This is a genomic window from Streptomyces sp. NRRL B-24484, assembly GCF_000717715.1.
In the GTDB taxonomy this organism is placed as follows: Bacteria; Actinomycetota; Actinomycetes; order Streptomycetales; family Streptomycetaceae; genus Kitasatospora.
Map to the genome: position 1 here is coordinate 1 of NZ_JOAI01000027.1, position 109,421 is coordinate 109,421.

Genomic DNA, 109,421 nt, shown 5'->3' on the forward strand with positions numbered 1-109,421 from the left:
CGGGAAGTGGTGTTTCAAGGGATTGGCCGCTCCGGGACCGTCCGCGCAGACGCGTGTCCGGTGCTCCCTGCCGAGCGACCAGTGAACACTACGCCGAACCGCAGGCAGATGCAAAACGACCCCGGCGCGGGGTGTCCGCGCCGGGGTCGTCCTGTTGGAACCGGTGGAGGGGTCGGGTCAGACCCGGCCCATCTCCTCGGCGATCGCCGCGGCGAACGCGTCGATGTCGGCCTCGCTGGTGTCGAAGGACGCCATCCAGCGGACCTCGCCGGTGTGCTCGTTCCAGAAGTAGAAGCGGTAGCGCTTCTGCAGCCGCTCGCTGACCTCCCGCGGGAGGATGGCGAAGACCGCGTTCGCCTGGACGGGGCGCACGACGGTCACGCCGTCGATGCCGCTGACGGCCTGCTCCAGGCGCTTGGCCATCGCGTTGGCGTGGCCCGCGTTGCGCAGGTAGAGGTCGCCGGCGAGCAGTGCCTCGAACTGCACGGAGACGAAGCGCATCTTCGAGGCGAGCTGCATCGACATCTTGCGCAGGAACTTCAGGTTACGGACGCGCTCGGGGTTGAGCACGACCACGACCTCGCCCAGCATCAGGCCGTTCTTGGTGCCGCCGTAGGACAGCACGTCCACGCCGGCGTCCGTGGTGAAGTCACGGAACGGGACGCCCAGGGTGGCGGCGGCGTTGGCGAGCCGCGAGCCGTCCATGTGCACGAGCATGCCGCGCTCGTGGGCGTGCTCGCAGATGGCCTTGACCTCGTCGACCGTGTACACGGTGCCGAGCTCGGTGCTCTGGGTCAGCGAGACGGCAAGCGGCTGGGCGCGGTGCTCGTCGTCCCAGCCCCAGGCCTGCTGGTCGATCAGCTCGGGGGTGAGCTTGCCGTCCGGGGTGGGGACGGTGAGGATCTTGATCCCGGCGATCTTCTCCGGCGCGCCGCACTCGTCCACGTTGATGTGGGCGGACTCGGCGGCGACCACCGCGCCCCAGCGCGGCAGCAGGGACTGCAGCGCGACCACGTTGGCGCCGGTGCCGTTGAAGACGGGGTACGCCTCGGCCCGGTCGCCGAAGTGGCTGCGGAAGACCTGCTGCAGGTGGGCGGTGTAGTCGTCCTCGCCGTAGGCGACCTGGTGGCCGCCGTTGGCGAGGGCGATCGCCGCGAGGACCTCCGGGTGGATGCCGGCGTAGTTGTCGCTGGCGAATCCGCGCACGGCGGTGTCGTGGTGCCGCACCGCGTCGGTGCGGGCGTCGGTGCCGATGGTCATCGGGCTGTCAGCCACAGGTGCTGTCCGTTCAGTTCTGCTGCGGGGCGGTCCCAGAGGCCCGCCAGGGTCTCGGCCAGGTCGGCGGTGTCGGTGAAGCCGGCGAACTTGGCGTCCGGCTTCTCGGCGCGCATCTCGGGAGAGACCAGGGCCTTGATCACCAGGATGGCAGCCGCCGCGGTGGGCGTGCCGTCCCCGGCGGTGGTCTCCTTCACGAAGGAGTCCGCCATGGCCAGCGTCCAGGCCTCGGTGGCCGCCTTGGCGGCGGCGTACGCGGCACCGCCGGCGGTCGGCTTGTGGGCCGCGGCCGCGGAGACCATGGCGTAGCGGCCGCCGCTGCGGACCAGCGCGGGCTGGAAGGCCAGCGAGGTGTGCTGCAGGGTCCGCACCACGGTGTCGTGCAGGAAGTCCCAGTCGTCGATCCGGGAGTCGAAGAAGGTCTTGCTGCCGCGCCAGCCGCCGACCAGGTGGAGCAGGCCGTCGACGTGGCCGTGCTCGGCCTCCAGGTGGTCGGCCCAGTCGTGGACCTCCTGCGGGTCGAGCAGGTCGATGACCTGGCCGCTGACCTTCGCGCCCGGCACGGTGGTGCGCACGCTGTCGAGGGCCTTGTCGAGGCGCTGCTGGTCGATGTCGGCGCCGATGACGGTGGCGCCGGCGGCGGCGAGGCGCCGCATGGTGGCCTGGCCGGCGGGGCCGCTGGCCCCGGCGACCGCGATCACCTTGTCGTCGAGACGGGCGCTCATGCGGCGACCCCCTGGACACCGGTGCCGGTGATGCCGGTGGTGGCGGCGATGACGCCGCTCAGCTTCTTGGAGAGGGCCTCGTAGAACATGCTGAGCGGGAACTCGTCCGGCTTCACCGCGTCGCACAGGGCCTTGTTGAGGGCCTTGCCGTCGGTGATGTCGAGCGGGAGCGCCTCGGTGCCCTTGGCCCAGGTGGACGCGGGGTGCGGGGTGAGGTAGCGGGAGACGAGCTCGTAGGCGGCGATCCAGTGGGCCGTCTTCGGGCGGTCGATGCCGTCGCGGTAGAGGGTCTCGATCTCGGCGCAGAGCTGGTTGGTGACCTCGGCCACGCGGTCCCAGTCGATGGAGAGGCGGTTGTCGCGCCAGCGCAGCGCGTCGTGCTTGTGCAGGTAGGCGAAGAGCAGCTGGCCGCCCATGCCGTCGTAGTTGCGCACGCGGTCGCCGCTGACCGGGAAGCGGAACATCCGGTCGAAGAGGATCGCGTACTGGACGTCGCGGCCCTGGGCGTAGCCCTCGGACTGCAGCTTCACGGCCTCCTTGAAGGCGGTGAGGTCGCAGCGGAGCTCCTCGAGGCCGTACATCCAGAACGGGCTGCGCTGCTTGATCATGAAGGGGTCGAACGGCAGGTCGCCGTGGCTGTGGGTGCGGTCGTGGATGAGGTCCCACAGCACGAAGGTCTGCTGGGCGCGCTCCTGGTCCTTGAGGAGGCCGGTGGCGTCCTCGGGGATCTCCAGGCCGAGCAGCTCGACGGCGCTGGTGGAGACGGCGCGGAAGCGGGCCGCCTCGCGGTCGCAGAAGATGCCGCCCCAGGTGAAACGTTCCGGCGCCTGGCGGACGGCCACGGTCTCCGGGAAGAGCACGGCGGAGTTGGTGTCGTAGCCGGCCGTGAAGTCGGTGAAGGTGATCGGCACGAACATCGGGTTGTCGAAGCGCTCGCGCTCCAGCTCGGCCAGCCAGTCCGGCCAGACGACCTTGAGCAGGACGGCCTCGAGGTTCCGGTTCGGGTTGCCGTTCTGGGTGTACATCGGGAAGACGACGAGGTGGTCCAGGCCGTCGGTGCGCTGCTCGGCGGGGTGGAAGGCGAGCAGCGAGTCGAGGAAGTCGGGCTCGCGGTAGCCGGTGTCGGCCCACTTGCGCAGGTCGTCCTGGACGGCGGCGAGGTACGCGGCGTCCTGCGGGAAGAGCGGGGCGAGCTCCTGCACCGAGGTGAGCACGGTCTCGACCAGCGGGTCGACCGTGCCGCGCTGCACGGCGGACAGGTCGATGGAGCCGTCCTTCGACTGCAGCGGGCGGAGGGACTCCACCGCGTCCTTCAGGCGAAGCCAGGCGGGGTGGCCGGCCGGAGAGGCGGAAGCATCGCCAGCCACGGCGAGCGTCGGCGAAAGATTCTGCATCGGAGACTCACTTCAACAGGAGGTATTGCGACGTACCCACCATAGATACGAAAGGTTCTTCTGTTCAAGGGGGGTCTGCCGGGCAATCCTGCGGCGGATGGGGCTCGCGGCGGGAGATCCGGCGCTCCGGGGCGTCTCGCGGGGCGGTCCGGCGGGTTCCGTAGGCCGCCGCATCCCGACGATCCCGCGCCGGCAGCGGCCCCGCCACCGGGGAGCGGCGGCGCCCACCGGGGCACGGTCCGGGCACCGATCGGCTCGGCACCTCCGTGCGCCCCCCTGCGCGCCCTGCTGCCCGCCGCTCCGATCGGTGATCGTGGACGTACTGTCCGCTGGCACCGGTCGGGAGGGGCGCCGTGCACGGTCCGGCCGTCGTCACGTGGATGCTGGCGGGGCTGGCCGCCGGCTCCGCCGCGCTGTGCGCACTGCGCCTGCGGCGCCCGGGTTGTGCGGGGGCGCACCGGGAGGCCGACGCCGCCGAGGCGGCGATGGCGGTCGGCATGGCCGGGATGGCGGTGCTGCCCGGGGTGGTGTGGGGCTGGTTCTTCACGGTGATGGCCGGCGCCCTGGTCCTGGGGGCGCTCGCCGGGCGTGCGGGGCGGGTCCACCGTCTGCACCACGGGGTGGGGGCGCTCGCGATGGCGTACATGGCGCTGGCCATGGCCGCCGCTCCGGCCGGGTCCGGCCACCTGCACCACGGGGTGCCGGGCGTGACCGGCGCGGCGGGCGCGCCGATGGGGCTGCCGGTGCTGACCGGTGCGCTGCTCCTCTACTTCGGCGGGTACTCGCTGTGGGCGGGCAGCCGCCTGCTGTCCGGGCCGGGGGTCACGGCCGGCGGCGCCGGTGTGGCCGAGGGCGGCACCGTGCGGGCCTGCCGGGTGGCGATGGGCATCGGGATGTTCGCCATGCTCCTGACGCTCTGACCGCTGCCGGGACGCTGACGGGGTGTCGTTGGTCACCTGTCCGCGGATGCCGTTCCACCGGGGCTCCGCGGAGCATAGGTTGGAGGCAGCGCACTGTCGCGCTCCTGATCGCTCCTCGGGGGAGCTCCTGCCATGACGGCCCTGCTGAGCCTGCTGCTGCTCGGACTGCTGCTCGCCACCGTGGCGCCGGGCCTGCTGGCCCGAGCCCGCTGGCCCGAGCGAGAACCCGTGCTGGCGCTGCTCGCCTGGCAGTCCCTGGTGGTCGCCGTCCTGCTCTGTTGCGTGCTCTCCCTGTTGCTGGCGTGCGCCGCGGCGCTGCCCGCCCTGCGCGAGGCGGTCTTCACGGGTGCGCCGTCGGGCGTCGAGGACGCCTACGGACTCGTGGGTGCGGAGGGCTGGGGCCGGCTGACGGCCGCTCTGCTGGCCCTCGGCGGGGTGCAGACCGCGCTGTCCCTGACTCGCGAGGTGCGGGCGGCCCGGGCGCTGCGCGAGGCGCGCCACGCCCAATTGGACGATCGGGCACCCCAGTTGCCCGGTGAGTCCGCGGCCGAACGGCGGGGCGGCGAGCGCCTGGTGGTGCTGGAGAACCTGCGCCCGGAGGCCTGGTCGCTGCCCGGCCCGGAGGCCCGGCTGGTGGTGACGACCGGCGCGCTGCAGCAGTTGACCGACCGTGAGCTGGCGGCGGTCCTGAGCCACGAGCGCAGCCACGTGCGGGCGCGGCACCACTGGCTGGCGCAGTGCGCCGAGGCGTTGGCGACCGGCTTCCCCGGGGTGGGGGTGTTCAGCGCCTTCCGGGACCAGGTCGGCGAGCTGGTGGAACTGGCCGCGGACGACCGGGCGGCGCGCCGGCACGGCCGGATCACCACGGCCCTGGCCCTGGTGGAGATCAATGCCGGGCGCGGGGTGTTCGGCTCGTGCCCGCCCAAGCAGCTCGCCCAGGCACCGCGCCGGGTGGACCGGTTGCTGGCGGGCGAGCCGCGGCTGCCGGTGCACCACCGGCTGCGGCTGACGCTGGCGGCGCTGGCGCCGCCGGCCGCGGTGGTGCTGCTGGCGGTGGCGCCGGGGCTCGGCACGCTGCTCTGACGGGATCGCAGGCCGGGCTCCCTGAAGGCACTTCCACGGGCCCCCACGGGGCACGGCCGCGGGCGTCGAGGACCGGTGCTGACCGGTGCTGACCGGTGCTGACCGGTGCTGACCGCGGAACCTGCCCGCCGGGTCCTCAGCCGAGGGTGCGGGCAAGCACCTCGCGGTGGATCGGCTGGGCCTCCTGGTAGCGGGCGCGTCCCTCGTCGGTGAGCGCCACGAAAATCCCGCGCCGGTCGAGCTCGCACATGACGCGGGCGACCAGGCCGTCCTTCTCCAGCCGGCCGATCAGCCGGGACAGCGCGCTCTGGCTGAGGTGGACCGTCTGCGCTATGTCCTGCACCCGGAGCTTGCCGGGGCCCGCCCGCAGCTCGTCCTCCCAGAGGCGTTCGAGCACCTCGAACTCGCTCATGCCCAGACCGAACCGCTCACCCAGCGTCCGGTCGAGGGCGCACGACACGGCGGCGTGCCGCGCGAGGACGTCCCGCCACTCGAAAACGAGGGCGGATTCTGGCGCGAGATCCGGTTCAGCCACGCTCCCAGGCTAGCACATGTCCGCTCATCTAGTGCACGCGCATTAAATTCGCTTGCACTGGATGCACATGCATGGAAGTCTCGTGGCCATGACGACCGCATCTGACGATCCGTCGACGACCGGGGCCTGGAGCCCACGCCTCTGGGGCACCCTCGTCGTCCTCTGCGCCGCCCTCTTCCTCGACGCCCTCGACGTCTCGATGGTGGGCGTGGCCCTGCCCTCCATCGGCACCGACCTCCACCTGTCCACCTCCGCCCTGCAGTGGGTGGTCAGCGGCTATGTCCTCGGCTACGGCGGGCTGCTGCTGCTCGGCGGCCGGGCCGCCGACCTGCTCGGCCGGCGGCGCGTCTTCCTGGCCGCCCTCGCCGTCTTCGCCGCCGCCTCGCTGCTCGGCGGCCTGGTCGACGACGGCGGCCTGCTGATAGCCGCCCGGTTCCTCAAGGGAGTGAGCGCCGCCTTCACCGCCCCCGCCGGCCTGTCGATCATCACCACGACCTTCGCGGAGGGCCCGGCGCGCAACCGGGCGCTCTCCATCTACACCACCTGCGGCGCCAGCGGGTTCTCGCTCGGCCTGGTGCTCAGCGGCCTGCTCACCTCCGCGGGCTGGCGCTGGACGTTCCTGATGCCGGTGCCGGTCGCCCTGGTGGCACTGACCGCGGCCGTCCGCCTGCTGCCCCGGCAGCCCGTCCCGGCCCGCGGCACCGCCGGGTACGACGTCGCCGGCGCGATCACCGGCACCGGCTCACTGCTGCTGCTCGTCTTCACCGTCACGGAGGCGCAGAACGCCGGCTGGGCGAGCGCCCGGACCATCGGCTCGCTGGTCGCCGTCGCCGTGCTGATGGCGCTCTTCCTGCGGATCGAGTCCCGGGCGGCCCACCCGCTCGTCCGGCTGGGGATCTTCCGCAACGGCGGGGTGAGCCGGGCCAACATCGCGGCGCTGGCGGTGTTCGGGTCGTACTCCGGCTTCCAGTTCATCGCCACGCTGTACCTGCAGCGGCTGCTCGGCTGGTCCGCACTGGAGATGGCGCTGGCCTTCCTGCCGGCCGGCACACTGGTCGCGCTGTCCGCGACCAGGATGGGCGCGGTGGTCGACCGCTTCGGCACCGCCCGCCTGCTGCCGCTCGGCATCCTCTTCCTGACCGCGGGGTACGCCCTGTTCCTCCGGCTGGACGAGCACTCGGGCTTCCTCGGCCTGGTGCTGCCCAGCATGGTCCTGCTCGGTCTCGGTTTCGCCCTCGCCTTCCCGTCCGCCAACATCGCCGCCACCAACGGCGTCGACGACGACGAGCAGGGGCTGGCCTCGGGCCTGGTCAACACGGCCTTCCAGGTGGGCAGTGCGATCGTGCTCGCGGTCGCCACGGCAGTGATCACGGCCGGCAGCGGCGGCGGCCAGAGCCCGCAGGCGCAGCTGGACGGCTACCGGCCCGCGCTGCTGCTGGTGACGGCGGTCTCGCTGGGGGCCCTGGTGGTGACGCTGGTGGGCTGGGCGCTGGAACGCCGCAGCCCTGCGGCACCCGCCACCGCCACCGCCGCGCCTGCCCCCTCCGCGGCGCCGACCCCCGGGTCGGCCACGGACGGACCCGCCGACGGGACGGAGAACACCGGGGGCAAGGTGCTCGCCGAACGCTGACACCCGGAGGTCGCGGGGCTCCGCATCCTGCACGGCCGGGGCCGGAACGGTCCTGAGCGGTCCGGACCAGTCCGGGACGGTCCGGTCCGGGCGCCTGCGGAAACGCCCCGGGGAACCCTGGAAACACAACAGCGCCGGCTCCACCAAACCCCCGTGTTGGTGGAGCCGACGCTGCTGTGTGCGCTGCCGCCGAGGCCGTCCGGGCCAGGGCATACGGCGGCGCCGCGACCGGCCCGGCCAGTATATTGGCCCGGAGCCAGTCAACGTTCGGAGCAGACACGATGGCACCTCGCGGGGAATCGGTCAATGAGGAGATGCGCCGGCGATCCCGCCGCCGGATCATGCGCGCCACCGTCGAGCTCGTGGACCAGCACGGATATGCGGGGACGACGCTCAGCGACATAGCCGAGCACGCAGGACTCGCCCGCGGTCTGGTGTCGTACTACTTCGACGGCAAACGGCTGTTGATGCAGTCCGCCACACATCGCCTGATGCACTTGGAACTGGCCGCGGCGCTGGCGGAATTGCCCGCGGGGTCGCCGCCGGAGGCGAGGCTGGCGCGCGCCATCGACGCCGTCCTCGGCCTGGCGATGGACCACCCGCGGGTGATGCGTTCGCACCTGGCGCTGATCCTCGATCCGGACGTCGGTGCCTTCGTCCAGGATCCGGAGCAGCAGCAGTTGGGGGCGATCCTGCGCGGTCTCCTCCAGGACTGGGGCGCACCCGATCCGGTCGCCGAACACGCCGTGCTGCGCAGCGCGTTGATGGGTGGCTGCATAGGGGTGTTGCTGCCGGGCGCGTCCACGCCGCTGGCCCCGATCCGGGCCGACCTGTTCGCCCGGTACGGGCTCGCCTGGGAGCTGGGGGTGCCGCCGCAGCCCGGCCCGCCGGAGCGGGCACAGTGCTCCGGCCGCGAGGACGGGCAGCCGGGAGCCTGTTGCGCGCACGCCGATCGGCGACGGCTGCCCGGACGCTCGGAGGCGTGCGGCCATCCGGGGCCCGTCGGGTGCGCGGAGGAGGCCGGGGTGTCCGGCACCGGTGCGCGGGCCGCGGCGGAGGACCGGCTCAGCGCTCCTTGAGGATGGACGTGAGCAGGTCGACGGTCTGATCCGGCGTCAGGCTGTCGACGCAGAGCCGCTCCATGACCTGGATGTAGGCGTCGACGTCGTCGCGCTTGTCGAGGTAGAGGGCGCTGGTGAGCTGCTCCAGGTAGACCACGTCGGCGAGGTCCTGTTCGGGGAAGCGCAGGATCGAGAAGGCGCCGCTCTCTCCGGCGTGCGCGCCGAAGCGGAACGGCATGACCTGGATGGTGACGTTGGGCCGGTCCGCCATGTCGATCAGGTGCTGTACCTGGGCCCGCATCACGGCCGGCCCGCCGACCGGGCGGCGCAGGGCGGCCTCGTCGATGACGGCCCACAGGTGCGGGCTCCGACCCTCCGTCAGCAGGGTCTGCCGGCGCATCCGGAGGCTGACCCGGCGCTCCAGTTCCTCGTCGCTGATGGCCGGGCGGCTCTGGCCGAAGACGGCGCGCGCGTACTCCTCGGCCTGCAGCAGGCCGGGGATGAACTGCACCTCGTAGGTGCGGATCAGCGCGGCGGCCTCCTCCAGGCCGACGTAGGTCTGGAACCAGCCGGGCAGGACGTCGTTGAAGCTGTGCCACCAGCCGGACTTGTTCGCTTCGCGGACCAGTCCGAGCAGGGCCTCGCGCTCCGTGGCGTCGTCGACCCCGTAGAGGCTGAGCAGGTCGGCGACGTCGCGCTCCTTGAAGGAGACCCGGCCGAGCTCCATACGGCTGATCTTCGACTCGGAGGCGCGGATGGTGTAGCCGGCGTCCTCACGGGTGATGCCGCGCCCCTCGCGCAGGCGCCGCAGCTGCGAGCCGAGGAGGATGCGGCGCACCATCGAGCCCCCGCCGGGCTGAACTGTGGTCATGCGGTCGGAAACCTCCACCTCGGGTCAAACAGCGCACAGTCTGCCATCAGTTGGGCGCGCTCGGTGCCCGTAGTGGCGCAACGATCTACTACTTCTGCATCACATCCTCCATCTTGCACGTGCATCTGGCGCTTGCATATGCCAAACATGCGACTGCACGTGAATCGACTCTTGCATCTGCAGTGGGCGCAGAGGACCATGGTGCACGTGCACTTGCACGCACCTGACAACTCCGCGGGCTTCGCGTCGACCGAACGCGCGACCCCCCATGCCCTCCCGGCCGCGCCCCTGTGCGGCCGGGAGTTCGTGTGCGGGTCCGGGCATACGGGCGGGCGGCCGAGCGGCCGAGCGAGTCGGAGGTGACCGGCATGACCCGGGTGGGTCCCGCCGTGTCCGCCCCCTTATGGGAGGAGCTCTTCATGAGCACCGGTACGGCCATCGCTGCCGACCCGTACGTGGTCAGCTGTACCCTCGCCCCTCGCTACGAAGCCGTCAGATCGGCCCGGGACTTCGCCAGGACCACCCTGCGGAGCTGGGGACTCGACTCTCTCTTCGACGATGTCGCCCTGGTCGCCTCGGAGTTGGTGACCAACGCACTGCGCCACGCGCTGGGCGCGATGCCGGACGGCTGCAGCGCCACGGCGCCCCAGGTACCGGCGCAGCTCGCCCGCCCGCTGGGCATGGAGGGTCTCACCCCTATACGCATCAGCCTGGTGCACCGCGCGCCGCAGGTGGTGTGCGCGGTGAGCGATCCGAGCAGCCACGGGCCGGTGGCGCGCGAGGCGGACTTCGTGGCGGAGTCCGGCCGCGGGCTGCACCTGGTCGACTCCTTCAGCAGTTCCTGGGGCTGGCACCCGCTGGCCGGGGCGGGCAAGGTCGTGTGGGCGCTGTTCGAGGCCGCACCCGTCGCCGGTACCGGTCGGCACCGATCGGCCTGAGCGGACGCTCCGGGTCGACCGGACCGCGGGCGCAGTAGCCGCAGTCGCCGCGGCAGCGATCAGGGGGCGACGGTCGCAGGTGAGGAACCGGGCGCCGGGCCGGCCCCGGCGGGCGGGAATGCCGGAGCGCTTGCCGGATGCGAGGTCCGGGCGGGTCGGGCGGAGGGGACCCGATCGGCCACCTCGCACCGCGCCGGCGCGGCGTTCGCAGAGGAGACGTTCCGCGGACACCACACCGACGGGGTTGGCGGGCGGGATCGTCGGACCGGCAGAACCGCCGGTCGACGAGGGACCCGCCGGAGACGCACGCACCCGAAGGCAATCGCCGGACGCGGACTCGCCGGACTCACACCCGGGCCGGACTCGCAGGCGGGCCGGACTCGCAGGCGGGCCGGAACGCAACCGGGCCGTCGCGGCGATGCCCACGACGGCCCCACGGGAAGGGAGCCCGAACACCGGGCCCACCGGATTCCGGCGGGCCGACGGACGGTCAGGTCGCCAGGTGGTCGAACTCCCCGTCCTTGGCGCCGAGGAGCAGTGCGGCTATTTCGGCCCGGGTATAGATGAGCGCCGGCCCGTCCGGGAAACGGGAGTTGCGCATCGCCACCTCGCCGGTCGGCAGGGCCGCGAACTCGACGCAGTTGCCCTGCGAGTTGCTGTGCCGGCTCTTCTGCCAGACCACACCGTCGAGATCCGCAGCCGCCATGCCGTTGTACGTGTCACTCATCGTTGTCTCCCTGAGCCTGGCGTTCGCCTCACTTGACGTGATGATAGCTGGCCTGCACGTGCATCAGCACGGGACAAAGCGCGTGCATCTGACTCATCAGTAGCGTCGAACAACCGCGCCGTGCGCCCGGCAAACCGGGCCGAACCATCACAGAGGGAACAGCAATCGATCACCGTGGGTACGGGCCGGCCTGCGTCCCGTTGATCTTGACGCTCGACGTCGGACTTTACGCGCAGTCACATCCGCCACTGTGAGGAGCATCACGCACCCCTGCGACGGAGTGCGGATCGCTTTGCTGGGAAATGTCCGATCTTGTGCCGTCGCCACCAACCCCTCACGGGAGTCGACTGCAGTAAGGGCCCCGGTATGTCCTACGATCTCCGCCATGAGCACCGCAGCCATCCCGGGCGCGCCACTGCCCGTCCGTACGCCAGGCTCCCGTGCGCGGGGGCGCCACCGCCGTCCCGAGCGCCCCGAGATCCCGGCCGGCTCCCCGGCCCTGCTGCTGGCCGTCCCGGCCACGGCCGGACCCGAGGCCCGCCCGATCGTCGACGAGCTGCTCTCCATCGTGCGCGGCGAGCAGCCGGGCCTCGAGATCGCCGCCGGCTACGTCGCGGCCGAGTCCGAGGACGCCCCGACCGTCGCCGACCTGCTGGCCATGGCCGCCGGCAACGGCGCGCCGCCGCCGATCGTGGTGCCGCTGCTGCCCGGTCCGCACGGTTTCCTGACGGAGCTGCACGAGGTGGCCGCGGCCGCCGGCTCCCCGGTCACCGACCCGCTGGGCCCGCACCCGCTGCTCGCCGAGGCCGTGCACGTCCGCCTGTCCGAGGCCGGGCTCGCCCGTGCCGACCGCGCCCGCCTGTTCGCGATCGCCACCTCCGCCGACGGCGTGGTGCTGACCGTCTCCGGTGGCGAGGACGCCGCCGCGGCCGCCGGGATCACCGGTGTGCTGCTCGCCGCGCGTCTCGCCGTGCCGGTGGTGGCCGCCGCCCTGGACGTGCCGGGTTCGGTCGCCGCCGCGGTCGACCACCTCAAGTCCACCGGTTCGGAGCGCCCGGCGCTCGCGCCGCTGGTGATCGGCCCGGAGGCGGACTCCGAGCTGCTGGCCACCGCCGCCGAGGAGACCGGCTGCCCGAGCGCCGCTCCGCTGGGCGCCTACCCGGCCGTCGGCCAGCTGATCGCCTCCACCTACCTGGCCGCGCTGCCGCCGCGGCCGCCGGTCGACGAGGAGGAGCTGGCCGCCGCCGAGGCTGCCGCGCTCGCCGAGGCCGAGGAGCCTGCCGCCGAGCAGTGAGCGGTGCGCGGCCACCGGCCGCACACGCAGTGAACTCCCGGAGGGGCCCCGACCGTACGAGGTCGGGGCCCCTCCGCGTTCCCCGGAACACAGGTCGCCCGGAAGGCAGGTCGCTCGGAACGCCGGCGCTCGGCCCGGTCCGGCGGTCGGCTCAGACGGGCAGTCGTCGGGTCGGTGCCGCCGCGTCCGCGAGCCGGATCGCAGGGGTGACGACCGCCCGCGGCGGGCCGTCCACCGCGGCCGGTGCGGCGGCGGCGTTCCACTCCGCCCTGCCCGGCCCCGGCTGCAGCTGCACGGCCTGCCGCTCGCCGGCCTTGCGCAGGACGATCCGGGTCGGCCGCGGCGCCTGCGGGTCCAGCCACACCTCGTTGCCGCCGAAGGAGCAGTCCAGCACCGCGATGTCGTCCGGTTCGCCGTCCGTGGTGGCCCGGAAGGCCACACCGGCCTTCCGATAGCCCGTCAGCCGGCTCCGAGCGATCGTCACGGTCGTTCCGGCGAGCTGGTGTTTGGCGGTGGCGACGGCGTAGTCGGACTGTCCTGCGGCGTCGATCAGCAGCCCGTCGAAGACGGTTCCCCTCTCGCGGCCGAGCGCGTGGACGGCCACTCCCCCGGCGCCGTTGCCGTACAGCACACCGCCGTTGTACTCGAAGTCGTTGAGGTAGGCGCCGTGCTCGATGCCCCAGCCGCCGTTGTGGTACGCGACGAAGCCCTCCAGCACGTGGTGGTGACGGGCGTTCAGCCAGACGAAGACGCCGTTCTCCAGGTTGTTGTGGGCCAGGCAGCGCTCGAAGGTCCAGACGCCCTCGCCGGCCTCCGGCCACTCGTAGCCGGAGGCGCCCGTGGCGCCCTGCACGCCGACGGCCACGCAGTCGCGGGCGGTGCCGCCGGTGCCGGCGCCGAGCGAGAAGCCGGTGAGCCGGTAGCCGCGCGGGTTGGGCTCGTACACCGTGCGGGAGGCCACGCAGGACTGGTAGGCGATGTCGTCGGACGGTGCCTGCGGGGTGCGGGTGTCCGGCGGCCCGTCCCACCAGTAGGCGTCCTCCCAGGTGTTGTGGCTGATGCAGCTGCGGAAGGTGATGCCGTGGCTGGCGTGCGGGACGAAGGCGTGGCTGCCGCTGTCGCGGACCACCACGCCCTCGACGACCGTGCCGCGGGAGGCGTCGCCGAGCATGTGGAAGTGCAGTCCGTAGCGGCCGAGCACGGGCTCGGTGACCGGGGCGCCGTTCCAGGTCTCCTTGCCGGGCTGCCGCGGGCCGAGCCAGCGCAGCGCGGCGTGCCGGACGTCGGCGCGGCGCGAGCCGGTCAGGTGGACGTGGGCGCGGCCCTCGGCGGTGCCCTCGACCCGGACGCTGCGGGTCAGGTTGAGCACCTCGGCACCGACCGCGACGCCCCCGCCGGCCGTGACCCGCGGGTGCGGGTACGCCAGGGGTGCGGTCAGTGTGACGGTCTTGCCGTCGATCCGTCTGATCGTGCACAGATCGTACCGGGTGGAGAATTCGCCCTCGCCCGGGGGTCCGGTCGGCGTGACGGCCAGCTCGTCGCCCGGTCGCCAGCCCTCGGGCGGCTCGGCCAGACGCAGCTCGGTGTCGCCGGCCCGGAGCCCGGTGGCCGCGCGGACCCAGGCGGTCTTGGCGGCACCGTCCAGCCGCAGGTAGCCGGCCCCGGTCACCCAGAGCCCGGTGTCCCCCTCCACCACCGTCATGCCACCGCCGCGGAAGCTTCGTTCGTCCACGGAGGGGAATTTCAGGACATGCGAGGCCCCGTCCGCCGGAGCCAGCACCAGGACGCCTCGGACCTCCACGCTGCCCGCCGAGGCGAGGGTGAGGCTGCGTTCGGGCGCGAAGACCAGCGAGCCGCCCGGCTCGACCACCAGCGAGCCGACGGAGGCGTCGACGTCCAGCAGGACGCGGTCGGCGATCCGGACGGCACCCTTCGCCCCCGGGACTGCGCCGCCCCAGCCGGCCGGGTCGGACCAGCGGCGGCCCGTCAGATCGACCGGGGAGGGCGAGGGGTCGGCAGGAGCCGGGACGGCGTGCACGTGCCCCGCAGAGGGCCCTCCGGAGGCCGCCGGGAGGGCCGTGGCCACCCGCCGGGACCCGGCCGGGGAGGCGAGCGCGCGGCGGGCCGGCTCGACGCCGCCCACCGCGGCCGCGGCGGTGGAGATCCCGAGCCAGACGAGCATCCGGCGCCGACCGACCCGGCGGTGCGGCGCGGGCCGCCGGGCCGCCCCGTCGGACACCCCCTCCGGGCGCTGCCCGTGCTGATCCATGACCGGTCGACCCCCCGCCCGGGCCGCCGCCCGGCCCCCGATACCTGAAGCATAAACAGGCCGGTTTTACCCGAAGGGCTTTGCCGGAAATCGAAAGAAGTCGATCACGGAGAGATCAAGGAATCGATCATGGAATATACCAAGATCCCCTGTGACCGGCATCACACATGTTTGCGGTTTGAACTTAACTCTGTCTAATGTCCTCCCACGTTCGTGGTCACACGGACCCAGTTGGCCCGAACGCCGAGTCCTGCCGGCGGTCCGACTGGCAATGCGAAACGCACTTCGGCAGGGGCGGGGGAACCAGGTAAGTCGCCCGGGAGCGGTCCAGCGCCGCTCCCCGGCTTGGGGTGAAGCCGCACACGCAGAACAGGCGAGAGATCGCCGGATCCTGCGCGCGCGGCCGGGCAACTCCAGCCCGAATCCGACAGCTCACCTCGCAGGCGTGGGAGAGGAACGCTCCTTCATGCTGTCCATCAACTCCAAGCGCGGCCGCCGCATCCTCGCCACCACGGGCGTCGTCGGCATCGGCCTGAGCATCCCGACCCTGGCCGCCGGCACCGCCTCCGCCGCCTCGGTCGCCACCTGGGACAAGGTCGCCCAGTGCGAGTCCTCCGGCGACTGGCACATCAACACCGGCAACGGCTTCTACGGCGGCCTCCAGTTCACCTCCAGCACCTGGACCTCCTTCGGCGGCGGCGCCTACGCCTCCCGCGCGGACCTGGCCACCAAGGACCAGCAGATCGCGATCGCCGAGAAGGTGCTGGCCGAGCAGGGCCCCGGCGCCTGGCCGGTCTGCTCCGTCAAGGCGGGCCTCACCAAGGGCGGTCCGGCCCCGGAGATCAGCACCGGCGGCTCCGCCTCCACCACCGCCCCCGCGGCCTCCACCCCCGCGAAGCCGGCCGCCCCCGCGGCCCCGGCCGCCTCCACCGGCACCTCGCAGGACGGCAAGACCTGGCAGGGCCAGTGGAGCCACGGCGCCACCTACACCGTGCGGGCCGGCGACTGGCTGTCGACCATCGCCGAGCACAACCACGTCCAGGGCGGCTGGCAGAAGCTCTACGAGCTCAACAAGTCGGTCCTGAAGAACGGTCCGCACACCATCTACCCGGGCCAGAAGCTGTCGCTGGGCACCCCCGCCAAGGCGTCCTCGACCCCGGCCCAGGCCGCCCCGGCCGCCCCCAAGCCGGCCACCACCGCGGTCAAGGCCAGCACCACCACCACCGCGCAGACCGCCACCGGCTCCAAGGCCGCCGCGGTCAACTTCGCGCTCTCCAAGGTGGGCCAGGCCTACATCTACGGCGGTACCGGCAACGGTGGCTGGGACTGCTCCGGCCTCACCCAGGCCGCGCTGCGTGCCGCGGGCATCTCCGTGCCGCGCGTCGCCGCCGACCAGGCCGACTACTCCACCCGCGTCTCGCTGGACAACCTGCAGGCGGGCGACCTGCTGTTCTGGTCCAGCAACGGCGCCAACTCCGGCGTGCACCACGTCGCGCTCTACATCGGCGACGGCAAGTACGTCGAGGCCGCCAACCCGAGCGCCGGCGTCCGCGTCCAGACCATCGCCAACTGGGCCCCGGACTTCGCCGGCCGGGTCTGATCCACCCGCCCCGGCGTCCCGTACGCCGGAGCACGCGCCCGAAGCCGTACCTGGGTCCCTCGGCCCGGGCGCTCCTCTCCCCCTCCGAAGCCCCGGAGCGGCCTCCCGCCGCACCGGGGCTTCGGCCTGCCCTCGCGGATAGGCTGGCCGCCCCACGGAGTTGAGGAGCAGCCATGGCAGCGAAGGTCACCGTCACGCTGGACGCCGATCTGGCGATCGAGGTCATGCTGGCCGCCGGGGCCGGCAATCCGCAGGACGCGGTCGAGCTGATCGTCCGCGACTACCTGGCCCGCAGCCGCCGCACCGAGGCCCGCACCGGCGACGCCGCCGACGCAGCCCGCACCGCCCGCCCCCACCGCACGGCCGAAGAAGGCTGAAACCCCCGTCGCCCGACCAGGGGCACGGGCTCACCACCAGGGGTACGGAGCAACCGCCAAGGGCTCGGGCCAACCACCAGGGGCCGACCGACCGGAGGCGCGGGGCAACCACAAGGGGCGCGGTGAACTGCGCAATGCGGATGCGGGCCACGGTACGAACCACGGCCGACCCCGGAGCGGACGTTCACCTCTCCCTGATTGCGCAGTTCCCCGCGCCCCTGAGCGAGCACCCGTGAGCGCACGTGCAACCGGTCCCGGGCTGCGCAGCTCCCCGCGCCCCTGAGGGGGTCCCTGGGGGAAGGGGCGCCCGTGAGCACAGAAACCCCGGGAGCGGGCTGCGGCCCCGGAGAGAGGGCTCTCCGGGGCCGCAGCGGTGTGCCTCCGGCCGTCGGCCGGGTGGCGGGGTGTCAGCGCACGCTGGCGCCGGTGGAGCCGCGCATCACGAGCTCCGGCTGGAACATGAACTCCGCGCGCTGCGCGGGGTTGCCGCCGACCTCCTCCAGCAGGGCGTCCACGGCCGCGATGGCCATGGCCTCCACCGGCTGGCGGATCGTGGTCAGCGGCGGCTCGGTGAACGCTATCAACGGCGAGTCGTCGAACCCGACCACCGAGACGTCCTGCGGCACCGCGAGCCCGCGCTGCCGGGCGGCCCGGATCGCGCCGAGCGCCATCATGTCGCTGCCGCACACGATCGCCGTGCAGCCCTTGTCGAGCAGCACGCCGGCCGCGGCGTGCCCGCCCTCCACGCTGAACAGCGTGTGGTGGATGTAGCCGTCGGCCTCCTCCTCGGTCACACCGAGCAGTTCCTGCACGGCCGCCCGGAAGCCCTCGACCTTGCGGAGCACCGGCACGAAGCGCCGCTGCCCGATCGCGAGACCGATCTTCGTGTGGCCGAGCTCGACCAGGTGCTGGACGGCCATCCACATCGCGGCGCGGTCGTCCGGGGAGATGAACGGCGCGGCGATCCGCTCGCTGTAGCCGTTGATCATCACGAACGGCACCTGGCGGCCGATCAGCTTGTTGTACCGCTCGTGGTCGGCGGTGGTGTCGGCGTGCAGTCCGGAGACGAACACGATGCCGGACACCCCCCGCTCCACCAGCAGCTCCACGAGCTCGTCCTCGGTGGAACCACCGGGGGTCTGGGTGCACAGCACCGGCGTGTAGCCGTGCCGGCTGAGCACCTGCTCGATCACCTGCGCGAGCGCGGGGAAGATCGGGTTGTTGAGCTCCGGGATGATCAGGCCGATCAGACCCGCGCTGCGCTGTCGCAGCCGGGTCGGCCTCTCGTACCCGAGTACGTCGAGGGCGGCCAGTACGGTCTGCCGGGTGGTCGCGGAGACGCCCGCCTTGCCGTTGAGGACGCGGCTGACGGTGGCTTCACTGACCCCCGCCTGCGCCGCGATGTCCGAGAGTCGCGCCGTAGTCACGATCCCAGAGCCTATTGCAACCATCTCAGACCGCCCACCATACGGTGCTGTCCGCTGCCAGCAGAATCTCGCCGTCCGCGGCCTCGGTGTCCGCGGAGGACAGCAGGATACGTCCGGGAGCCGCCATCCGGACCGGCGCACCGGTGGTGTTGGAGGTGCAGACGAAGGAGCCCTGCGCGCTGTCGCGACGGAAGGCGAGCACGCCCTCCGGCGCGTCCAGCCAGGTCACGTCGGTGCCGGCGCCGAGCGCGGGGTGCTCGCGGCGGACGGCCAGCGCCGAGCGGTAGAGCTCCAGGGTGGAGGTCGGGTCGCCGGTCTGGACCTCCACGCTGAGGTCGGCCCACTCGGCGGGCTGCGGCAGCCAGCTCGGACCGCCCGCGGCGGGGCCGAAGCCGTACGGGGCCTCGGTGCCGGACCACGGGATCGGCACCCGGCAGCCGTCGCGGAAGCCGTCCTGGCCGGAGGCGCGGAGGAAGGACGGGTCCTGGCGGACCTCGTCCGGCAGGTCGGTGACGTCCGGCAGGCCGAGCTCCTCGCCCTGGTAGACGTAGGCGGAGCCGGGCAGTGCCAGCATCAGCAGGCTGGCGGCGCGGGCGCGGCGCAGGCCGAGCTCGCGGTCGCCGGCGGTGCGGATCTGGGTGCCGAGGCCGGGCTCGTTGGCGAAGCGGGTGGCGTGCCGGGTGACGTCGTGGTTGGAGAGCACCCAGGTGGTGGGGGCGCCGACCGGGCGCATCGAGTCGAGCGAGACGTCGATCACCTCGCGCAGCTCGTCCGCGGCCCAGGAGGTTCCCAGGTACTGGAAGTTGAACGCCTGGTGCAGCTCGTCGGGGCGGACGTAGTTGGCGGTGCGCTGGACGGTCGGGGTCCAGGCCTCGGCGACGCCGATCCGCTGGCCCGGGTACTCGTCGAGGATCTTGCGCCAGTCGCGGTAGATCTGGTGGACGCCGTCCTGGTCGAAGAAGGGCATCACGTCGTTGCCGAGCAGCTTGAGCTGGTCGCCCTCGCCGCCGATGTCGGGCAGGCCGGCCTGCTTGACCATGCCGTGCGCGACGTCGATCCGGAAGCCGTCGACGCCCATGTCCAGCCAGAACCGCAGGATCGAGCGGAACTCGTCGGCGACGGCCCGGTTCTCCCAGTTGAAGTCGGGCTGCTCCGGGGCGAAGAGGTGCAGGTACCACTCGCCCGGGGTGCCGTCCGGGTTGACGGACCGGGTCCAGGCCGGGCCGCCGAAGATCGACTCCCAGTTGTTGGGCGGCAGCTCGCCGTTCTCGCCCTTGCCGGGGCGGAAGTGATAGCGGTCGCGCAGCGGGGAGCCGGGGCCCTCGCGCAGCGCGCGCTGGAACCACTCGTGCTGGTCGGAGGAGTGGTTGGGGACGAGGTCGACGATGATCCGCAGGCCGAGCGCGTGCGCGTCGCGGATCAGCCCGTCGGCGTCCAGCAGGGTGCCGAACATCGGGTCGACCGCGCGGTAGTCGGAGACGTCGTAGCCGGCGTCGGCCTGCGGGGAGGCGTAGAAGGGGGACAGCCAGACCGCGTCGACGCCGAGGTCGCGCAGGTAGGGCAGGCGGCTGCGGATGCCCGGCAGGTCGCCCATGCCGTCGCCGTTGGAGTCGGCGAAGCTGCGCGGGTACACCTGGTAGATGACCGCGTCCCGCCACCAGCCTCTGCTCGCGCCCGCACTCGCTGCGATGGGCTCGGCGGCGGTAACGGAGGCGGGCCCGGAGGCGTCGGCCAGGTTCTGGGTCATGGGTCAGTCATCCCTTGGGGAATCGCGGCGAACGGAGCGTGGTGTGACGGTACGTCGGCCCGACGGCCTCGGCGGGTGCTTCGGCCGCTCGGTGCGTGCGTTCGTCAGGACTTGGCCGCACCGGCGGTGAGTCCGGTGACGAGGTGGCGCTGGACGAGGTAGAAGACCAGCGCGGCCGGCAGCGCGATGAGCACCGAGGTGGTGGCCATCAGCTGCCACTGGTGGTCGTGCTCGCTGATGAAGGACTGCAGGCCGACCGCGAGCGTGTACTTGTCCGAGCTGAGCATGAAGGTCGAGGCGAAGGCGACCTCGGCCCAGGCGGTGAGGAAGGAGTAGAAGGCGGCGACGGCCAGGCCCGGGCGGGCCAGCGGCAGGATCAGCCGCCAGAAGGTGCCGAACGGGGAGAGCCCGTCGACCCGGCCGGCCTCGTCGATCTCCACCGGGATGGTGTCGAAGTAGCCCTTCAGCAGCCAGGCGCAGTACGGGACGGTGGTGCCGGAGTAGACCAGGATCAGGCCGAAGTAGCTGTCCAGCAGCTGGAGGTTGGACAGGATGTAGTACATCGGCACGATCAGCACGGCGATCGGGAACATCTGGGTCACCAGCAGCGTCCACATCAGCTGCTTGTGGCCGGCGAAGCGCATCCGGGACACGGCGTAGCCGGTGCTGGCGGCGAGCATGACGCCGACGACCGTGGTGCCGGCGGCGACGATCACCGAGTTGCCGAACCAGGTGAAGAAGTCGGTCTGGTTGAGCACCTTGTCGTAGTTCGACAGGGTCGCCTTGCCGAGGATCCGGCCCGGGTGGAGGTAGTCCATGTCGTCGGGGCCGAGCGAGATGTAGGCGATGTAGACGACGGGGAAGAGCGCGATGAGGCTGGCCGTGATCAGCGCGAGGTGGCTGAGCACGGAGGCGAGGGGGCTGCGCTGCTCACGGCTGCGGACCTTCGCCGGCCGGGCTGCGTGGGCGGCCGAGGAGCGGGCGGCCGGTCGTTCGGTGGTGGTGGTCATCGGGTACCTGCCTCGTGGATGTCGCTGGTCTGCTGGATGCGCGCGGCGCTCAGCCGTTCGCCTGCTCGTTGCGGGCGAGCCAACGGCGGTAGAAGCTCGTGAAGACGATCAGGAGCGAGAGCAGCAGGACGCCGTAGGTGGCGGACTGCGCGTAGTCGCGGGGCATCTGACCGAAGCCGAGGCGGTAGGCCCAGGTGACCAGGATCTGGGCGTCGGGTGCGCCGTTGCCGAACAGCAGGAAGATGACGGCGAACTGGTTGAAGGTCCAGATCACGCCGAGCAGGACGACGGTGCTGCTGACGGTGCGCAGGCCCGGCAGGGTGACGTAGCGGAAGCGCTGCCAGGGGCTGGCGCCGTCCATCTCGGCGGCCTCGTAGAGCTCGGCCGGGATGGACTGCAGGCCGCCGAGGAGCGAGACCATCATGAAGGGCACGCCGACCCAGGTGTTGACGGCGATGGCGGCGGCCTTCTGCGCGAACGGGTCGGAGAGCCAGCCGGGCTCCGGCAGGCCGACGGAGCCGAGGACGGCGTTGATCGCACCGCCGTCGGCGAGCATCAGGCGCCAGGAGAAGACGGTGACGAAGGTCGGCACGGCCCAGGGCAGGATCAGCAGCATCCGGTAGAGGCCGCGGCCGCGGAGCTTCTGGTTGAGCAGCAGGGCGAGCGCCAGGCCGATCGTGTAGTGCAGGACGACGCAGATGGCCGTCCAGGCGATCGTCCACACGAAGTGCGACCAGAAGCGGTCGTACGAGCCGGGGCCCCACAGCACGTCGGCGTAGTTGTGCAGGCCGACGAACTTGAAGCTGTCCGGGATGTGGTTGACGCCGATCTGGCGGCCGGTGTTGAGGCTGGTGGCGTCGGTGAGCGTCAGGTAGACGCCGCGCACGAGCGGGTAGCCGACGAGCACGCCGAGCACGATCACGACCGGCGCGATCATGGCGTAGGCGTACCAGTACTTGCTGTACGAGAGCTTGATGCGCTCCACGAGGCCCGGACGCGGTTCGCGGCCGCGGCTGCTCTTGCCGGGAGCGCCCTGCACGGCGACTGCCATTGTTGACACCTTTTCGGGAGGTCCGCCGCCTCGCGCCGGCGACTGGGTCTTCGTACGGGGGTGGCCGACGGCCGCCCGGCCCACCAGGGGTGGGCCGGGCGGCCGGGGGTGTTACTTGGCGAAGCCGGGGAGGAGCTTCGCGTAGTCGACGGCGGTGGCGTCGAGGCCGGTCTTGGTGTCGGCCTGGCCCTGGACGATCTTGGCGAGGTTGGTGCCGATCGAGGCGAACAGCGAGCCGTACTCGGGCAGCTCGGGCCGCGGCTGGGCGGAGCCCAGGATGGCCTGGTAGCCCGCGATGCCCAGGTTCGCCTTGACCTCGGCGGTGTAGGCGTCACCACGGGTCGGCAGGGTGGAGTTCTTCAGCGCGAGGGTGCTCTGGCTCTCGGCCGAGGTCAGGAACGCGGCGAGCTTCTCTGCAGCGGCCTTGTGGGCGGCGTCGGAGCCGGCGTAGACGGAGACGTTGTGGCCGCCGGTGGGGGCGCCGGCCTTGCCGGTGGAGCCGGCCGGGACGGGCGCGATGCCCAGGTTCGCCTTGTTGCTGAACGCGGCGCCCTTGTAGACGTTGGTGATCTCCCAGGGACCCTGGATGATCATCGCGACCTTGCCGGTGTTGAAGGCGTCCATCATGTGGGCGTACGAGTCGGTCGTGGTGTCGGCCTTGACCGTGCCGGGCGAGGTGAACATCGACTTGTAGGTCTCGATGGCCTTGGTGGCCTCGGGCGAGTTGATGGTGATCTTCTTGCCCTTGGCGTCCACCATGTCGGTGCCCTCGCCGAAGAGGAACGGCATCGCGTAGTAGCCGTCGCCGGCCCGCATGAAGAAGCCGTCGACACCCGCCTTGTCCTTGACCAGGGCGGCGTCGGCCTTGAGCTCGTCCCAGGTCGCGGGGGCCTTGGTGATGCCGGCCTTGGCGAACAGGTCCTTGTTGTAGAGGAGGCCGAGGGTGTCGGTGACCAGCGGGGCGCCGTAGGTCTTGCCGTCGAACTTGGCCTGCTGGATCAGGCTCGGCTGGAAGGCCGACGCGTCGGGGAGCGCCGGGGTGCCGTCCAGCGGCTCCAGGAAGCCGGCCTTGGCGAAGGCCGAGGTCCAGCCGACCTCGGAGCGGAAGGCGTCCGGTGCGCCCTTGGCGCCCATCGCGGTCTGCAGCTTGTTCTGCGCCTGGTCGAACGGCACGTTGACGAAGTTGACCTTGATGTTCGGGTTGGCTGCCTCGAACTTCTGGACCAGCGCCTGGTAGGTCGGAGCCTCGTTGGTGGCGTTGGACGTGTCCCAGTAGGTGATGGTGACCGGACCGCCGTCGCCCTTGGCGTCCGAGTTGGAGCCGCTGCTGCCACAGGCTGCAAGGGAAACCGCAAGGGCCGCAACGAGAGCGGAGGCCGCGATGCCACGCCGCATGAGAACTCCTAGGAAGGTGGGGGTGCCCGAATTGGTGGAGGACCGCGCATAATGGCTGTCCCGTGCCGACTGCGCCGTTGCGGCCGTCGGGCTTGTGGAGGAACGTAACAGCGCCGAAAGCCAACCTGAAAGCCCTTGCAGCAACTTTCTGCAAGAGTGATTCAGATCGTTACATGCGCGTGTCCTCCGAGTTGCCGGCGCGCGAACCGGCCCCGCACCCCCCGTGGCCTGCATCACTCCCGGCCACCCCGGGCATGCGAACGGCCCGTGCCGGCCGGGGTCGTCCCCGGTGGCACGGGCCGTCGTTGCGGTGGTTTGCAGCAACCGTTCTCGGTCGGACGGGCCCGCGGGCCCGTCCCGGACGGTCTCCGGGCCTCAGGCGGTGCCGAGGCGCAGCACCGTCGTCGAGCGGAACTCGTCCCCCGGGCGCAGCAGCGTCGACGGGTACGAGGGGTGGTGCGGCGAGTCCGGGTGGTGCTGGGTCTCCAGGGCGACGCCGGCGTACGGGCCGTACGGGACGCCGCGGGCGCCGGTGACCGCGCCGTGGAAGCCGTTGGCGGTGTAGACCTGGATCCCCGGCTCGGTGGTGAGGACCTCCAGGGTGCGGCCGCTCTCCGGGTCCTCCAGCAGGGCGGCGCGGGACGGGCCGCCGTCGGCGGGGCGCTCGCGCAGCACCCAGTTGTGGTCGTAGCCGTGGGCGGCGGCGACCTGCGGGTGGTTCTCGGCGATGCCCTTGCCGATCGGCCGGGCGGTGGTGAAGTCGAAGGGCGTGCCGGTCACCGCCTCGAACGGGCCGAGCGGGATCTGCCGGGCGTCGACCGGGGTGTAGTGGTCGGCGTCCAGGGTGAGCAGGTGGCCGAGCACGTCGCCGCTGCCCTCGCCGGCGAGGTTGAAGTAGGCGTGGTTGGTCAGGTTGACCACGGTGGGCTTGCTGGTGACGGCGTGGTACTCGATGGTCACGGCGTCGGCGGAGAGGGTGTAGGAGACGGTGACGTCGAGGCCGCCGGGGAAGCCCTGGTCGCCGTCGGGGCTGTGCAGTGCGAGCCGTACGCCGCCGGGGATCTCCTCTGCCTCCCAGATCCGGTGGGCGAACCCGTCGGGGCCGCCGTGCAGGGTGACGCCGTTGCCGGTCGGGGCGAGCGGGTGGTCCTCGCCGTCGACGGTGATCCGGCAGTCGGCGATCCGGTTGGCGTAGCGGCCCACGGTGGTGCCGTAGTGGCGGGCGGCGCCGAGGATCTGCGGCAGGTCCTCGGTGGAGAGCAGGATCTGGTCGGGCGTGCCGTTGCGGTCGGGCGCGGTGAGGGTGTGCAGGGTGGCGCCGAGGGTGAGGACGCTGGCCTCCAGCGGGCCGTTGCGCAGGGTCCAGCGCTCGATCGCCGCGCCCGCGCCGCTGGGTTCGAAGGGCCCGTGCCGGACCTCCGTGGCCTGTGCGGATGCCGCCATGGCCTGCTCCTCACCGAAGCGGCCGCGACCGCCTCACCTCGACAGTGTTCGATTATGGGCGATCTTGTCGCTCCGGGAGCAGCCTAGCCCGGCCGGAGCCCCGTACGGCGCTGCTGCGCGGTACGTGCCCCGGCCGGTCGGAGCCGTCGGCCCGGTTCAGTCGCCGTCGCCGGTGTGGGTGTCCTTGTCGGGCAGCCCGAGGGCGGCCGCCAGGCCCTCCGGCCCGGTGCCCGCTTTGCGGTGCACGGCGGCCAGTCGGCGGTGCACCAGGCTGAGCGGCAGGTCGAGGTGTTCGGCGATCCGCTGCGGCGGCAGGCCGCGGACGGCGAGTTCGGCGACCTCCCACTCGTGCTGGCTGAGGGCGTCCTTGGTGAGGGTGCGCAGCCGGTTGGGGCGCAGTCCGGAGACGGCGAGTTCGCGGCGGGCGCGGGCGACCAGGCCGTCGGCGCCGCACTGCTGGGCGAGTTCCATGCCCTGGTAGAGGTACTCGCCGGCGTCGACCAGCCGGCCGCTGCGGCGCAGTGCGGCGCCGAGGTCGACCAGGGCGTGGGCGTGCTCGTGGCCGGCCGGGGACTGGCCGAGCACGGCCACGGCCTCCTCCAGCAGTTCGACCACGACGGGGCCCTCGCTGACGGCGGCCTGCAGGCGCAGGGCGGCGCCGACCGCGGAGGCCGAGCCGAACGTCCGGGCCCGGTCGACGCCGAGCTGCGCGTACTTCCGGGCTTCGTCCGGCTCGTCCGGGAGGAGGGCGAGCGCGAGGTGGCCGGCCCAGGGCGCCCAGACGGTGTTGTGGCGGTCGCGGGCGGTCAGCTGTTCGCCGACCTGCCGGAGCACCTCGGCGGCCTCGGTGAGTTCGCCGCGGGCGAGCAGCAGCTTGCCGTAGAGGGTGGGTGCGTCGGGCAGCACCATCGCGGTCTCGTGGTAGGGCGGGGCGAAGCGGTACTGCTCGGCGAGCTCCCAGGCCTCCTGGACGCGGCCGCGGGCGAGCAGGGTGTCGGCGAGGACGCCGACGATGTCCCACTGCAGCGGCAGGTCGGGGGCGATCCGCTCGGAGATCCGCAGGCCGCGGCGGAGGAAGTCCTCGGCCTCCAGCAGGAAGCCGCGGCGGAACCGGACGAGGCCCATGAGGAAGTAGGCGAAGCCGCGGTGGGCGCCGCTCCATCCGGCGACCTCGAATTCCATGATCGCGTCGGAGAACAGCCGCTCGGCGCGGATCAGCTCGTCGGTGTAGGTGAGGGTGAGGCCGACCAGGGCTGGCAGTTCGAAGCCCCAGGTGGTGCCCGTCCAGCCGAGTTCGGCGGGCAGTCGGCCGTTGACCAGGGCCCGGTCGGCGAGTTCCACGGCGCTGGCGGCGGACGCGCCGCGCAGCGTGAGGTCCCAGGCCCGCATGGCGAGCAGGGCGCGTTCGGCGCTGTCCCGGCCGGTGACCGAGGCGGCGAGCTGTTCCAGCCGCTCGGAGCGGCCGACGGCGTCGTCCTCCTCGCGCTGGAAGGCGGCCCACATGAAGTGCGCGGCCTGCAGGCGGAGCCGGCCCGGGCCCTGCGGGGTGCGCAGCGCCTCCTCCTGGCAGACCGCGGCGGCCCGGGTCAGCTGGCCGGCGTGGGCGAGCGCCTCGGAGAGCCGGAAGGTCGCGTCGACCCGCAGCGCGGGGCTGAGGCCGTTCTCCGGTTCCAGGGCGACGGTGAGCTGGTTGACGGTGGCGGCCGGGTCGGTGAGCAGGGCGGAGCAGCCGAGCTCGTACATCACCTCGGCGCGGATGTCCTCGTCCGGCGGCTCGTTGAGGGCGCGTTCGAGGCAGCGCTTGGCGGCGTCCGGGGCGCCGATGGCGAGGTGTTCCTGGGCGGCCTTGCGCAGCTTGCGGACGATCGCGTCGTCGCCCTCGGGGAGCACCTCCAGCAGGTGCCGGGAGGCGGCGAGCATCGAGCCGCCGGCGTTCTCGATGGCGGTGGCCGCGATGCCGTGCATGGCGGTCTTGGTGGCGGCCGGCATGGTGAGGTAGATCGAGGTGCCGATCAGCGGGTGGACGAACTCCAGCCGGCCGTTGGGCTGGCTGGTGAGGACGCGCTGGCGGCGCAGCAGGCGGACGGACTCCTCGGCCTGGTCGGGGCCCTGGGCGGAGATGGCGGCGGCCAGGCTCTGCCGGATGTCGGTGCCGAGCAGGGCGGCGGCCCAGGCGAACCGCAGGGTGGTGGGGCCGAGCTTGTCCAGCCAGTGCTGCAGCGTCTCGACGGTGCGGCCGGCGTCGACCGTCTCCGCGAGCACGGTGTTGACCGCCGCGTACCCCGCCGACTCGGCGCGGTAGGACTGGGGTGCGCGCCGGAAGTACCAGCGGGAGCCGGCGAGCAGCAGCGGCAGGCCGATCAGTGCGGTGGCGGCGAGCAGCGGAGCGGTCAGCACCAGCGCGCCGAGCACGAGGACGACGGAGACCACCGCGACGGCGAGCTCGGGGACGGCCTCGCGGACCGACTTGGCGAGCCGGTCGATGTCGGTGGTCCCCCGGGAGACGAGGTCTCCGGTGCCGGCGCGCTCCAGCACGCCGGGCGGCAGGGCGACCGACCGGACGAGGAAGTCCTCGCGCAGGTCGGCCAGCACCTCCTCGCCGAGGATGCTGCCGCGCAGCCGGGACAGCCCGATGAACACGGACTGGACGACCAGGGCGGCGAGGTACCAGCCGACGGCGGTGAGGATGCGGCCCTCGGTGGTGCCGGCGGAGAGCGACTCGACGAGCGAGCCGAGCACCCAGGGGCCGACCAGGCCGGCCAGGGTGGCGACCGAGTGCAGCGCGACGACGGCGGTGAAGCCGCCGCGGTGGCGGCGGGCGAGCAGCCGGACGTAGGCGCGGACGGTGGCCGGGCGGGCCACCGGGAGCATGGTGGCTGGCCCCTGCTCCTGGACGGTGGGGGGCTTCAGGCCTCGGGGGAGCCGCATGCCGCCTCCTTCGTGGTCGGGTTCGGCGCGGGGGTGCCGGCGGCCGGGGTCGTGTCGACGGCAGGGTCCGGACCGGCAGCAGGGTGCGGGCCGGTCTCGGAGTCCGGGCCGGCGGTGTCCTCCTCGCGGGTGACGACGGCGCGGTACTGCGCGTGGTCGGCGACCAGGTCGCGGTGGGTACCGGCGGCGGCGACCCGGCCGTCCTGGACGAGCACCACGCGGTCGGCCTGGTCGAGCAGCAGCGGGCTGGTGGCGAAGACCACGGTGGTGCGGCCGTCGCGGACCTTGCGCAGGCCGGCCGCGATCCGCGACTCGGTGTGGGCGTCGACGGCGCTGGTGGGCTCGTCCATCACGAGCACCGGCGGGTCGGCGACCAGCGAGCGGGCGAGGGCCAGCCGCTGCCGCTGGCCGCCGGAGAGCGAGCGGCCCCGCTCGGTGATCCGGGCGGCCATCGGGTCGCCGCCGCACTCCGGCGAGCCGTCGACGAGGGCGTCGAGCACGTCCTCGGCGCGGGCGGCGGCCAGCGCCTCGGCGGTCTCCACCCGGCCGGCGCCGGGGACGTCCAGCAGTTCGGCCAGCGTGCCGGAGAGCAGCACCGGCTCCTTGTCGTGGACGAGCACGGCGGCCCGGGCGTCGGCCAGCGGCACGCCGTCCAGCGGGACGCCGCCGAGGCGGACGGAGGGCTGCTGCGGTTCGTCCTCGCCGAGCGGGACGTGCCCGCCGAGCCGGGCGGCGAGCGCTCCCGCGACGTCGGGGTCGCCGCAGACCACGGCGGTGAGCCGGCCGGCCCGGGCGGTGAGGCCGGTGACCGGGTCGTGCAGGTCGCCGCGCTCGGGCCGGACGAGGCTCTCCGGGAAGTCGCTGCCGGGGGCGGTGCGGCTCAGCGCGAGGACCCGGGCGGCCCGGCCGGCCGAGACCCGGGCCACCGACCAGGCGTGCGCGGCCTCGCCGAGGATCCGCAGCGGCGCGGCGAGGAAGGCCGTCGCGCCGTACACGGCGACGAGCTCGCCGATGCCGAGCGCGCCGGTGGCGGCGAGGTGGGCGCCGTACCACGTGACGCCGACGACGAACAGTCCGGGCAGCAGGACCTGCTGGGCCTGCATCAGCGACCAGGTGCGGGAGGCCCGGACGGCGGCCCGGCGGACCTTCTGCGAGGCGGTGCGGTACCGCTCCAGGAAGAGCTCCTCGCCGCCGATGCCGCGCAGCACGCGCAGGCCCGCGACGGTGTCGGCGGCGAGCTCGGTGGCCTTGCCGCCGAGGGCGCGCTGCTCGGAGTAGCGCCGTTCGAACGGGCCGAGCAACGGCCAGACGGCGGCGGCGAGCACCGGCACGCCGAGCAGGACGGCGGCGCCGAGCAGCGGCTCCCGGACGAGCACGACCACGCTGACGCCGAGCCAGACCAGCACGGCGGCGCGGACCCGGGCCATCAGCTCGACGTACCAGCCGATCTTCTCGACGTCGCCGCTGCTGACGGCGACCACCTCACCGGTGGCGATCCGGCGGGAGAGGCCGGCCCCGAGCCGGGACGCCCGGCGGGCGACGAGCTGACGGACCTGGGCGGCGCAGGTGATCCAGTTCCACACCGCCTGGCGGTGCAGCAGCACCGTGCCGACGGCCTGGAGGACGGCGAGCAGGGCGGCCAGGCCGCCGGCCCGCCAGATTCCGGCGGTGTCGCCGTCGATCGCGGCCTGGATGCCGAGGCCGAGGGCGAGCGGCAGGGCCGCCTGGCAGCCCATTTCGAGGACGCCCCAGCAGGTGGCGAGCACCTGTCCGCGGCGCTGGGCGCGGGAGAGCCAGCGGAGCAGGCCCAGCGGGGAGGAGAGGTCGGGTCTGCCGGGGTCGTCCAGCGGCAGGTGTGCGAGCGGCATGACGCTCCGTTACGGGTGGTGCGGGCAGGTCGGGGCGCTCGGCCCGGGTCGCGGGCACGGCGGCGGGCCCGGCGCAGGACGCGGCCAGGGCTTCGGGAGGCGGTGGCGGGGGCGGCTGGCCCGCTCGGGGGCGGCGGGGCGCCGGACACGGTTCAGGACGTCATGGTCACCGAGCGTCCCCGTCGCGGTGTGGCGCACGCAACAGGTTTTCCGGGCGACCCGCGGAATTCCGGCCAGGTCGGCGGCGGGTCTCACCGGATCGAGGGAATATCCGCACACCGGGAATGTTTTCCCCGCCGCCCCCGTTGGCCGCCTCCGGAAGCATTGGACGACCAGGAGGGCACCCCTTCCGTGAGCACCATCCCCAGCGTCACGCTCAACGACGGCGCGGAGATCCCGCAGCTCGGCTTCGGCGTCTGGCAGGTTCCGGACGCGGAGGCCGCGCCGGCGGTCCGCGCGGCGATCGAGGCGGGCTACCGCTCGATCGACACCGCGGCCGTGTACGAGAACGAGACCGGCACCGGTGTCGCGATAGCCGAGTCGGGCGTGGCCCGCGAGGAGCTGTTCGTCACCACCAAGCTGTGGAACTCCGGCACCGTCGACTGGTCCGGGCAGCAGGGCCGGGACGCCGTGCTCCGCGCGTTCGACGACTCGCTGGCCAAGCTCGGCCTCGACCACGTCGACCTGTACCTGATCCACTGGCCGCGGCCGATGCACGGCTCCTTCGGCAACATCTGGAAGGCCTTCGAGCAGCTCGCCGCGGACGGCCGGGCGAAGTCGGTCGGCGTCTCCAACTTCGGTCCGCAGCAGCTGGAGGTGCTGCTGCAGGAGAGCTCGGTGGCGCCGGTGCTCAACCAGGTGGAGCTGCACCCCTACTTCCCTCAGCACGAGCTGCGGGCCTTCCACGCGGAGCACGGCATCGCGACCGAGGCGTGGAGCCCGCTCGGCCAGGGCAAGTCGCTGCTCGGCGAGCCGGCGCTGACGAAGGTGGCCGCCAAGCACGGCCGCACCCCGGCCCAGGTGGTGCTGCGCTGGCACCTGCAGAGCGGCGTCATCGCGATCCCGAAGTCGGTCACCCCGTCGCGGATCAAGGAGAACCTCGACGTGACCGGCTTCGAGCTGGACGCCGAGGACCTCGCGGCGATCGCCTCGATCGACACCGGCACCCGGATCGGCCCGGACCCGCAGGGCTTCGACTGGAACTGAGCCGCCCGTAACGGTCCGTGCGACGGCCGGCCGTACCCCGGGGGTGCGGCCGGCCGTCGCGGGTACGCCCGAGGGCCGTCACTCCGCACAGGTGACGGCCCTCGGGCGTGTGCGCGGACGGGCCGCGCGGCTGCCGAATCGTTCCGCCCGGCTAGAGCCGGGCGGTCTTGGCGAGCAGGGCCAGTGCCTGCTCGTGCTCCTCCGGATCCAGCGGGGAGAGGAGCAGTTCCTGCACCTCGCGCACCCCGGCCGCCGACCGGTGCAGGAGGTCCTGCCCGGCGGGCGAGAGCGACAGCAGGTTGCGCCGCCCGTCCGAGGGGTCGCGGCGGCGCAGCACCAGGCCGCGCCGGACGAGCCGGCTGACCATCTCGGCCATCGTCGCCTTGTCGAGCGAAGCGAGTTCGCCGACGGTGCGCTGGTCCGCACCGGGCTCGGTCTCCAGCGCTTCCAGCACCGCATACTGGGGCGCGGTCAGATCGGCTCCGACCTTCTCGGACCAGAGCTTGGTGTGCACCTGCTGGGCCACCCTGATGAGGTAGCCGATCGCCCGCTGGGCGTCGAGCAGCGGGCGCGCGTCGGTCAGCGCGGCGACCGCGGCCGGCTCCAGCCGGGCTATCTTGGCCATGACCCGGACGATCTCGATCTGCTCGTCGGGGGTGAGCGGCTCGAAGAGCGTCCGCTGGACGCGGACGACTCCGCCGGTGGCCTCGCGGACCGCCTGGGCGCCGTTCTGAGACAGGGCCAGCAGCTTGCGTCGGCCGTCGGCCGGGTCGCGCCGGCGCAGCACGAGGCCGCGTCGGACGAGTCGGGCCACCATCTCGGCCATCGTCGCCTTGTCCAGCGAGGCCCGTTCGCCCACGGTGCGCTGATCGGCACCGGGCTCCAGGGCGAGCGCGAGGAGCACGGCGAACTGCGGAGCCGTCAGATCGGCTCCGACGTGCTCGGACCACAAGCGGGTGTGCACCTGCTGGGCCACTCGGGTTGTCGGGATCTCCCCCAGCACCATGAAATCCGTCCCGGTGTCACGCTCGGTGTGTGTGGGACACCCGAGCGGGGCAGTAACGGCGAGTAAGCGTCCCGCTGTGTGGGAGGGCGCGTCAGCCGTGCAGCCGGTGGCTGCTGGCGCACACTATACAAACGGTCGAGCCGCCCTGGCAGGCAGGGGCTGATAGTAGTCGCATGTTCGGCAAAGTTGGCATATTTCCGCCATCTGTCGGGCCCACGACAGGTCGGGTTTCGCCCGTCCGGCCGCTGCCCGCCCTCACCCTCCGTCACCTGCGGCTCTACACCCTGGCCCATGAGGCTACCCGCCGGTAGGGTGTCCGCGCAGCGCGCTGTGTACCACCTTTCGCCCCGGGCTCACCGGCCGGGGCACGCGGGGAGGCCGCCGCCCCCGGTGCCGGCCTCCCTCCCCTCCGAGAGAGACGAGTACGAGCATGACCGAGCAGTCCCCCGCCACCCGGGTCGCCGTCGTCACCGGTGGCGCCCGCGGCATCGGTGCCGCCACCGCCCTGCGCCTGGCCGCCGACGGCTACGCCGTCGCCGTGGTCGACCTGGAGGAGTCCGCGGGCAAGCAGACCGTGGACGCCATCGTGGCCGCGGGCGGCCGTGCGCTCGCCGTCGGCGCCGACGTCTCGAACGCGGAGCAGGTGCAGGCCGCCGTCGACCGGATCGCCGCCGAACTCGGCGCCCCCGTGGTGCTGGTGAACAACGCCGGTGTGCTCCGCGACAACCTGCTCTTCAAGATGTCCGAGTCCGACTGGGACACCGTCATGAACGTGCACCTCAAGGGCGCCTTCCTGATGACCCGTGCGGTGCAGAAGCACATGGTGGACGCCGGTTTCGGACGGATCGTCAACCTCTCCTCCTCCTCGGCGCAGGGCAACCGCGGCCAGGCCAACTACTCGTCGGCCAAGGCCGGTCTGCAGGGCTTCACCAAGACCCTCGCGATCGAGCTCGGCAAGTTCGGCATCACCGCCAACGCGGTCGCCCCGGGCTTCATCGCCACCGACATGACCGCCGCCACCGCCGCCCGGGTCGGCATGGAGTTCGAGGCGTTCAAGCAGGCCGCCGCGACCCAGATCCCGGTGAACCGGGTCGGCACCCCCGAGGACATCGCGCACACCATCTCCTTCCTGGCGAGCGAGGGCGCGGGCTTCGTCTCCGGCCAGGTCGTGTACGTGGCCGGCGGCCCGCTCGACTGACCGCGGGAACGGGTGCTGCGGACCGCGCCCGCGGCGGCGGCACGTCCGCGCCGGCCGCCACGGGTGCGGAAGAAGCCAGAGCGTCGCAGTGCGCTCAGGCCCTCCGATGGTCCACACTCGGTAGCAGACGTCCGCTGCCCGAGGAGGGCGGCGGAGCCGCAGCCGACCGCTCGCCGACGGCACGGCCGGCACTCGTACCACTGGAGGCCTCCATGTCCGAGTCCACTGACAGCCGATCGATGCCCACCCCGGACCACCTGCTCCACACCGGGGCGGAGCACCCCGTCGACCCCGAGGACCTGGTGATGGCCTCCGGCCGCACCCCCACGCCGGAGCTGATCGAGAAGGCCCGGCAGGACCTCCAGAAGTACGGCCGGGTCGCCGTCGAGCGCCTGCTCCCCTGACCTGGAGCCCGTACCGCCGCCGCCGAGGGGCCCCGCCACCGCGGGGCCCCTCGCGCTTCCCGGCTCCTCGCACATGCCCGGCTGGGCCGCCGCGGAGCGGGCCCGCACCGGACCGCCGCCGTACGGCCGGAGGGCAGCGGGGCAGCGGGTAGGGTCTCTGGGGTGCGAGTCCTGACCGAACCCCCTCTCGACCGGCGGTCAGCGTCCGTTCCGCCGGCGGTGCCGGCCCGGGCGCCGATCGGCCGCCGACGCGCGCTGCTGATCGCCGTCACCGCGCTGGTGTACGCGGCGGTCGTGGTCGGGGTGCTCGCCGACACCGCACTGGTGCGCTTCGACTGGTGGCTGGAGCTGCTGAAGCCGTACAAGCGGTGGCCCGAGGTGCAGTCGCTGCTCGACGTGTGGATCGTGGCGGGCCAGCGCGGCCCGTCCGCGATCGCCGCGTGCCTCTGGCTCGGCTGGCGCTCCTGGCGCAGCCGCACGGTTCGGCCGCTGCTGGTGATGGGCGCCGCCCTGCTGCTCCTCAACATCACCGTCGGCGGCGTCAAGATCCTCACCGGGCGGCTCGGCCCGCACTACGCACACGTCATCGACTCCCCCGAGCTGTTCGCCGGAGGAACGATCTTCCCGTCCGGGCACACCGCCAACGCGGTGGTGACCTGGGGCGTCCTCGCCTACCTCGCGGTGCGGTGGCGGCGCACCGGCGCGCTGCTGGCCGGGCTGACGGCGGCGTCGATCGGCCTCACCACGGTCTACCTCGGCACCCACTGGATCTCGGACGTCGTGGCCGGGTGGACGGCCGGCCTGCTGGTGCTGCTCGCCCTGCCGCTGGCCGAGCCGGCGGTGGACGCCGCGGACCGCTGGGTCACCGCGCTGTACCACGGACCCTCCGGCCGCTCCGGGCGCTGATCCCCGGGCCTACCCTGGAAGGGGGCTGGAGGTGAGCGCCATGCGTACGGCGAGGACACCCCGGTACTGGCGCAGCGGCACCGAGCCGGCGACGGCACGCAGCGACCTGAAGCTGCGCTTCCTGCTGTCGGTGCTCTTCCTGCCCGTGTTCGTGGCGATGACGGCGGGGTTCGCGCTCTGGGCGTCCCGCAGCACCGGGTCCGACCTGCCGAGCAGCGGTGCGCTGACGGGCTTCGCGGTGCTCTCCGGGGTGCTGACGGTGTTCGCCGCGGTGGACCTGTACGTGGTGGTCCGGCGACGCCGCACCGAGCTCTGACGCCCGGCCCGGTGAGCGCCGGGCGGATCGGGACCCGCGGTGCCCGTGGACCCACCGCGGCAGGCCGAGCGGGTCGGCATCGTGCAGCTCGGGCCGCAGCGGCTCCTCGCTCGTCGGCGGCACGGTGCACGGTGTCCGTGAGGGTGCCGTCGAGCCGGGCGAGAACGCCTCCGGTTCGGCGGCGTCGCGGTAGCGCACGAGCACGGTGACCGGGCCGAAGCACTCCTCCAGCAGCGGTTGTCGAGCCGGTCGGCCTTCCGGGAAGGCCGCGCGCATCCGCGGGTCGAGCATCGGGGCGGCCGGGCCTGCGCGGCGGCGACCACGGCCTTCTCCACACCGCGGTCGGCGTGCGGGACAGACGATCAGCGGCGCCCCGATGGACGCCGGCGACCTCCTGCCCCCGGCCACCCGCCACCTCTGACGGGCCTCGCGGTCGGCCGGTCCCGCGGAGAGCGCGGTCCCCCGCCGCACCGGCCGGAGCGGAGGGGCCGCCGCCCGGCGGCGCAATCGCGGCACACCCCTCCCCCGATCGCCGAGGGCATGACAGTCTGTCCGCCATGCGCACACGCTCCCTCACCGTGGTCGTCGCGGCCGTCGCCGCACTCGGGCTGGCCGGCTGCTCCGGCTCCACCGGCTCCACGCCGAAGGCCGACCCCGCCGCCCCTGCCTCCGCCGCCGCCCCTGCCACTCCGGCCGCCTCCGGGGCCGCCGCCTCCGACCCCGCCGCAGCCACGCCGACCGGGGCGAAGCCTGCTCCGCCGTCGGACGCCGGGCTGCCCGCCGAGCCGGACGCCGGCACCGCCGCCAAGCTGGTCGCGGCGCTGAAGGCGCTGAACCCGGACATCGTCTCGGCGGGGCCGGAGAAGACGGTGGAGGCGGCCCGCAAGGAGTGCCAGGCCGTCTACAACTACCCCAAGGACCGCGCGAAGCTGGTCGAGGTGACCGGCAGCACCTTCACCTCGGCGACGCACCCGCAGGGCTTCGGCCCGGAGGTCTCGGCGAAGATCCTCGCCGCCGTGCAGGCCTCGGGCCTCTGCACCCGCCCCTGACCCACCGCCGCACCCCGGCCCACGCCCTGCCCACCCCCGCCCCGTCGACCACCCGCGGGCCCCGACCGTCCTCCGGCCGGGGCCCGTGCCCGTTCGGTGCGACCCGCGGAGCAGCGCCCGCACCGCGGCCGGGTCCGCGTCGGAGGCCGGGCCCGCGTGGTGGAGCCGCAGTTCGTCGGCGTCCGGGACGGCCCGCGGCAGGCCCCCGCCCATCCCGGCGACCACCGGCAGGTCGGCCGCCGGCACGGTGCCCGGGCGCCGGTGCGGCACGACGAGCGGCAGGGTCCGGCCCGGATCGGGCAGCACCCGGAACCCGCACCGACTTCGGCGGCATCACCCCGGCCGTCCGCACCCTGCACCGCGCCGAGGCCTTCGGCAGGGACTGCGAGGCGCACGGCGACGGCTCCGGCAACCTCGCGCTGCTCGGCTCCACCACCGACGGCCGCTGTACGAGCGCGGGCTGCTCCACCTGCCCACCGACTTCGACGCCGTACCGCCGCACCTCCACGCGATCGTCGACGCCATGGACGAGCATGGCACCGTCCGGCCGCCCGACCGGCCGGGCCCCGGCGACCACGTCGACCTCGACCACATCGAGCGCCACCCGACCACCAGGGACTGACGATGCCCCGCACCATCCTGCTCACCGGCGCGGCCGGCGGCGTCGGCACCGCGCTGCGCAACCTGCTGCCGCCGTACGGCCACCGCCTCCGGCTCGCCGACCTCGCACCCGTCCCGGACGCCCCGGACGCCCTCGTCTTCGACCTCCGGGACGCCGGGGCCGTCCGCGCGGCCGTCCGCGGCGTGGACGCCGTCGTCCACCTGGGCGGCATCTCGCTGGAGGACTCCTTCGCCCGCATCCTCGGCGCCAACGTCGAGGGCACCCACCACCTCTACGAGGCCGCCCGGCTGGAGGGCGTGCGGCGGGTGGTCTTCGCCAGCTCCAACCACGCCGTCGGCTTCACCCCGCTGCACGGCCTCGGCCCGGGCGGCAAGGGCCTGATCGGCACCGACATACCGCCCCGGCCCGACACCTACTACGGCCTGTCCAAGGTGTTCGGCGAAGGCCTGGCCCAGCTCTACGCCGACAAGTACGGCATCGACACCGTCTCGATCCGGATCGGCTCCTGCTTCCCGAGGCCGCGCTCCACCCGGATGCTCTCCACCTGGCTCAGCCCCGCCGACTGCGCCCGGCTGGTGCACGCCGCCCTCACCGCCCCCGTCGACGGGCACGTGGTGGTCAACGGCATCAGCGCCAACACCCGCGCCTGGTGGGACCTGGCCCCAGCGCGGGCGCTCGGCTACGAGCCGCAGGACGACGCCGAGGCGTATGCCGCCGAGGTGATCGCCGAACACGGCGAACTGCCGCCCGACGGCGTCGACGCCCGCTTCCTCGGCGGCGCCTTCACCGAGATCGAACCACCGCGCTGAGCGGTCCGGTCGGGGGCGCGGGGAACTGCGCGGTCCCGCGCCCCTCGTGGAGTGCGGGGTTCACCGCCCGCCGACCGCCTGCTTGACCAGGGTGCGGCCGAAGTCCCACATCAGGCCGCTGCCGCGGTGCGCCTCGTCCATCACCTCGGTGAAGGCGTCGACGAAGCGGTCGACCTCCTTCTCGGTGATGATCAGCGGCGGGATCAGCTTGATCACCTCCAGGTGGTCGCCGGACACCTGGGTGAGGATCCGGTGCCGCTGCAGCAGCGGCACGACCACCATCTGCGCGAACAGCCCCTTGCGGGCGGCCTGCAGCGCCGTCCACCCGGTGCGCAGCTTCAGCGACTTGGGCCGGCCGAACTCGATGCCGATCATCAGCCCGCGGCCCCGCACGTCGGCCAGCAGCTCGTACCGGTCGACGAGTTCCGCGAGCCTGCCGCGGAACAGGTCGCCCACCTTGCGGGCGTTGGCCACCACCTGCTCGTCGCGCATCACGTGGAGCGTGGCGAGACCCGCCGCCATCGCCTGTGCGTTGGAGCCGAAGCTGGCGGAGTGCACCAGCACCCGGTCCATCGACGAGTACACCTTGTCGAAGATCCAGTCCTTGCCCAGGGTGGCGCCGATCGGCACGTAGCCGCCGGAGAGCGCCTTGGCCGCGCAGACCAGGTCGGGCCGCACACCCTCCTCGTGCTGGTAGGCGAAGAAGTCACCGGTGCGGCCGATGCCGGTCTGCACCTCGTCGCAGATCAGCAGCGCCTTGTGGGCGTGCAGCAACTCCTGCGCGGCGTACAGCCAGCCGGGCGGGGCGGCGTGCACGCCCTTGCCCTGGATCGGCTCGACGATCAGCGCGGCGACGTCGCCCTTCTTCAACTCCTTCTCCAGCGCCGCGAGATCGCCGAGCGGCACCGGGGTGTCCGGCAGCAGCGGCTCGAAGCCCTTGCGGAAGCCGCTCTCGCCGTTGACCGAGAGCGAGCCGGCGGTGAGGCCGTGGAAGGCGTGGTCGCAGTAGAGGATCCGGCGCCGGCCGGTGGCGCAGCGGGCGAACTTGAGCGCGGTCTCGACCGCCTCGGTGCCGCTGTTGCCGAAGAACACCCGGTCCAGGCCCGGGGCTTCGGCGATCAGCCGCTCGGCGAGCAGGCCGGGCAGCGGGGCGCAGTCGAAGCGGGTGAGGTCGGGCAGCCCGAGGTCCATCACCTGCTGCACGGCGGAGCGCACCACGGGGTGGTGCCGGCCCAGCGCGAAGATCCCGAACCCGGCCAGCATGTCCAGGTACTCGTTGCCCTCGGCGTCGTAGAAGTACGGCCCTTCGGCACGTTCGTAGTACTTGTCGAAGCCGATGGTGTGCAGCATCCGGGGCAGCTGCGGGTTGAGGTACCTGGCGTGCAGCTCGTAGCGCTCGGCGGCGCGGTCGGCGAGCAGGGCGGCGAGGTCGAGGCCCCCGGTGGGACGGTCAGCCGGCATGGTGCTGGTTCGCTCCTCGGATCGGTAGCAGCTGCTTGGCGTGGGCGGCGGTCTGGGCGGCGACTCCGGTGCCGGTGAGTCCGATCTCCTCGAGGATCTCACCGCGGCCGGCGTGCGCCAGGAACTCCTGCGGGATACCGAGGTCGCGCAGCGGGGTGTCGACACCGGCGTCGCGCATGGCCTGGGCCACGGCGGCGCCGACGCCGCCGGTGCGGCCGTTGTCCTCGACGGTGACGACCAGCCGGTGGGCCGCGGCGAGGTCGACCAGGCCGGGGGCGACGGGCTTCACCCAGCGCGGGTCGACGACGGTGGCGGTGAAGCCCTCGGCGAGCAGCAGCGCGGCGGCGTCGAGGCAGGCGGGTGCCATGGCGCCGACGGCGACCAGCAGGATCTCGGGGGCGGGCCCGGTGCGGTGCAGCACGTCGATGCCGCCGACCCGTTCCAGGGCGGGCACGCCGGGGCCGAGGTCGCCCTTGGGGAAGCGCAGCACGGTGGGGGCGTCGGTGACCTCGACGGCCTCGCGGAGCTGGGTGCGCAGCTGTTCGGCGTCGCGCGGCGCGGCGAGCCGCAGGCCGGGGACGACCTGGAGGATCGACATGTCCCACATGCCGTTGTGGGAGGCGCCGTCGTTGCCGGTGACGCCGGCCCGGTCGAGGACGAAGGTGACGCCCAGCTTGTGCAGGGCGACGTCCATCAGCACCTGGTCGAAGGCCCGGTTGAGGAAGGTCGCGTAGACGGCGACGACCGGGTGCAGGCCGGCGGTGGCGAGGCCGGCCGCGCTGGCGACGGCGTGCTGCTCGGCGATGCCGACGTCGAAGGTGCGGTCGGGGTGGGCCGCGGCGAAGTCGGCGAGTCCGACCGGCTGGAGCATGGCGGCGGTGACGGCGACGACGTCGGCCCGCTCCTTGCCGAGTTCGACCATCTCGGTGCCGAAGACGGAGGTCCAGGAGGTTCCGCGGGAGGGCGAGACGGGCAGGCAGGTGTACGGGTCCATGGCGCCGACGGCGTGGAAGCGGTCGGCCTCGTCCTGTTCGGCGGGGCGGTAGCCGCGGCCCTTCTCGGTGATGCAGTGGACGATGACGGGGCCGCCGAAGCGCTTGGCGCGGCGCAGCGCCTGTTCGACGGCGCCGATGTCGTGGCCGTCGATCGGTCCGACGTACTTGAGGCCGAGGTCCTCGAACATGCCCTGCGGGGCGAAGGCGTCCTTGAAGCCCTTCTTGGCGCCGTGCAGGGCGCCGAAGATGGGCTGGCCGACGATCGGGGTGCGCTGCAGGGCCTCCTTGCCCCAGGTGAGGAAGCGTTCGTAGCCGCGGGTGGTGCGCAGGGTGGCGAGGTGGTGGGCGAGGCCGCCGATGGTGCGGGCGTAGGAGCGCTCGTTGTCGTTGACGACGATGACCAGCGGGCGGTCGTCGGCCTCGGCGATGTTGTTGAGGGCCTCCCAGGCCATGCCGCCGGTGAGGGCGCCGTCGCCGACGACGGCGACGGTGTGCCGGTCGGTGCGGCCGAGCAGCTGGTTGGCCTTGGCGATGCCGTCGGCGTAGCCGAGCGCGGTGGAGGCGTGCGAGTTCTCGATGAGGTCGTGGTCGGACTCGGCGCGCGAGGGGTAGCCGGAGAGGCCGCCGCGGGCGCGCAGCCGGGTGAAGTCCTGGCGGCCGGTGAGGAGCTTGTGGACGTAGGCCTGGTGGCCGGTGTCCCAGAGGATGCGGTCGCGCGGGGAGTCGAAGACGCGGTGGACGGCGATGGTCAGTTCGACCACGCCGAGGTTGGGTCCGAGGTGGCCTCCGGTGCGGGTGACGGCGTCGATCAGGAAGTCGCGGATCTCGTCGGCGAGCAGGGGGAGGTCGCCGGCCGGCAGGCGTCTCAGGTCGGCGGGCCCCTTGATGGTGGACAGGAGTGACATGGCTTCACCTCGCGACTCGGTGGAGAGCGATGACCGTCTGTGTCCAGGGTGCGGCCGGGGCGGTCGGCTCGCCTGTTGTCCGTGCGCCCGGGCGTGCGCCGGAGCGCACGCCGCGGGGCCTCGGACGTCAGTTGATCCGGCCGGAGCCCAGGGTTTCCCGGGCGGCGCGCAGGGACTCCTTGAGCGAGCCCATGGTGGCGAGCACGGCGGTGGGTTCGTAGCCGCAGTGCGCCATGCAGTTGTCGCAGCGCGGGTCCCGGCCGCGGCCGTACTTGTCCCAGTCGGTCTTCTCGATGAGTTCGCGGTAGGTGGGGACGTAGCCGTCGGCCATCAGGTAGCAGGGGCGCTGCCAGCCGAAGAGCGAGTAGTTGGGGATGCCCCAGGCGGTGCAGTCGAAGTCGACCTTGCCCTCCAGGAAGTCCAGGAAGAGCGGGCTGTGGTTGAGCCGCCAGCGGCGCCTGTTGCCGCCGGAGAAGGCCTTGCGGAAGAGCTCCCTGGTCTGTTCGACGCCGAGGAAGTGGTCCTGGTCGGGCGCCTTCTCGTAGGCGTAGGCCGGGGAGATCATCATCTCGTCGACCTTGAGCTCGTCGTTGAGGTAGTCGAGGACCTCGATGATGGTCTGCGGGGTGTCGGTGTTGAAGAAGGTGGAGTTGGTGGTGACCCGGAACCCGCGCCGCTTGGCCTCCCGGATCGCCTCCACCGCCTCGTCGAAGGTGCCGTCCTTGGCGACCGAGGCGTCGTGGCGCTCGCGCAGGCCGTCGATGTGGACGGTGAAGGTGAAGTACGGCGAAGGAGTGAACCTGTCGAGCTTCTTGCGCATCAGCAGCGCGTTGGTGCAGAGGAAGACGTACTTGCGGCGGGCCACCAGCTGGCGGACGATCTCGTCGATCTGCGGGTGCATCAGCGGCTCGCCGCCGGCGATGGAGACCATCGGCGCCCCCGACTCCAGGACGGCGCCGACCGCCTGGGCGACCGGCATCCGCTGCTTGAGGACGCCGGCCGGGTGCTGGATCTTGCCGCACCCCTCGCAGGCCAGGTTGCAGGCGTACAGCGGTTCGAGTTCGACGATCAGTGGGAACTTCTCGCGGCGCCTCAGCTTCTGTTGCAGCAGGTAGGTGGACACGCGGACGGACTGGCGCAGCGGCATGGCCATGGCTAACTCGCCTCCTGCGGGAGTGTCGAGGGCTGTGGTGGACGGGGTGCTGCGGTGGCGACCAGGCGGTGCCACTCGGTGAGGGCGGGCACGGCGGCGCGCAGGGCGCGCCAGGCGTGCACACCGGCCGGCAGGGTGCCGGGCCGGATCAGCTCGCGTTCGGGGGTGTCGACGACCACCCGGAGCACCGCGGCGGGCAGCCCGGGCCGGGTCTCGGCGCGGGCGGCGAGGACGGCGGCGGCCTCCATGTCGACGGCGAGGGCGCCGCGGGCGTGCAGCGCCCGGCGCTGGGAGCCGCGCACGACGTGGTCGGCGGTGTGGTGGAGTCCGGTGTGCGTGGTCAGGCCGCAGGCCTGCAGGGCCTTGGCGAGGGTCGGCGCGCTGTCGAGCGCGAACCGCCCGCCCTCCGAGTCGCGGACGGCGTCCGCGACGATGACCTCGCCGGGGGCGGTGCCGGGGGCGACGGAGGCGCCGAACCCGGCGACCACCAGGGCGCCGTAGTCACCGGTGGAGAGCAGGGTCCGGGCGACCTGACCGGCCCGGTCGCGGCCGATCCCGGTGCGGACCAGGACGGGCGAACCGCCGATCGCACCGGCCCAGTCGCCGCCGCGCAGGGCCCAGGCCTCCGGCCCGAGGGCGCACACCACCAGCAGGGGCTCACCCGTCATCGCACACCTCCGGCCGTCTCGGTGAAGTGACGTTTTCTCACCGGTCACCTCCTGCCCCGAGCGGCCGCCCGGTCACGTACCTGCCGAGCGCCGTCACCGGGAACACCAGGCGGTACAGGTGGTAGTTGATGGAGAAGTCCCACGGGAACCCCGTCCCGGTGAACTGCGGTTCGTCCCAGGTGCCGTCGGCGCGCTGGGTGCGGGCCAGCCAGGCGACGCCGCGTTCCACGGCCTCGCTGCCGCTGCCCGGGCCGTCGGGTGCCTCGCCGGCCGCGAGCAGCGCCATCAGCGCCCAGGCGGTCTGCGAGGCGGTGGAGTCGCCGCGGCCGGCCCAGGTGGCCGGGTCGTCGTAGGAGCGCATGTCCTCGCCCCAGCCGCCGTCCGGGTTCTGCCGGCTCTCCAGCCAGTGGACGGCGCGGCGGACGGACGGGTGGTCGCCCCGGATCCCGGCGGCGACCAGGGCGGGCAGTACCGAGCCGGTGCCGTAGATGTAGTTGGTGCCCCAGCGGCCGAACCAGGCGCCGTCCTCCTCCTGGTGGTCGAGCAGCCAGGCGATGCCGCGCAGGGCGCGCGGGTCGGCGGCGCCGCCGACCTCGGCCAGCATCTCCACCACGTGGGCGGTGACGTCGGCCGAGGGCGGGTCGATGACCTCGCCGAAGTCGCAGAACGGCAGCTTGTTGGGGAGCGGGCTGGTGTTGTCGACGTCGAAGGCGCCCCAGGCGCCGTCGCGGGACTGCATGCCGAGGCACCAGCGGACGGCGCGTTCCACGGCGCCGTTCAGCCGCGAGGGCTCCGGATGGGCGACCCGGCGCAGCGCCAGCACGACCTCGGCGGTGTCGTCGATGTCGGGGTAGGTGTCGTTGTGGAATTCGAAGGCCCAGCCGCCGGGCGCCAGCCGCGGCCGCTTGACCGACCAGTCGCCGCGGGTGGTGATCTCCTCGCCGAGCATCCAGTCGGCGGCCCGGACGACGGCCGGGTCGTCGGCGGGCAGCCCGGCGTCGCGCAGCGCGATGGTGGCCAGGCAGGTGTCCCAGACCGGGGACTGGCAGGCCTCCAGCCAGCGTCTGCCGTCCTCGGTGTGCACGGTGAAGCCGTCGAAGGCGGCCAGGCCGGCCTTCATCACCGGGTGGTCGAGCCGGTAGCCGAGCAGGTGCAGGGCGATCAGGGAGTAGACGGCGGGCGGTTGGATGCCGCCCCAGCAGCCGTCGGCCTCCTGGCGGTCGACGATCCAGCGGCCGGCCCGGGCGAGCGCACTGCGGCGCAGCGGCCGCACCGCGTAGCGGTGGTAGTGGTGCATCAGCCGGTCGAGGCGTTGGAAGAGACCCTCCCAGCTGGCGGCGGGCGCCAGCGGCGGGGCCGGGTACGGGTCGGCCGGGTCGGTGTGCAGTTCGGTGAGGTCGAACGGGCCCGGGCGTACCGGGCGGTGGGCCGAGACCACGGCCAGCGGGACGATGGTCTGCCGGGCCCACTGGCCGAAGGCGTAGATGTTGAGCGGGGCCCAGCTGGGCAGGAAGAGGATCTCCGGGGGGAGTTCGGGGAGGCGCTGCCAGGGCCACCAGCCGAACAGGGCGAGCCAGATGCGGGTGAAGACCCGGGTGGCCGCGATTCCGCCGTGCTCCCGGACGTAGCGGGAGGCGGCCTGCATGTGCTCGGCGCCGGGGTCGTCCCCGGCGAGTCTCAGGGCGACGTACGCCTCGACGGTGGTGGACAGTTCGGGAGGGCCGCCGTGGAAGGTCGCCCAGGTGCCGTCCGCGCGCTGCTGCGAGCGGATCCAGGCTGCCGTGGCCCGGGTCTGGTCCGCGGTGCGGATGCCCAGGAACTCGCGCAGTAAAAGGTCCTCGGCGTCCATGGTGACGTTGGTTTCCAGGTCGCCCTTCCACCAGCCGTCGGGGTCCTGCAGTGACAGCAGGTGGGCGGTCGCCCGGGCCAGCGCGGCCTCGGCGGGTACATCGTCCGATCGTCCTACCGGAATCCGGCCGTCCGTGGCCCGCGCCTCCTCGGGAGGCGGGACGAGACCGTCCGGCACCGGCACCGGCACCGGCACCGGCACCTGACGGTCGGCCACCCGGTCGGGAGGGCGGTCGCCCACCGCGACCGGCTCGGGATACTCGGGGTCGAGCCGGCCGCCCGCGGTTGCTGTCAATTCACGTCACCTCTCTCGTACCACCACGAATTCGGCGAGTGCGACGAAGTGCTCGCGCACCTCGTCGGTCATCGGCACCTCGTCCAGTGCGGCGAGGGCGGTCTGGTGCTGGCGGCGGGCCTCGTCCTGCGTCCAGGCCCGGCCGCCGGCCTCCTCGATCAGTGCGGCACGGGCGGCGAGCACCTGCTCGCTCTCCTCGCCGCGGCCCTGCGGGTCGGCCAGCTGGTCGGCGAGCTTGCGGGAGGCGGCGCCGCCCTCGGCGAGCGCGGCGCACACCGGGAGCGACTTCTTGCGCTGGCGCAGGTCGCCCCAGTGCGGCTTGCCGGTGACCTCGGTCGCGCCCCAGATGCCGAGCAGGTCGTCGACCGCCTGGAAGGCCAGGCCGAGGTGGTGCCCGTAGCGCTGCAGCGCGTCGGAGACCCGGTCGTCGGCGCCCGCGAGCACGGCACCGATCGCGGCGGAGGCGGCGAGCAGGGCGCCGGTCTTGCCGCCCTCCATCTCCAGGCACTCCTCCACCGTCACCACGTCGCGCTGCTCGAAGGCGACGTCCATGGCCTGGCCGTCGATGAGCTTGCGGGTGGCGGTGGTGATCAGCCGGACGGCGCGTGCGGCGTCCGCGGCGGTCGCACTGCCCGTGACCGCCGCGTCGAGCAGCACCTCGGTGCCCAGCGTGGCGAGCGCGTCGCCGACCAGGATCGCCTGGGCCGGTCCGAAGACCGTCCACGCGGTGGCCCGGTGCCGCCGGGTCTCGTCACCGTCCATCAGATCATCATGGAGCAGCGAAAAGTTGTGTACCAGCTCGACGGAGACGCCCCCGGGCACGCCGGCCTCGGCCGGCGCACCGGCCGCCTCGGCCGACAGCAGGGCCAGTGCGGGCCGCACGGCCTTGCCGCCGTCGCCCGCGGCCGGACGGCCGTCCCGGTCGATCCAGCCGAAGTGGTAGGCGCCGACGGTGTCCATCGGTGCGGCCAAACGGGCGACGGCGGACCGCAGCGCCGGGGTGCACATGGTCCGGCCGCGTGCCAGCAGGTCCAGCACCGACGGGGTGTCCTTCACCGAGCCGGCGCCCTGGGTGCGAGCCTCCACGTACGTTCCCTCTCCGTGCGGATGCCCGGCCGCCGTGGGCGCCAGGCGTGGTGCGGTGTCAGTGGTCGTCGGGCGGGCGGGCGTCATCGCGGCCACCGCCCGTCGCCGCGGTCGGCGGGCAGCCGCCGGCCGGTGCGGGCGAGTGCGGCGTCCGCCGCGGCATGGCCGCTGCGCACCGCACTCTCCATGGTCGCGGGCCAGCCGGTGGCCGTCCACGAACCGGCCAGCAGGAGGCCGGGGACGTCGGTGGCCGCGGCGGGCCGCAGCGGGGCGGTGCCGGGGGCCGGGTCGAAGGTGGCCGTCCGCTCGCGGGTGACGAAGAAGTCCAGCACCCGTGCCTCGCGGGCACCGGGCACCAGCCGGGCCAGCTCGGGCAGGTAGCGCTCGCGCAGCTCGGCCACCGGCAGGTCGATCTCGGCCTGCACGGCGGACTGCGAGAGCGCCAGGTACTGGGCACCGGGAACGGCGAGGCCCGAATGGGCCGTCCGGTCGAACACCCACTGCACGGGCGAGCCCAGCGCGGCGAAGAACGGCCGGCGCAGCAGGGGGCGGTCGTACACCACGTGCACGTTGAGGATCGGCGCGTGGCCGAGCCCGGCGATCCGCTCCTGGTCGCGGATCGCGCCCGGCGGCAGCAGCGCCGCCGCGGACTCCTGGGCGCCGGCGAGCACCACGGTGTCGGCGGCGAGCAGCTCGCCGTCCTCCAGCCGGACGCCGTGCCGGTCGGCGGGCTTGATCTCGGCCGCGCGGGTGCGCAGCCGCACCTGTACGCCGAGGCGTTCCAGCTCGGCCAGGGCGGCGTCGTGGTGGATCCGGCCGAGCGGCACGTTGGCCATGCCGATGTCGGAGGCGCCCGGGTCGGAGAGCAGGCCGGTCTTGAAGACCATGGCGGCCAGCGCCAGCGAGGTCTGCTCGGCGGTGGCGTTCAGCGTGGCGACGCCGACCAGGTCCCACAGGGCCGCGACGGTGGCCGGGGACTGGCCGTGCTGCCGAAGCCAGGCGCCGAAGGAGATCGCGTCCAGCGCCGGGTCGGCGAGGTCGAGCGCCTGCAGGGCGAGGGCGGCCCGCACCACGCGCAGCCGGTCGGCCGGCACGAGGTGCGGGTACCCGGCGAGGCTGGCGGCCAGGTGCAGCGGTACGGGCAGGCCCGCGCGGCGCAGCCGGCCGAAGGTGCGCCGGCCGTCGGGGGTCACGGAGAGCACCGGGACGTCCAGGCGCGGCTGGAGATCCGTCAGACGGCCCGCGCCCAGTCGGTCCAGCAGGCCGCGGTAGGCGGTGCAGCAGCGCAGGAAGACGTGCTGGCCGTTGTCGACGACCAGGTCGCCGCGGCGGAAGGAGAAGGCGAGGCCGCCGAGCCGGGGCCTGGTCTCCAGCAGGGTGACCCGGTGGTCGGCCTCGGCGAGGCGCAGGGCCGCGGTGATGCCGGCGAGCCCGCCGCCGACCACGACGGCGGTGGGCCGCTCGGCCGTCGTCCGTGCGGTCATCGGTGCCACCCCCTGCCCTGGTCTCGCCGTCGTTTCGTGGACAACATCACTGCATATGCCCGTGATTCCCTGTTGACACAGAGTGACATAACTGGCGGAAGAATCAAGAACGCCCTCCGGCGAGCCCGGACAGCGCCACGTACGCCTTCTCCCAGCCCGGCAGGGAGACCCGGCCGCGCAGGACGGACTCGGGTTCGGCCGCGATCCGGCCGAGCAGGCGGTGGTAGATGCCGGCCATCGCGGCGGTGCAGGCGCGGCTGCGGCGGTCCAGCATCGGCAGCAGTCGCAGTCCCTCCTCGAAGGCCTGCTGGGCCCGCTGCGCCTCGAAGGCGATCAGCCCGGTGAAGTCCGCGCCGACCGGCGGCTCGGGCAGCGCGAAGCCCTCCTGGCAGCCGAACCGGACGAGGTCCTCGGTGGGCAGGTAGGTGCGGCCGTTGGCGGCGTCCTCGCGCAGGTCGCGCAGGATGTTGGTGAGCTGCAGGGCGAGGCCGAGGGTGTCGGCGTAGTGCGCGCCGAGCTCCGGGTCCTCGCAGCCGTAAACGCCGAGCGACAGCCGGCCGATGGCGCCGGCGACGCACCGGCAGTAGACCTTGAGGTCCTCGTACGTCGCGTACTCGACGCCCTTGAGGTCCATCTCGACGCCGTCGATCAGCTCGTCGAAGCCGCCGAGCGGGATCGGGAAGCGCCGGGCGGCGTCCGCGAGGGCGACCTTCACCGGGTCGGTGTCGTCCTCGCCGACCGCGCCGGCCCGGACCTCGTCCAGCAGCTCGCGGGTGCGCAGCAGCTGCTCGGCCTTGCGGTCGTCGGGGAGGTCGCCGTCGCCGATGTCGTCCACCCGGCGGGCCAGGGCGTAGAGCGCGGACATGGCGAGGCGCTTCGGCTCCGGCAGCAGCCGGATGCCGTAGCTGAAGTTGCGGGCCTGCAGCGCGGTGACCGCCTCGCAGTACCGGTAGGCCGCCATGACCGGCGCCGAGGCCAGTGGGGATGCCGCCACTCGGGCGTTCACCTTCCCTTCGCGAAGAGTGCCGCCGCCCGCAGTGCCAGGCGGCGCTTGTCCGGCTTGGGCTGCTGGGCGAGCACGTCGTACCCGGCGGCCTCGACGGCCTCCAGGGCCGCGTACCCGCCCGCGGTGAATCCCGCGAGCAGCAGCCGTAGCCTCCCGTGAACCGTACCCACCAGCGGTGCGCCGCGGTCGAGCAGGGTCCGGACCCGCTCGGCCTCGAAGGCGATCAGCTCGCGCACCCGCGGGCCGGCGGTCGGCTCGGCGAGGTCGGCCTCGGTGACGCCGAACCGTTCGAGGGAGTCGGCGGGCAGGTAGATCCGGCCGCGGTCGAGGTCCTCGGCGACGTCCTGGATGTGCTCGACGATCTGCAGGCCGCTGCAGATCGCGTCGGAGAGCGCGATCCGCTCGGGGGTGGCGACGCCGGCGATGGCGAGCACCAGCCGGCCGACGGGGTCGGCGGAGAGGGTGCAGTAGCCGATCAGGTCGCGGTAGGTGGCGTAGCGGGTGGTGGTCTGGTCGACCCGGTTGGCCTCGATCAGACGGCGGAACGGCTCCGGGGTGACCGGGTGGCGGTCGGCGAGCGGGACGAGCGCCTTCATCAGCGGGTGGCGGGGCGGCTCGGCACCGCGGCCGAGGGCGGCCTCGAAGGCCCGGTCGAGGTCCCGCTCCAGGCCGTCCAGCAGGCCGAGCCGGAAGGCGGTGCGGTCGGCGACGACCGGGACGTCCAGCAGTTCGGCGACCCGCTCGGGGTCGGCGAGGTCACCGTCCCCGGCGTCGTCGACCAGGCGGGCGAAGCCGTACACCGCCATCAGGTCGGTGCGCCAGGCGGCGGGCAGGAAGGACGGCGCGACCGGGAAGTTCTCCAGGTCCGCCTTCTCCAACGTGGCGCCGTCTGTCTGATTGTCTGATTTGGCCGAAGCCACCACTGCCGTCACTCCCCCGTTCTACACCGGTACGCGCCCCGGCTCGCACCCGGACACGCGAAGCGCCGAGGGTCCCGCGGCAGGTGCCGGGTCCCTCGGCGCTTCCTCGCGTCGGCTCAGGCCTGGTTGTGCTTCTCGTACGCCTTCACCACGACGTCGGTCGGCCCGTCCATGACGAGCTCGCCCTTCTCGATCCAGATGGTGCGCTCGCAGGTGTCGCGGATCGCGTTGTTGTTGTGGCTGACCAGGAAGACCGTGCCGGCCTCCTTGCGCAGCTCGCGGATGCGGGCCTCGGAGCGCTTCTGGAACTTCTGGTCACCGGTGGCCAGCGCCTCGTCGATCAGCAGCACGTCGTGCGTCTTCGCCGCGGCGATGGAGAACCGCAGACGGGCCGCCATGCCGGAGGAGTACGTGCGCATCGGCAGGGTGATGAAGTCGCCCTTCTCGTTGATGCCCGAGAAGTCGACGATGTCCTGGTAGCGGGAGCGCACCTCGGCGGGGGACATGCCCATCGCCAGGCAGCCCAGCACCACGTTGCGGTCGCCGGTCAGGTCGTTCATCAGCGCGGCGTTCACACCGAGCAGCGAGGGCTGCCCGTTGGTGTAGATGCCGCCCGCCTCGGTCGGCAGCAGGCCCGCGATGGCGGCCAGCATGGTCGACTTGCCGGAGCCGTTGGAGCCGATCAGGCCGATGGCCTCGCCCTTGTACGCCACGAAGCTGACGCCGCGGACGGCGTGCACCTCGCGGATGGCGGGCGAGCGCTTGCGCGAGATGATCCGGCTCAGCGCCGAGGTGGCGCTGCCGCGGCCGGAGCCGGCGCCGTGCACCTTGTAGACGATGTGCACGTCGTCCACGACGACGGTGGGCACACGGGACTGGTCGGCGTCCACGGGGGCCGCCTCCTTGAGCTTGGTGGTCGTCGAGTCAGCCACGGCCGTACTGCTCCTCAGCCTTCCAGAAGAACACGAACCCGAACAGGCCCGCGACGACCGCCCACCCGACCGAGACGGCCCAGACGTGCGGCGGCAGACCCGCCCGGTTGATGGCGCTCGGGTCGAACGCGTAGCGGATCAGGTCCATGTACACGGCCGCCGGGTTGACGTCCGCCATGACCTGGATCCAGTGCGGCCAGCTCTTGATGTTGGCCTCGATGCTGTAGAACACGCCCGAGAGGTACATCCAGGTGCGCAGGATGAACGGCATCAGCTGCGCCATGTCGGTGGTCTTGGCGCCGACCCGGGCCATCGCCAGCGCGAGGCCGGTGTTGAAGACGCACAGCAGCGCGACGGCGGGGATCACCAGCAGCCAGGTCAGACCGGGCGAGATGCCGCTGATCAGCACGATCGCGACCAGCACCACCATCGAGATCAGCAGCTGCTGCAGCTGGATGATGGTGAAGGCGATCGGCAGGCACGCCCGGGGGAAGTGCAGTGCCCGGATCAGGCCGAGGCTGTCCGAGATCGCGCGGGTCCCGCTCTGGACCGCGGTCTGGATGAACTGGAAGGTGAAGACGCCGATGCACAACCACGGGATGTAGTAGTCCATCGACTTGCTGCCCGAGAGGATCAGGCCGAAGACCAGGAAGTAGACCACGCAGTTCAGCAGCGGGGTCACGACCTGCCAGACCTGGCCGAGCTTCGCCGTGCTGTACTGCGCGACCAGCCGGGCGGTCGCGAAGGACATGATGAAGTGGCGCCGGGACCACAGCTGCCGCACGTACTTGCGCAGCGGCGGCCGCGCACCGCTCACCGTGAGGCCGTACTTGGCCACGAGCTGCTGGGGGGTCAGGCCCGCGTCGGCGCCCCTCGGGGCCGAGAGGCTGAGCGGGTCACTCAATGTCGACACATTCGTCCTTGATCACGGAGTTTGATTCGACCGGCAGGGGGCTTGCCGGTGGCAGCGATCAGATGATCGGCGGTCGGCCCAGGCGGGTCAGTCGCCATACAGTACGCCATCGCATCGGCCGTCGCGGACCGCAGGGTTCCGCCCAGCCGGCCCGGAATCCGCCCAGCCAGGCCTTGAGCGCGTCACCGGACGGGCGGCGGGCCAGGGTGAGCAGGAGCCAGGTCCCCAGGTAGAGAGGCACCAGCGGGGCCGGAAGGTTCCGCCGGGCCAGCCACACGCGGTTGCGGGCCACGTTGTGGAAGTACGAGGCGTGCCGGGCCGGCGAGGTGGTCGGGTGGTGCAGCACCACGTCGGCGCGGTAGTCGATGGCCCAGCCGGCGTCCTGCGCGCGCCAGGCCAGGTCGGTCTCCTCGTGCGCGTAGAAGAACTCGCCGGGGAGCTGGCCGGCCTGCGGGAAGACGGCCGTGCGGACGGCGCTGGCGCCGCCCAGGAAGGTCGTCACCCGGGAGGAGCGCAGCGGGTCGCTGGCGCGCAGCCGCGGCACGTGCCGGCGCTGGGTGGCGCCGGTGTCCGGGTCGGCGATCCGGAAGGAGACGATGCCGAGCCGCGGGTCCTCGGCGAAGGCCCGGCGCAGCAGCTCCGCGGAGTCGCGGTTGGGCAGCAGGCCGTCGTCGTCGAGGAAGAGCACCACGTCGACGTCCCGGCCGTCCGGGCCGAAGAGCTCGATGCCGACGTTGCGGCCGCCGGGGATGCCGAGGTTCTCCGGCGACTCGGCGGTGCGGACGTCCGCGGGCAGTTGCGGCAGCGGGGCGCCGTTGGCGACCACGGCCAGCTCGACCGGGGGGCCGTCCTGGGCGCGGACGGACTCGATCAGGGCGTTGAGCTCCGCGGGGCGGTTGCCCTGGGTGATGATGACGGCGCCGAGCCGCAGGGCGTCGCTCATCGCAGCCTGCTCGACAGGACGATGCTCAGCAGGTGCAGCACGGTCTGCAGCACGGCGATCGCGGCGAGCACGACCACCGCGATGCGGGTGAAGAGGATGCCGCCGTGCACCTGGTCCGCGATGCCCGCGGCGAGGATGAACAGCGAGGCCTCGACGGCGCCGATGAGGCGGTGGAACTTCAGCAGCGAGGCGGCCCGGCGGGCCTTGGCGACGCCGGACGAACGCGGCACGGAGGCGCTGTCCTCGACGGCGGTCATGCCGCTGCGGGCGCGGGCCACGTCGACCAGGTCGGTCTCCGACTTGATCAGGATCGCGCCGAGCGCGGCCAGCGTGCCGAGGAAGGCCCACTGCCAGGCGGTGGCGGTGCCGTCCTGGTGGAAGAGGTCGGCGGCGCGCAGGCCGAGGCCGGTGAGCAGCGCGGCCTCGGACATGTAGTGGCCGACGCGGTCCAGGTAGACGCCGGTGAGCGAGGTCTGCCGGCGCCAGCGGGCGACCTCGCCGTCCACGCAGTCGAGCAGCAGGTAGACCTGGATCAGCAGGGCGCCCAGGACGGCGCCCGTGATGCCCGGGATCACCAGTGCGACGCCGGCCAGGATGCCGGTGAACATCATCAGGTAGGTCAGCCCGTTGGGCGTGATCACCGTGACGGTGCTGAGGACGCGGGTGATCCGCAGCGAGATCTTCCGCATGTAGAGCCGGCCGGCCCAGTGCTCGGCGCTGCGGCGCTGGAGCATCCCCTCGGGGTGGATGACGGCCCGCAGCTCCTCGATGGAGGGGCGGCGGGTCAGGTCGACCGGGGCGACCGAGGGGGTGTCAGCGGTGGACTGCTTTGACATAGTCGGCGTACGCGTCCCTGATGTCGGATGGGGAGAGGTCGAGGTGTTCCAGGATGGTGAAGCGGCCCGGGCGGGTGTTCGGGGCGTAGTGCACCGCCTCGGTGAACTCCGCCTCGGTGAAGCCGATCCGGTCGGCGGTCACCGGCAGTCCGTGGCTCGCCAGGCGCTCCACGATCAGACCGGTCAGCTCGTGCTCGCCCCGCAGGTGGCTGGCGAAGGCGGCACCGAGGCCGACCTGCTCGCCGTGCTGGGCGGACCGCTTGGGGTACAGCACGTCCAGGGCGTGCGAGATCTCGTGACAGGCGCCCGACGAGGGCCGGGTGCTGCCCGCGATGTTCATCGCGATGCCGGACAGTACCAGGGCTTCCGACAGCGCCATCAGGAGGTCCTCGTCATCGAGGACGCCGGGGTGGCGCAGCAGGTTCTCGCCGGCCGAGCGGGCCATCGCGACGGCCAGGCCGTCCAGCGGCTCGCCGGTGATCCGGTTCGACAGCTCCCAGTCGGCGCAGGCCGAGATGTTGGAGATGACGTCGCCGATGCCGGCCGCGACGAAGCGCTGCGGCGCCCTGCGGATCACGTCGAGGTCGACGACGATGCCGATCGGGCTGGGCACGCCGTAGGAGCCGCGCCCGGCGTCGTTGTCGAGGATCGAGACCGGTGAGCAGATGCCGTCGTGCGCGAGGTTGGTGGCCACCGCGACGATCGGCAGGCCGACCCGGGCCGCGGCGTACTTCGCCGCATCGATGATCTTGCCGCCGCCGAGGCCGACCAGCGCGTCGAAGTGGCCGCCGCGCATCTCGTCGGCGAGCCGGACGGCCGCGTCGAGGGTGCCGTCGGCGACCTCGAACCAGGCGGCGCCCGGGAGCAGCGGTTCGAGCCGCTCCCGGAGCACCGCGCCGGAGCCGTTGCTGATCGCCACCGCTATCCGCCCGGAGGCGGACAGCCGCTGGTCCGCGAGGATCCCGCCGAGCGCGTCGAGGGCGCCCGCGCGGATCTCCACGAAGACCGGCGAGGGCAGCAGCCGGGTCAGTACTGGCACGCGATCTCCCGCGCGCGGGCCAGGTCGTCGTGGTTGTCGACCTCGACCCAGGACACCTCGCCGATCGGCTGCACGTCGACGCGCAGGCCGCGGTTCACCATCTCCTGGTAGCCGTCCTCGTAGTAGAGCTGCGGGTCGCGCTCGAAGGTGGCCTGCAGGGCGTCGGCGAGCGCGTCCTTGGCGGACGGGTTGATGATCGTGACGCCGATGTACTCGCCGGTCGCCTCGGCCGGGTCCATCAGCTTGGTGATGCGGCGCATGCCGAGGGCGGGGTCGACGACGACCTTCATCTCCTCGTCGGCGAGCTTCTTCACGGTGTCCAGGGCGAGCAGGATGCCGGGGGCGTTGCCCTCCTTGGCCATCCGGTCGTTGCCGTCGAGCATGGTGCGCTGGACGGACGCCGGGTGCACGGTGTCGCCGTTGGCGAGCAGCAGGCCCTCGCCGAACAGCTCGCGGGCGCACCACAGGGAGTAGGCGTTGTTCCACTCCTCGGCCTTGTCGTTCTCGACCAGGGTGAGCTTGACGCCGTACTTCTGCTCCAGCGCGTCCTTGCGGTCGTACACGGCCTCCTTGCGGTACCCGACCACGACGGCGGCCTCGCGCAGCCCCACCTCGGCGAAGTTGCCGAGGGTGAGGTCCAGGACGGTCCGGTCCCCGTCGACCGGCACCAGCGCCTTCGGCAGGGTGTCGGTGTAGGGACGGAGCCGGCGGCCTGCGCCGGCGGCCAGGACGAGGCCGATCATGCGGTGTCTCCTGATTCGTCGTGTTCTGCCGTGGCGTCGCCGAACACCCAGAAGTGGATGGACTCGGCGACGACGACCAGGGCCAGGACGGCGGCCAGGGCCACCAGGCCGCCCTGCAGGGCGGCAGCTCCGGGCCCCTCGTGGCCGACGGACCCGATGGGGGCCCCGCCGTACACGAGGGCGGCGAAGAGGGTGACGAGCAGGGCCCGTCCCTCCTGGCCACCGGTCGCGCGAACCAGCCAGCGGGCCGGCGCGCCGGTGCCGCCGCGGAGGCGGTACACCGTGTCGTAGTGATGGTAGGCGACGGCCGCGACCAGCCCGAACGCGGCCGGGAGAGAGGCGGTGTCCAGGCGCAGCGCGAGCGCGAGGACGGTCAGGTACTCGCCGGCGCGGAAGAACGCGGGGGCCAGCCAGTCCAGCGGGCCGGTGAGCTTCCGGGCCAGGACGAGCGAGCTGAGCAGGACGTAGCCGGCGGCGGCGCCGACCGCGGCCCAGGTGCCGCCGAGCGCGTGGACGGCGACGGGCAGGCCGGCCGAGGCGAGCGCGGCGACCACCGGGACGGCGAGACCGGGCAGCCGGCGGGCGACGGGGCGCAGCACCGGCGCGAGCAGCTCGGCGAGCGGGCCGCCGTCGGCCAGGACGGCGACCTCGCGGGCGGCCTGGTCGGTACGCGGGCGGCGCCGGTTGACCGAGCGCAGCACCCGGCCGGCGGTGGTGTAGCAGCAGGCCAGGGCGCAGCCGATCAGCAGCACGGTGAGCGTGGTGCGGGGGGTGGTGAGCGCGGTGAGCAGGGCTATCAGCGCCCAGCGCTCGCCGATCGGCAGCACGATGATGCGGCGGGCCCAGACCGTCCAGCCGACCCGGTCGAGCCGGTTGGAGAGCTGGGCGGTGGGGCTGGCGTTCGCAGCCTGGACCTTGCTGCCGGCGGTGGCGGGGTTGCGGGCGGTCTCCTGGTCGGCGGCCATGAAGGCGAAGTCGACGCTGTGCCGGAAGGTCATCAGCACCATCGCGGCGAGCGCGAGCGCCCACACGTGGTCGCCGGTGCGGGTGGCCGCGATCGCGAGGCCCGCGTAGAAGGAGTACTCCTTGGCCCGGTCGAAGGTGGCGTCCAGCCACGCGCCAACCGTGGAGTACTGCAGCGAGTACCGGGCGAGCTGGCCGTCGGTGCAGTCCAGCACGAAGGAGAGGATCAGCAGCAGGCCGGCGGCGACGAAGCCGGGCCGGGTCGCGGTGGCCGCACTGGCGGCCGCGGCGAGCGCGGTGACCAGGGAGGCCGTGGTGACCTGGTTCGGGGTGAAGCCGCGACGCGCGCACCAGCGGGCGATGTAGCGCGAGTACGGGCTGACGCAGTAGGTGGTGAAGAAGCCGTCGCGGGCCTTCACGGCGCGGCGCAGCCGCACCGCCTCCTCGTCGACCTCGGCGACGGCGGCGCGGGCGGCGGCCAGCTCGTCGGCGGTGGCGGGGACGGTCGCGACCAGGGTGCCCAGCTCGGGGCGCTGGACGGGGACGCCGCCGCGCTGGACGGCGCCGGCGAGGGCGTCCGGGAGGTTCGGCTCGTGGCCGGTGAGGCCGTGGGCGGCGGCGACCAGCGCCTCGCGGGCGGCGGGGCCGTGGACCGCGACGGCGCCGGGCACGGCACCGGCCGCGAAGCGCGGGTCGGTGAGGGCCAGGCGCAGGGCGTGCCGGTGGCCGACGAAGCCGGCGTCTATGACGGCGATCCGCTCGGCCGGGTCGGCGGCCGCGAGCAGGCCGGCGAGTTCGGCGGCGTCCCGGGCGTGCAGGATCCGGCCGAAGCCGATCGCCGCGAGGTCGGCGGCGAGCGGACCGGGGGCGGTGACCGCGCCGCGGCCGCCGGCCGGGGGCGCGGGGGTGCCGGCCGCGGCGAGGTCGGGGCTGCGGTCGGCCTGGGCCGGGATGGGCACCGTGGTCACGGTGGCGGTGGCGGCCGTCCCGTACCCACCGGAGGTGCTGAGCGGGAGCGGGTCGCCGGCTCCCGGGACGGCCGACGGCTCGGAGCCGGTCACGATCACAGTGGACAGCGGGACTCACTCCCTGACGGTGCGAACGTTCGACGGTACGGACGGAGGTCCGGCCGCAACGGCGAGCGGGTGGGACGGGGTGTGGTGGCGCTGCCCAGGGGGCCCGGCGCACCGGTTGAGGCTACCGGACGGCCCGTTTGCCCCCGAATCGGGGCATCGCCGCCCAACGGGGCACCGCGCGGGGGCGCCCGGCAGCGCGGGCGGGCGGCGCGTCGTCGCAGCCGGTGGCCGTTCCGGCCGCCCGGACCGTGCGGATCATCATCCCGGACGGCGAGCCCGGCGTTCAAGCCGCGGAGGGGCGGACATCGGGCGCACGTACGACGTTCGAACGGACACAAGGTGAAGGCTCCGCGACGAATTCGGTCAGGGCCCGAACACATCGTCCGGCCGTTCGTGCCTTCCCGGGCCCCACGTGCGTCGTGACCTCGGGACCCCGAACCATGCGGCAGACTTGGGGCCCGACGCCACTTGCGAAGGGGACCCCATGTCCGACATCTCGTCGACCAGCCGGACGCACCTCCTCCCGGAGATCGACACGGATCTCGACGGAGGGCCCGGCGGCAGCGCCGGCGGTGCGGCGCAGCCCGCCGCCGAGATCCTGCTGGAACTGGTCGACGACGACGGCTTCACCATCGGCACCGCGGAGAAGCTCTCCGCCCACCAGCAGCCGGGCCGTTTGCACCGCGCGTTCTCGGTCTTCCTCTTCGACCAGCAGGGCCGGCTGCTGCTGCAGCGCCGCGCCCTCGGCAAGTACCACTCCCCCGGCGTGTGGTCGAACACCTGCTGCGGCCACCCCTACCCGGGCGAGCAGCCCTTCGTCGCGGCCGCGCGCCGCACGGCGGAGGAGCTCGGCATCGCTCCCGCCCTGCTCTGCGAGGCCGGCACCGTCCGCTACGACCTGCCGGACGAGGCCTCCGGCCTGATCGAGCGCGAGTGGAACCACCTCTTCGTCGGCCTGGTGACCGCCGACCTCGTGCCGGACCCTGACGAGATCGCCGAGACCCGCTTCGTCACCGAGGCCGAGCTGAAGGAGCTGGAGGCGGAGAAGCCGTTCTCCGCCTGGTTCCGGACGGTCTTCGAGGCGGCCCGGCCGGGCATCCGGGAGATCACCGGGCGCGGCTGGTAGTCCTGCGACAGTCCTCGGCGGCAGGCTCGGGCGGTCTCCTCCGTTCCGGGCCTGCCGCGTTTCCGTTCCCGGCCCGCCGGGGTTCCGCACCGGGCCCGCCGGGGTTCCGTTCCGGGCCGGCCGGGTTCACCAGAGGTGGCCGTCCGGCTCCGCCGTGCGCGGGGCCGGCAGCGGCAGGGAGGCCCAGATGACCTTGCCGCCGCCCTCGGTGCGCTCCACGTCGCAGGTGCCGCCGGCCTGTAGGGTGACGCTCTTGACCAGCAGCAGCCCGCGGCCGCCGAGGTTGCCCAGATCGCTCTCCAGCGCCTTCGGCCGGTAGGGGTGGAGGTCCTCCACCGAGATCCGCACCCAGCCCTCGCCGATGGCGAGCTCGGTGCTGAGGCGGGGCGAGACGACGGCGGCGTGCGTCACCGCGTTGCTCACCAGCTCGGAGACGATCAGCAGCAGGTCGTCGATCAGCTCCTGGTAGCGCTCGCCGGCCATGCCCTGGGCGAGGAGGCGGTCACGGACTGCATGGCGGGTACGGGGGACGGCGGCCTCCTGCGCGTCCGCGACGAACCGCCACACACCGGGTTCCGGGCCGGAGCCCGGCTGTCTGACCCCGTCCGGTGAACCGGGGTCCGTCGAAGTGCTCGAGGCCGCCCCGCTGATCTGTTCCACGTCAAGCCACCCTTCGCATCGTGACGGGAGGCTCTGCCGCGAGCCGTGCGCACGGCGGCGCCGGCCGGCGGCCTCTCGGGAATCGGGCGTTCCGCTCAAGGCTCCCTTGGTCCACAGAGGCTAGGAGAGCACCCGCCGGCCGCTGGTCGTAGGACTGGAAACTGGCGGCGGGTGAACTGTTCAGACCACATGCGAACGCGATCGGACCACTTCGGCCCGGTCACGATTCGTTGTACCAGCGGAACGGTCACACCGTGGGAGGTTTTCCCAGATCAGCACGGCCGGACACCGGGGTCTCCACGTCCGCCGGAACGCCCCCGCGAGGCGCCCCCGGGGCCGCCCGCGGCCTCCGCACGGCCCGGCCGCCCGGCCGGCCCGTCCTCGCGTCGCGCCTCCGCTGCGGCGCCCGTCCGGCGGTCCGGGCCCGGGCCCCGCGGACCGCGCCGATCCCGCCGACGGGCGCCCGCAACGGCGCTGATCAGGCCGGGTCCGTCCGACCGCCCCGGCGGTCGGCGGTCGAGGGCCCGGCCGGGGCGGACGCCGGACGGCCCGTGCACGGGCGCCGGCCGCCCGCACGGTGAACGAACACGGTCAGTGACGGCGCCGGGTCGATCCGCGGCCCTGCGGACGGCGGGACGGCCCGCCCGATCGAAGCGGCCGGGCGCCGAGCAGGAGGAGCGCGACGGACCGAGTGAGCCCCTCCGTGCCGGTCGCGGTCGCGCGCCCCCTGCGCCGTCCCGCCCCAGGCCCCGCCTCCGCCCAACACCCGCTTGAAGGAGATCCGTGCCGATTTGCGCTGATTGTTCCGCCCTGCCCGTACCGAGCAGCAGAAACGCAGGTGAGAAGCAGTCCCGCGGCCTGGTAATGTTCTCTCTGTCGCCAGGGGGCGAAGGAAACGGAAACCCCGAGGCAACACACCCCGTCCGGGTGGCGGAATGGCAGACGCGCTAGCTTGAGGTGCTAGTGCCCTTTATCGGGCGTGGGGGTTCAAGTCCCCCCTCGGACACCAGTGAGAGGCGGATCGTGATCTTCGGATCACGATCCGCCTCTTCGCGTGCTGCGTGCTGTGGCCGGTAGCCGGTGGTCCGCTCACGCCCGGGCCGTGATCACCACGGCCGTCTCGGCGAAGAAGAAGCGCCCCTGCTCCGCCGCGAGCCGCACCGCCCCGTGCCGGGCTCCGACCTCCCCTGGTGACACCTCTCCCCTGCCCTTGCGAGCCACACTGCTCGCGGCCGACCGATCGAGGCCGATGAGTCGCGCCCGCGGATGTCGGCGGGCGAAGGCCGCCAGCGTTGGCCCCTTACCGCACCCCAGGTCAACGACGCACCCGTCGAAGCGCAGGGCCGTCGAGTCCACCAGGATGTCACTGACGTCCTTTCAGTTCGGCAGCCCCACCGGCCTGGTACGAACGATAGGATCACGGTGGGGATGCACCGTGGCGGTGTTTTGGGGGGAGCCGATGGTGGGGCAGCAGCGTCCGGTGCCGGTTGACGACCTACTCACCGCAGTACGCGCGGAAATCACCGCCTGCCGACGGGACACTGCTGACGGCGCGGACAAGGTGGTCCTCAGCAACGGCCGCCGGACGGGCGCGGGTTCTGACCGGTACGACTACGTCTTCGCCTGCCGGTCCTGGCCCGAGTCGCTGGACGGCAAGGCGCTGGTCGTCCGGCCGGACCGGTCCCGGGAGCCGTGGGTAGCGGCGGAGGTGTCCCGGATGCCCGACGGCACAGTGCGGGTCGTGACACCGACCGACCTCGGGAGCTCCCCGTCATCGGTGGTCGTCCGGGAGGACGACGCCTCCACCTGGTCCGCGCTCGCCGATCGGTTGGAGGCAGTGGGCAGTACGGACAGCCCGGTTGACCTCGGTATGGCCGGCTTCCTCCTCGGAGCGGGCACACCTGCACTGACGCGGGTGGCCGACCCCCACCGGTGGGTCGCCGGCTGGCACGATCTGCCCCTCAACCCGAAGCAGCGCATAGCCGTCGAGCAGGCGCTCGGCAGCCAGGTGCTCTTCCTCTGGGGACCGCCCGGGACGGGAAAGACGGACGTCGTCTCCCATATCGCCGAAGGGTGCTTCCGGCAAGGCCTCAACCTGCTGTTCCTCGCTCCCACCAACGTCGCCGTCGACCAGGCCTTGGAACGCATGTGTGAACTGCTCGTACGCGAGCCCGGCTTCGACGACGGCCTCGTCCAGCGAGCCGGTGACATCTCGGTCGCCAGCCTGGAGCAGCGCTACGGCGCTCAGGTCGACCCGGTTCGCATCGCCGGCCGGCTCGGCAGCCGTTTGGACGAGCAGATCGTCCAGGCACAGACGCAGTTGACGGCCGTACGGGCAGCACTCGCCCTGCACGACGAGGCACGGAGCCTCACCGAGGACCTCACCGATGCCCGAAATCGGCACACCACGGCATCGGCCACCGCCCAGCAGGCGGGGATGTCGGCGCTGACCCTGGAGGCCGCCTCCGCCGCGCTGCGCGTGAGGATCGCCGAAGTCGGGGCGCCGACCAGGCTCCTCGCCAACCGAAAGCTGGCCAAGCTCAGCGACCTGAACGACCGGCTGTACACCTCCGATCAGGCTCTCGCGGGCGCCCGCCGTCAGGAGGCCGCCGCCCGATCCGACCGGACCTCAGCCGCCGCCTCGATCAGTGACCTCAGCGGCCGACTCGCCGCACTGAGCCCGAGGCTCACCGGGGTCGCACCGTACCCGCAACTGACCGAACAGGCGGACGGCCTGCAGCGCGTCCTCGACGAGTTGGACCGACAGCGTCGCGGTCTGGACGAGACCGTCCGGTCGCGCTGCCGGATCAAGGGAGCGACCGTCACCAAGGCCGTGCAGTCCCGCAAACTGCTCGACCGGGTGGACGTGGTCATCATCGACGAGGCAGCCATGGTCAACCTGCCCTCCGCCTGGTACGCGGCCGGGCTGGCGGGCAAGCGACTCATCGTTGCCAGGGACTTCCGCCAACTCCCCGCCATCACCAAGGGAGCCCAGGACCGCAGGGCCACCGACCCGCAGCGGCAGCACTCACAGCACTGGGCCGAGCGGGACGCCTTCCACGCTGCCGGGTTGGTCACGGCGAGCGGGTCCGCCCGCCGGGACGACCAGCGGCTGGTCGGCTTGGACACCCAGTACCGGATGCACTCGGAGATCTGCGCCGTCGTGAACACCGTGGCCTATCCGGACGCACCGCTGCGCACCGGCCGTCCCGACCGGTCCCGGCTGCCCGCCTCGCCCTTGCTGGAGGCGCCGGTCATGCTCGTGGACACCTCGGCGCGACGCATTCCCGGACGGGACCACAAGTCGAACGCCGTGCACGAGGCCGTGATCCACCAGTTGGTGCGCGGTCTGCAGTACGACGGCGTGCTGCCCGGGCGGAACTGGTCGGAGGCGGCGGAGGGCCAGCGGCCCACCGATCGGATGGCCGTCATCGCCCCGTACCGCGACCAGGTCAAGGCGATCAATGCCAGCCTCTCCTACCGCTTCGGAACCGAGTACGAGGGTCTGGTCGACACCGTGCACCGCTTCCAGGGCAGCCAGCGCCCACTGGTCGTGATCGACACGGTGGCCGGTGCCGGAAAGAGCCCCGGCCAGTTCTACGCCGGAACCGGGCTGTCCTCGCAGACGTGCCGACTGCTCAACGTCGCACTCAGCCGCGCACAGGACCACCTCATCGTCATCGCCGACGTCGAGCACCTCCGTGCTCACCTCGCCCCGCACAGCGAAGCCGTGCGGATGCTCGACCACCTCGAAGAGCGGGCTCTGCGCCTGCCGGTCGACCAATTGGTGCCCATCCGCAGCGCTGCCGACCTCGGCACCCTGTCGGAGGACGAACTCGGCCGTCCCGCGTTCTTCCCCGCCGACGAGGTGAAGCGCGCGGTGGCGTGGGACATGCGGCAGGCCACCAAGACCATCGAGGTCTACTGCGCTTTCCTCGACCCCGAACCGGTGCGGTACTGGGCCGGGCCCTTCGCGGAGCTGACCGCACGCGGCGTCCAGGTCACCGTGATCACGCGGGACCACACCGCCGACCCGCGGAAGGCACCGCTGGTGGAGGAGCTCCGCCGGGCCGGCTGCCGGGTCGAACAGCGTGATCGCATGCACGAGAAGGTGCTCATCGTCGACGAGACGGTTCTCTGGCACGGCTCCCTCAACCTGCTCTGCACCACCGGGCCGACCGACCTGATGATGCGGATCACCGACAGCCTCGCCTGTCAGCGCGTCCGCCGCATCATGGAGCGTGCCCGGCCCGAGCGCCGCAACTCCGCCTGGCCGCAACGAGAAACCAGCACCACGCCCACTCAGCCACCGGTCGCCGCTTCCGACTCCCCCGCCCCCGGTGTCGAGCTCAACGGCCGGCTGTACCTCGCCGTCCCGTTCGCCGAGAAGGACGACGCCAAGCGAGACGTTCGGGCCCGCTGGGACGGGTCGGCCCGCCTCTGGTGGACCACCCCGGGCCAACGGTCCCAGGCCGCCCGCTGGCTACCGCCGCAGCCGTAGGCGGCCTCAGCCCGCGGTCACCGCCGTGAAGTGGTGGACGTCCGAGGGCAGGGGGTGGTGCAGGCGCCAGGTGACGGCCATGGGGCGGTCGCCCTCGTGGGAGACGTACTCGGCCGGCCCGAGGAGCACGTACGGCGCGGTGCGGCCCTCGACGGTCTTGGAGCGGCGGACGAAGAGAAGCACGTTGGAGCCGGCCTTCCGGTGCCCGATGTAGCGCTGGCCGGTGGGGGCGGCCGCCGAGGTGCTGTTCTGCGATTCCCAGTGGAAGTGGTCGGCGTTGAGTGCGAAGTCGCGGTAGCGGACGCTGGCCGAGAAGTTCTTCTCGTCCTTGTTGATGGTGACCAACAGGGCGTCGGTCCGGGACGTCTCGCACCACACCACGCCTGACTGGAACGTCGCCGGCTTGAAGCCGTCGATCGAGGCCCGGCCGAGCGCGGCCAGCAACTCCGGGGTGTTGTAGTGGGCGTGCACGGCGAGCGGCCGGTTCGTCAGCGGTCCGAGGTCCGGGCCGAGGCGTACGGGGGCGTGGGTGGCGTGCTCCAGGCCGTGGGTGAGGACCTGACGCAGCTCTGCGCGGAGGCCGTGCTGCTGACGGAGCGAACGCAGTCCTTCGGCGACGGTCGGGAATCCGCCCCCCGGCCAGAGCGAGAAGAAGAGCATCGCCGCGTACGTCCGGAGCGGCTCGGCCAGGTGGTCGAAGTCGGGTGCGTCGTCCGCCAGCAGGGCGGAGTAGGCCGCGACCCGCGCGGGGTCGTCGACGTGCAGCAGGGCGGGCACCCGGCGCAGCAGCGCCTCTTCGCCTTCGGGTGCGGTCCCGGTGATGAGGCCCGCGCGCCTGAGCAGGCCGGTCCAGGAGTTCTTGCCGCGGTAGAGGTCGTCGATGTCGCGGCGGCTCTCGGCCAGGTAGCCGGCGATCGTCGGGACGCCGTAGGAGCCGATCTCGGTTGCCAGTTGCCTGGCGTCGGCCTTGAGCTGGGTCTTGATGTTCTCGAGGACGATGTCCTTGGCGACCCGGTCGAGCACGATCTGGCATCCGGACGGGAGTTGCGGGAAGTCCTCCGTGACGGCCTCTTGGACGCCTCGGCGGGTGTGGCCGGTGAGTGCGCGGAACCGTGCGTCGAAGCGGAACTCCTTGCGCTGGTACCCGATGAAGTCCAGCACGGTGAGCACGGCCTTCTGGGGTGAGCGGCGCAGGCCGCGGCCGAGCTGCTGGAGGAAGATCGTGGCGCTGGAGGTCGGCCGGAGCAGCAGGACGGTGTCCACGTCGGGGACGTCCAGCCCCTCGTTGAACAGATCGACGCTGAAGAGTGCCTGGATGCGGCCGGTGCGGAGCCCGTCGAGTGCCTCGCGGCGCTGCTCGGCGGGGGTGTTCGCCGAGAGGGCGAGGGCGTGCAGGCCGGCCTGCCGGAAGGCCTCGGCCATGTGCTCGGCGTGACGGACGGAGACGCAGAAGCCTAGTGCCCGCATCCGGCCGGGGTCAGCGACCTTGTCACGGACGGCCTGGACGACCTGCCGGGCCTGGCTGTGTCCGGCAGTCAGCAGCTCGGTCAGTTCAGCGACGTCGTAGGCGCCTTGCCGCCAGCTGACGGCCCGCAGGTCGGTGTTGTCGTGCACGCCGAAGTAGTGGAACGGGCAGAGCAGGTCGTCCTCGAGGGCTTGCCAGAGGCGGAGTTCGGCAGCGATCCGGCCCTCGAAGAACTCGTCCTGGACGCGCTTGCCGTCGGCACGCTCGGGGGTGGCGGTGAGGCCGAGCAGTTCCCGGGGCTGGAAGTGGTCGATGATCCGGCGGTAGGTGGGTGCCTCGGCGTGGTGGAACTCGTCGATGACGATGACGTCGAAGGCGTCCGGCGCGAACTCGGCGAGCCTGCCGGCGTGCAGGGACTGAACGCTGGCGAAGAGGTGCCGCTGGTGCTGCGGCCTTGCACCGCCGACCAGCAGCTCACCGAAGGTGGCGTCCGTCAGGACCTCGCGGTAGGCCCGCTGGGACTGATGGAGTATCTCTTGGCGGTGCGCGATGAAGAGCAGCGACAGCTCGCCACCGTGTTCGGCGCGCAGCCTCCGGTAGTCGAGCGCGGCCGTGATGGTCTTGCCGGTGCCGGTGGCGGCGACCAGCAGGTTGCGGTGGTGCCCGCGTGCCTTGCGTTCGGCGTCCAGGCTCTCCAGCATCGCCTGCTGGTGCGGGTGGGGCCGGACTTCGAGGCCCGAGAGCTGCGTGGTGGAGCCGTCGCGGGACCATCCGCCGGCGGCCCGAAGCGCCTCGTCGAGCTCCTCGGCGTCGGTGTCCGGGTGGTACGGCCGGAACTCGGGGTTCGACCAGTAGGAGTCGAACGTCGCCTCGAACTTGCGCAGGACGGCCGGGGTGGCGACGCCGGACAGCCGGACGTTCCATTCCAGGCCGTCGAGCAGGGCCGCCCGGGACAGGTTGGAGCTGCCGACGTACGCGGTGTCGAAGCCGCTCGCCCGGCGGAACAGCCAGGCCTTGGCGTGCAGCCTGGTGGAACGCAGTTCGTGGTTGACCTTGACCTCGGCACCGAACTCGCGGACCAGGCGGTCCAGCGCGGCGCGTTCGGTGGCACCCAGGTAGGTGGTGGTGAGGACCCGCAGGCGGACGCCGCGACGCTTCAGTTCGCGCAGCGGCTCCTCCATGACCCGTAGTCCGTGCCACTTCACGAAGGCGCAGAGCAGGTCCACCCGATCGGCCGAGGCGAGTTCGGCGCGGAGTTCGTGGCCGAGGCTCTGCTCCTCCGGTGCGTTGGTGAGCAGTACCGTCTCGGAGAGCGGGGTCAACGGCCGTATGCGGTAGACGCCGTCGGCCTCCTTGTCGGCGAGCGCGACGAGCTCACGCGGCCCCGGCAGAACCTGGTCGACGGTGCCGGCACCGGTTTCGGCCAAGGCGGCCAGGAGGCGGTTCGCCGTCGTGACCTGATCCGCCGGGCTCAGGTCCAGCAGCGCCCGCTCGACCGCCGAGCCGATGTGCCGGGCCAGCACGAACGGCGACGAACCCTCGGGGACCGGGCGGTCCATCACCTGCCATCCGGCCTCGCCCAGCGTGGTCAGCCGGGCGGCCAGCGCGTCGGTCACCACCTGCTCATACAGGCCGGACACCGCAGGCGGGTTGGGCTCCGCGCCGCTGTCGGACATACCGCTCCAAGGGCTGGTCGGGATGGCTGCGCTCAGTTGTACCGCACACCCACGACAGCCCCCGTGCCGGGCGTCTGCGTCAGCGGCCGGTGCCGTCCTTGCCGAGGTGATCCTCGGCGACGCGGCGGGGGACGACCATCCGCCAGGCGTCCAGGACGAGTTCGCGCATCTCGTCGCTGTCGATGGCGGTCGTCCGGACCTGGACCCAGTTGAAGCGTTCGTCGGCGGGGTCGGGGGGCAGGAAGGTGTCCGGGGCGGAGGCGATCAGGGCGGCCCGTTCCTCCTTGGGGAAGGCGAAGCCGAGGACGGACTCGTCGCGGTTGAAGGCGAGGTAGACGATCCGGCCGACCCTGAACTTGATCCGGTCGCGGACCAGGGCCTCCTCGCTCCGGGGCAGGGACAGCGCCAGTCGGCGCACGTCGTCGACGGTGACCATCAGACCAGCCTGCCGGCCCAAGGGGCTCAGCGCCCCGGAACGGGGTCGTGGCCGCCGTGCGTGCCCGGACGGCAGCGCAGCAGGCGGCCGGCGGTGAGGCGGCTGCCGCGCACGGCACCGTGCCGGTGGAGGGCCTGCACGGCGTAGGTGGAGCAGGACGGGGTGTAGGGACAGCACGCCGCCCGGGTGGGGCTGATCCGGGTCCGGTAGAAGCGGACGGCGTCGTACAGGCCGGCCGCGAGTGGCCCTGCGGGGACGGGGGCGGCCGGGTCTGCGGCACTCCGGCCGCGGCCGTGTCCGACGGCGGCCTTGAGCACCGAGGCGAACATGATCGGAATCAGGGCGATCAGGCAGGGGTCGGCGATCTCGCCGAGGCAGTCGCAGGCGTCGCAGCAGTCGTTGTCGCCCTTCGTCCGCTTGTTGCGGCGCTTCCACTCCTCGCGGGCGCGGCGCTGTTCCCGGCGGCGGCGCCGCTCGTGCTCGGGCAGCCACCACCAGGCCCGGCCGGGGCGCGGCGGCGGGCCGCTCTGCTGCTGCACGTGGTGCGGGTGGTGGTGGGACACGGCTGCGGGCCTGCCTTCCGTACGGGTGCGGGTCGGGCCGCCGCGGTCGCGGCCCGCCCGGTGGGTCGGACGACCGTAGCGCACCTGCGGGTTCCCCCCGCTGCCGCCCGCCGGACGGCCTTGACTTCGCGTGCACTCCAACCGACAGACTCCGAACCGTTCGTTCCCGCGAGGGGCAGTCGAGAACCGAGGAGCAGCGATGGAGTACCGCACGATCGGCACCGACCCGTCGACCCGCCGCGAGGTGAGCGTGCTGAGCCTGGGCGCGATGCTGTTCGGCACGGCGGTGGACGAGCGGACCTCCTTCGCCCTGCTGGACCGGTTCGTCGAGGCGGGCGGGACCTTCGTCGACACCTCGAACAACTACGCCTTCTGGGTGGAGGGTTCGCAGGGCGGCGAGAGCGAGGCGCTGCTCGGCCGGTGGCGTCGCAGCCGCGGGATCGGCGACGAGGTGGTCGTCGCGACCAAGCTCGGGGCCCGGCCGATCGCCCCGTCACGGGGATTCACCCTGGACGTCGAGGGCCTGTCGGCGAAGACGGTGCGGAAGTCGGCGGAGCGCAGCATGGAGCGGCTCGGCACCGACCGGATCGACCTGCTGTACGCGCACATCGAGGACCCGCGGACCGAACTCGCCGAGACGGTCGAGGCGTTCGGGTCGCTGGCGGCGGAGGGCTCGGTCGGGCTGCTCGGGGTGAGCAACCACTGGGTGTGGCGGGTGGAGCGCGGACGGGCGCTGGCGGCCGCGGCCGGCCTGCCGGGGTGGGAGGTGCTGCAGTACCACCACAGCTATCTGCGGCACCGCACCGATCTGCCGACGCTGCGGTCCGCGGACGGTTCGGTCGGGGTGGCGGGCGGCGAGGTGCTGAGCTACCTGCGGTCGGAGCCGGGGCTGGCGATGGTGGCGTACTCGCCGCTGCTGGGCGGGAGTTACGTCCGGTCGGACAAGCCGCTGGGCGAGGGCTTCGACCACGCGGGGACGGCGAAGCGGCTGGCGGTGCTGCGGGAGGTCGCGGCGGAGACCGGCGCGACGGCGAACCAGGTGGTGCTGGCTTGGCTGATCGGCGGTGAGGTGCCGGTGATCCCGCTGGTGGGGGCCTCCTCGGTGGCCCAGTTGGACGAGAGCCTGGCGGCCGTGGAGTTGGGGCTGACGGCGGACCAGCGGGCACGGCTGGATGCGGCGCACTGATCCGCCGTCGAACGGACGCCTAGGACCGGTGGTCGGCGCCGGTGGGCAGGGGGTCGTGGGCGGCGAGGAGTTCGGCCTCGGTCTCGGTGAAGAGGCGGGACCGGAGCAGGAAGCGGACGCCTTCCGGTGCTTCCAGGGAGAATCCGCTGCCTCGGCCGGGGACGACGTCCACGGTGAGATGGGTGTGCCGCCAGCGGGCGTACTGGTCGGCGCTGATCCAGAACGGGGTGTCCTCGACGACGCGGCCGAGCAGCAGGTCCGAGGCGCCGACCCGGAACTCGCCGCGGGGGTAGCACATCGGTGCGCTGCCGTCGCAGCAGCCGCCGGACTGGTGGAACATCACCGGCCCGTGCACGGCCACCAGCGTCCGCAGCAACTCCTCGGCTGCGCCGGTGAGTTCGATCCTGGCGGGGGCGCGCTTCATCAGAAGAAGCCGAGCTTCTGGCCGGAGTAGCTGACCAGCAGGTTCTTGGTCTGCTGGTAGTGGTCGAGCATCATCCGGTGGGTCTCGCGGCCGATGCCGGACTTCTTGTAGCCGCCGAAGGCCGCGTGTGCGGGGTAGGCGTGGTAGCAGTTGGTCCACACCCGGCCCGCCTTGATTGCGCGGCCGAGGCGGTAGGCGGTGTTGCCGTCGCGGGTCCAGACGCCGGCGCCGAGGCCGTAGAGGGTGTCGTTGGCGATGTGCAGGGCCTCCTCGACGGTGTCGTAGGTGGCGACGGAGACGACCGGGCCGAAGATCTCCTCCTGGAAGATCCGCATGTCGTTGCTGCCGCGGAAGATCGTCGGCTCGATGTAGTAACCGCCCTCCAGCCCGGGCACGGTTCGGGCGCCGCCGCCGGTGAGCACCTCGGCGCCCTCCTGCCGGCCGATGTCCAGGTAGGAGAGGATCTTCTCGTACTGGTCGTTGCTGGCCTGGGCGCCGATCATGGTGGCGGGGTCGAGCGGGTCGCCGGCGGTGATCGCCTCGGTGCGGGCGATGCAGCGGGCGATGAACTCGTCGTAGATGGAGGCGTGGACGAGCGCGCGGGACGGGCAGGTGCACACCTCGCCCTGGTTGAGGGCGAACATCACGAAGCCCTCGACGGCCTTGTCCAGGTACTCGTCGTCGGCGGCCATCACGTCCGGCAGGAAGATGTTCGGGCTCTTGCCGCCGAGTTCGAGGGTGACCGGGATGATGTTCTCGCTGGCGTACTGCATGATCAGGCGGCCGGTGGTGGTCTCGCCGGTGAAGGCGACCTTGGCGACCCGGGGGCTGGAGGCGAGCGGCTTGCCGGCCTCCGTGCCGAAGCCGTTGACCACGTTGAGGACGCCGGGCGGCAGCAGGTCGGCGATCAGTTCGACGACCAGCAGGATGGAGACCGGGGTCTGCTCGGCCGGCTTGAGGACGACGCAGTTGCCGGCCGCGAGCGCCGGGGCGAGCTTCCAGGTGGCCATCAGGATCGGGAAGTTCCACGGGATGATCTGGCCGACCACGCCGAGCGGCTCGTGGAAGTGGTACGCGACGGTGTCGGCGTCGATCTCCGCGATGCCGCCCTCCTGGGCGCGCACCACGCCCGCGAAGTAGCGGAAGTGGTCGACGGCGAGCGGCAGGTCGGCGGCGAGCGTCTCCCGGACGGGCTTGCCGTTCTCCCAGCTCTCGGCGACGGCGAGCTTCTCGAGGTTCTGCTCGATCCGGTCGGCGATCCGGTTGAGGATGTTGGCGCGCTCGGTGACGGAGGTGCGGCCCCAGGCCTCTGCGGCGTTGTGCGCTGCGTCCAGGGCGAGTTCGACGTCGGGCGCGGTGGACCGGGCGACCTGACAGAACGTCTGCCCGGTGATCGGCGAGGGGTTGTCGAAGTAGCGGCCCTCCACCGGGGCGACCCACTTGCCGCCGATGAAGTTGTCGTAGCGGGGGGCGAAGCTGACGATGCTGCCTTCGGTTCCGGGCCGGGCGTAGACCATGGGCGGCTCTCCTCGTCGGAAGACGCGTACGGGTGGCGTCCGACGGCCGTCGTCCCAGGACCGGCCGCCGTGGACGGTGGCCACTCTCACCCCTTCGGGTTGGTGAAAGGTTGGCACCGCCCGGCGGACCCGGCCGGAACGGTCGTCAGTCCCGCAGGGCGGCGTGCAGCCGGCCGAGCGCCCCCGCGCGCCGTCCGTCGCCGGGCGCGAGCAGCCGCAGCGCGTGCTCGTGCACCTCGGTGTCGTACGGGGCGAGTTCGCCGTACCGCAGCGCGGGCCCCGAGTCGGCCGCGGCGAGGACGGCGGCGCGGACGGCGACGTCCAGGTACGCGCGGTGCTCGACGACGGCGGGGGCGTCGGAGTGCGGCAGCAGCGGGCCGGTGTACAGCCGCACGGCGGTGGCGGTGTCGCCCGCCGCCAGGGCGCGGCGCACCTCGGCCGCGTCACAGCGCACGGGCGCGGTGAGCCGGTAGCGGCGGGCGGAGACGGCGCCGCCGAGGTCGCGGCGCAGGTGCGAGATCTCGGCCTTGACGGTGGTGGCGGTGACCGGCCGGTCGCCGTAGACGGCGGTGCGCAGCCGTTCGGCCGAGAAGCCTTCGGGTTCCAGGGCGAGCAGGGTGAGGATCTCCAGTCGGCGCGGCGGCAGGTGCAGCGGGACGCCGTCGCGGGTGGCCTGTTCGCGGCCGAGGCAGGTGAGGCGCAGTCCCTCGGGGCGGGCGGCGGTGCCGGGGGCCGCGGGCAGGGCGGCGCCGACGGCGGCGGCGAGGGTGCGGACGGTGGAGAGCGCGAGCGGGTGCGAGCGGTCCCAGGTGGTGGAGAGGTCGAGGGTGCCGGCGATGGTGCCGTCCGGGCGGCGGATCGGCGCGCAGTAGCAGACCCAGCCGTGCAGCACGGAGACCAGGTGCTCGGCGGAGAAGACGGTGGCGGCGCGGCCGGTGCTCAGCGCGAGCGAGAGGGCGTTGGTGCCCATCGCCTGCTCGTCCCACCGTGCGCCGGGGGCGAAGTTGACGCGTTCCGCCTTGCGCTGCATGACGGGGCCGCCGCAGGTCCACAGGATGGTGCCGGCCTCGTCGGTGACGGCGGCGATGAAGCCCGCGTCGTCGGCGATCGCGCGGAGTTCGTCGGCGACGGCGTCGACCGGAGTGCGGAGCGGGGAGTGCGCCCAGTCGGGGCCGTGCGCGCCGGGGTCGCAGGGCGGGGCGGAGGTCCGGGAGGGGTCGACGGTGGGCAGGGACCGCAGCCAGGAGTCCGCGACCTCGGGGCGCACCCCTGCACCGTCCGGGGCGTGCTGCGGCCCAGCCTCCCGGTGGGGCACCCAGCGGGACCACTCGTCCTCCAACGCGGCCCTGCGCCGGCGAAGATCTCCACGCACAGCATCGACCCCTTCGACCTCGTCGTCGACGGCGGGCACGGCCGGCCCCGCCGAGGGGCCGCCGACCCGGTCGGGCCAGTGTGGCCGACCCCCGGCGGGCACGGCCAGCACGCCGCACCGGGACGTCGCGCCGCAGCGGAACGTCCGGAGGCCCGCGGCCGGGGAGCCGGCCCGTTCCGGCGGGTGGGCCCGGGACGGAGGGGTCGGGACGGGGACGGAGGGGTCGGGACGGGTCGCGGGGGCGCCTGCGGCGGGCGGTGCGCGGGCCGCGCCAGGCGTTCAGCGGGTCCACATCTGCGCGCTGTCGGGCGGCCACCTCGATGCCGACCTGCCACGGGAGACATACGGGTGACCCGCCCGTCATGAGCGTGACGGGACAAGGGCCGTCCGGAGCGCAGTGCGTCCAGTCCCGTCCACGAGCAGGGAGAGCCGAGATGACCACCGCCCCCGTCCTCGCACCGTCCGTCCCCGACCTGGCCCCGGCTCCCCCGGCCGCCGCCCGGGCCCCGCAGGCTCCCGTGCCCGTCGGCTACAGCGTCGCGCTGGCCCAGGACGAGGGCGACGTGCGGGCCGCGCAGCGGCTGCGGCACCGGGTGTTCGCCGAGGAGATGGGCGCCGTCCTGGACAGCCCGCTGCCCGGTCTGGACGCCGACGCCCTCGACGACCACTGCGACCACCTGCTGGTCCGCGAGAACGGCACCAGCGAGGTGGTCGGCACCTACCGGCTGCTGCGCCCGGAGGCGGCCCGCCGGGCCGGCCGGCTGTACTCCGACACCGAGTTCGACCTGTCCCGGCTGGCCGGTCTGCGGGACGGCCTGGTCGAGGTCGGCCGGTCCTGCATCCACCCGGACCACCGGGGCAGCGGCGCCGTGATCAACCTGATGTGGGGCGGCATCGCCCGCTACCTGACGAGCACCGGCAACACCTGGGTGGCGGGCTGCTGCTCCGTGCCGCTGGCGGACGGCGGCACCGAGGCCGCCGGTGTCCGGGACTCCGTCCTCGCCAAGCACCTCGCCCCGGCGGAGTACCGGGTGTCGCCGCTGCGCCCCTGGGACCACGAGGGCGTCGCCCGGCCGGCCCGTGCCGCGATCCCGCCGCTGCTCCGCGGTTACCTGCGCCTCGGCGCCTGGGTGGGCGGCGAGCCCGCGCACGACCCGGACTTCGGTGTCGCCGACCTGTTCGTGCTGCTGTCGCTGGAGCGGACCGACCCGCGCTACCTGCGGCACTTCCTGTCCGCCGGGCCCGCCTTGTGAGCGCCTGGCTGCCGACGGCGCCCTGCACACCGGAGGAGTGCGTGGCCGCCCCCGACCCGGTGGTCGGGCCCGGGCGGCAGCTGCTGCGCGCCGCGTCCTGTGCGGCCCTGCTGCTGGCCGGCGTGGCGCTGGCGCCGGCGGTCCGCGGCTGCTGCGGGCCGGCGCTGCGCGAGCGGCTGGTGCAGCGCTGGGCGCGACTGCTGATCGGCGCGTTCGGCGTGGAGCTGCGGGCGGGTCCGGTGCCGCGGACGGACGGCGGTGTGCTGCTGGTGGCCAACCACGTGTCGTGGCTGGACATCCTGCTGGTGGCGGCCGTCCGGCCGGCCCGGATGCTGGCGAAGACGGAGGTGCGGGCCTGGCCGCTGGTCGGCCCGCTGGCGGCCTGGGCCGGCACGCTCTTCCTGGACCGGGACCGGCTGCGCGCGCTGCCGGCCACCGTGGACGGGATCGCGGCGGCGCTGCGCCGCGGCGAGCGGGTGGCGGTCTTCCCCGAGGGCAGCACCTGGTGCGGACGGCGCGGCGGGCGGTTCCGGCCGGCGCTGTTCGAGGCTGCCGTGCGGGCCGGGGCGACCGTCCAGCCGATGGCGCTGCACTACCGGCTCGCGGACGGGCGGACGGCGACCGTCGCGGCGTTCGTCGGCGAGGACGGGCTGCTCGCCTCGCTGCGCCGGGTGCTCGCCGCCCGCGGACTGGTGGCGGAGGTGGAGTTCCGTGCCCCCGTCCCGGCGGGCGCGGCGGGCCGCCGCGAGCTGGCCGCGGCGGCGCAGGCGGCGGTGTTCGGCACCCCCGTGCTGCCCGCCCCGGCGGCCCCCGTCGAGAGCGTCCGGCACGTGGCCGACCGGCTGCCGACCGCCGCCTGAGCGCAGCCCACCAGGGGCGGGTGCCGACGGAGACGGCGACGGCGACGACTCAGCGGGCCACTGCGATCACCTCGCGGACGGCCTGCGGGTCGTCGAGCAGCCGCAGCATCTGCCGGGCGACGTCGGCGCGCGTGACTCTCCAGCCGCCGCGCACGTTCTGCCCGCGGGCCGTCCGGACGGCGCCGGTGCCCGGCCCGTCAGTGAGCCGGGGCGGGCGGACGACCGTCCAGTCCAGCCCGCTGCCGCGCAGTTCGTCCTCCATCCGGGCGAGGTCGGCGTAGTACGGACGGAGCGCGGCCTTGACCGCCGGCCCGAAGAGGTGGCGCATCAGGAAGCCGTCGCCGGGGTCGTACCGGGGCGGGGTGGGGCGGTCGGGCGAGGGCACGGTGCCGACGGGTGCGGCACTGACCACGACGATCCGCCGGGTGCCGGTGCTGCGCATCGCACGGACGAGGGCGCGGGTGCCGCGCTCGGCGACGCCCGCCTCGGCGTTGGAGCGGGCGCCGAGTCCGGAGAGCACGGCGTCGGCGCCGTCGACGGCGCGTGCCACGGCGGCCGGGTCGGGGGCGGCGAGGTCGGCGGTGACGATCCGTATCCGGTCGGAGGCCCGTTGCGCGGGGGTGAGCCGATCGGGGTTGCGGACGAGCACGGTGGCGTGGTGGCCGGCGGCCAGCGCCTGGTCGAGGAGGTGGCGGCCGATGCCGCCGGTGGCGGCGACGACGGTGATCTTCACGGTGGTCTCCCTGGTCCGGTCTGGTCTGGTGGGTCTGGCGGGTCTGGTCCGCGGGGCCGTGGGGCCGTGGGGCCGTGGGCCTCAGGGGATGCGGGTGAGCTTCTCGGGGTTGGTCACGAAGTAGATGTCGCGGACGTGGTCGCCGTCGGAGGTCGGCTCGACGACCAGGACGGCGAACGGCTCCTCGCCGGCGAAGAGGACGGCCGAGGGGTCGCCGTTGGCCCGCGCCCAGCGGACGTGCAGGACGGCGGCGTTCCGGGCGGCGCCGGCCATCAGCGTCCGGGCGACCTGTTCGCGACCGTGCACGGGCAGCCGCCCGGCGGCCGGGGCCCGGCCGCCGCCGTCGGCCCAGAGGGTGACGTCGGGGGCGAGCAGGTCGAGCAGGGCGTGCAGGTCGGCGCCGCCGACGACCGCGGCGAACCGCTCGGTGACGCGGCGGCGCAGCGCGGCGTCGGTGCGGTACCGGGGGCGCCGGGCCTGCACGTGCTCGCGGGCCCGGTGGGCGGTCTGGCGGACGGCGGCGGGGGTGCGGCCGAGCACGTCGGCGATCTCGTCGTGCCGGTAGCCGAAGACCTCGTGCAGCACGAAGACGGCCCGTTCCAGCGGGGAGAGCGTCTCCAGGACGACCATCAGGGCCATCGAGACGGATTCGGCCTGCTCGGCCTCCTCGGCGGTGCCGGCGGGCGGTTCGGCGCCGGCTGGGGCGACGAGCGGTTCGGGCAGCCAGGGGCCGAAGTAGGTCTCCCGGCGGCGGGTGACCGCGGCCCGGCGGGCGAGCGCCTTGTTGACGGCGATCCGCACGAGGTACGCGCGGGGGTTGTCGATCCGCGCGGTGCCGCGGCCGGACCAGGCGAGCCAGGTCTCCTGCAGCACGTCCTCGGTGTCGGCGACGGTGCCGAGCATGCTGTAGACGATCGAGAAGAGCAGGTCGCGGTGGTCGACGAAGTCCTGGGTCGCCCCGTCGCCGTCGTCCGCGCCGCCGGTCGCTCCGGTGCCGGTCATGGTGTGCCTCCTGTGTGCGGTCACCGATCGAGAGCAGCACAGGGGACCCGGGTGTGACATCCACCCCGCCGGATGTGACCCGGGTCTCACCCGGGTACCGCGTACGGGGCCCGGCGGGCCGATACTGGCGGGGTGGACGAGGCGCTGCTGGACGCGGGGGTGGCGGACGAGGGCGTGCGGGTGCGGCCGACCGGGGCGATGGCGCGTTACGCGGCCTGGTACTCCGGGTACCGGCAGGCCGGTCTGCCGCCGGGCCGGCACCGCGGGCTGCCCTCGCCGTGGCTGACGCTGATCTTCACCTTGGACGACCCGCTGACGGTGGCGGTGCATCCGGAGCCCGGCCGCGGGCCGCAGGACTACACGGCGCTGCTGGGCGGGCTGCACACCACGCCCGCGCTGATCACCAACCCGGGCCGGCAGTCCGGGATCCAGGTGGCGCTGGACCCGCTGGCGGCGCGCCCACTGCTGGGGCTGCCGGCGGGCGAGCTGGCGGGCCTCGACCTGCCGGCCGAGGACCTGCTCGGCCCGCTCGCCGACGAGGTCCGGGAGCGGCTGCTCGCCGCGCCGGACTGGCCGGGGCGGTTCGCGGTGCTGGACGCGCTGCTGCCGCGCCTCGCGGAGCCGTACGGCGAGGCGGCGCCGGAGGTGCGGCGGGTGTGGGCGCTGCTGCGGCGCAGCGGCGGACGGCTGCCGGTGTCGGCTCTGGCGGCGGAGGCGGGCTGGAGCGAGCGGCACCTCGCGGCGCGGTTCCGGCTGGAGACGGGGCTGTCGCCGAAGGCCGCGGCCCGGGTGGTGCGCTTCGACCGGGCCCGCCGGATGGCCGCGTCGGACGGCGGCAGGCTGGCCGAACTCGCGGCACGGTGCGGGTACTTCGACCAGGCGCACCTGGCCAGGGAGTTCCGGGCGCTGGCCGGCGTCGCGCCGAGCGTGTGGCTGGCGGAGGAGTTCCGATTCGTCCAAGCCGGGGTGCCGGCCGCGGTACAGGCTGGGGCGTGACGGCACGGGGTGCGCGAGGGCCCCGGGTGCGACCGGCACCGGCCGACGCGGCACGGAGGTGGAGTGATGGGTACGGCAGAGGTCCCGGACGGGGCGCCCGCACCGCAGGTGTGGCCGACGCTGCGGGCGCACGACGCACGCAAGCTGATCGCCTTCCTGGTGGAGGCGTTCGGTTTCGAGGAGACGGTGGTGTACGGGGAGGGCGCCGCGGTGCACCACGCACAGCTGAGCTGGCCGGAGGGCGGCGGGGTGATGCTGGGCTCGGTCCGCGAGGACCCGGACGGTGCCGACGGCGCGGCGGGCAGCGGCCCGACCCCGCCGGGCAGCTTCGGCGCGTACGTGGTGACGGCGGACCCGGACGCCGTGCACGCGCGGGCGGTCGCCGCGGGCGCCGAGGTCGTGGACGCCCTGCACGAGACGGACTACGGCTCGCGGGACTTCGCCGCCCGCGACCCGGAGGGCAACCGCTGGTACTTCGGCACGTACCGCGGTGAGCCGCGCGGCCGTGGCTGAGGCGGCGGACGCCCCGCGGCCGGACGGCGCGGCGCTGCGGGCGGCGGTGGAGCGGCTGCGCGGGCTGTGCCTGGCGCTGCCCGGCGCCGAGGAGCGGCCGAGCCACGGGGAGGCGGCCTGGTTCGCGGGCCGGCCGATGTTCGCCATGACCTCGGACCGGCACCACGACGACCGCACGGGCTTCTGGGCGGCGGCCGCCGCCGGGGTGCAGGAGCACCTGGTGGCTGCCGATCCGGACCGGTACTTCCGCCCGCCGTACGTGGGCGGCCGCGGCTGGATCGGGGTGTACCTGGACATCGAGGTGGACTGGCGGCAGGTCGAGGACCTGGTGCTCGACGCCTTCCTCCTGGTGGCCCCCGCCCGGCTGCGCGCCGAGGCCCGGCAGGGCACCACGGGGGCTGGGCCCACCGGGTGAACTTGACGTCTGCGCAGGTCACAGGCGGTGCGGATGCCGAGTGGGGTGGCACGTACCGGCGTACGATGGTGCGAGTATGAGCCCTTGCGGCCCCGTCACAGCCTCCGGGCTGGAGAGAGGGGGTGGGTCCGGTGTCGATGCCTCCCGGCAGTCAGACTCCTTCCACCGCACCCCGTTCGACCGGCTCGGGTGCCGGCGAGAAGGGTCTGAAGACCGGCGCGCTCGGCCTCGTGTCGTCCGTCGCCATCGGCCTGGCCTCCACGGCCCCCGCCTACAGCCTGGCGGCGACGCTGGGCATCCTCGTCGTCGGGGTGGGCCTGCAGGCGCCGATCATCACCATCCTGGCGTTCATCCCGATGCTGCTGATCGCCTTCTCCTACAAGGAGTTGAACGCCTCCGACCCGGACTGCGGGACGACGTTCACCTGGGCGGCGCGGGCGTTCGGCCCACGAACGGGCTGGATGGGCGGCTGGGGCATCATCGTCGCCGACATCATCGTGATGGCGAACCTGGCACAGATCGCCGGCGTGTACGGCTTCCAACTGTTCGGCCTGGACTCCCTGGCGAACTCGACGACCTGGACGACGATCGCCGGCGTGGTCTGGATCATCGTCATGACCTGGATCTGCTACGTCGGCATCGAGCTGTCCGCGGCGCTGCAGCGGTGGCTGCTGGCGATCGAGGTCGTGATGCTGGTGCTGCTCTCGGTGACGGCTCTGGTCAAGGTGTACGGCTCGAACCCGCCGTCCACGGCGATCACGGTGGACGCCTCCTGGTTCAACCCGTTCGAGGTGTCCTCGTCGACGGCGTTCACCGCGGGCATCCTCTCCGCGGTCTTCATCTACTGGGGCTGGGACACCGCGGTGTCGGTCAACGAGGAGACGGCGGACGCCGCCCGCACGCCGGGCCGGGCCGCCGTCATCTCGACCGTGCTGCTGCTGCTCATCTACGCCCTGGTGTCGACCGCGGCGATGGCCTTCGCGGGCGTCGGCACGGAGGGCATCGGGCTCGGCAACGAGGACAACTCGGGGGACGTCCTGTCGGGGCTCGGTGACGCCGTGTTCGGCACCAGCGGCTTCGGTGGGTTCCTCAGCAAGCTGATGATCTTCATGGTGCTGACCTCGTCGGCGGCGTCCACCCAGACGACCATCCTGCCGACCGCGCGCACCAGCTTCTCGATGGCCGCCCACAAGGCGCTGCCCTCGCAGTTCGGCCGGGTGCACCCCCGCCACCTCACCCCGACCTGGTCGACCATCGGCATGGGCATCGCCTCGATCGCCTTCTACGTGCTGCTGACCGCGATCAGCGGCAACGTCCTCGCCGACTCGATCGCCTCCGTCGGCCTCGGCATCGCCTTCTACTACGGCCTCACCGGCTTCGCCTGCGTCTGGTACTACCGCAAGGTGCTGACCCGCAGCGTCAAGGACTTCGTCCTCAAGGGCGTCGCCCCGCTGCTGGGCGGCCTGATGCTGCTGTACTTCTTCTGCTACGGCGCCTTCGACGTGTACGCCGACCCGAACTACGGCTCCACCTCGATCAACCTGCCGATCTTCGGCGACACCGGCGGCGTCACGGTCATCGGCATCGGTGCGCTGGTGCTCGGCGCGATCCTGATGCTGGTGCAGTGGGCCGTGCAGGGCTCGTGGTTCCGCCGACCGGACGTCCCCAAGGAGGCGGCGGACCCGGCCACAGCACCCTGAGGCCCGGTCCTCGCCCCTGGTCCTCTCCCCTGGTTCTCGCCCCCGGCCCCGGCCCTCGCCCCCTGCTCAGTCCTCGCCGTCGGTGAAGCGCCAGCGGGTCGGCGAGCCGCGGAAGTCGGTGTGCAGCAGGCCGATCGCCTGAGCCGGCTGCACCCGCACGGTGGCGTTGACCGCCGGGTCGAGGAAGTCGATGCCGTAGGCCACCGAGTACTTGGCGTTCAGCGCCGCCAGGAAGCCGGCGATCTCGGCCCGGTCGGCGGTGGACTCGGCCCGCCCCTCCAGCACCACCGGGTCCCGCGGGTCCTCGGTGGTGACCACGCAGTCGGGCCGCTCCGCGAGGTTGCGCATCTTGCGCGAGGAGACGCTGCTGGAGAACCAGAACGCGCCGTCCAGCCAGACGCCCCAGACCGGCATGGTGTGCGGACGGCCGTCGGGCCGCACCGAGCACACCCAGTAGTCGTGCGACCCGACCAGGCGCTTCTCGGCCCACTCCCAGCTGAGCAGGCCCGTGCCCTCGTCAGCGGGCCGGATGCCGTACCCGGGCATGTGCGGGCGGCCGGCGGTCGGCTCGGTCATGGCGGCGACTCCCTCCGAAGGTGGCGGGTGCTTCCTCCAGCGTAGGGGTGGTGCCGGGGCAGGGGAGGTCGTCCGGAGGCACCCGGTGTCGTCGGCCGGTACGCCCGTGTCGGCGGCGGGCGGACCCGTGTCGGCCGTGGGTGGCAGGATCCCGGCCATGGAGATCGGGGAGCTGACGCTGCGGGCGTGGCGCGGCGGCACGGACGAGTGGCGGGAGCGGGTGCTGCGGGCGGCGGCCGAGCGGGTGGGGGCGGACGGCTGGTCCCTGGCCCCGGACGGCACGGCCACCGTGGTGCTGCACGGCCGGGAGTTCGCGCTGGTGCCCGGCGGCGAGGTGCAGCTGGGCTTCGACGCCGCGGCCTTCGCACCGACCCCCGAGCAGACGGCCTCGTACGCGGAGAGCTGCCGGGACTTCGGTTTCCCGGCCGATCTGCACGCGCACCTGGCCGAGGTGCTGAGCCCCGTGCGGACGGTACGGCTGCCGGCCCTGCTGGTGGGCGTCGAGGCGGTCGACGCCGGGGAGGTGGACTTCGAGGAACACGGCTGGCGGCTGCCCACCCCGGACGAGTGGGAGCACGCCTGCGGGGCGGGCGCACCCACGCTCTTCCGCTGGGGAGGCACCCACCCCGACACCGACGACCCGTTCAGCGCCCCCGACGGCCCGCAGCGCCGGCCGAACGCCTTCGGGCTGCGCATCGCCCAGGACCCGTACCGGCCGGAGGTCACCGCCGATCCGGAGGTGATGTGCGGCGGGGACGGCGGCTCCGCGACCTGCGGGGGCTACGGCGCCTTCCTGGCCTGGCTGCCGCTGGCGACCGCGTACCGGGACCCGTCGCTCGCGGAACTGCTCGACGGCGGCGGCTGGTGCGACGACCTGCTGGGCCGCCCGGTGGTGGCGCTCTGACGAGTCCGTGCACCCGCTCGTGCGGGTGCACGGACTCGTGCGGACTCGTCGACGAGCGCGGGTGTGCCGGCTCGTGCGGGTGCGCCGACCGGGCGGCCGTGGGGGCTCACCAGCGGTCGTGGACCTGCGGGCGGATCCGGCGGTCGTAGAGGTCGCGGACGGCCGCCAGGGTGGTGTCGGAGAGCGGCGGCAGCGCGGCGGCCGCGGCGTTGGCCCGGGCCTGCTCGGGGCTGCGGGCACCCGGGATCACCGTGGTCACACCCGGCTGCTGGACGATCCAGCGCAGCGCCGTCTGCGCGGGGGTGGCGCCCTCCGGGGCGAGCGCCGAGAACTCGACGGCCGCCTCGACGCCCGTCGCGAAGTCCACCCCGGAGAAGGTCTCGCCCTGGTCGAAGGCCTCGCCGTGCCGGTTGTAGGTGCGGTGGTCGTCCGCCGAGAAGACGGTGTCCCGGGTGTAGCGGCCGGAGAGCAGACCGGAGGCGAGCGGCACCCGGGCAAGGATCCCCACTCCGGCCTCGGCGGCAGCCGGCAGCACCTGCTCCAGCGGCTTCAACCGGAAGGCGTTGAGGATGATCTGCACGCTGGCCACACCCGGTCGGGCGATGGCCGTCAGCGCCTCGGCGCAGGTCTCGACGCTGACGCCGTAGGCCGCGATCCGCTCCTCCCCGACCAGCGTGTCCAGGGCGTCGAAGACCTCGTCGGAGGAGTACACCGGGGTCGGCGGGCAGTGCAGCTGCACCAGGTCGAGCCGGTCCACCCCCAGGTTGGTGCGGGAACGGTCGGCCCAGGCGCGGAAGTTGGCGAGGTTGTAACGCTCGGGCCGCTGCTCGACCCGGCGGCCGAACTTGGTGGCGACGAAGACACCCGCGTCCGGGCGTTCCTTCAGGTGGCGGCCGATCAGCTGTTCGCTGCGGCCGTCGCCGTAGACGTCGGCCGTGTCGAACAGGGTGACCCCGCTCTCGACCGCGGCGTCCAGCACGGCGAGGGCGTCCCGCTCGCGGACATCGCCCCAGTCCGCGCCCAACTGCCAGGTGCCGAGGCCGACGACGGAGACGGGACGGCCGGTCCGGCCGAGTACGCGCTGTTCCATGGGGAGCCTCTCATTGACCAGCAGGGAGCCGGAAGCGGGAAGGGCGTGTGCGATCACCACCACCCACCGTACCCACCGTCAGGACGGTGCCCCGCGTCGCGTCGGAGGGCGGCGTGGTGCGCCGGTGGAGGGGTATGACGGCGGACGGGTGTGGCGGTGGAGGCCTGTGGCGGTGGACGGGTGTGGCGTCAGACGGCGGCGGCAGCGGCCGGGCCGCGGGCGAGCAGGAGGACGACGTCGAGGCCGGCGACGGCGATGGTGGCGAGGAAGGGGATCCGGCCGGGGGCGACCGGAGCCAGCAGGGCCGTCGCCACGGCGACGGCCAGAGCGGCGGCCTCCGCCGGAGGGACGGGCTGCCCGGGGCCGAGGACCAGGACGGCCGTGGCGGCGGAGGTCGCTGCGGCGGCCACCGCGGCGGACGGGCGGCGGCCCAGACGCTGGGGCAGGCCGAGGACGCCCGCGGCACGGTCCGCCTGGATGTCCGGGAGGACGTTGGCGAAGTGGGCGCCGCAGCCGAGCAGCCCGGCCGCGGTCGTCACCCACCAGGGTGGGACGGTGGCGGTGGCGAAGGCCGGCAGCGCGCCGAAGGCCACGGCGTACGGCAGCCAGGACGCGGCAGTCCGCTTCAGCCGGAGGTTGTAGGCCCAGCCGGCGGCGACGCCGGTGAGGTGGGCGGCCCCGGCCCGGGTGCCGCAGGCGAGCGAGAGCGGGACGGTGGCGGCGAGCGCGGCGGCGGCCGCCTTACCGACCGTTCCGGGGGCGAGGGCACCGCGGGCGAGCGGCTTGTCGGCGCGTCCAGCGGCGGCGTCCCGGGCGGAGTCGATGCAGTCGTTGGACCAGCCGATGGACAGCTGGCCTGCGGCAACCGCGGCCGTGGTGAGCAGGACGGCACACTTGCCGCGGCCCGCGGCGGCTGCGAGCCCCGCGGCGAAGGCGGTGACGGCGGCGGCCGGCGCGGGGTGACACGCCGCCAGCAACAGGGCCGGCCGGCGGATCCACCGCACGGCCGCCGCCGCGTCCATCCCACTGGACATGGCGTCAGGTTAGGTCGCGGCCGGGCGATCGTCCCGTAACGGCGCGCGGCTGCAGGGCATCCCGGGCGGTGAGCCGGGGTCAGGGCGGTGAGCCGGGGTCAGGGCGGGGTCAGGGCGGCAGTCGTCCATGGGGGTGCGGGTGCGTGATCGCGTATCCGGTGGGAGGCGGCATCGCTGAACTGACAGGCCCTCCCTCCGGTTACAAACCATCACGGCAGTGACGGGCCCATGCGTGGTGCGACAGGGCGTCACACCTGCAACAACCACGCACGACGGTGACGCCTCGGCCGGGGACGCACGGGCGATCACCTCTGCGCAGCGGCTCGCTGCACGGACAGCCCCTCACGTCGGTTACACCCCATCACCTGCGCTGGAGACCAGCACTACTGCGCCGCCTCTTCCCAAAGTGACACCCCAACACCCTCGCACCACACCCCAACCCGCCACCCCCTCACAACCGTGACACGCCCTCACCTCCGCGACAGCGACCCCACGCGACCCCCAACAACAGACATGGCACGCCCGGGCATCCCTCATTCGCCACATTCGTCCGAGTTGTACCTATGCTGAGCCGATGACCCGAATTGTGGCGGTGAGCGGGGTGCTGCCGGTCCATCGGTACCGGCAGGAGGAGATCACCGAGGCGTTGGCCGAGCTCTGCCTGCCACCGGACGCCGACCGGGCGGTGCTGGACAGGCTGCACGCCGGAGCCGGGGTGGCGGCCCGTCATCTGGCGCTGCCACTGGAGCGGTACGCGGGGATCGAGGGTTTCGGACAGGCCAACGACGCGTTCATCGCCGCAGCCCTGGAGCTCGGCGAGCGGGCCGCACGGACGGCACTGGCCGAGTCGGGGCTCGCCGCCGAGGAGATCGAGCTGGTGGTGTCGACCTCGGTCACCGGGATCGCGGCGCCGTCGCTGGAAGCCCGGCTGGCGGGCCCGCTCGGCCTGCGGCAGGACGTCCGCCGCCTCCCGGTCTTCGGGCTGGGGTGCGCGGCGGGCGCGGCCGGCCTGGCCCGGCTGCACGACTACCTGGCGGGCCGTCCCGGCCATGCCGCACTGCTGCTCTCCACCGAGCTGTGCTCGCTGACGCTGCAGCGCTCGGACGCCTCCACCGCCAACCTGGTGGCCTCGGCCCTGTTCGGGGACGGCGCGGGTGCGCTGTTGGCGGTCGGTCCGGAGCACCCGCGCTTCCACGACTCCCCCGGCCCGCGGGTGGTGGCGACCCGCAGCCGTCTCTACCCGGGCACCGGGCACCTGCTGGGCTGGGACATCGGCGACCGCGGGTTCCGGATCGTGCTGGGCGGGGCGCTGCCGGAGCTGGCCGGTCTGCACGTCGCCGAGGAGGTCTCGGCCTTCCTCGCCGAGCACGACCTGAAGCCCGACGAGGTGGCCGCGTGGATCTGCCACCCGGGCGGGCCGAAGGTGCTGGACGCGCTCGGGGAGTCGCTCGGCCTGCCGGAGTCCGCGCTGGCGCCGAGCCGCCGCTCGTTGGCCCGGGTGGGCAACCTGTCCTCCGCCTCGGTGCTGCACATCCTCCGTGACGTCCAGACGGACGGCCCGCCGCCGCCCGGCTCGGCCGGACTGGTGCTCGCGCTCGGGCCCGGCTTCTCCTCCGAACTCGTCCTGCTCCGCTGGTGATCGAGGCCCGATGTCCTGGTACTCCCTGCTCGTCCTGCTGGTCGCCGCCGAGCGGCTGGTCGAACTCGTCGTGGCGCGCCGCAACGCCACCTGGAGCATCGCCCGCGGCGGCACCGAGCACGGCCGCGGCCACTACCCGCCGATGGTGCTGCTGCACAAGGCGCTCCTGGTCGGCTGTCTGATCGAACCGGCGGTGCTGGCACGGCCGTTCGTGCCCGCGCTGGGCGTGCCGATGCTGCTGCTGGTGATCGCCGCGCAGGCGCTGCGCTGGTGGTGCATCGCCTCGCTCGGGCCGCGCTGGAACACCCGGGTGATCGTGGTGCCGGGCCTGCCGCTGGTCACCCGCGGCCCGTACCGGTGGCTGCGGCACCCGAACTACCTGGCGGTGGTGGTGGAGGGGGCGGCGCTGCCGCTGGTGCACTCGGCATGGCTGACGGCCGGGGCCTTCACGGTGCTGAACCTGTGGCTGCTGGGCGTCCGGATCCGGTGCGAGGAGGCGGCGCTCGGCGGGGCGGTGCCGGCGGTCGCCCGGTGATCGACCTGCTGGTGGTGGGCGGCGGCCCGGCCGGGCTGGCCACCGCCGTGCACGGGGCGCTCGCCGGCCTGGAGGTGGTGGTGGCCGAGCCGCGCCCGACGCCGGTGGACAAGGCCTGCGGGGAGGGGCTGATGCCGGCCGCCGTCCGGGCGCTGGCCGGGCTCGGCGTGGCGCCGGAGGGCCGCGCCTTCGAAGGCATCCGCTATCTGGAGGCGGCCGGAGGCCGGGCCGCCGAGGCGCGGTTCCGCTCGGGGCACGGGCTCGGGGTGCGCCGCACGGTGCTGCACGCGGCGCTGGCGGCGCGCGCCGCGGAACTCGGCGTACGGGTGCTGCCCCTGCGGGTCGGCGCGGTCGACGTGGGGCCGCACGCGGTGCGGGCGGCCGGGCTGACGGCCCGCCACCTGGTCGCGGCGGACGGGCTGCACTCCCCCGTCCGGCGCGCCCTCGGCCTGCACCGGCCGCCGCCACCGGGCCGGACCGTCCGGTACGGGCTGCGCCGGCACTACCCGGTGGCGCCGTGGTGCCGCTCGGTGGAGGTGCACTGGTCCGAGCGGGCGGAGGCGTACGTCACGCCGCTCGGCCCCGCGTTGGTGGGTGTGGCACTGCTCACCTGCGACCGGGCACCGTTCGACGAACAGTTGGCGCGCTTCCCGCTGCTGGCCGCCCGGCTGCCGGTCGGGGCGGGCACGGCGGTGCGCGGCGCGGGTCCGCTGCACCAGCAGGTCAGGGCCCGGGTCGCCGGGCGGGCGCTGCTGGTGGGCGATGCGGCCGGCTACCTGGACGCGCTCACCGGGGAGGGCCTGTCGGTGGCCCTGGCCTGCGCGGGCGAGCTGGTGCGCTGCGTGCTGACGGGCCGGCCGGAGGCGTACGAGCGGGCCTGGCGGCGCGCCTCGCGCAGCTACCGGCTGCTGACCGGTGCGCTGCTGTGGGCGCGGCAGCGCCCGGTGCTGGCTCCGCGGATCGTGCCGCTCGCGGCCCGCCTGCCACGGGTCTTCGAGGCCGGGGTGAACCTCCTGGCGTGAGCCCTGCCGGCGCGAGCCCTGCTGCTGGGCGTCCGGCGCGCCGCCCGGTACGGCGGCTGGTCGCCCGGGAGGCGGGTGGTCCGCACCGCCCCCGGGCGCCCCTCAAGGGGACGGCATCCGGCGGTCCCCGGGCCAGGCGCAGGGAGCGGAGCACGGGAGCGCGGGCCCGGCACAGCGGGGGCGCGGAACGGGGTGAGGCGCCGTCAGGCCCGCCCCCAGCCCCACTCCGATACCACCCAATTACCAGGCAACTCACATCAATTCGGACATAAACCCCCTGTGCCCGAGATCACAGGAACCGTCCCGGCACACCGCCTCACCTGGGACTTTGGGCGTGTACACGCGATCGGGACACCGTGCGGCCGGTGCAGCGGGCTTGCGCCGCCGACGGGCCGTCGCGCAGGCTCTGGCGCTGAGCGGTCCGCCTCTCCGGTCTCGGGAGGGCGGGCCACATCCGCAGGGGGGTACGAAAGGTTCCCCCACCCCATGCCCAGAAACTCGAAGCACCGCCGCACCGTGCGACTCACCGCCCGCCGGGCCGCCGCCCTCGGACTCGCCGTCGCCGCCGTCGGAACCGGCGCCGCAGCCTGGGCCGCCCCGGGCGGCTCGTCCGACCCCGTCGTCGTCGACTCGCTGGCGTTCACCCCCGCTGCACCCACCGCCGGTGCCGCGGTGACCGCCACCGCCAAGGTGCACGCCACCCAGCAGACGGCCGTCCAGGCGCTGACCGTCGCGGTCCGTTCCTCGAGCGGCGCCAACTACGACTTCGCCGGCGCGATCCCGACCACGCTGACCTCGACGCAGCAGACCTTCGTACCCAAGAGCCGGACCTTCCCGGCCGGCTCCTACACGATGTTCGTCGCCTACAAGGCGAACAACGTCTGGCACAACCTGACGCCGAAGAAGGCGTTCACCTCCGACGGCAGCACGGTGACGCCGACGACGCCGTCCGCGCCGGCCACCTCGGCCTCGCCGACCCCGACGGCCGCCCCGAGCACCTCCGCCCCGGCGAGCACCGCGCCGGTCGCCCCCAGCACCTCGGCCCCGGCGAGCACCGCGCCGACCGCGAGCGCCACCCCGAGCACCGCCGCGCCGAGCACCGCAGCCCCGAGCGCCTCGGCGTCCGCGACCACCGCCCCGAGCAGCGGCGGTCCGCTCGGCATCGCCGGCAGCTGGCGCCAGGTCTTCGCCGACGACTTCAACGGCACCTCGGTCGACTCCGGCAAGTGGACGGCGAACTGGCTCGGCTGCGCGACCTGCACCACCCCGCCGGTGAACTCCTACGAGAAGGCCGCCTACGCGCCCTCGCAGGCGACCGTCAGCGGCGGCAACCTGCACCTGACGGCCACGGCGAAGGCCGCGACGGCGAACGGCAAGTCCTTCCCGTACACCTCGGGCATGGTGCAGAGCAACGGCAAGGCGCAGTTCACCTTCGGCGCCTTCGAGGCCCGGATCTACCTGCCCGGCAGCGGCGGCAAGATCTCCAACTGGCCGGCCTTCTGGACCGACGGCCAGAGCTGGCCGACCGACGGCGAGATGGACGTGATGGAGGGCCTGGGCGGCCAGGCCTGCTACCACTACCACTCGCCCTCCGGCGGCCCCGGCAGCTGCGCGCCCGGCGACTACACCGGCTGGCACACCTACGGCGCCGAGTGGGCGCCCGGTTCCGTCACCTACTACTACGACGGCAAGAAGGTCGGCCAGATCACCACGGGCATCACCAGCAGCCCGCACTACCTGATCCTCAACAACGGCGTTTACACGACCGACACCGTGACCGCCGACACCGACATGCAGGTGGACTACGTCAAGGTCTGGCAGCACTGACCCGCTGACGCACCCCGCCAGGGCCCGTACGGACGCCCCGGCCCCCGCCCCCGCGGCGGGGCCGGAGGCCTCCCGTGCGGGCCCTGCGGCGCCCCCGGGGCGGCGGGAGAATGCCGGGAGGGGGCCGCCCGGCCGGGGAGTACGCCATGGCGCAGCACCACGAGACCTGCCCGCGCTGCGGGCACTCCACCGACTGGCGGGCCGGGCTCACCGAGGAGGAGCTGCGCGGCATCGACCGGCGGCGGCGCCGGGGTCTGGGCGTGCTGGTGGTGTGCTGTGCGGCACTGCTTCCGTGGATCGGCTTCCTGGCGGCGACGCTGCCGGTGCACTTCGAGGCACGGCAGTGGCGGCTGGCCTGGGTCGGCTTCGACCTCGGGCTGCTGGCGGCGCTGGCGGCGACCGCCTGGTTCGGCTGGCGGCGGCGCCGGCTGCTGGTGCCGTGGGCGCTGGCGGCGGCCGTCCTGCTGATCTGCGACGCCTGGTTCGACGTGATGCTCTCCTGGGGGACGGACGACGTCTGGGTGAGCGTCGGCGCGGCCCTGCTGGTGGAGCTGCCGCTGGCGACGGCGCTGCTGCTGCGGGTGCGCAGGATCCTGCAGGTCATGCTGCGGCACTACTGGTACCTGGCCGACCTGCCCGGTGAGCCGCCTCCGCTGTACCGGGCACCGCTGCTCACCGAGGGCGTGCCGGACCGGCCGCGGCAGCGGCCGGCCTGAGGGCACCGTCCGGGCGCGGACCGGGCCGGTCCGCGCGCTGCGCTCTGGGCCGGTCGGGCGATCCGGAGGTGCGGGCGGGCCGCTCGGGTGCGCGCCGGGTGACACTGGGGGTATGGCAGCGTCACCGGAGCAGAGCGGCGGGGACATCTTCACCCCGCCCGTCGTGGTGCACCCGCCCACCCACGGCGCCCGCCCCTACCGCCGGGTCGAGATCTACGGCCGGCCGGTCGGCCGTGCGTACGGCGAGGAGGACGTGGCGGAGTACATCCGCCACGCGGGGGTGTCCGAGCCGGACCTGGACGACCCGGACCTGGTGGGCTGGCGCGGCGGCGACCGGACCGTCTGGTCCGCGGGCTGACGCGGGCCGCGCACGGCCGGGCGCTGCGCCCGCATGCGTGCGGCCACCCGGGCGGAGGCGGCCATCCAGGGCAATCGGGCCACTCCAACCGCCGAGGGGCGGGCCGCTGGAGTGGCCGGGCGGGCGGCGCGGGGCGGTAGTGGTAGCAGACCGCTCACGTCGGGTGAAGGAGTCCGTGATGCCCAAGGTCCGTCCGGCTGCCGTCCTCGTTGCCGCCCTGCTCGCCGCCGTCTGCCTCGGCTGCGCCCCGGGCGACCCGAATCCGGCCCCGCTGCCGGGCCGCCCCGCGCAGCAGGAGCCGTCTACGGAGTCCCCCGCCCCGAGCGCCGCGCCCGAGCCGACCGCGGCGCCGGCCCCGGGCACTCAGGTCTCGCTGGCCGACGGCGCCGGGTTCGGGCCGATCCTGGTGGACGCCAGGGGCCGCACCCTCTACCTCTACGACGGGGACACCTCCACGCAGTCGACCTGCTACGGCGCGTGCGCGGCGCAGTGGCCGCCGCTGACCACCACCGGCTTCCCGGTCGCGGGCGCCGGCGTGGACGACGGACTGCTGGGGGTGGGGAAGCGGACCGACGGGGTCGGCCAGGTCCTCTACAAGGGGCACCCGCTGTACTACTTCGCCCAGGACACCGTGCCCGGCGAGGCCGGCGGCCAACAGCTCGACCAGTGGTACGTGGTGGACGCGCTCGGCGACAAGGTGTCGGCCGGCTGAACCCTGCACGGGGCCCGGACCGGCAGCGCCCGAACGGAGCTGAATGGTGGTCTGCACCATTTTCAGGCCCTGCATAGTCTTGCACAACGGGCCCCGGGAATCTCCACCGGTCCGCCTCATCATTATGCACTGCGGCGGGTGGCGATACCCCGCCACTCAATTCCTCAAGAGAAGCTCAAATTTACAAACCTTTGCCCTACCTGCACATACGTCAACTTTCGTGCGCCCCAAGGGTTTTGACGAATAATCATGATCATCTCCGTTCGAGCCAGATAACTATTCGGAATCATGGGGTTCTGTTCGACAAATCTCTGCGCCTAGCCTTGGGCAACTCTCAACCCCTGCCATTCATCGAGAGGTCAATCCCACCCATGGCTTCTGTCGACCAGCTCGCCCCGTCCTCCGCCCCGCCGAACGGCACAGGCAGCCGATCACTGCGGCGCGAGGTCGGGCTGATCGGCCTCCTCTGGGCCTCCGTCGGCTCGATCATCGGCTCCGGCTGGCTGTACGGCGCCAAGAACGCCGTCATGGTCGCCGGCCCGGCGGCCCTCGTCTCCTGGGGCATCGGCGCCGTCGCGATCGTCCTGCTCGCGTTCGTCCACGCCGAGCTCGGCGGCCTCTTCCCGGTCGCCGGCGGCACCGCCCGCTACCCGCACTACGCCTTCGGCGGACTCGCCGGCATGTCGTTCGGCTGGTTCTCCTGGCTGCAGGCGGCGACGGTCGCCCCCATCGAGGTCGAGGCCATGATCGGCTACGCCGGTCACTGGGACTTCGCCAAGGGCTTCCTGAAGGACAACGGCACCCTCACGGTCAGCGGCTTCGTGGTCGCCGTCGCGCTGATGGGCGTCTTCGTCGCGGTCAACTTCCTCGGCGTCCGCGTGCTGGCGCACACCAACTCGGTGGCGACCTGGCTGAAGATCGCCGTCCCGCTGGCCACGATCCTCGTGCTCGCGGTGACCAACTTCCACGGCGGCAACTTCACCTCGCACGGCTTCGCGCCGTTCGGCATCAAGGGTGTGCTCGCCGCGATCAGCACCAGCGGCATCATCTTCGCGCTGCTCGGCTTCGAGCAGGCCATCCAGCTGGCCGGCGAGAGCAAGAACCCCAAGCGCGACATCCCGCGCGCGGTGCTCGGCTCGGTCGCCATCGGCACCCTGATCTACGTCCTGCTGCAGGTCGTCTTCATCGCCGCGCTGCCCGGCACCGCGTTCGCCAAGGGCTGGGAGAACCTCGACTTCCCCGGCATCTCCGGCCCGTTCGCCGGCCTCGCCACGCTGGTCGGCCTCGGCTGGCTGGCCTGGGTGCTGTACTTCGACGCCATCGTCTCCCCCGGCGGCACCGGCCTGATCTACACCACCTCCACCTCGCGGATCTCGTACGGCCTCAGCAAGAACGGCTACGCCCCGCAGCTGTTCGAGAAGGTCGACAAGCGCGGCGTGCCGTGGTTCGGCCTGATCATCTCCTTCATCACCGGTGTCATCTGCTTCCTGCCCTTCCCGAGCTGGCAGGAGCTGGTCGGCTTCATCACCTCCGCCTCGGTGCTGATGTACGCCGGCGCCCCGCTCGCCTTCGGCGCCCTGCGCCGCCGCCTGCCGGACCGCGAGCGCTCCTACCGCCTGCCGTTCGGCGAGGTGATCGCCCCGCTGTCCTTCATCGTGGCCAGCCTGATCATCTACTGGACCGGCTGGCACACCCTGGCCCGCCTCGGCATCGCCATCGTCCTCGGCTACGTGCTGCTCGGCAGCTACGCCGCGTACGCCGTCCGCAAGGGCCTGCCGAACGCGCCGCGCCTCGACTGGCGCCCGGCGCAGTGGCTGCCGGCGTACCTGGTCGGCCTCGGCCTGATCTCCTGGCAGGGCGGCTTCGGCGACGGCACCGGCACCATCCCGATGTGGTGGGACATGCTGCTCGTCTCGGCCTTCGCGCTCGGCATCTACCACTGGGCGATCCGCGTGGCACTGCCCTCCGACGCGATCGACCAGAACATCGAGGACGTCGAGGTCGTCGACGAGGGCGGCCACTGATCCACCCCTCCGGGCAGGACCGACCCCGGTCACCGTAGCGACTTCCTGCCCGCACCACCCGAGGAGCCCGGCCGCCCCACAGCGGCCGGGCTCCGCCGGTTCCCGGGCCTCAGCCCCCGCCCACACACACGAGCCGTCCCGGCAGCGCTGCCGCGGACGGCTCGCGGCGTTCCCGGGGCTCCTCCGGGCCACGGCCGGACGGCAGCCGAAGCCCACCCGCGGCGGACCCACGCCACACCCGCGGGGCCGTGCGGGCCGTTGACAAGGGGAGGGCGGCGCGGCGAAGCTAAGCAAGCGCTTAGTCAGCGCGTGAGTGCGTGATCCGATCAGTCCTTCCCCGAGGCGAGGGCCCATGAGCGACACCCCCGAGACCCCACCCGGTCTCGACCTGGACCGGCTGCGCGAGCGGCTCGACGCAGAGCTGCCGGGCACCGTCACCGGCCCGCTGCGGGCGACGCTGTTCGAGGGCGGCAAGTCCAACCTGACCTACCTGCTGGAGGACGGCACCGGGCGGTGGGTGCTGCGCCGGCCGCCGCTCGGCCACGTCCTCGCCACCGCGCACGACATGACCCGCGAGCACACCGTGCTGGCCGCGCTGCACCCCACCCGCGTCCCGGTGCCGCGCCCGCTGCTGCTGGTCGAGGACACCGAGGTGATCGGCGCGCCCTTCTACCTCATGGAGTACGTCGAGGGCACCCCGCACCGGGACGCCGGGGCGCTCGGCGCGCTCGGCCCGGAGCGGGTGCACGCGCTCGGCCTGCACCTGGTCGACACCCTGGTCGACCTGCACGCCGTCGAGCCCGCGGCGGTCGGCCTCGACGCCTTCGGCCGGCCCGAGGGCTTCCTGGAGCGCCAGCTGCGCCGCTGGGGCAAGCAGCTGGACGCCTCCCGCAGCCGCGAGGTGCCCGGCATCGACGAGCTGCACGAGCAGCTCGCCCGCACCCTGCCGGTCTCCCCCGCACCCGCGCTGGTGCACGGCGACTACCGGCTGGACAACGTCCTGGTCGGCCCGGACGACCGGATCCGCGCCGTCCTCGACTGGGAGATGTCCACCCTCGGCGACCCGCTCACCGACCTCGGCCTGCTGGTGATGTACACCGAGCTGGCCCGCCGCTTCAACGGCGTGCTGCCCGGCGCCGCCCTCGCCGAGGGCTTCCCGCAGACCGCCGAACTGGTCGCCCGGTACGCCGACGGCTCCGGCCGGGACGTCTCGGCGCTCGGCTGGTACACCGGCTTCGCCTCGTTCAAGCTCGCGGTCGTGCTGGAGGGCATCCACTACCGCTTCACCCAGGGCGGAACGGTCGGCGCCGGCTTCGACCGGGTCGGCGAACTCGTCCCGCTGTTCGTGCAGTTCGGCCTCACCGCACTCAAGGAGCGCTGACCCGTGGACTTCTCCTTCGACGCCCGCACCGAGGAGCTGCGCTCCCGGCTGCTCGACTTCATGGACGAGCGCGTGCACCCGGCCGAGCCGGTGCTCGCCGCGCAGCTCGCCGACCCGGCCCGCGAGCCGTGGACGATCCCGCCCGTCGTCGCCGAACTCCAGTCCGCCGCACGGGAACGCGGTCTGTGGAACCTCTTCCTCCCCGGCGGGGCCGGCGCCGGTCTGACCAACCTCCAGTACGCGCCGCTCGCCGAGATCACCGGCCGCTCGGTGCTGCTCGCCCCCGCCGCGCTCAACTGCGCCGCCCCGGACACCGGCAACATGGAGGTGCTCGACCAGTTCGGCAGCGAGGAGCAGCGCAAGCAGTGGCTGGAGCCGCTGCTCGCCGGTGAGATCCGCTCGGCCTTCGCGATGACCGAGCCGGACGTCGCGTCCTCGGACGCCTCCAACATCACCACCCGGATCGAGCGGGACGGCGACGAGTACGTCGTCAACGGCCGCAAATGGTACATCACCGGCGCGATGAACCCCAACTGCCGGATCTTCATCGTGATGGGCAAGACCGACCCCGACGCCGCCAAGCACCGGCAGCAGTCGATGATCCTGGTGCCCCGCGACACCCCGGGCGTCACGGTGAAGCGCGGCATGACCGTCTTCGGGTACGAGGACCAGGACCACGGCGGGCACGCCGAGGTGCTCTTCGAGGACGTCCGGGTGCCCGCCGCCAACCTCATCGGCGAGGAGGGCTCCGGCTTCGCCATCGCCCAGGCCCGGCTGGGGCCGGGACGGATCCACCACTGCATGCGGGCCCTCGGCATCGCCGAGCGCGCGCTGGAGCTGATGTGCCGCCGGGCCGTCGACCGGGTCGCCTTCGGCCGGCCGCTCGCCGACCAGGGCGTGGTGCAGGACTGGATCGCCGAGTCCCGGGTGCGGATCGAGCAGGCCAGGCTGCTGGTGCTGAAGACCGCCTGGCTGATGGACACCGTCGGCAACCGCGGTGCCCACACCGAGATCCAGGCCATCAAGATCATCGTCCCGCAGGCCGTCGAGTGGATCCTCGACAAGGCCGTGCAGACCCACGGCGCCGCCGGCGTCAGCCAGGACACCCCGCTCGCCCAGCTCTGGGCCGGCAACCGCACCCTGCGGCTCGCCGACGGGCCCGACGAGGTGCACCGCCGCTCGCTCGCCCGCCGCGAACTCGGCCGCTACCAGAAGAAGGAGGGCTGACATGGCCGTCCGTGAAGAGGACCTCCGGCAGCGGGTGGCGGACCTGCTCGCCGCGCACGACCCGGCGACCACCGACCGGCTCGACTTCCTGCGGGCCCGGTTCGACGCCGGACTCGCCTGGGTGCACTTCCCCGAGGGGCTCGGCGGACTCGGCGCGCCGCGGCCGCTGCAGGCCGTCGTGGACGCCGAGTTGGCCGCCGCCGGGGCACCCGGCAACGACCCGCGGAAGATCGGCATCGGCCTCGGCATGGCCGCCCCCACCATCCTCGCGTACGGCACCGAGGAGCAGAAGCGGCGCTTCCTGCGGCCGCTGTGGACGGGCGAGGAGGTCTGGTGCCAGCTCTTCTCCGAGCCCGGCGCCGGCTCCGACCTCGCCGCGCTCGGCACCCGGGCCGTCCTCGACGGCGGCACCTGGACGGTCGACGGCCAGAAGGTGTGGACGTCCAGCGCGCACACCGCCCGCTGGGCGATCCTGATCGCCCGCACCGACCCGGACGTGCCCAAGCACCGGGGCATCACCTACTTCGTCTGCGACATGACCGACCCCGGCGTCGAGGTCCGCCCGCTGCGGCAGATCACCGGCGAGGCCGAGTTCAACGAGGTCTTCCTCACCGGTGTCCGCATCCCCGACACGCACCGGCTCGGCGCTGTCGGCGAGGGCTGGCAGGTCGCCCAGACCACCCTCAACAACGAGCGGGTCGCCATCGGCGGTCAGGCCGCACCGCGCGAGGCCGGCATGGTCGGCGTCGTCGCCGAGACCTGGCGCGCCCGGCCCGAACTGCGCACCCACGACCTCCACCAGCGCCTCCTGAAGGGCTGGGTGGACGCCGAGGTCGCCCGGCTCACCGGCGAACGGCTGCGCCAGCAGCTCGCATCGGGCCAGCCCGGCCCCGAGGGCGCCGCCATGAAGCTCGCCTTCGCCCGGCTCGCCCAGGAGTTGAGCGGCCTGGAGGTCGAACTCCTCGGTGAGGACGGCCTCGCCTACGACGACTGGACGATGGTCCGACCCGACCACGTCGACTTCACCGGCCGCGAGGCCGGCTACCGCTACCTCCGCGCCAAGGGCAACTCCATCGAGGGCGGCACCTCGGAGATCCTGCGCAACATCATCGCCGAGCGCGTCCTCGGCCTGCCCGGCGAGCAGCGCGCCGACAAGAACGTGCCCTGGAAGGAGCTGCCGCGATGACCGACGCCACCGGCCCGGCCGACCTGCTGTACTCCGAGGTCGAGGAGGAACTGCGGAGCAGCGTACGGGCGTTGCTCGCCGACCACTGCCCGCCCGAGGCGATCCTCGCGCGCTGCGAGGGCCCCGCGCCGTACGACCCCGCGCTCTGGCGCAAGCTCGCCGCGGACCTCGGTGCGGCCGGGCTCCAGGTGCCGGAGGCGCTCGGCGGGGCCGGTGCCTCCCTGCGCGAGACCGCCGTCGTCCTGGAGGAGTTGGGGCGCAGCGCGGCACCGGTGCCGTTCCTCGGCAGTGCGGTGCTGGCGACGACCGCGCTGCTGGCCTGCGGCGCCGAGGAGTTGCTCTCCGCCCTGGCCGGCGGGGAGCGGACGGCGGCGCTCGCCGTGCCGCTGTCCACGGCACCCGGGGCCGGCTTCCCGGCGACCGTCCGGGTCGACGGGGCCGGGACGCTGAGCGGGCGGATCACCTCGGTCGCGGACGCGCTGGCGGCGGACGTGCTGCTGGTGCCCGCGGCCGGGCCCGGCGGGGCCGTGCTCTACGCGGTCGAGGCCGCCGCGGCCGGACTGGCCGTGGCGCGGCGCACCTCGCTCGACCTCACCCGTCCGCTGGCCGACCTGGTACTGACCGGGGTGCCGGGCCGGGCCGTCGCGGTGGGGGCGGACGCGGAGGCGGCTGTGCGGCAGGCGCTGTTCACCGGCGCCGGACTGCTCGCCTCCGAACAGCTCGGCATCACCGAGTGGTGCCTGTCGACGACCGTGGCGTACCTGAAGGACCGCACCCAGTTCGCCCGCCCGGTCGGCTCGTTCCAGGCGCTGAAGCACCGGCTGGCCGACCTGTGGCTGGAGACCGTCGGGGCGCGGGCCGCGGCCCGGTACGCGGCGGACGTGCTGGCGCGCGGGGACGCCGATGCGGAGGTCGCGGTGGCGGTCGCGCAGGCGCACTGCGGGGCGGTGGCGGTGCGGGCGGCCGAGGAGTGCGTGCAGCTGCACGGTGGCATCGGCATGACCTGGGAGCACCCGGCGCACCTCTACCTCAAGCGTGCCAAGGCCGACCAGATCGCCCTGGGCACCCCGGGCGCCCACCGGGCCGCACTGGCCCGCCTGGTGGACCTGCCGGCGCCGGTCGCCGGCTGAGCGGGCCGGGCGGCGGCGCGGGCGCCGCGGAGGGAAACGACGGCGGTCTCCTCCGCGGCGCCCGGCCCGTTCACGGCGCGGCGGGGTGCTCGGCGCGCAGCCGCTCCGCCCTCGCCGCGCGCTGTGCGAGGACGCGCTCACGCCGCTCCGCCGTCTGCCGCAGGGCCTCGCGGCGGTCCCGCCCGGAGAGGCGGTCGAGGTAGAGGCGGCCGTGCAGGTGGTCCGTCTCGTGCTGCAGGCAGCGGGCGAAGTAGCCGGTGCCCTCGACCGTGATCGGACGGCCGTCGCGGTCCTGTCCGCGGACGACGGTGCGGGCGGAGCGCGGCACCTCCATGGCCGCACCGGGGACGGAGAGACAGCCCTCGTCGTCGACGGCGAGGCGGCGCCCGCGCACGTCCTCCGGGTCGATCACCGGGTTGAGGATGTGGCCGACGTGGCGGACGCCCGCGTCGTCGAGGCAGTCGTAGACGAAGAGTTGCAGGTCGACGCCGACCTGGTTGGCCGCCAGGCCCGCTCCTTCGGCGGTGTACATGGTGGCGAACATGTCGTCGATCAGCCGGGCGAGCTCCGGGCTGCCGAACTCCGCGCCGGCCGGGCGGCAGGGCCGGTGCAGGACCTCCTCCCCCGTCTCCGTGATCCGCAGCACCGAGCCGCGGGTCGCCTCCGGCGGTGGCACCGGGCAGTGGTCGACCGGTTCGCCCTGGACCAGGACCCGCGGCCCGTCGGCCGCCCGGGCCCGGTGGTGGTGCTGCTCCGGCATCGGTGTCCCCCTCGCGTGTCGGGCATGGGCCCGCGGCTGCACGGGCCCTCGGCTGCCTGCCGGCGCTTGCCGGATGCTTTGCAAAGTAGCATACTTTGCAAAGTGACTGAGGAATCGTCAATTCGGCAGCCGCCACCGCCCGTCGGCGAACTGTCCGACCACGAGGTGCGGACGGCGCTGCTGCGCCTGCTGGCGGAGGAGGGCACCGTCACGGCCACCAGCGCGGCCCGACGCCTCGGGTACAGCTCGGGGTTGTGCTCGTTCCACCTCAGGCAGCTGGCCCGCTACGGCCGGATCGAGGAGGTCCCGCAGACCGGCGGCCGGGCCAGGCCCTGGCGTCTGCGGCCGACGGGCGGCACGGCGGAAGAGCCGGGCGGAGACGAGGAGTTCGGCGCACTGGCGCGGGGCCTGGAGGACGAGAGCTACCGGCAGTGGCTGGCCCATCGCGAGCGGGCGCCGGAGGCGTGGCGGCACGACGAGGCGTTCAGTGCCGTCGTCCACCTGACGCCGGAGGAGATGTCCCGGGTCGCCGAAGAGGTACGGCAGTTGCTCGCCCGGTACGGCGACCGCGAGGAGGGGCCGGCCCGGCGGCCGGTGGCAGCACGGCCGGTCGCGGTCGTCGCCCGGCTCTTCCCGCTGCTCGACGGCTGAACCGCGGGGGCAGGACGGGCAGAACGGCAAAGGGGCGCGTGGGGTACCTCCCGGCCGGAGTCCGGGAGGTACCCCACGCGCCCCCGGGCCTCGCTAGGGGTGGATCGTCAGGCGGCCGATGGAGGTGCCGTCGGCGACGCGTTGGACGGCTTCGGCGGCGCGGTCGAAGAGGAGGCGTTCGCCGATGAGGGGCTTGACGACGCCCTTGGCGGCGAGGTCGGTGAGTTCGGTGTGGCAGTCGCGGACGGCCTGCGGGTCGTGGGCGTTGTAGAGCCCCCAGTGCAGGCCGAGGATCGTGTAGTTCTTGACCAGGGCGTGGTTGAGGCCGGGGGCCGGGATGGTGCCGCCGGCGAAGCCGACGACGAGGATCCGGCCCTCGAAGGCGATGCACTTGGTGGAGCCGGTGTACGCCTCGCCGCCGACCGGGTCGAAGACGACGTCGGCGCCGCGGCCGCCGGTGGCCTCCTTGACGGCGGCGACGAAGTCCTCGTGGTGGCGGTCGATCACCAGGTCGGCGCCGAGCGCCTCCGCGGCGGCGGCCTTCTCCGGCCCGCCGACCACGCCGATGACCCGGGCTCCGGCCGCCTTGCCGAGCTGGACGGCCGCGCTGCCGACGCCGCCGGCCGCGGCGTGCACGAGGAGGGTCTCGCCGGCCTGCAGCCGGGCCCGCCGGTGCAGGCCGAACCAGGCGGTCTGGTAGCCGATGTGGAGCGCGGCGGCCTCGGCGTCGTCCAGTGCGGGCGGGGCCGGGAAGGCGGTGGCCGGGTCCATCAGCGCGTACTCGGCGAAGGCGCCGGCGGGCAGCAGCGCGGTGCCGACGACGCGTTCGCCCGCGCGGTCGCCGGAGACGATCTCGCCGCAGAGTTCGACGCCGGGGGTGAACGGCAGCGGCGGGCGGACCTGGTAGTGGCCGCGGCACATCAGTGCGTCGGGGAAGTTGACGGCGGCGGCGCGGACCTTGACCAGCAGCCGGCCCTCGCCGGGTTCGGGGCGTTCGGTCCCGGTCTGCCGCATCACGGCGGCGGGTTCGCCGAGTTCGGTGACCTGCCAGGCCTTCATGCCGGTCATGCGGGGCTGCCCTCCTTGGTCTCGATGGCCTGCTGGAGGTGGTTCATGCCGCCGATCCAGCGGTCCGGGGTGGTGGCGCGGGCGGCGTAGTAGTCGGCGACCTCGGGGTGCGGGAGGATCAGGAACCGCTCCTCGGTGATCGCGGCGAGGGTGGCCGCGGCGACCTCGTCCGGCTCGATCGCGTTCGGGGTGAGCAGGACCTGCCCGGCGGCGCCGGTGCCCTCCAGCATCGCGGTGCGGACGCCCTGCGGGCAGAGCGCGTGGACCTTGAGGCCGCGGTGCCGGTAGGTGGCGGCGAGCCATTCGGCGAAGGCGAGCGCGCCGTGCTTGGAGACGGCGTACGGGGCGGAGCCGAGCATGGTGAGCAGGCCGGCCGCGGAGACGGTGGCGAGGAAGCGGCCCTCGCCGCGCTCCAGCCACTCGGGGAGGAGCTGTTCGGCGGCGCGCACGTGGGACATCACGTTGACGTCCCAGGCGCGGGCCCAGACCTCCGGTCCGGCGTCGGCGCCGCCGACGGGGGCGATGCCGGCGTTGGCGCAGTAGACGTCGATCCGGCCGAGGGCGTCGCGGGCGGCGGAGATCAGGGCGGCGACGCCCTCGGGCGAGGCGGCGTCGCCGGGGGCGGGGATGCCGCCGATCCGGGCGGCGACGGCCTCGGCGGCCTCGGTGTCGAGGTCGTTGACGACGACGCGGGCGCCTGCGGCGGCGAAGGCGGCGGCGAGCGCCTCGCCGATGCCGCGGCCGGCGCCGGTGACGACGACGCCCTGCCCCGCGAGGCCGGTCACAGCCCGCCGCCCAGGGTGACGCCGCCGTCGACGACGAGGGTCTGGCCGGTGATCCAGGCGGCGTCCTGGGAGAGCAGGAAGGCGACGGCGCCGGCGACGTCCTCGGGCAGCCCGAGGCGGCCGAGCGGGTAGGCGCGGATCACCTTCTCCTCGCGGCCCTCGAACAGCGCCTCGGCGAACTTGGTCTTCACCACGGCGGGTGCGACCGCGTTGACCCGGATGTCGGGGCCGAGGTCGGCGGCGAGTTCCATGGTGAGGCGGATCAGGGCGGCCTTGCTGACGCCGTACATGCCGATGTTGGCGGAGGCGCGGATGCCGGCGATGGAGGCGACGTTGACCACCGCGCCGCCGTGCTCGCCCATCCAGGCGGCGTGGGCGCGGCGGGTCCAGGCCAGCGGGGCGAGGACGTTGACGGCGAGGATCTTGGCGGCGACCGCGGGGTCGGTGTCGAGCACCGGGCCGTAGGAGGGGTTGATGCCGGTGTTGTTGACCAGCATGTCGAGCCGGCCGAAGGTCTCCAGGGTGCGGGCGACGGCCTCCTCCTGGTGGGCCGCGTCGTCCGACTTGCCGGCCACGGCGAGGGCGTGGTCGGGGCCGCCGAGGTCGCGGACGGCCTCGGCGAGCGGCTCGGGGTTGCGGGCGGTGATGCAGACCTTGGCGCCCCGCTGGACCAGTTCACGGGCGATGCCGAGGCCGATGCCCCGGCTGGCGCCGGTGACCAGGGCCACCTGGCCCTTGAAGGAGGGTGTCATCGCCGAACCTTTCGCCGTACGTCTTCGACAGAGTGTGGACCAAGTGCTGACTAAGCGCTTGCTTAGCATGTTGGCGGCGGGCCACACTGTCAACAGCCGGGCGCCTCCGGCCTTGATCCGTCTGCGAGGATTGACGCCATGACCGACCAAGCGACCGCCGACCTGTGGCCCGGGGAGCGCACCGAGGCCGCCCGGCGCCTGCTGCTCGCGGCCGTCGAGTCCTTCGCCCGCCGCGGCTACCACGCCACGACGACCCGGGACATCGCCACCGGCGCCGGAATGAGCCCCGCTGCGCTCTACATCCACTATCCGTCCAAGGCCGCGCTGCTCTCCGAGATCAGCCGCACGGGTCACCGGGCCACCCTCGACCTGGTGGAGGGGGCCGAGGCGGCGAGCGGCGAGCCGGTGGAGCAGATGCGGCGGCTGGTCGAGGAGTTCACCGCCTGGCACGCCCGCGGCCACACGGTGGGCCGGATCGTCAACAACGAGCTGCACGCACTGCCCGAGGACGCCTTCGCCGAGGTCGCCGAGCTGCGGATCCGGATCGAGGACACCGTCCGCCGGATCATCGAGAAGGGCGTCGCCCGGGGCGAGTTCGAGGTGCCGGACTCGCGGACGGCGGCCCGGGCCGTGACCTCGCTGGGCATCGACGTCGCCCGCTGGTACACCGACCGCTCCACCGAGAGTCCCGAGGAGCTCGGCCGCCGCTACGGCGTCCTGGTGCTGCGGATGCTCGGATCGGCGGCCGACTGACCCCGGCGACGGACCCGCGGCGACGGACCGCCGGCCGCCCGGACGCGTCGACACGTCCGCGAAGGCCACTGACGCCCACCTGGAATTAGGCTAGGCTTACCTAACCTGACGAGGAGGGGCGATGTCCGACGCCGTGCCCAGTGCCGCCGAACGAATCCGTACGCTGCTGGAGTTCGCCTCCTCGGTGGTGCTGGACGTACCCGGGATCGACCTGGTCGAGCGGCCCGGGCCGCCGCCGCTGGTGGACTGCGCCGTCCTGCCGGACGGTGCGGTGGCGGTGCTGGTCGAGGACGGCTCGCCGGTGCACCGGATCGCCGTGCTGGCCCGCCGCGACGGCCCGGTGACCGCCGAGCTCGACGCCGTCGACGTGGCGCCCGTCGCGCTGCCGCACCGCATCCGCGGCCGGGCCGCGGTACAGGGCAGGCTGACCGTGATGTCCCGGGCCACCCCGGCCCGGGTCGCCGCGCTCTTCCCGCGCCGCCGTGCCACCGGCCACGTGCTGCTCTGCCTGGAGCCGGAGCACCTCGCGGTGGAGGACCTGTGGGGCTCGGCCTGCTGCGTCGAGCCGGCCGAGTTCGCCGCCGCGGCCTCCGACCCGCTCGCCGCCGAGGAGGCCCGGCTGCTGCAGCACCTCGACGCCTCGCACGCGGACCAGGTGCACGCCCTGGGGCTGCGGGCCGCGGGCCGGCGCTCCGCGCCGGGCGCCGACTGCCTCCGCACCGTCCGGCCGGTCTCGCTCGACCGCTTCGGCCTGCGGCTGCGGCTGGTCGGCGAGGACGGCCGGGTGCTGGACGCCCGTTTCGAGTTCGGCCGCCCCGTCCGCTCCGCGGAGGAACTCCCCGAGGCGATGCGCCGGCTGTTCGCCCACGCGACCGCGGACCACTGACCCCACCCGCCGCGGACCGGGGCACGGGCCACCGAGCGGACCGGGCGGTCAGCCGTCGCCGAGGGTGTGACCCGGGCCGATGACCGAGAAGATGCCGCCCTCCGTGTCCTGCAGCCGGGCCGTCCGGCCGTACGGGGTGTCCACCGCGGGCTCGGCGACGCTGCCGCCGAGCTCGACCGCCCGCAGGACGGCCGCGTCGGTGTCCGCCACCGAGAAGAACACCTCCCAGTGCGGGGCCTGGCCGCGGGCGGCCCGCAGCGCGGCCACGTTGCGTCCCTCCGCGCGGAGGACCACCCGCTCGTGCTCGTAGCGGACCTCGAAGTGCTCCTTGTCCCGCGAGTCCCAGCGGAACACCTCGCCGTAGAAGAGCGCGGCGGCGAACGGGTCCGGGGAGCGCAGCTCGATCCAGACCGGGGCGCCCGGCTCCTTCATCCAGGTCTCGACACCGGGCTCGCCCTCCCAGATGCCGAACACGGCGCCCAGGGGGTCGGCGGCCAGCGCCACCCGGCCGGCGTCGAAGGCCAGCGGTCCGACGGCGAGGGTGCCGCCGCGCTCGCGGACGCCCTCCGCCGCGCGGTCGGCGCTCTCGATGCCGAAGTACGTCGTCCAGGCCACCGGGGGCTGCCAGTCGCCGGCCATCACGCCGAGCCCGGCCACCTCGACCCCGTCGACGACCGCCCACAGGTACTCGCCCCAGCGGTCCGGTCCGGGTTCGAAGGTCCACCCGAGCAGCGGGCCGTAGAAGGCCTTGGCGACACCGAGGTCCCGGGCCATCAGGCTGACCCAGCACGGCACCGCCGGTACGCACCGCACCCTGGCCCTCTGCTCACCCATGCGGGCTTCTCCTTCCGGTTCGTGGCCCTGCTCAGCCTAGGGGCTGACCGGTCGCTCGCGTCGGATCAGCGCGCGGCGGCGAGCAGGAGACCGCCGTCCCCGGTCGGGTCCTGCCCGGGGTGTCGCCGGTACTGCGACGGCATCGGGCGGGCATGCTCCCTGGTGGCGGGCCCGGACGGCGGGCGGAGCAGTCGAACGAGGGAGCGATCATGGAGCAGCCGTACGTCGTCGTCGGGGCGAGCCTCGCCGGGGCGAAGGCCGTCGAGGCCCTGCGCGCCGAGGGGTACCGGGGGCCGGTCGAGCTGATCGGCGAGGAGCCCGACCTGCCGTACGAGCGGCCGCCGCTCTCCAAGGGCTACCTCCAGGGGAAGACGCCGCGCGCCGAGTTCGAGGTGCACTCCGCCGACTGGTACCGCGAGCACGACGTCACGCTGCGGCTGGGCACGGTGGTCACCGCCGTCGACCCGGACGGGCACGCGGTGACCCTGGCGGACGGCGAGCGGGTGGGCTTCGCCAAGCTGCTGCTGACGACCGGCGCCTCGCCTCGCCGGCTGCCGGTGCCCGGCGGCGACCGGCCCGAGGTGCTGACGCTGCGCCGGGTCGGGGACAGCGAGCGGATCCGGGCCCGGCTGACGCCGGGGGCGCGGATCGTCGTGGTCGGCGCGGGCTGGATCGGTCTGGAGACCGCGGCGGCGGCCCGGCTGGCGGGCGCCGAGGTGACGGTGCTGGAGGTCGCCGAGCTCCCGCTGCTGCGGGTGCTCGGCCGCGAGGTGGCGCAGGTCTTCGCCGACCTGCACCGGGCGAAGGGCGTCGACCTGCGGTTCGGCGTGCAGGTCGCCGCGATCGAGGACGGCGGGGTGCGGCTGGGCGACGGCTCGCTGGTGCCCGCCGACACCGTGGTCGTCGGCGTCGGCATCAAGCCCAACGCGCAGCTCGCCGCGGCCGCCGGGCTGGAGGTCGACAACGGCGTCCGCACCGACGAGCACCTGCGCACCTCGCACCCGGACGTCTTCGCCGCCGGCGACGTGGCCAACGCCTTCCACCCGCTGTTCGGCCGGCCGATCCGGGTCGAGCACTGGGCGAACGCGCTCAACCAGCCCGCCACCGCGGCGAAGTCGATGCTCGGTCAGGACGCCGTCTACGACCGGGTGCCGTACTTCTTCACCGACCAGTACGACCTGGGCATGGAGTACACCGGCTACGTGGAGCCCGGCGGCTACGACCGGGTGGTGTTCCGCGGGGACGTGCCGGGGCGGGAGTTCATCGCCTTCTGGACGTCCGGCGGCCGGGTGCTCGCCGGCATGAACGTCAACGTCTGGGACGTGACCGACCCGATCCGCGAACTGGTGCGCTCGGGGCGGCCGGTGGACGAGGCACGGCTCGCCGACCCGGACGTGCCGCTGACCGACCTCGCGGGCTGACCCGGGCGGCGCCGGCCCGTCGACCGCGACGGGTCCGATCGTCGGCGGCATGACCTAGGGTCGGCTCGGACACCGTCGCCGGGAGGGACCGCCATGCCGCACCGAGGACTGCCGCCCGCGGGCCCGGCCCGCGGGCTGGCCGGCGCCCAGCTGACCAATGCGCTCGGCGACGGCGCCTTCCTGGTCACCTCGGCGCTGTACTTCACCCGCGTCGTCGGGCTGTCCGCCGCACAGATCGGCCTCGGCCTGACCCTCGGCTGGGCGGCCGGCGCCCTGGTGGGTGTGCCGCTCGGTCACCTCGCCGACCGGCGCGGCCCGCGCGGCGTCGCCGCCCTGCTGGCGGTGGCCACCTCGGCGGCGGTGGGGGTCTTCCTGCTCGCCGGCTCCTTCCCGGTGTTCCTGGCGGCGGCCGTGCTGTACGGCTGCGCGCAGAGCGGCCTGGGGGCGGCCCGACAGGCGCTGCTCGCCGGTCTGGTGGAACCGGCCCGGCGCACCGAGGTCCGGGCCTACCTGCAGTCCACCGTCAACGCGGGCCTGGCGGTCGGTGCGGCGCTGGGCGGCGCGGCACTGCACCTGGACACCCCGCTCGCCTACCGGGCGGTGCTGGGGGTGGACGCGCTGAGCTTCCTCGCCGCGGCGGTGCTGCTCTCCCGGCTGCCCTCGGTCGCGCCGTCGCCGGCGGTGGCGGGCGAGCCCCGGCTGGCGGTGCTGCGCGACCGGCCGTACGCGCTGCTGGCACTGCTGAACACGGTGATGCTGCTCTACATGCCGCTGCTGTCGCTGATCGTGCCGCTGTGGATCGTCGGGCGGACGGCCGCACCGGACTGGATGACCGCGGCCCTGCTGGTGCTGAACACCCTGACGGTGGTGGTCTGCCAGGTGCGGGTGGCCCGCCGGGTGGACTCGCTCGCGGCGGCGGCCCGCTACGTCCGGTGGGCCGGGGTGCTGCTGCTGGCGTGCTGCGCGGCCTTCGCGGTGTCGTCCGCCGGCACCTCGGCCTGGGCGGCCGCGGCCGTGCTGCTGGTCGCGGCGGCGCTGCAGGTGGCCGGGGAGATGATGCTCGCGGCCGGCTCGTGGGAGATCGGCTTCGGCCTGGCCCCGGCCGACCGGCAGGGCCAGTACCAGGGCTTCTTCGGTACGGGGGTGGCGGTGGCCCGCATGGTCGGCCCGGTGCTGCTCACCTCGCTGGTGCTCGGCGGCGGGACGTGGGGCTGGCTGGTGCTGGGCGGGATGTTCGCACTGGCGGGCGCGGCGACCGGGCCCGCGGTGCGGCTGGCCGAACGCTCCCGGCCGGTGGCGCCGGCCGCGGGCACGCCGCTGCCTGCGGAGCCGGTGGCCGGCTCCGCGGGGTCCGCGGGATAGGCGCCCTCCGCGGGCGGACTACATCAGCGGGTAGTCGGGGGCCTTGGCGCTCGCCTTGAGCTCGCCGTGGGCCTTGGTCAGCAGTTGCATCGCGAGGTCGTTGAGGGCGCGTGCCCCGGCGACCTCCTCGCCCACCCTGGGCTGCGGGCTGTCGGCGTGGTGGCGGGTGCTGAAGCCGTGCGAGCGGACCTCGGTGCCGTCCGACAGGCGGACCATCGCGACGGCCTTGGTGCGGTCGCCCTCCTCCTGGAACTCCAACTCGATGTGCCATCCGACGAGTGTGTGCATCATGGCGGCCACCTCCGGGGGTTTCCCCTCCAGCGTGCGCCGCGCCCCGGAGGCCCGCCAACTCGGGCCGGCCGGTACCGTCCGGCCCGCGGCTCCCCGGATCCGAACGCGTTCACTTCCGCCCGTAGGGTCGGCGGTGACGGACCAGGCCCGCTCCCCCGCCCACGGAGGCCCCATGACCCTGACGTATCCGGAGGTCGGCGGCACCGCCGGCCCCGGACCGCTGCCGGCCGGCTACCGCCACCTGCACCACCGCACGGCGGTCGGCCGCGGGCCGGTGGACTTCGCCGTCGCCGGCCTGGCCGTCACCACCTGGCGGATGCACCGTGCGGCCCGCGTCCTGATCGACGCCGACGGCCCGCGGGCCGCCCCCGGCACCCGCGTCACCTGCGGAATCGGCCTCGGACCGGCCCGGATCACCGGACCCTGCGAGGTCGTCCGGGCCGTCGACGAACCCCGCCGCACCGGCTTCGCGTACGGCACCCTGCCCGGCCACCCCGAGTGCGGCGAGGAGGCCTTCGTCGTCGAACTCGCCGCGGACGGCACCGTCTGGTTCACCGTCACCGCCTTCAGCCGCCCCGCCACCCGCCTCACCCGCCTCGCCGGCCCCCTCGTCCCGCTCTTCCAGCACCTCTACGCCCGCCACTGCGGCCGCACCCTGCGCCGCCTCACCGCCGACGGGGGCCCCGCGGGCCCGCGCCCCGGTGCCGCCTGAACACCCGTACCCTCAGCGCACGCGTGCGCCAGGGGGTGGCGGCCGTCGCGAGCGCACCGAGCAGCAGGGCGGCACCGGTCACGGCCCACGACCGGGCGTCCGCCACCGGGGCGGCCGTCCAGTCCCACGGGCCGTTGCCCATCCACACCAGCGGGAACGCCGAGGCCACCGGCAGCACCCAGGACAGGTGGAGTCCCAACAGCCGCTGCGACAGGACGGCGAGTCCGAGCCAGATGAGCAGCGACCGGACGAAGACCGCGCCCATCGCCGGGCCGACGGCCACCGACTCGAGCAGGAACGAAACCGCGCACGCGCCCGACGCGACGGCCGCCAGACCCAGCACCCGCACGCGCTGCAACCTGGTGCCGCCCGACTGCTCGTGGTCCCGCATCTCCCCGCCGAGCACCGCGACGAGGAACACGGCGGAGAGCAGCGGGAGTTCACGGCGGAACGGAACCCCGGTCGTCACGCCCCCGTCGCCGATCGAGGGGACGGGCACCTTGACACCGCCCAGCACGGCCGACAGCACCGCGACCGCCGCAACGCTCAGCGCGACCGCGGCGAAGCGGTGGCTGCGGGCGTAGCGGTACGCGTCGGACCACGTCATCAGGACGTACATCCTGCGGCCGCGAGAACCGCACGTTCCCCGGCGGTCCACTGCGCCTGCGCCTGCTCCGGCTGCACCACCGCCGCCCGGGCGGCGCTCTCGGCATCGGCCACCCCGGACATGTGGAGTCCCCGGTCGGCGACGTCCGGATCGACGCCCATGGCACGGTACTCCAGCCACAGGTGGATGCGGTCGGACGAGCGCCACGCCGCCGCGTTGTCCACCGGAAGGTCGCAGTGCCGGAGGGACTGGGCGAAGACCGCCTGGGCCATTGCCATCGCCGCCGTCCGCGTGTGCCCCTCGGTGATCGCGAACCCGGTGTCGCCGAGGCCGGTACGCCGCAGGCCTTCCTCGTAGAAGGCCGCGGGCCGGCCGAGCCACGGCTGGGGAACCTCGGACAGCCGCCGCGCCATCGCCGTCAGCTCCGGCAGGTACTTGCGGTGCTCCGGCCACACGCACACCTCGGGCACGCCGTCACCGTCGCGCCGGCAGAGAGGTGCCGCATCGGCGGACGTCCGGTCCCGCTGGATGCCTCCGGCACCCGGGATGGCCGCGAAGACCACCAGCACCACGGCGGCCGCGGCAGTCGCACAACCGCGGAGGCCCCAGGTGAGCGGACGCGCACGCAGGCCCGCCCGACGACCCGGGAGAGCCGGTGCGAAGACCGCCAAGGCCACCAGCGCGGCCGCTAGCAGCAACCGCAGTGCGATCGGGGTGGGGCGGACGTCCCGGTCGGGGGCACCGCTGAGCACGATGAATCCCAGGTTCTGCCCCAGCGCGGTGATGCCGATGAAGGTGCCCAGCGCCGCCACCACCGGGGTGAACCAGGGCGACGGGAACCAACGGCCGGCCAGGTGCCCCAGCGCTGCGAACGACACGAGGATCGCCGCTCCGAGCAGCAGGTAGGACGGCCACAGGAATCCCGGGCCGGCCGCGTCGAAGGAGACCGCCGCCGCGGCCACCGCCCCGGTCCCGTACGCGAGGAAGCCCAGGGTGAGCGTGGCGGCGAGCCGCACGGCCTCCGCCTGCCACGCGGGGCGGGCTGCCGCCAGCACCGACTCGGGCATGCCCGTACGGGACGATCGGCCTGCCTGCCAGGCGGAGACGGCGGCGAGCACCGGCCCCAGGAAGAGCGTGACGACCTGGACCGCGACGCTCGCCTCCGGCCACACCCCCATCCAGGAGCGGCTGCGCCCGAAGAGCACTGCGACGTCCACGAGGACCATCACCGGCAGGGCGAGGAGCAGTGGGGAACGGCGCAGTTCCGTCCGGTAGATCCTCAGCACGTTTCCTCCATCGCCGCTCCCTGCAGAGCCGTCATGTAACCGCGCTCCAGGGCGGTGTCGCCGGGGGCGTCCGCGAGACCGCGGGCGGCAAGGTCCGCCGGGGTGCCCCGGTAGACCGCCGTGCCCTCCTTGAGGACGACGACCGCATCGCAGGCGGCCCCCACGTCCTCGACGAGGTGGGTGCTGAGCAGCACGGCGGCCCCGTCGTCCGCCAGCGACCGGATGAGGTTCCTGAAGTCGAGCCGCTGTGCCGGATCGAGCCCGACGGTGGGTTCGTCGAGAAGCACCAGGGACGGGGACCCGACCACCGCGGCGGCGATGCCGGCGCGGCGGATCATTCCGCCGGAGAGCTTCTTCATCCGGTCTCCGGCCCGCGCGCTCAGGCCGACCGCCGCGATCGCCTTCTTGGTGGCGCTCTCGATCTCCTTGCCGGGCACCTCCCGCAACCAGGCGCAGTAGCGCACGAAGTCGGCAACCGAGAAGGTCGGGTAGTACCCGAAATCCTGCGGGAGATAGCCGATCCGACGCCTCGCCCAGCGGGCGTCGCGCTCGCTCCTGATCTCCCTCCCGAAGAGTTCGATCGCCCCGCCCCGGGGCGGCGCCACGGTGGCGATCGTCCTCAGCAGGGTCGTCTTCCCGGCGCCGTTCGGCCCCAGGAGGCCCGACACACCGGCCGGTACCGACAGGTCGAGGCCGTTGATGATCGGCCGTGCCGCGCCGCCCTGCACCAACGACGAAACATGAACAATTTGCTGCTCTGTCACGCAATTCTCCTGGACGCTGCAGGGCTGCCGGGTGGTCCTCCGACAGCCCTGCAGCACGGTTCAGTTCATCTTGTTAGTCGTATGTGACCGTGGTGCGGTCCAGGCTGAAGATGCAGTTGTAATTGTCGAACGTGCCAGAGTAGCCGACGCCCAGCCGCCAGTTGTGGTACGCGTCGGCCTCGAAGGAGCAGTCGAAGTGCACGTGGTAGTACTTGTCCCCCGTCGCCTTCTGGCAGTACGAGTGGCCGGTGGTGTCGTACCAGTAGCCCCGGCACCCCTGAGTCCAGTTCGCCTCGTTGGAGGCGCTGGCAACCGGCGCCACGATGCCGATGGCCACTGCCGACATGGCAGCGACGATTCCCGCCTTGCCGACCTTCCCG

The 109,421-nt window shown here is 73.5% G+C and carries 97 protein-coding genes, 1 tRNA gene and 1 riboswitch; of the genes, 44 read left to right on the plus strand and 54 right to left on the minus strand.

Annotated elements, in window-relative coordinates; genetic code table 11:
- Window positions 1-177: 177 nt before the first annotated feature.
- From IE98_RS0123550 to IE98_RS0123560, 3 genes are read right to left on the minus strand one after another with little or no spacing between them, the layout of a single operon-like run.
- Entirely contained in the window at window positions 178-1,260 is a 1,083-nt protein-coding gene (locus IE98_RS0123550; protein WP_030272021.1) for a threonine aldolase family protein, read from the minus strand.
- On the minus strand, window positions 1,257-2,000 hold the full coding sequence (locus IE98_RS0123555) for an SDR family NAD(P)-dependent oxidoreductase (protein WP_030272023.1): 744 nt from the start codon (window positions 1,998-2,000) through the stop codon (window positions 1,257-1,259). The genes IE98_RS0123550 and IE98_RS0123555 overlap by 4 nt, the downstream gene beginning before the upstream one ends.
- Window positions 1,997-3,394 carry a DUF6421 family protein gene (locus IE98_RS0123560; RefSeq protein WP_030272025.1) on the minus strand — a complete coding sequence of 466 codons (1,398 nt, stop codon included), beginning with the start codon at window positions 3,392-3,394 and terminating at the stop codon, window positions 1,997-1,999. Before IE98_RS0123560 ends, IE98_RS0123555 begins: the two co-directional genes overlap by 4 nt.
- A gap of 353 nt (window positions 3,395-3,747) precedes the next feature.
- Here IE98_RS0123560 and IE98_RS0123565 point away from each other — a divergent pair, with 353 nt between their 5' ends.
- Window positions 3,748-4,314, plus strand: a complete 567-nt coding sequence (locus IE98_RS0123565; protein WP_030272027.1) for a DUF5134 domain-containing protein — start codon at window positions 3,748-3,750, stop codon at window positions 4,312-4,314.
- Window positions 4,315-4,446: 132 nt separating this feature from the next.
- Window positions 4,447-5,397: a M56 family metallopeptidase gene (locus tag IE98_RS0123570; protein WP_030272029.1), complete on the plus strand. Its 951-nt coding sequence runs from the start codon at window positions 4,447-4,449 to the stop codon at window positions 5,395-5,397.
- 136 nt (window positions 5,398-5,533) lie between these two features.
- On the opposite strand, the gene IE98_RS0123575 is transcribed toward IE98_RS0123570, so the two are convergent.
- Window positions 5,534-5,932: a MarR family winged helix-turn-helix transcriptional regulator gene (locus tag IE98_RS0123575; RefSeq protein ID WP_030272032.1), complete on the minus strand. Its 399-nt coding sequence runs from the start codon at window positions 5,930-5,932 to the stop codon at window positions 5,534-5,536.
- 88 nt (window positions 5,933-6,020) lie between these two features.
- On the opposite strand from IE98_RS0123575, the gene IE98_RS0123580 reads away from it, so the two are divergent.
- Together IE98_RS0123580 and IE98_RS0123585 are read left to right on the plus strand one after the other, a co-directional pair.
- Entirely contained in the window at window positions 6,021-7,562 is a 1,542-nt protein-coding gene (locus tag IE98_RS0123580) for an MFS transporter (RefSeq protein ID WP_078661233.1), read from the plus strand.
- Between the two features lie 314 nt (window positions 7,563-7,876).
- On the plus strand, window positions 7,877-8,641 hold the full coding sequence (locus IE98_RS0123585) for a TetR/AcrR family transcriptional regulator (RefSeq protein WP_324605793.1): 765 nt from the start codon (window positions 7,877-7,879) through the stop codon (window positions 8,639-8,641).
- Here the strand turns inward: IE98_RS0123585 and IE98_RS0123590 are convergent.
- Window positions 8,628-9,494 (minus strand): helix-turn-helix domain-containing protein, encoded by an 867-nt coding sequence (locus IE98_RS0123590; protein ID WP_078661234.1) that lies wholly within the window; start codon window positions 9,492-9,494, stop codon window positions 8,628-8,630. The genes IE98_RS0123585 and IE98_RS0123590 overlap by 14 nt on opposite strands.
- Window positions 9,495-9,913: 419 nt before the next feature.
- On the opposite strand from IE98_RS0123590, the gene IE98_RS0123595 reads away from it, so the two are divergent.
- Window positions 9,914-10,432: an ATP-binding protein gene (locus IE98_RS0123595; protein WP_234443644.1), complete on the plus strand. Its 519-nt coding sequence runs from the start codon at window positions 9,914-9,916 to the stop codon at window positions 10,430-10,432.
- Between the two features lie 490 nt (window positions 10,433-10,922).
- Here the strand turns inward: IE98_RS0123595 and IE98_RS0123600 are convergent, their stop codons facing one another.
- Entirely contained in the window at window positions 10,923-11,159 is a 237-nt protein-coding gene (locus IE98_RS0123600; protein WP_030272042.1) for a DUF397 domain-containing protein, read from the minus strand.
- A 385-nt stretch (window positions 11,160-11,544) separates the two neighbouring features.
- Here IE98_RS0123600 and IE98_RS0123605 point away from each other — a divergent pair, with 385 nt between their 5' ends.
- On the plus strand, window positions 11,545-12,453 hold the full coding sequence (locus tag IE98_RS0123605) for a hypothetical protein (RefSeq protein ID WP_063748993.1): 909 nt from the start codon (window positions 11,545-11,547) through the stop codon (window positions 12,451-12,453).
- A gap of 151 nt (window positions 12,454-12,604) precedes the next feature.
- On the opposite strand, the gene IE98_RS0123610 is transcribed toward IE98_RS0123605, so the two are convergent.
- On the minus strand, window positions 12,605-14,722 hold the full coding sequence (locus tag IE98_RS0123610; RefSeq protein WP_159401033.1) for a hypothetical protein: 2,118 nt from the start codon (window positions 14,720-14,722) through the stop codon (window positions 12,605-12,607).
- 262 nt (window positions 14,723-14,984) lie between these two features.
- Window positions 14,985-15,183, plus strand: a riboswitch (cyclic di-AMP (ydaO/yuaA leader).
- Between IE98_RS0123610 and IE98_RS52295 the strand changes: the two genes are divergently transcribed.
- Both IE98_RS52295 and IE98_RS42945 read left to right on the plus strand, forming a co-directional pair.
- Window positions 15,168-16,322 (plus strand): transglycosylase family protein, encoded by a 1,155-nt coding sequence (locus IE98_RS52295; RefSeq protein ID WP_159401034.1) that lies wholly within the window; start codon window positions 15,168-15,170, stop codon window positions 16,320-16,322. Its footprint overlaps the riboswitch before it by 16 nt.
- Window positions 16,323-16,495: 173 nt before the next feature.
- The gene (locus tag IE98_RS42945; protein ID WP_043174934.1) at window positions 16,496-16,699 is read left to right on the plus strand and encodes a hypothetical protein; all 204 of its coding nucleotides are present in this window, start codon (window positions 16,496-16,498) and stop codon (window positions 16,697-16,699) included.
- A 407-nt stretch (window positions 16,700-17,106) separates the two neighbouring features.
- Here the strand turns inward: IE98_RS42945 and IE98_RS0123625 are convergent, their stop codons facing one another.
- The 8 genes from IE98_RS0123625 to IE98_RS0123660 form a co-directional block, all read right to left on the minus strand.
- A complete protein-coding gene (locus IE98_RS0123625; protein WP_030272050.1) occupies window positions 17,107-18,150 on the minus strand; it encodes a LacI family DNA-binding transcriptional regulator in 1,044 nt (347 codons plus the stop codon).
- Window position 18,151: 1 nt separating this feature from the next.
- Window positions 18,152-19,873, minus strand: a complete 1,722-nt coding sequence (locus tag IE98_RS0123630; RefSeq protein ID WP_030272052.1) for a glycoside hydrolase family 13 protein — start codon at window positions 19,871-19,873, stop codon at window positions 18,152-18,154.
- Between the two features lie 104 nt (window positions 19,874-19,977).
- Complete coding sequence (locus IE98_RS0123635) at window positions 19,978-20,883, minus strand: sugar ABC transporter permease (RefSeq protein WP_030272054.1); 906 nt, start codon at window positions 20,881-20,883, stop codon at window positions 19,978-19,980.
- Window positions 20,884-20,932: 49 nt separating this feature from the next.
- Entirely contained in the window at window positions 20,933-21,934 is a 1,002-nt protein-coding gene (locus tag IE98_RS0123640; RefSeq protein WP_030272056.1) for a carbohydrate ABC transporter permease, read from the minus strand.
- A 111-nt stretch (window positions 21,935-22,045) separates the two neighbouring features.
- A complete protein-coding gene (locus IE98_RS0123645) occupies window positions 22,046-23,329 on the minus strand; it encodes an extracellular solute-binding protein (RefSeq protein WP_030272058.1) in 1,284 nt (427 codons plus the stop codon).
- Window positions 23,330-23,704: 375 nt separating this feature from the next.
- On the minus strand, window positions 23,705-24,772 hold the full coding sequence (locus IE98_RS0123650) for an aldose epimerase family protein (RefSeq protein ID WP_030272060.1): 1,068 nt from the start codon (window positions 24,770-24,772) through the stop codon (window positions 23,705-23,707).
- A 156-nt stretch (window positions 24,773-24,928) separates the two neighbouring features.
- Window positions 24,929-27,700 (minus strand): ABC transporter transmembrane domain-containing protein, encoded by a 2,772-nt coding sequence (locus tag IE98_RS0123655; RefSeq protein WP_052390868.1) that lies wholly within the window; start codon window positions 27,698-27,700, stop codon window positions 24,929-24,931.
- Window positions 27,679-29,568: an ABC transporter transmembrane domain-containing protein gene (locus IE98_RS0123660; RefSeq protein ID WP_078661235.1), complete on the minus strand. Its 1,890-nt coding sequence runs from the start codon at window positions 29,566-29,568 to the stop codon at window positions 27,679-27,681. The genes IE98_RS0123655 and IE98_RS0123660 overlap by 22 nt, the downstream gene beginning before the upstream one ends.
- A gap of 351 nt (window positions 29,569-29,919) precedes the next feature.
- Here IE98_RS0123660 and IE98_RS0123665 point away from each other — a divergent pair, with 351 nt between their 5' ends.
- Complete coding sequence (locus tag IE98_RS0123665) at window positions 29,920-30,774, plus strand: aldo/keto reductase (protein ID WP_030272067.1); 855 nt, start codon at window positions 29,920-29,922, stop codon at window positions 30,772-30,774.
- A 151-nt stretch (window positions 30,775-30,925) separates the two neighbouring features.
- Here the strand turns inward: IE98_RS0123665 and IE98_RS46670 are convergent, their stop codons facing one another.
- A complete protein-coding gene (locus tag IE98_RS46670) occupies window positions 30,926-31,780 on the minus strand; it encodes a MarR family winged helix-turn-helix transcriptional regulator (protein WP_078661236.1) in 855 nt (284 codons plus the stop codon).
- Window positions 31,781-32,210: 430 nt separating this feature from the next.
- On the opposite strand from IE98_RS46670, the gene fabG reads away from it, so the two are divergent.
- From fabG to IE98_RS0123710, 6 genes are all read left to right on the plus strand, one after another.
- A complete protein-coding gene (gene fabG / locus IE98_RS0123680; RefSeq protein ID WP_030272069.1) occupies window positions 32,211-32,978 on the plus strand; it encodes a 3-oxoacyl-ACP reductase FabG in 768 nt (255 codons plus the stop codon).
- 212 nt (window positions 32,979-33,190) lie between these two features.
- The gene (locus tag IE98_RS0123685) at window positions 33,191-33,382 is read left to right on the plus strand and encodes a hypothetical protein (protein WP_030272071.1); all 192 of its coding nucleotides are present in this window, start codon (window positions 33,191-33,193) and stop codon (window positions 33,380-33,382) included.
- 162 nt (window positions 33,383-33,544) lie between these two features.
- A complete protein-coding gene (locus tag IE98_RS0123690; protein WP_324605794.1) occupies window positions 33,545-34,288 on the plus strand; it encodes a phosphatase PAP2 family protein in 744 nt (247 codons plus the stop codon).
- 40 nt (window positions 34,289-34,328) lie between these two features.
- On the plus strand, window positions 34,329-34,604 hold the full coding sequence (locus IE98_RS0123695; protein ID WP_030272075.1) for a DUF6343 family protein: 276 nt from the start codon (window positions 34,329-34,331) through the stop codon (window positions 34,602-34,604).
- Between the two features lie 557 nt (window positions 34,605-35,161).
- Window positions 35,162-35,653, plus strand: a complete 492-nt coding sequence (locus tag IE98_RS49340) for a hypothetical protein (RefSeq protein ID WP_052390869.1) — start codon at window positions 35,162-35,164, stop codon at window positions 35,651-35,653.
- A 618-nt stretch (window positions 35,654-36,271) separates the two neighbouring features.
- Window positions 36,272-37,084: an NAD-dependent epimerase/dehydratase family protein gene (locus tag IE98_RS0123710; RefSeq protein ID WP_106976687.1), complete on the plus strand. Its 813-nt coding sequence runs from the start codon at window positions 36,272-36,274 to the stop codon at window positions 37,082-37,084.
- A 60-nt stretch (window positions 37,085-37,144) separates the two neighbouring features.
- Here the strand turns inward: IE98_RS0123710 and IE98_RS0123715 are convergent, their stop codons facing one another.
- The 16 genes from IE98_RS0123715 to IE98_RS0123790 form a co-directional block, all read right to left on the minus strand.
- On the minus strand, window positions 37,145-38,545 hold the full coding sequence (locus IE98_RS0123715; RefSeq protein WP_030272081.1) for an aspartate aminotransferase family protein: 1,401 nt from the start codon (window positions 38,543-38,545) through the stop codon (window positions 37,145-37,147).
- Window positions 38,535-40,445 (minus strand): 1-deoxy-D-xylulose-5-phosphate synthase, encoded by a 1,911-nt coding sequence (gene dxs / locus IE98_RS0123720; protein ID WP_043174937.1) that lies wholly within the window; start codon window positions 40,443-40,445, stop codon window positions 38,535-38,537. The genes IE98_RS0123715 and dxs overlap by 11 nt, the downstream gene beginning before the upstream one ends.
- A 127-nt stretch (window positions 40,446-40,572) precedes the next feature.
- Entirely contained in the window at window positions 40,573-41,598 is a 1,026-nt protein-coding gene (gene hpnH, locus IE98_RS0123725) for an adenosyl-hopene transferase HpnH (protein ID WP_030272085.1), read from the minus strand.
- A 2-nt stretch (window positions 41,599-41,600) separates the two neighbouring features.
- Window positions 41,601-42,266 (minus strand): hypothetical protein, encoded by a 666-nt coding sequence (locus IE98_RS0123730; protein ID WP_052390870.1) that lies wholly within the window; start codon window positions 42,264-42,266, stop codon window positions 41,601-41,603.
- Window positions 42,267-42,303: 37 nt separating this feature from the next.
- Window positions 42,304-44,238: a squalene--hopene cyclase gene (gene shc / locus IE98_RS0123735; RefSeq protein WP_052390883.1), complete on the minus strand. Its 1,935-nt coding sequence runs from the start codon at window positions 44,236-44,238 to the stop codon at window positions 42,304-42,306.
- Window positions 44,239-44,415: 177 nt separating this feature from the next.
- On the minus strand, window positions 44,416-45,417 hold the full coding sequence (locus tag IE98_RS0123740) for a polyprenyl synthetase family protein (protein ID WP_234443652.1): 1,002 nt from the start codon (window positions 45,415-45,417) through the stop codon (window positions 44,416-44,418).
- 161 nt (window positions 45,418-45,578) lie between these two features.
- The gene (gene hpnE, locus IE98_RS0123745) at window positions 45,579-46,979 is read right to left on the minus strand and encodes a hydroxysqualene dehydroxylase HpnE (RefSeq protein WP_030272093.1); all 1,401 of its coding nucleotides are present in this window, start codon (window positions 46,977-46,979) and stop codon (window positions 45,579-45,581) included.
- A 103-nt stretch (window positions 46,980-47,082) separates the two neighbouring features.
- Entirely contained in the window at window positions 47,083-47,940 is an 858-nt protein-coding gene (gene hpnD / locus IE98_RS0123750; RefSeq protein ID WP_043174968.1) for a presqualene diphosphate synthase HpnD, read from the minus strand.
- Window positions 47,941-47,981: 41 nt separating this feature from the next.
- Window positions 47,982-48,863: a squalene synthase HpnC gene (hpnC, locus tag IE98_RS0123755; protein ID WP_043174938.1), complete on the minus strand. Its 882-nt coding sequence runs from the start codon at window positions 48,861-48,863 to the stop codon at window positions 47,982-47,984.
- 158 nt (window positions 48,864-49,021) lie between these two features.
- Window positions 49,022-49,837 (minus strand): ABC transporter ATP-binding protein, encoded by an 816-nt coding sequence (locus tag IE98_RS0123760; protein ID WP_078661237.1) that lies wholly within the window; start codon window positions 49,835-49,837, stop codon window positions 49,022-49,024.
- Window positions 49,830-50,750, minus strand: a complete 921-nt coding sequence (locus IE98_RS0123765; RefSeq protein WP_030272102.1) for an ABC transporter permease — start codon at window positions 50,748-50,750, stop codon at window positions 49,830-49,832. The genes IE98_RS0123760 and IE98_RS0123765 overlap by 8 nt, the downstream gene beginning before the upstream one ends.
- Before the next feature lie 58 nt (window positions 50,751-50,808).
- Window positions 50,809-51,693 (minus strand): glycosyltransferase family 2 protein, encoded by an 885-nt coding sequence (locus IE98_RS0123770; RefSeq protein WP_043174941.1) that lies wholly within the window; start codon window positions 51,691-51,693, stop codon window positions 50,809-50,811.
- The gene (locus IE98_RS0123775; RefSeq protein ID WP_199922954.1) at window positions 51,690-52,427 is read right to left on the minus strand and encodes a CDP-alcohol phosphatidyltransferase family protein; all 738 of its coding nucleotides are present in this window, start codon (window positions 52,425-52,427) and stop codon (window positions 51,690-51,692) included. The genes IE98_RS0123770 and IE98_RS0123775 overlap by 4 nt, the downstream gene beginning before the upstream one ends.
- Window positions 52,428-52,506: 79 nt before the next feature.
- On the minus strand, window positions 52,507-53,568 hold the full coding sequence (locus tag IE98_RS0123780; RefSeq protein WP_030272107.1) for an iron-containing alcohol dehydrogenase family protein: 1,062 nt from the start codon (window positions 53,566-53,568) through the stop codon (window positions 52,507-52,509).
- Complete coding sequence (locus IE98_RS0123785) at window positions 53,556-54,311, minus strand: sugar phosphate nucleotidyltransferase (RefSeq protein ID WP_030272109.1); 756 nt, start codon at window positions 54,309-54,311, stop codon at window positions 53,556-53,558. Before IE98_RS0123785 ends, IE98_RS0123780 begins: the two co-directional genes overlap by 13 nt.
- Window positions 54,308-56,095, minus strand: a complete 1,788-nt coding sequence (locus IE98_RS0123790; RefSeq protein ID WP_052390885.1) for a DUF5941 domain-containing protein — start codon at window positions 56,093-56,095, stop codon at window positions 54,308-54,310. Before IE98_RS0123790 ends, IE98_RS0123785 begins: the two co-directional genes overlap by 4 nt.
- A gap of 739 nt (window positions 56,096-56,834) precedes the next feature.
- Here IE98_RS0123790 and idi point away from each other — a divergent pair.
- Window positions 56,835-57,476 carry an isopentenyl-diphosphate Delta-isomerase gene (gene idi, locus IE98_RS0123795; RefSeq protein ID WP_078661238.1) on the plus strand — a complete coding sequence of 214 codons (642 nt, stop codon included), beginning with the start codon at window positions 56,835-56,837 and terminating at the stop codon, window positions 57,474-57,476.
- Between the two features lie 126 nt (window positions 57,477-57,602).
- Here the strand turns inward: idi and IE98_RS0123800 are convergent, their stop codons facing one another.
- Window positions 57,603-58,043: an ATP-binding protein gene (locus IE98_RS0123800; RefSeq protein WP_030272115.1), complete on the minus strand. Its 441-nt coding sequence runs from the start codon at window positions 58,041-58,043 to the stop codon at window positions 57,603-57,605.
- 1,014 nt (window positions 58,044-59,057) lie between these two features.
- Here IE98_RS0123800 and IE98_RS0123805 point away from each other — a divergent pair.
- Window positions 59,058-59,145, plus strand: a tRNA-Leu gene (locus tag IE98_RS0123805).
- A gap of 552 nt (window positions 59,146-59,697) precedes the next feature.
- Window positions 59,698-62,637, plus strand: a complete 2,940-nt coding sequence (locus tag IE98_RS46675; RefSeq protein ID WP_199922952.1) for an AAA domain-containing protein — start codon at window positions 59,698-59,700, stop codon at window positions 62,635-62,637.
- 6 nt (window positions 62,638-62,643) lie between these two features.
- Here the strand turns inward: IE98_RS46675 and IE98_RS0123825 are convergent, their stop codons facing one another.
- From IE98_RS0123825 to yidD, 3 genes are all read right to left on the minus strand, one after another.
- A complete protein-coding gene (locus IE98_RS0123825) occupies window positions 62,644-65,778 on the minus strand; it encodes a DUF3427 domain-containing protein (RefSeq protein WP_030272119.1) in 3,135 nt (1,044 codons plus the stop codon).
- A 79-nt stretch (window positions 65,779-65,857) separates the two neighbouring features.
- Window positions 65,858-66,214 (minus strand): MmcQ/YjbR family DNA-binding protein, encoded by a 357-nt coding sequence (locus IE98_RS0123830; protein WP_030272121.1) that lies wholly within the window; start codon window positions 66,212-66,214, stop codon window positions 65,858-65,860.
- A gap of 26 nt (window positions 66,215-66,240) precedes the next feature.
- A complete protein-coding gene (gene yidD, locus IE98_RS51075) occupies window positions 66,241-66,777 on the minus strand; it encodes a membrane protein insertion efficiency factor YidD (protein WP_234443645.1) in 537 nt (178 codons plus the stop codon).
- A 199-nt stretch (window positions 66,778-66,976) separates the two neighbouring features.
- Here yidD and IE98_RS0123840 point away from each other — a divergent pair, with 199 nt between their 5' ends.
- Window positions 66,977-67,963 (plus strand): aldo/keto reductase, encoded by a 987-nt coding sequence (locus IE98_RS0123840; protein WP_030272125.1) that lies wholly within the window; start codon window positions 66,977-66,979, stop codon window positions 67,961-67,963.
- Between the two features lie 19 nt (window positions 67,964-67,982).
- Here the strand turns inward: IE98_RS0123840 and IE98_RS0123845 are convergent, their stop codons facing one another.
- The 3 genes from IE98_RS0123845 to IE98_RS0123855 all read right to left on the minus strand — a co-directional run bounded on the left by IE98_RS0123845 (window position 67,983) and on the right by IE98_RS0123855 (window position 71,171).
- On the minus strand, window positions 67,983-68,387 hold the full coding sequence (locus tag IE98_RS0123845) for a DUF779 domain-containing protein (protein ID WP_030272126.1): 405 nt from the start codon (window positions 68,385-68,387) through the stop codon (window positions 67,983-67,985).
- Window positions 68,387-69,904, minus strand: coding sequence for an aldehyde dehydrogenase (gene adh, locus IE98_RS0123850; protein ID WP_030272128.1), 1,518 nt, complete (start codon window positions 69,902-69,904; stop codon window positions 68,387-68,389). The genes IE98_RS0123845 and adh overlap by 1 nt, the downstream gene beginning before the upstream one ends.
- Before the next feature lie 145 nt (window positions 69,905-70,049).
- A complete protein-coding gene (locus IE98_RS0123855) occupies window positions 70,050-71,171 on the minus strand; it encodes a GAF domain-containing protein (protein ID WP_234443646.1) in 1,122 nt (373 codons plus the stop codon).
- Window positions 71,172-71,710: 539 nt separating this feature from the next.
- Here IE98_RS0123855 and IE98_RS0123860 point away from each other — a divergent pair.
- A complete protein-coding gene (locus tag IE98_RS0123860) occupies window positions 71,711-72,529 on the plus strand; it encodes a GNAT family N-acetyltransferase (RefSeq protein WP_030272132.1) in 819 nt (272 codons plus the stop codon).
- Between the two features lie 41 nt (window positions 72,530-72,570).
- Window positions 72,571-73,389 (plus strand): lysophospholipid acyltransferase family protein, encoded by an 819-nt coding sequence (locus tag IE98_RS0123865; protein WP_234443647.1) that lies wholly within the window; start codon window positions 72,571-72,573, stop codon window positions 73,387-73,389.
- Window positions 73,390-73,438: 49 nt separating this feature from the next.
- On the opposite strand, the gene IE98_RS0123870 is transcribed toward IE98_RS0123865, so the two are convergent.
- A complete protein-coding gene (locus IE98_RS0123870; protein WP_030272136.1) occupies window positions 73,439-74,122 on the minus strand; it encodes an NAD(P)-dependent oxidoreductase in 684 nt (227 codons plus the stop codon).
- Window positions 74,123-74,203: 81 nt separating this feature from the next.
- Window positions 74,204-75,124 (minus strand): sigma-70 family RNA polymerase sigma factor, encoded by a 921-nt coding sequence (locus IE98_RS0123875; RefSeq protein WP_030272138.1) that lies wholly within the window; start codon window positions 75,122-75,124, stop codon window positions 74,204-74,206.
- A gap of 132 nt (window positions 75,125-75,256) precedes the next feature.
- Here IE98_RS0123875 and IE98_RS0123880 point away from each other — a divergent pair, with 132 nt between their 5' ends.
- The 4 genes from IE98_RS0123880 (at window position 75,257) to IE98_RS0123895 (ending at window position 78,748) form a co-directional block, all read left to right on the plus strand.
- Window positions 75,257-76,120, plus strand: a complete 864-nt coding sequence (locus IE98_RS0123880; protein ID WP_324605795.1) for an AraC family transcriptional regulator — start codon at window positions 75,257-75,259, stop codon at window positions 76,118-76,120.
- A 66-nt stretch (window positions 76,121-76,186) separates the two neighbouring features.
- Window positions 76,187-76,633 carry a VOC family protein gene (locus IE98_RS0123885; protein ID WP_030272141.1) on the plus strand — a complete coding sequence of 149 codons (447 nt, stop codon included), beginning with the start codon at window positions 76,187-76,189 and terminating at the stop codon, window positions 76,631-76,633.
- Window positions 76,626-77,048 carry an MmcQ/YjbR family DNA-binding protein gene (locus tag IE98_RS0123890; RefSeq protein WP_234443648.1) on the plus strand — a complete coding sequence of 141 codons (423 nt, stop codon included), beginning with the start codon at window positions 76,626-76,628 and terminating at the stop codon, window positions 77,046-77,048. Before IE98_RS0123885 ends, IE98_RS0123890 begins: the two co-directional genes overlap by 8 nt.
- A 137-nt stretch (window positions 77,049-77,185) precedes the next feature.
- Window positions 77,186-78,748, plus strand: a complete 1,563-nt coding sequence (locus tag IE98_RS0123895; protein WP_052390889.1) for an APC family permease — start codon at window positions 77,186-77,188, stop codon at window positions 78,746-78,748.
- Window positions 78,749-78,814: 66 nt separating this feature from the next.
- On the opposite strand, the gene IE98_RS0123900 is transcribed toward IE98_RS0123895, so the two are convergent.
- A complete protein-coding gene (locus IE98_RS0123900) occupies window positions 78,815-79,324 on the minus strand; it encodes a pyridoxamine 5'-phosphate oxidase family protein (protein ID WP_030272147.1) in 510 nt (169 codons plus the stop codon).
- A gap of 157 nt (window positions 79,325-79,481) precedes the next feature.
- Here IE98_RS0123900 and IE98_RS0123905 point away from each other — a divergent pair, with 157 nt between their 5' ends.
- Window positions 79,482-80,228 carry a hypothetical protein gene (locus tag IE98_RS0123905; protein ID WP_052390874.1) on the plus strand — a complete coding sequence of 249 codons (747 nt, stop codon included), beginning with the start codon at window positions 79,482-79,484 and terminating at the stop codon, window positions 80,226-80,228.
- A 106-nt stretch (window positions 80,229-80,334) separates the two neighbouring features.
- Here the strand turns inward: IE98_RS0123905 and IE98_RS0123910 are convergent, their stop codons facing one another.
- Window positions 80,335-81,318 carry an aldo/keto reductase gene (locus IE98_RS0123910; RefSeq protein WP_030272151.1) on the minus strand — a complete coding sequence of 328 codons (984 nt, stop codon included), beginning with the start codon at window positions 81,316-81,318 and terminating at the stop codon, window positions 80,335-80,337.
- Between the two features lie 188 nt (window positions 81,319-81,506).
- Window positions 81,507-82,352 (minus strand): UbiA family prenyltransferase, encoded by an 846-nt coding sequence (locus IE98_RS0123915; protein ID WP_030272154.1) that lies wholly within the window; start codon window positions 82,350-82,352, stop codon window positions 81,507-81,509.
- A gap of 574 nt (window positions 82,353-82,926) precedes the next feature.
- Between IE98_RS0123915 and IE98_RS0123920 the strand changes: the two genes are divergently transcribed.
- The 12 genes from IE98_RS0123920 to IE98_RS0123980 all read left to right on the plus strand — a co-directional run bounded on the left by IE98_RS0123920 (window position 82,927) and on the right by IE98_RS0123980 (window position 96,109).
- Window positions 82,927-83,991 carry a type III polyketide synthase gene (locus IE98_RS0123920; RefSeq protein ID WP_030272155.1) on the plus strand — a complete coding sequence of 355 codons (1,065 nt, stop codon included), beginning with the start codon at window positions 82,927-82,929 and terminating at the stop codon, window positions 83,989-83,991.
- A 10-nt stretch (window positions 83,992-84,001) separates the two neighbouring features.
- Complete coding sequence (locus tag IE98_RS0123925; protein ID WP_030272157.1) at window positions 84,002-84,526, plus strand: isoprenylcysteine carboxyl methyltransferase family protein; 525 nt, start codon at window positions 84,002-84,004, stop codon at window positions 84,524-84,526.
- Window positions 84,523-85,548 carry an NAD(P)/FAD-dependent oxidoreductase gene (locus tag IE98_RS0123930; RefSeq protein ID WP_030272159.1) on the plus strand — a complete coding sequence of 342 codons (1,026 nt, stop codon included), beginning with the start codon at window positions 84,523-84,525 and terminating at the stop codon, window positions 85,546-85,548. The genes IE98_RS0123925 and IE98_RS0123930 overlap by 4 nt, the downstream gene beginning before the upstream one ends.
- Window positions 85,549-86,034: 486 nt before the next feature.
- Complete coding sequence (locus tag IE98_RS44955; protein WP_052390875.1) at window positions 86,035-87,375, plus strand: glycoside hydrolase family 16 protein; 1,341 nt, start codon at window positions 86,035-86,037, stop codon at window positions 87,373-87,375.
- A gap of 146 nt (window positions 87,376-87,521) precedes the next feature.
- On the plus strand, window positions 87,522-88,091 hold the full coding sequence (locus IE98_RS42960) for a hypothetical protein (protein ID WP_063748994.1): 570 nt from the start codon (window positions 87,522-87,524) through the stop codon (window positions 88,089-88,091).
- 112 nt (window positions 88,092-88,203) lie between these two features.
- Window positions 88,204-88,449, plus strand: a complete 246-nt coding sequence (locus IE98_RS0123950; protein WP_052390876.1) for a hypothetical protein — start codon at window positions 88,204-88,206, stop codon at window positions 88,447-88,449.
- 178 nt (window positions 88,450-88,627) lie between these two features.
- Complete coding sequence (locus tag IE98_RS48240) at window positions 88,628-89,161, plus strand: hypothetical protein (protein ID WP_106976685.1); 534 nt, start codon at window positions 88,628-88,630, stop codon at window positions 89,159-89,161.
- A 371-nt stretch (window positions 89,162-89,532) separates the two neighbouring features.
- Window positions 89,533-91,185 carry an APC family permease gene (locus IE98_RS0123960; protein WP_030272169.1) on the plus strand — a complete coding sequence of 551 codons (1,653 nt, stop codon included), beginning with the start codon at window positions 89,533-89,535 and terminating at the stop codon, window positions 91,183-91,185.
- Between the two features lie 352 nt (window positions 91,186-91,537).
- Window positions 91,538-92,566 (plus strand): phosphotransferase family protein, encoded by a 1,029-nt coding sequence (locus tag IE98_RS0123965; protein WP_030272170.1) that lies wholly within the window; start codon window positions 91,538-91,540, stop codon window positions 92,564-92,566.
- A gap of 3 nt (window positions 92,567-92,569) precedes the next feature.
- Window positions 92,570-93,793, plus strand: a complete 1,224-nt coding sequence (locus tag IE98_RS0123970) for an acyl-CoA dehydrogenase family protein (RefSeq protein ID WP_030272172.1) — start codon at window positions 92,570-92,572, stop codon at window positions 93,791-93,793.
- Window position 93,794: 1 nt separating this feature from the next.
- Window positions 93,795-94,979, plus strand: coding sequence for an acyl-CoA dehydrogenase family protein (locus IE98_RS0123975; protein WP_030272174.1), 1,185 nt, complete (start codon window positions 93,795-93,797; stop codon window positions 94,977-94,979).
- A complete protein-coding gene (locus tag IE98_RS0123980) occupies window positions 94,976-96,109 on the plus strand; it encodes an acyl-CoA dehydrogenase family protein (protein ID WP_030272176.1) in 1,134 nt (377 codons plus the stop codon). The genes IE98_RS0123975 and IE98_RS0123980 overlap by 4 nt, the downstream gene beginning before the upstream one ends.
- Window positions 96,110-96,179: 70 nt before the next feature.
- Here IE98_RS0123980 and def read toward each other — a convergent pair whose 3' ends face one another.
- Window positions 96,180-96,869, minus strand: a complete 690-nt coding sequence (gene def / locus IE98_RS0123985; RefSeq protein ID WP_052390877.1) for a peptide deformylase — start codon at window positions 96,867-96,869, stop codon at window positions 96,180-96,182.
- 102 nt (window positions 96,870-96,971) lie between these two features.
- Here def and IE98_RS0123990 point away from each other — a divergent pair, with 102 nt between their 5' ends.
- Window positions 96,972-97,520 (plus strand): helix-turn-helix domain-containing protein, encoded by a 549-nt coding sequence (locus tag IE98_RS0123990; RefSeq protein ID WP_052390878.1) that lies wholly within the window; start codon window positions 96,972-96,974, stop codon window positions 97,518-97,520.
- A gap of 93 nt (window positions 97,521-97,613) precedes the next feature.
- On the opposite strand, the gene IE98_RS0123995 is transcribed toward IE98_RS0123990, so the two are convergent.
- The 3 genes from IE98_RS0123995 to IE98_RS0124005 are packed head-to-tail and all read right to left on the minus strand — an operon-like array spanning window position 97,614 to window position 100,125.
- On the minus strand, window positions 97,614-98,579 hold the full coding sequence (locus IE98_RS0123995) for an NADPH:quinone oxidoreductase family protein (protein WP_030272181.1): 966 nt from the start codon (window positions 98,577-98,579) through the stop codon (window positions 97,614-97,616).
- Between the two features lie 5 nt (window positions 98,580-98,584).
- Window positions 98,585-99,373 (minus strand): SDR family oxidoreductase, encoded by a 789-nt coding sequence (locus IE98_RS0124000; RefSeq protein WP_030272183.1) that lies wholly within the window; start codon window positions 99,371-99,373, stop codon window positions 98,585-98,587.
- The gene (locus IE98_RS0124005) at window positions 99,370-100,125 is read right to left on the minus strand and encodes an SDR family oxidoreductase (protein WP_030272185.1); all 756 of its coding nucleotides are present in this window, start codon (window positions 100,123-100,125) and stop codon (window positions 99,370-99,372) included. Before IE98_RS0124005 ends, IE98_RS0124000 begins: the two co-directional genes overlap by 4 nt.
- 138 nt (window positions 100,126-100,263) lie before the next feature.
- Here IE98_RS0124005 and IE98_RS0124010 point away from each other — a divergent pair, with 138 nt between their 5' ends.
- Together IE98_RS0124010 and IE98_RS0124015 are read left to right on the plus strand one after the other, a co-directional pair.
- Window positions 100,264-100,878 carry a TetR/AcrR family transcriptional regulator gene (locus IE98_RS0124010; protein ID WP_030272186.1) on the plus strand — a complete coding sequence of 205 codons (615 nt, stop codon included), beginning with the start codon at window positions 100,264-100,266 and terminating at the stop codon, window positions 100,876-100,878.
- Window positions 100,879-100,999: 121 nt separating this feature from the next.
- Complete coding sequence (locus IE98_RS0124015) at window positions 101,000-101,764, plus strand: DUF2470 domain-containing protein (RefSeq protein WP_052390879.1); 765 nt, start codon at window positions 101,000-101,002, stop codon at window positions 101,762-101,764.
- Window positions 101,765-101,812: 48 nt separating this feature from the next.
- Here IE98_RS0124015 and IE98_RS0124020 read toward each other — a convergent pair whose 3' ends face one another.
- Window positions 101,813-102,598, minus strand: coding sequence for a VOC family protein (locus tag IE98_RS0124020; protein ID WP_030272190.1), 786 nt, complete (start codon window positions 102,596-102,598; stop codon window positions 101,813-101,815).
- 209 nt (window positions 102,599-102,807) lie between these two features.
- Between IE98_RS0124020 and IE98_RS0124025 the strand changes: the two genes are divergently transcribed.
- Both IE98_RS0124025 and IE98_RS0124030 read left to right on the plus strand, forming a co-directional pair.
- The gene (locus tag IE98_RS0124025; RefSeq protein ID WP_030272192.1) at window positions 102,808-104,019 is read left to right on the plus strand and encodes an NAD(P)/FAD-dependent oxidoreductase; all 1,212 of its coding nucleotides are present in this window, start codon (window positions 102,808-102,810) and stop codon (window positions 104,017-104,019) included.
- Between the two features lie 93 nt (window positions 104,020-104,112).
- Window positions 104,113-105,381 carry an MFS transporter gene (locus IE98_RS0124030; protein ID WP_052390880.1) on the plus strand — a complete coding sequence of 423 codons (1,269 nt, stop codon included), beginning with the start codon at window positions 104,113-104,115 and terminating at the stop codon, window positions 105,379-105,381.
- 18 nt (window positions 105,382-105,399) lie between these two features.
- Here the strand turns inward: IE98_RS0124030 and IE98_RS0124035 are convergent, their stop codons facing one another.
- Complete coding sequence (locus IE98_RS0124035; protein ID WP_030272195.1) at window positions 105,400-105,672, minus strand: DUF1876 domain-containing protein; 273 nt, start codon at window positions 105,670-105,672, stop codon at window positions 105,400-105,402.
- 172 nt (window positions 105,673-105,844) lie between these two features.
- On the opposite strand from IE98_RS0124035, the gene IE98_RS0124040 reads away from it, so the two are divergent.
- A complete protein-coding gene (locus tag IE98_RS0124040) occupies window positions 105,845-106,384 on the plus strand; it encodes a DUF1990 family protein (RefSeq protein WP_030272197.1) in 540 nt (179 codons plus the stop codon).
- On the opposite strand, the gene IE98_RS0124045 is transcribed toward IE98_RS0124040, so the two are convergent.
- From IE98_RS0124045 to IE98_RS0124060, 4 genes are all read right to left on the minus strand, one after another.
- Window positions 106,338-106,991: a hypothetical protein gene (locus IE98_RS0124045; RefSeq protein WP_052390881.1), complete on the minus strand. Its 654-nt coding sequence runs from the start codon at window positions 106,989-106,991 to the stop codon at window positions 106,338-106,340. The genes IE98_RS0124040 and IE98_RS0124045 overlap by 47 nt on opposite strands.
- A complete protein-coding gene (locus IE98_RS0124050) occupies window positions 106,991-108,277 on the minus strand; it encodes a DUF7224 domain-containing protein (RefSeq protein WP_030272200.1) in 1,287 nt (428 codons plus the stop codon). Before IE98_RS0124050 ends, IE98_RS0124045 begins: the two co-directional genes overlap by 1 nt.
- Window positions 108,271-109,041: an ABC transporter ATP-binding protein gene (locus IE98_RS0124055; protein WP_234443650.1), complete on the minus strand. Its 771-nt coding sequence runs from the start codon at window positions 109,039-109,041 to the stop codon at window positions 108,271-108,273. The genes IE98_RS0124050 and IE98_RS0124055 overlap by 7 nt, the downstream gene beginning before the upstream one ends.
- Window positions 109,042-109,114: 73 nt before the next feature.
- Window positions 109,115-109,421, minus strand: a 307-nt coding sequence (locus tag IE98_RS0124060; protein WP_234443651.1) for a hypothetical protein, incomplete at its 5' end; no start/stop codon positions are given.

Bases quoted from the DNA above. Each gene is read 5' to 3' on its own strand.
- IE98_RS0123550 (WP_030272021.1), bottom strand. From the start codon at position 1,260: ATGACCATCGGCACCGACGCCCGCACCGACGCGGTGCGGCACCACGAC.
- IE98_RS0123555 (WP_030272023.1), bottom strand. From the start codon at position 2,000: ATGAGCGCCCGTCTCGACGACAAGGTGATCGCGGTCGCCGGGGCCAGC.
- IE98_RS0123560 (WP_030272025.1), bottom strand. From the start codon at position 3,394: ATGCAGAATCTTTCGCCGACGCTCGCCGTGGCTGGCGATGCTTCCGCC.
- IE98_RS0123570 (WP_030272029.1), top strand. From the start codon at position 4,447: ATGACGGCCCTGCTGAGCCTGCTGCTGCTCGGACTGCTGCTCGCCACC.
- IE98_RS0123580 (WP_078661233.1), top strand. From the start codon at position 6,021: ATGACGACCGCATCTGACGATCCGTCGACGACCGGGGCCTGGAGCCCA.
- IE98_RS0123585 (WP_324605793.1), top strand. From the start codon at position 7,877: ATGCGCCGGCGATCCCGCCGCCGGATCATGCGCGCCACCGTCGAGCTC.
- IE98_RS0123590 (WP_078661234.1), bottom strand. From the start codon at position 9,494: ATGACCACAGTTCAGCCCGGCGGGGGCTCGATGGTGCGCCGCATCCTC.
- IE98_RS0123595 (WP_234443644.1), top strand. From the start codon at position 9,914: ATGAGCACCGGTACGGCCATCGCTGCCGACCCGTACGTGGTCAGCTGT.
- IE98_RS0123600 (WP_030272042.1), bottom strand. From the start codon at position 11,159: ATGAGTGACACGTACAACGGCATGGCGGCTGCGGATCTCGACGGTGTG.
- IE98_RS0123605 (WP_063748993.1), top strand. From the start codon at position 11,545: ATGAGCACCGCAGCCATCCCGGGCGCGCCACTGCCCGTCCGTACGCCA.
- IE98_RS0123610 (WP_159401033.1), bottom strand. From the start codon at position 14,722: ATGGATCAGCACGGGCAGCGCCCGGAGGGGGTGTCCGACGGGGCGGCC.
- IE98_RS42945 (WP_043174934.1), top strand. From the start codon at position 16,496: ATGGCAGCGAAGGTCACCGTCACGCTGGACGCCGATCTGGCGATCGAG.
- IE98_RS0123625 (WP_030272050.1), bottom strand. From the start codon at position 18,150: ATGGTTGCAATAGGCTCTGGGATCGTGACTACGGCGCGACTCTCGGAC.
- IE98_RS0123630 (WP_030272052.1), bottom strand. From the start codon at position 19,873: ATGACCCAGAACCTGGCCGACGCCTCCGGGCCCGCCTCCGTTACCGCC.
- IE98_RS0123635 (WP_030272054.1), bottom strand. From the start codon at position 20,883: ATGACCACCACCACCGAACGACCGGCCGCCCGCTCCTCGGCCGCCCAC.
- IE98_RS0123640 (WP_030272056.1), bottom strand. From the start codon at position 21,934: ATGGCAGTCGCCGTGCAGGGCGCTCCCGGCAAGAGCAGCCGCGGCCGC.
- IE98_RS0123645 (WP_030272058.1), bottom strand. From the start codon at position 23,329: ATGCGGCGTGGCATCGCGGCCTCCGCTCTCGTTGCGGCCCTTGCGGTT.
- IE98_RS0123650 (WP_030272060.1), bottom strand. From the start codon at position 24,772: ATGGCGGCATCCGCACAGGCCACGGAGGTCCGGCACGGGCCCTTCGAA.
- IE98_RS0123655 (WP_052390868.1), bottom strand. From the start codon at position 27,700: ATGCGGCTCCCCCGAGGCCTGAAGCCCCCCACCGTCCAGGAGCAGGGG.
- IE98_RS0123660 (WP_078661235.1), bottom strand. From the start codon at position 29,568: ATGCCGCTCGCACACCTGCCGCTGGACGACCCCGGCAGACCCGACCTC.
- IE98_RS46670 (WP_078661236.1), bottom strand. From the start codon at position 31,780: ATGGTGCTGGGGGAGATCCCGACAACCCGAGTGGCCCAGCAGGTGCAC.
- fabG (WP_030272069.1), top strand. From the start codon at position 32,211: ATGACCGAGCAGTCCCCCGCCACCCGGGTCGCCGTCGTCACCGGTGGC.
- IE98_RS0123685 (WP_030272071.1), top strand. From the start codon at position 33,191: ATGTCCGAGTCCACTGACAGCCGATCGATGCCCACCCCGGACCACCTG.
- IE98_RS0123695 (WP_030272075.1), top strand. From the start codon at position 34,329: ATGCGTACGGCGAGGACACCCCGGTACTGGCGCAGCGGCACCGAGCCG.
- IE98_RS49340 (WP_052390869.1), top strand. From the start codon at position 35,162: ATGCGCACACGCTCCCTCACCGTGGTCGTCGCGGCCGTCGCCGCACTC.
- IE98_RS0123715 (WP_030272081.1), bottom strand. From the start codon at position 38,545: ATGCCGGCTGACCGTCCCACCGGGGGCCTCGACCTCGCCGCCCTGCTC.
- dxs (WP_043174937.1), bottom strand. From the start codon at position 40,445: ATGTCACTCCTGTCCACCATCAAGGGGCCCGCCGACCTGAGACGCCTG.
- hpnH (WP_030272085.1), bottom strand. From the start codon at position 41,598: ATGGCCATGCCGCTGCGCCAGTCCGTCCGCGTGTCCACCTACCTGCTG.
- IE98_RS0123730 (WP_052390870.1), bottom strand. From the start codon at position 42,266: ATGACGGGTGAGCCCCTGCTGGTGGTGTGCGCCCTCGGGCCGGAGGCC.
- IE98_RS0123740 (WP_234443652.1), bottom strand. From the start codon at position 45,417: ATGTGCACCCCGGCGCTGCGGTCCGCCGTCGCCCGTTTGGCCGCACCG.
- hpnE (WP_030272093.1), bottom strand. From the start codon at position 46,979: ATGACCGCACGGACGACGGCCGAGCGGCCCACCGCCGTCGTGGTCGGC.
- hpnD (WP_043174968.1), bottom strand. From the start codon at position 47,940: ATGGCGGCCTACCGGTACTGCGAGGCGGTCACCGCGCTGCAGGCCCGC.
- IE98_RS0123770 (WP_043174941.1), bottom strand. From the start codon at position 51,693: ATGAGCGACGCCCTGCGGCTCGGCGCCGTCATCATCACCCAGGGCAAC.
- IE98_RS0123775 (WP_199922954.1), bottom strand. From the start codon at position 52,427: ATGCTCCAGCGCCGCAGCGCCGAGCACTGGGCCGGCCGGCTCTACATG.
- IE98_RS0123785 (WP_030272109.1), bottom strand. From the start codon at position 54,311: ATGATCGGCCTCGTCCTGGCCGCCGGCGCAGGCCGCCGGCTCCGTCCC.
- idi (WP_078661238.1), top strand. From the start codon at position 56,835: ATGTCCGACATCTCGTCGACCAGCCGGACGCACCTCCTCCCGGAGATC.
- IE98_RS0123825 (WP_030272119.1), bottom strand. From the start codon at position 65,778: ATGTCCGACAGCGGCGCGGAGCCCAACCCGCCTGCGGTGTCCGGCCTG.
- IE98_RS0123830 (WP_030272121.1), bottom strand. From the start codon at position 66,214: ATGGTCACCGTCGACGACGTGCGCCGACTGGCGCTGTCCCTGCCCCGG.
- IE98_RS0123840 (WP_030272125.1), top strand. From the start codon at position 66,977: ATGGAGTACCGCACGATCGGCACCGACCCGTCGACCCGCCGCGAGGTG.
- IE98_RS0123845 (WP_030272126.1), bottom strand. From the start codon at position 68,387: ATGAAGCGCGCCCCCGCCAGGATCGAACTCACCGGCGCAGCCGAGGAG.
- adh (WP_030272128.1), bottom strand. From the start codon at position 69,904: ATGGTCTACGCCCGGCCCGGAACCGAAGGCAGCATCGTCAGCTTCGCC.
- IE98_RS0123860 (WP_030272132.1), top strand. From the start codon at position 71,711: ATGACCACCGCCCCCGTCCTCGCACCGTCCGTCCCCGACCTGGCCCCG.
- IE98_RS0123875 (WP_030272138.1), bottom strand. From the start codon at position 75,124: ATGACCGGCACCGGAGCGACCGGCGGCGCGGACGACGGCGACGGGGCG.
- IE98_RS0123885 (WP_030272141.1), top strand. From the start codon at position 76,187: ATGGGTACGGCAGAGGTCCCGGACGGGGCGCCCGCACCGCAGGTGTGG.
- IE98_RS0123895 (WP_052390889.1), top strand. From the start codon at position 77,186: ATGCCTCCCGGCAGTCAGACTCCTTCCACCGCACCCCGTTCGACCGGC.
- IE98_RS0123900 (WP_030272147.1), bottom strand. From the start codon at position 79,324: ATGACCGAGCCGACCGCCGGCCGCCCGCACATGCCCGGGTACGGCATC.
- IE98_RS0123905 (WP_052390874.1), top strand. From the start codon at position 79,482: ATGGAGATCGGGGAGCTGACGCTGCGGGCGTGGCGCGGCGGCACGGAC.
- IE98_RS0123910 (WP_030272151.1), bottom strand. From the start codon at position 81,318: ATGGAACAGCGCGTACTCGGCCGGACCGGCCGTCCCGTCTCCGTCGTC.
- IE98_RS0123915 (WP_030272154.1), bottom strand. From the start codon at position 82,352: ATGTCCAGTGGGATGGACGCGGCGGCGGCCGTGCGGTGGATCCGCCGG.
- IE98_RS0123920 (WP_030272155.1), top strand. From the start codon at position 82,927: ATGACCCGAATTGTGGCGGTGAGCGGGGTGCTGCCGGTCCATCGGTAC.
- IE98_RS0123925 (WP_030272157.1), top strand. From the start codon at position 84,002: ATGTCCTGGTACTCCCTGCTCGTCCTGCTGGTCGCCGCCGAGCGGCTG.
- IE98_RS44955 (WP_052390875.1), top strand. From the start codon at position 86,035: ATGCCCAGAAACTCGAAGCACCGCCGCACCGTGCGACTCACCGCCCGC.
- IE98_RS42960 (WP_063748994.1), top strand. From the start codon at position 87,522: ATGGCGCAGCACCACGAGACCTGCCCGCGCTGCGGGCACTCCACCGAC.
- IE98_RS0123950 (WP_052390876.1), top strand. From the start codon at position 88,204: ATGGCAGCGTCACCGGAGCAGAGCGGCGGGGACATCTTCACCCCGCCC.
- IE98_RS48240 (WP_106976685.1), top strand. From the start codon at position 88,628: ATGCCCAAGGTCCGTCCGGCTGCCGTCCTCGTTGCCGCCCTGCTCGCC.
- IE98_RS0123960 (WP_030272169.1), top strand. From the start codon at position 89,533: ATGGCTTCTGTCGACCAGCTCGCCCCGTCCTCCGCCCCGCCGAACGGC.
- IE98_RS0123965 (WP_030272170.1), top strand. From the start codon at position 91,538: ATGAGCGACACCCCCGAGACCCCACCCGGTCTCGACCTGGACCGGCTG.
- IE98_RS0123975 (WP_030272174.1), top strand. From the start codon at position 93,795: ATGGCCGTCCGTGAAGAGGACCTCCGGCAGCGGGTGGCGGACCTGCTC.
- IE98_RS0123980 (WP_030272176.1), top strand. From the start codon at position 94,976: ATGACCGACGCCACCGGCCCGGCCGACCTGCTGTACTCCGAGGTCGAG.
- def (WP_052390877.1), bottom strand. From the start codon at position 96,869: ATGCCGGAGCAGCACCACCACCGGGCCCGGGCGGCCGACGGGCCGCGG.
- IE98_RS0123995 (WP_030272181.1), bottom strand. From the start codon at position 98,579: ATGAAGGCCTGGCAGGTCACCGAACTCGGCGAACCCGCCGCCGTGATG.
- IE98_RS0124005 (WP_030272185.1), bottom strand. From the start codon at position 100,125: ATGACACCCTCCTTCAAGGGCCAGGTGGCCCTGGTCACCGGCGCCAGC.
- IE98_RS0124010 (WP_030272186.1), top strand. From the start codon at position 100,264: ATGACCGACCAAGCGACCGCCGACCTGTGGCCCGGGGAGCGCACCGAG.
- IE98_RS0124015 (WP_052390879.1), top strand. From the start codon at position 101,000: ATGTCCGACGCCGTGCCCAGTGCCGCCGAACGAATCCGTACGCTGCTG.
- IE98_RS0124020 (WP_030272190.1), bottom strand. From the start codon at position 102,598: ATGGGTGAGCAGAGGGCCAGGGTGCGGTGCGTACCGGCGGTGCCGTGC.
- IE98_RS0124025 (WP_030272192.1), top strand. From the start codon at position 102,808: ATGGAGCAGCCGTACGTCGTCGTCGGGGCGAGCCTCGCCGGGGCGAAG.
- IE98_RS0124030 (WP_052390880.1), top strand. From the start codon at position 104,113: ATGCCGCACCGAGGACTGCCGCCCGCGGGCCCGGCCCGCGGGCTGGCC.
- IE98_RS0124035 (WP_030272195.1), bottom strand. From the start codon at position 105,672: ATGATGCACACACTCGTCGGATGGCACATCGAGTTGGAGTTCCAGGAG.
- IE98_RS0124040 (WP_030272197.1), top strand. From the start codon at position 105,845: ATGACCCTGACGTATCCGGAGGTCGGCGGCACCGCCGGCCCCGGACCG.
- IE98_RS0124045 (WP_052390881.1), bottom strand. From the start codon at position 106,991: ATGACGTGGTCCGACGCGTACCGCTACGCCCGCAGCCACCGCTTCGCC.